At 58.9% G+C, this 114,844-nt stretch carries 103 protein-coding genes, 11 pseudogenes and 1 riboswitch (2 of these 115 only partly in view); of the genes and pseudogenes, 64 read left to right on the top strand and 50 right to left on the bottom strand.

Annotated features, from left to right (window positions below):
* Window positions 1-507 carry the 5' end (the start) of a polysaccharide biosynthesis C-terminal domain-containing protein gene (locus tag MUN84_RS08910; protein ID WP_244697607.1) on the bottom strand. The gene continues 993 nt to the left of window position 1, outside the view, so the window shows 507 of its 1,500 coding nt (coding positions 1-507); its start codon is at window positions 505-507; its stop codon lies off the left edge, out of view.
* 147 nt (window positions 508-654) lie between these two features.
* Window positions 655-1,440 carry an enoyl-CoA hydratase/isomerase family protein gene (locus tag MUN84_RS08905; protein ID WP_244697605.1) on the bottom strand — a complete coding sequence of 262 codons (786 nt, stop codon included), beginning with the start codon at window positions 1,438-1,440 and terminating at the stop codon, window positions 655-657.
* A 253-nt stretch (window positions 1,441-1,693) separates the two neighbouring features.
* On the opposite strand from MUN84_RS08905, the gene mscL reads away from it, so the two are divergent.
* Together mscL and MUN84_RS08895 are read left to right on the top strand one after the other, a co-directional pair.
* Complete coding sequence (gene mscL, locus MUN84_RS08900) at window positions 1,694-2,158, top strand: large conductance mechanosensitive channel protein MscL (protein WP_244697603.1); 465 nt, start codon at window positions 1,694-1,696, stop codon at window positions 2,156-2,158.
* 313 nt (window positions 2,159-2,471) lie between these two features.
* Window positions 2,472-2,927 (top strand): hypothetical protein, encoded by a 456-nt coding sequence (locus MUN84_RS08895; RefSeq protein WP_244697601.1) that lies wholly within the window; start codon window positions 2,472-2,474, stop codon window positions 2,925-2,927.
* Between the two features lie 747 nt (window positions 2,928-3,674).
* Here MUN84_RS08895 and infB read toward each other — a convergent pair.
* The 6 genes from infB to MUN84_RS08865 form a co-directional block, all read right to left on the bottom strand.
* Entirely contained in the window at window positions 3,675-6,809 is a 3,135-nt protein-coding gene (infB, locus tag MUN84_RS08890; RefSeq protein ID WP_244697599.1) for a translation initiation factor IF-2, read from the bottom strand.
* Between the two features lie 126 nt (window positions 6,810-6,935).
* The gene (gene nusA / locus MUN84_RS08885; protein ID WP_188555910.1) at window positions 6,936-8,228 is read right to left on the bottom strand and encodes a transcription termination factor NusA; all 1,293 of its coding nucleotides are present in this window, start codon (window positions 8,226-8,228) and stop codon (window positions 6,936-6,938) included.
* Window positions 8,229-8,334: 106 nt separating this feature from the next.
* Complete coding sequence (gene rimP / locus MUN84_RS08880; RefSeq protein WP_244697597.1) at window positions 8,335-8,808, bottom strand: ribosome maturation factor RimP; 474 nt, start codon at window positions 8,806-8,808, stop codon at window positions 8,335-8,337.
* Between the two features lie 116 nt (window positions 8,809-8,924).
* Window positions 8,925-9,779, bottom strand: coding sequence for a gliding motility-associated C-terminal domain-containing protein (locus tag MUN84_RS08875; protein WP_244697595.1), 855 nt, complete (start codon window positions 9,777-9,779; stop codon window positions 8,925-8,927).
* Complete coding sequence (locus MUN84_RS08870; RefSeq protein WP_244697594.1) at window positions 9,677-10,504, bottom strand: hypothetical protein; 828 nt, start codon at window positions 10,502-10,504, stop codon at window positions 9,677-9,679. The genes MUN84_RS08875 and MUN84_RS08870 overlap by 103 nt, the downstream gene beginning before the upstream one ends.
* Window positions 10,505-10,575: 71 nt before the next feature.
* Window positions 10,576-12,402: a hypothetical protein gene (locus MUN84_RS08865; protein ID WP_244697593.1), complete on the bottom strand. Its 1,827-nt coding sequence runs from the start codon at window positions 12,400-12,402 to the stop codon at window positions 10,576-10,578.
* Window positions 12,403-12,530: 128 nt separating this feature from the next.
* Here MUN84_RS08865 and MUN84_RS08860 point away from each other — a divergent pair, with 128 nt between their 5' ends.
* The 4 genes and pseudogenes from MUN84_RS08860 (at window position 12,531) to MUN84_RS08845 (ending at window position 16,671) form a co-directional block, all read left to right on the top strand.
* Complete coding sequence (locus MUN84_RS08860) at window positions 12,531-13,661, top strand: endonuclease/exonuclease/phosphatase family protein (protein ID WP_244697592.1); 1,131 nt, start codon at window positions 12,531-12,533, stop codon at window positions 13,659-13,661.
* Between the two features lie 240 nt (window positions 13,662-13,901).
* A pseudogene (gene cysS / locus MUN84_RS08855) lies at window positions 13,902-15,460 on the top strand (cysteine--tRNA ligase).
* A gap of 192 nt (window positions 15,461-15,652) precedes the next feature.
* Window positions 15,653-16,114 carry a hypothetical protein gene (locus MUN84_RS08850; RefSeq protein WP_244697591.1) on the top strand — a complete coding sequence of 154 codons (462 nt, stop codon included), beginning with the start codon at window positions 15,653-15,655 and terminating at the stop codon, window positions 16,112-16,114.
* A 14-nt stretch (window positions 16,115-16,128) separates the two neighbouring features.
* On the top strand, window positions 16,129-16,671 hold the full coding sequence (locus MUN84_RS08845; RefSeq protein WP_244697590.1) for a M28 family peptidase: 543 nt from the start codon (window positions 16,129-16,131) through the stop codon (window positions 16,669-16,671).
* A gap of 76 nt (window positions 16,672-16,747) precedes the next feature.
* On the opposite strand, the gene MUN84_RS08840 is transcribed toward MUN84_RS08845, so the two are convergent.
* Both MUN84_RS08840 and MUN84_RS08835 read right to left on the bottom strand, forming a co-directional pair.
* On the bottom strand, window positions 16,748-17,284 hold the full coding sequence (locus tag MUN84_RS08840; protein ID WP_244697585.1) for a GNAT family N-acetyltransferase: 537 nt from the start codon (window positions 17,282-17,284) through the stop codon (window positions 16,748-16,750).
* 16 nt (window positions 17,285-17,300) lie between these two features.
* Window positions 17,301-18,206: an LD-carboxypeptidase gene (locus tag MUN84_RS08835; RefSeq protein ID WP_244697583.1), complete on the bottom strand. Its 906-nt coding sequence runs from the start codon at window positions 18,204-18,206 to the stop codon at window positions 17,301-17,303.
* A 347-nt stretch (window positions 18,207-18,553) separates the two neighbouring features.
* On the opposite strand from MUN84_RS08835, the gene MUN84_RS08830 reads away from it, so the two are divergent.
* The gene (locus tag MUN84_RS08830) at window positions 18,554-19,765 is read left to right on the top strand and encodes an alpha/beta hydrolase (RefSeq protein WP_244697581.1); all 1,212 of its coding nucleotides are present in this window, start codon (window positions 18,554-18,556) and stop codon (window positions 19,763-19,765) included.
* A gap of 267 nt (window positions 19,766-20,032) precedes the next feature.
* Here MUN84_RS08830 and MUN84_RS08825 read toward each other — a convergent pair whose 3' ends face one another.
* From MUN84_RS08825 to MUN84_RS08805, 5 genes are all read right to left on the bottom strand, one after another.
* Window positions 20,033-21,082: a homoserine dehydrogenase gene (locus tag MUN84_RS08825; protein WP_244697573.1), complete on the bottom strand. Its 1,050-nt coding sequence runs from the start codon at window positions 21,080-21,082 to the stop codon at window positions 20,033-20,035.
* Window positions 21,076-21,303 carry a hypothetical protein gene (locus MUN84_RS08820; RefSeq protein WP_244697572.1) on the bottom strand — a complete coding sequence of 76 codons (228 nt, stop codon included), beginning with the start codon at window positions 21,301-21,303 and terminating at the stop codon, window positions 21,076-21,078. Before MUN84_RS08820 ends, MUN84_RS08825 begins: the two co-directional genes overlap by 7 nt.
* Window positions 21,293-22,330, bottom strand: a complete 1,038-nt coding sequence (gene metX / locus MUN84_RS08815; RefSeq protein ID WP_244697571.1) for a homoserine O-acetyltransferase MetX — start codon at window positions 22,328-22,330, stop codon at window positions 21,293-21,295. Before metX ends, MUN84_RS08820 begins: the two co-directional genes overlap by 11 nt.
* 320 nt (window positions 22,331-22,650) lie before the next feature.
* Entirely contained in the window at window positions 22,651-24,039 is a 1,389-nt protein-coding gene (locus tag MUN84_RS08810) for an O-acetylhomoserine aminocarboxypropyltransferase/cysteine synthase family protein (RefSeq protein ID WP_244697569.1), read from the bottom strand.
* A gap of 377 nt (window positions 24,040-24,416) precedes the next feature.
* A riboswitch (SAM riboswitch) is annotated at window positions 24,417-24,528 on the bottom strand.
* Between the two features lie 362 nt (window positions 24,529-24,890).
* On the bottom strand, window positions 24,891-25,193 hold the full coding sequence (locus MUN84_RS08805) for a LysM peptidoglycan-binding domain-containing protein (RefSeq protein ID WP_244697567.1): 303 nt from the start codon (window positions 25,191-25,193) through the stop codon (window positions 24,891-24,893).
* 218 nt (window positions 25,194-25,411) lie between these two features.
* Between MUN84_RS08805 and MUN84_RS08800 the strand changes: the two genes are divergently transcribed.
* The 3 genes from MUN84_RS08800 (at window position 25,412) to MUN84_RS08790 (ending at window position 31,666) form a co-directional block, all read left to right on the top strand.
* On the top strand, window positions 25,412-25,828 hold the full coding sequence (locus tag MUN84_RS08800; protein WP_244697565.1) for a lipocalin family protein: 417 nt from the start codon (window positions 25,412-25,414) through the stop codon (window positions 25,826-25,828).
* A gap of 293 nt (window positions 25,829-26,121) precedes the next feature.
* The gene (locus MUN84_RS08795; protein WP_244697563.1) at window positions 26,122-28,986 is read left to right on the top strand and encodes a T9SS type A sorting domain-containing protein; all 2,865 of its coding nucleotides are present in this window, start codon (window positions 26,122-26,124) and stop codon (window positions 28,984-28,986) included.
* Window positions 28,987-29,077: 91 nt separating this feature from the next.
* Complete coding sequence (locus tag MUN84_RS08790; protein ID WP_244697560.1) at window positions 29,078-31,666, top strand: erythromycin esterase family protein; 2,589 nt, start codon at window positions 29,078-29,080, stop codon at window positions 31,664-31,666.
* Here MUN84_RS08790 and MUN84_RS08785 read toward each other — a convergent pair.
* A complete protein-coding gene (locus MUN84_RS08785; protein WP_244697555.1) occupies window positions 31,653-32,738 on the bottom strand; it encodes a YbhN family protein in 1,086 nt (361 codons plus the stop codon). The genes MUN84_RS08790 and MUN84_RS08785 overlap by 14 nt on opposite strands.
* Window positions 32,739-32,988: 250 nt before the next feature.
* Here MUN84_RS08785 and dxs point away from each other — a divergent pair.
* Window positions 32,989-34,931 (top strand): annotated as a pseudogene (gene dxs / locus MUN84_RS08780) (1-deoxy-D-xylulose-5-phosphate synthase).
* Window positions 34,932-34,984: 53 nt separating this feature from the next.
* Here the strand turns inward: dxs and MUN84_RS08775 are convergent.
* Together MUN84_RS08775 and MUN84_RS08770 are read right to left on the bottom strand one after the other, a co-directional pair.
* On the bottom strand, window positions 34,985-35,434 hold the full coding sequence (locus MUN84_RS08775) for a hypothetical protein (RefSeq protein ID WP_244697552.1): 450 nt from the start codon (window positions 35,432-35,434) through the stop codon (window positions 34,985-34,987).
* A gap of 71 nt (window positions 35,435-35,505) precedes the next feature.
* Window positions 35,506-36,537, bottom strand: a complete 1,032-nt coding sequence (locus tag MUN84_RS08770) for an AAA family ATPase (protein ID WP_244698756.1) — start codon at window positions 36,535-36,537, stop codon at window positions 35,506-35,508.
* A gap of 390 nt (window positions 36,538-36,927) precedes the next feature.
* Between MUN84_RS08770 and MUN84_RS08765 the strand changes: the two genes are divergently transcribed.
* Complete coding sequence (locus MUN84_RS08765; protein WP_244697550.1) at window positions 36,928-37,476, top strand: YceI family protein; 549 nt, start codon at window positions 36,928-36,930, stop codon at window positions 37,474-37,476.
* Window positions 37,477-37,668: 192 nt separating this feature from the next.
* Here the strand turns inward: MUN84_RS08765 and MUN84_RS08760 are convergent, their stop codons facing one another.
* The gene (locus MUN84_RS08760; protein ID WP_244697548.1) at window positions 37,669-38,535 is read right to left on the bottom strand and encodes a hypothetical protein; all 867 of its coding nucleotides are present in this window, start codon (window positions 38,533-38,535) and stop codon (window positions 37,669-37,671) included.
* A 92-nt stretch (window positions 38,536-38,627) separates the two neighbouring features.
* Here MUN84_RS08760 and MUN84_RS08755 point away from each other — a divergent pair, with 92 nt between their 5' ends.
* Window positions 38,628-39,395 carry an alpha/beta fold hydrolase gene (locus MUN84_RS08755; RefSeq protein ID WP_244697546.1) on the top strand — a complete coding sequence of 256 codons (768 nt, stop codon included), beginning with the start codon at window positions 38,628-38,630 and terminating at the stop codon, window positions 39,393-39,395.
* Window positions 39,396-39,480: 85 nt separating this feature from the next.
* Window positions 39,481-40,251, top strand: coding sequence for an alpha/beta fold hydrolase (locus MUN84_RS08750; protein WP_244697545.1), 771 nt, complete (start codon window positions 39,481-39,483; stop codon window positions 40,249-40,251).
* Window positions 40,252-40,332: 81 nt separating this feature from the next.
* Here the strand turns inward: MUN84_RS08750 and MUN84_RS08745 are convergent.
* Window positions 40,333-41,329 (bottom strand): annotated as a pseudogene (locus MUN84_RS08745) (aspartate-semialdehyde dehydrogenase).
* A gap of 114 nt (window positions 41,330-41,443) precedes the next feature.
* On the opposite strand from MUN84_RS08745, the gene MUN84_RS08740 reads away from it, so the two are divergent.
* From MUN84_RS08740 to MUN84_RS08715, 6 genes are all read left to right on the top strand, one after another.
* Window positions 41,444-43,078, top strand: coding sequence for a lamin tail domain-containing protein (locus MUN84_RS08740; protein ID WP_244697543.1), 1,635 nt, complete (start codon window positions 41,444-41,446; stop codon window positions 43,076-43,078).
* A gap of 23 nt (window positions 43,079-43,101) precedes the next feature.
* Complete coding sequence (locus MUN84_RS08735) at window positions 43,102-43,935, top strand: lamin tail domain-containing protein (RefSeq protein ID WP_244697542.1); 834 nt, start codon at window positions 43,102-43,104, stop codon at window positions 43,933-43,935.
* Window positions 43,884-44,051, top strand: a complete 168-nt coding sequence (locus MUN84_RS08730; RefSeq protein ID WP_244697541.1) for a hypothetical protein — start codon at window positions 43,884-43,886, stop codon at window positions 44,049-44,051. Before MUN84_RS08735 ends, MUN84_RS08730 begins: the two co-directional genes overlap by 52 nt.
* Window positions 44,052-44,354: 303 nt before the next feature.
* The gene (locus MUN84_RS08725; protein WP_244697540.1) at window positions 44,355-44,501 is read left to right on the top strand and encodes a hypothetical protein; all 147 of its coding nucleotides are present in this window, start codon (window positions 44,355-44,357) and stop codon (window positions 44,499-44,501) included.
* The gene (locus MUN84_RS08720; RefSeq protein WP_244697539.1) at window positions 44,501-44,659 is read left to right on the top strand and encodes a hypothetical protein; all 159 of its coding nucleotides are present in this window, start codon (window positions 44,501-44,503) and stop codon (window positions 44,657-44,659) included. Before MUN84_RS08725 ends, MUN84_RS08720 begins: the two co-directional genes overlap by 1 nt.
* A gap of 233 nt (window positions 44,660-44,892) precedes the next feature.
* Window positions 44,893-45,267 carry a hypothetical protein gene (locus MUN84_RS08715; protein WP_244697538.1) on the top strand — a complete coding sequence of 125 codons (375 nt, stop codon included), beginning with the start codon at window positions 44,893-44,895 and terminating at the stop codon, window positions 45,265-45,267.
* A 114-nt stretch (window positions 45,268-45,381) separates the two neighbouring features.
* On the opposite strand, the gene MUN84_RS22925 is transcribed toward MUN84_RS08715, so the two are convergent.
* From MUN84_RS22925 to MUN84_RS08700, 5 genes and pseudogenes are all read right to left on the bottom strand, one after another.
* On the bottom strand, window positions 45,382-45,741 hold the full coding sequence (locus MUN84_RS22925) for a hypothetical protein (protein WP_262920681.1): 360 nt from the start codon (window positions 45,739-45,741) through the stop codon (window positions 45,382-45,384).
* A gap of 68 nt (window positions 45,742-45,809) precedes the next feature.
* A pseudogene (locus MUN84_RS22920) lies at window positions 45,810-46,220 on the bottom strand (transporter); the annotation flags it as partial.
* 50 nt (window positions 46,221-46,270) lie between these two features.
* Window positions 46,271-46,753 (bottom strand): hypothetical protein, encoded by a 483-nt coding sequence (locus MUN84_RS23705; RefSeq protein WP_317239156.1) that lies wholly within the window; start codon window positions 46,751-46,753, stop codon window positions 46,271-46,273.
* 5 nt (window positions 46,754-46,758) lie between these two features.
* Window positions 46,759-48,564 (bottom strand): TonB-dependent receptor, encoded by a 1,806-nt coding sequence (locus MUN84_RS08705; RefSeq protein WP_317239155.1) that lies wholly within the window; start codon window positions 48,562-48,564, stop codon window positions 46,759-46,761.
* Between the two features lie 309 nt (window positions 48,565-48,873).
* Window positions 48,874-50,248: pseudogene (locus MUN84_RS08700) on the bottom strand (Nramp family divalent metal transporter).
* 246 nt (window positions 50,249-50,494) lie between these two features.
* Here MUN84_RS08700 and MUN84_RS08695 point away from each other — a divergent pair.
* Complete coding sequence (locus MUN84_RS08695) at window positions 50,495-51,532, top strand: cation diffusion facilitator family transporter (RefSeq protein ID WP_244697537.1); 1,038 nt, start codon at window positions 50,495-50,497, stop codon at window positions 51,530-51,532.
* 248 nt (window positions 51,533-51,780) lie between these two features.
* On the opposite strand, the gene MUN84_RS08690 is transcribed toward MUN84_RS08695, so the two are convergent.
* A complete protein-coding gene (locus tag MUN84_RS08690; protein ID WP_244697536.1) occupies window positions 51,781-53,169 on the bottom strand; it encodes a PQQ-dependent sugar dehydrogenase in 1,389 nt (462 codons plus the stop codon).
* A gap of 160 nt (window positions 53,170-53,329) precedes the next feature.
* Between MUN84_RS08690 and MUN84_RS08685 the strand changes: the two genes are divergently transcribed.
* Window positions 53,330-53,764, top strand: a complete 435-nt coding sequence (locus MUN84_RS08685) for a GNAT family N-acetyltransferase (protein WP_244697535.1) — start codon at window positions 53,330-53,332, stop codon at window positions 53,762-53,764.
* Between the two features lie 146 nt (window positions 53,765-53,910).
* On the top strand, window positions 53,911-54,543 hold the full coding sequence (locus MUN84_RS08680; RefSeq protein WP_244697534.1) for a hypothetical protein: 633 nt from the start codon (window positions 53,911-53,913) through the stop codon (window positions 54,541-54,543).
* Window positions 54,544-54,550: 7 nt separating this feature from the next.
* On the opposite strand, the gene MUN84_RS08675 is transcribed toward MUN84_RS08680, so the two are convergent.
* Window positions 54,551-55,135, bottom strand: a complete 585-nt coding sequence (locus MUN84_RS08675) for a porin family protein (protein WP_244697533.1) — start codon at window positions 55,133-55,135, stop codon at window positions 54,551-54,553.
* A gap of 177 nt (window positions 55,136-55,312) precedes the next feature.
* Between MUN84_RS08675 and MUN84_RS08670 the strand changes: the two genes are divergently transcribed.
* Together MUN84_RS08670 and MUN84_RS08665 are read left to right on the top strand one after the other, a co-directional pair.
* Window positions 55,313-57,775, top strand: a complete 2,463-nt coding sequence (locus MUN84_RS08670) for a prolyl oligopeptidase family serine peptidase (protein WP_244698754.1) — start codon at window positions 55,313-55,315, stop codon at window positions 57,773-57,775.
* 5 nt (window positions 57,776-57,780) lie between these two features.
* Window positions 57,781-59,046 (top strand): hypothetical protein, encoded by a 1,266-nt coding sequence (locus tag MUN84_RS08665; protein ID WP_244697532.1) that lies wholly within the window; start codon window positions 57,781-57,783, stop codon window positions 59,044-59,046.
* 147 nt (window positions 59,047-59,193) lie between these two features.
* Here MUN84_RS08665 and MUN84_RS08660 read toward each other — a convergent pair whose 3' ends face one another.
* Together MUN84_RS08660 and MUN84_RS22915 are read right to left on the bottom strand one after the other, a co-directional pair.
* Window positions 59,194-59,886: a phosphatase PAP2 family protein gene (locus MUN84_RS08660; protein WP_244697531.1), complete on the bottom strand. Its 693-nt coding sequence runs from the start codon at window positions 59,884-59,886 to the stop codon at window positions 59,194-59,196.
* Window positions 59,883-60,017 carry a hypothetical protein gene (locus MUN84_RS22915; protein WP_262920680.1) on the bottom strand — a complete coding sequence of 45 codons (135 nt, stop codon included), beginning with the start codon at window positions 60,015-60,017 and terminating at the stop codon, window positions 59,883-59,885. The genes MUN84_RS08660 and MUN84_RS22915 overlap by 4 nt, the downstream gene beginning before the upstream one ends.
* Window positions 60,018-60,241: 224 nt before the next feature.
* Between MUN84_RS22915 and metK the strand changes: the two genes are divergently transcribed.
* The gene (gene metK / locus MUN84_RS08655) at window positions 60,242-61,504 is read left to right on the top strand and encodes a methionine adenosyltransferase (protein WP_244697529.1); all 1,263 of its coding nucleotides are present in this window, start codon (window positions 60,242-60,244) and stop codon (window positions 61,502-61,504) included.
* Window positions 61,505-61,636: 132 nt separating this feature from the next.
* Here the strand turns inward: metK and hpf are convergent, their stop codons facing one another.
* From hpf to MUN84_RS08635, 5 genes are all read right to left on the bottom strand, one after another.
* Window positions 61,637-61,936: a ribosome hibernation-promoting factor, HPF/YfiA family gene (hpf, locus tag MUN84_RS08650; protein WP_188555948.1), complete on the bottom strand. Its 300-nt coding sequence runs from the start codon at window positions 61,934-61,936 to the stop codon at window positions 61,637-61,639.
* A 30-nt stretch (window positions 61,937-61,966) separates the two neighbouring features.
* Complete coding sequence (locus tag MUN84_RS23700; protein WP_410780079.1) at window positions 61,967-62,197, bottom strand: tyrosine-type recombinase/integrase; 231 nt, start codon at window positions 62,195-62,197, stop codon at window positions 61,967-61,969.
* Window positions 62,182-62,853 carry a site-specific integrase gene (locus tag MUN84_RS08645; protein ID WP_317239153.1) on the bottom strand — a complete coding sequence of 224 codons (672 nt, stop codon included), beginning with the start codon at window positions 62,851-62,853 and terminating at the stop codon, window positions 62,182-62,184. Before MUN84_RS08645 ends, MUN84_RS23700 begins: the two co-directional genes overlap by 16 nt.
* A 153-nt stretch (window positions 62,854-63,006) precedes the next feature.
* The gene (gene rpsU / locus MUN84_RS08640) at window positions 63,007-63,204 is read right to left on the bottom strand and encodes a 30S ribosomal protein S21 (RefSeq protein WP_188555950.1); all 198 of its coding nucleotides are present in this window, start codon (window positions 63,202-63,204) and stop codon (window positions 63,007-63,009) included.
* A 153-nt stretch (window positions 63,205-63,357) separates the two neighbouring features.
* Entirely contained in the window at window positions 63,358-64,497 is a 1,140-nt protein-coding gene (locus MUN84_RS08635; protein ID WP_244697525.1) for an acyl-CoA dehydrogenase, read from the bottom strand.
* Between the two features lie 236 nt (window positions 64,498-64,733).
* On the opposite strand from MUN84_RS08635, the gene MUN84_RS08630 reads away from it, so the two are divergent.
* The 12 genes and pseudogenes from MUN84_RS08630 to MUN84_RS08580 all read left to right on the top strand — a co-directional run bounded on the left by MUN84_RS08630 (window position 64,734) and on the right by MUN84_RS08580 (window position 77,644).
* Entirely contained in the window at window positions 64,734-65,672 is a 939-nt protein-coding gene (locus MUN84_RS08630) for a polysaccharide biosynthesis/export family protein (RefSeq protein WP_244697524.1), read from the top strand.
* A gap of 63 nt (window positions 65,673-65,735) precedes the next feature.
* Window positions 65,736-68,165, top strand: a complete 2,430-nt coding sequence (locus MUN84_RS08625; protein WP_244697522.1) for a GumC family protein — start codon at window positions 65,736-65,738, stop codon at window positions 68,163-68,165.
* Window positions 68,166-68,209: 44 nt separating this feature from the next.
* On the top strand, window positions 68,210-68,461 hold the full coding sequence (locus MUN84_RS22910) for a CpsB/CapC family capsule biosynthesis tyrosine phosphatase (RefSeq protein ID WP_262920679.1): 252 nt from the start codon (window positions 68,210-68,212) through the stop codon (window positions 68,459-68,461).
* A 2-nt stretch (window positions 68,462-68,463) separates the two neighbouring features.
* Window positions 68,464-68,976: a CpsB/CapC family capsule biosynthesis tyrosine phosphatase gene (locus MUN84_RS08620; protein WP_262920678.1), complete on the top strand. Its 513-nt coding sequence runs from the start codon at window positions 68,464-68,466 to the stop codon at window positions 68,974-68,976.
* 39 nt (window positions 68,977-69,015) lie between these two features.
* The gene (locus MUN84_RS08615) at window positions 69,016-70,023 is read left to right on the top strand and encodes an NAD-dependent epimerase/dehydratase family protein (protein WP_244697521.1); all 1,008 of its coding nucleotides are present in this window, start codon (window positions 69,016-69,018) and stop codon (window positions 70,021-70,023) included.
* Window positions 70,024-70,221: 198 nt separating this feature from the next.
* Window positions 70,222-71,619 (top strand): tetratricopeptide repeat protein, encoded by a 1,398-nt coding sequence (locus tag MUN84_RS08610; RefSeq protein ID WP_244697520.1) that lies wholly within the window; start codon window positions 70,222-70,224, stop codon window positions 71,617-71,619.
* 186 nt (window positions 71,620-71,805) lie between these two features.
* A pseudogene (locus tag MUN84_RS08605) lies at window positions 71,806-72,638 on the top strand (phosphosulfolactate synthase).
* A gap of 257 nt (window positions 72,639-72,895) precedes the next feature.
* Window positions 72,896-74,233, top strand: a complete 1,338-nt coding sequence (locus MUN84_RS08600) for a PQQ-dependent sugar dehydrogenase (protein ID WP_244697519.1) — start codon at window positions 72,896-72,898, stop codon at window positions 74,231-74,233.
* A gap of 164 nt (window positions 74,234-74,397) precedes the next feature.
* Window positions 74,398-75,321, top strand: coding sequence for a TraB/GumN family protein (locus tag MUN84_RS08595; protein ID WP_244697518.1), 924 nt, complete (start codon window positions 74,398-74,400; stop codon window positions 75,319-75,321).
* Window positions 75,322-75,366: 45 nt separating this feature from the next.
* The gene (locus tag MUN84_RS08590) at window positions 75,367-76,161 is read left to right on the top strand and encodes a spermidine synthase (RefSeq protein ID WP_244697517.1); all 795 of its coding nucleotides are present in this window, start codon (window positions 75,367-75,369) and stop codon (window positions 76,159-76,161) included.
* On the top strand, window positions 76,149-76,808 hold the full coding sequence (locus tag MUN84_RS08585) for a DedA family protein (RefSeq protein ID WP_244697513.1): 660 nt from the start codon (window positions 76,149-76,151) through the stop codon (window positions 76,806-76,808). Before MUN84_RS08590 ends, MUN84_RS08585 begins: the two co-directional genes overlap by 13 nt.
* 92 nt (window positions 76,809-76,900) lie before the next feature.
* Window positions 76,901-77,644 (top strand): shikimate dehydrogenase family protein, encoded by a 744-nt coding sequence (locus MUN84_RS08580; protein WP_244697512.1) that lies wholly within the window; start codon window positions 76,901-76,903, stop codon window positions 77,642-77,644.
* A 236-nt stretch (window positions 77,645-77,880) separates the two neighbouring features.
* On the opposite strand, the gene MUN84_RS08575 is transcribed toward MUN84_RS08580, so the two are convergent.
* From MUN84_RS08575 to MUN84_RS08530, 10 genes and pseudogenes are all read right to left on the bottom strand, one after another.
* Window positions 77,881-79,425 carry an outer membrane beta-barrel family protein gene (locus MUN84_RS08575; protein WP_262920677.1) on the bottom strand — a complete coding sequence of 515 codons (1,545 nt, stop codon included), beginning with the start codon at window positions 79,423-79,425 and terminating at the stop codon, window positions 77,881-77,883.
* Window positions 79,426-79,676: 251 nt separating this feature from the next.
* Window positions 79,677-80,243 (bottom strand): annotated as a pseudogene (locus MUN84_RS22905) (carboxypeptidase-like regulatory domain-containing protein); the annotation flags it as partial.
* Between the two features lie 578 nt (window positions 80,244-80,821).
* On the bottom strand, window positions 80,822-83,410 hold the full coding sequence (locus MUN84_RS08565; RefSeq protein WP_244697510.1) for an outer membrane beta-barrel family protein: 2,589 nt from the start codon (window positions 83,408-83,410) through the stop codon (window positions 80,822-80,824).
* Window positions 83,411-83,653: 243 nt separating this feature from the next.
* Entirely contained in the window at window positions 83,654-84,514 is an 861-nt protein-coding gene (locus MUN84_RS08560; protein ID WP_244697509.1) for an ABC transporter permease, read from the bottom strand.
* 47 nt (window positions 84,515-84,561) lie between these two features.
* Entirely contained in the window at window positions 84,562-85,350 is a 789-nt protein-coding gene (locus MUN84_RS08555; protein WP_244697508.1) for an ABC transporter ATP-binding protein, read from the bottom strand.
* Window positions 85,351-85,729: 379 nt separating this feature from the next.
* Complete coding sequence (locus MUN84_RS08550) at window positions 85,730-86,458, bottom strand: hypothetical protein (protein WP_244697504.1); 729 nt, start codon at window positions 86,456-86,458, stop codon at window positions 85,730-85,732.
* Window positions 86,459-86,630: 172 nt separating this feature from the next.
* Window positions 86,631-87,404, bottom strand: coding sequence for a DUF4097 family beta strand repeat-containing protein (locus MUN84_RS08545; RefSeq protein WP_244697503.1), 774 nt, complete (start codon window positions 87,402-87,404; stop codon window positions 86,631-86,633).
* A gap of 92 nt (window positions 87,405-87,496) precedes the next feature.
* The gene (locus MUN84_RS08540; protein ID WP_244697501.1) at window positions 87,497-88,366 is read right to left on the bottom strand and encodes a HEAT repeat domain-containing protein; all 870 of its coding nucleotides are present in this window, start codon (window positions 88,364-88,366) and stop codon (window positions 87,497-87,499) included.
* Window positions 88,367-88,396: 30 nt separating this feature from the next.
* Complete coding sequence (locus tag MUN84_RS08535) at window positions 88,397-88,582, bottom strand: RNA polymerase sigma factor (RefSeq protein ID WP_244697499.1); 186 nt, start codon at window positions 88,580-88,582, stop codon at window positions 88,397-88,399.
* Window positions 88,554-88,943 (bottom strand): RNA polymerase sigma factor, encoded by a 390-nt coding sequence (locus MUN84_RS08530; RefSeq protein ID WP_244697497.1) that lies wholly within the window; start codon window positions 88,941-88,943, stop codon window positions 88,554-88,556. The genes MUN84_RS08535 and MUN84_RS08530 overlap by 29 nt, the downstream gene beginning before the upstream one ends.
* 399 nt (window positions 88,944-89,342) lie before the next feature.
* Here MUN84_RS08530 and MUN84_RS08525 point away from each other — a divergent pair, with 399 nt between their 5' ends.
* The 5 genes and pseudogenes from MUN84_RS08525 to MUN84_RS08500 all read left to right on the top strand — a co-directional run bounded on the left by MUN84_RS08525 (window position 89,343) and on the right by MUN84_RS08500 (window position 91,422).
* Entirely contained in the window at window positions 89,343-89,945 is a 603-nt protein-coding gene (locus tag MUN84_RS08525; protein ID WP_244697495.1) for a hypothetical protein, read from the top strand.
* Window positions 89,915-90,690, top strand: a pseudogene (locus MUN84_RS08515) (sensor histidine kinase). Before MUN84_RS08525 ends, MUN84_RS08515 begins: the two are co-directional and overlap by 31 nt.
* Window positions 90,687-90,833, top strand: coding sequence for a hypothetical protein (locus MUN84_RS08510; protein ID WP_244697490.1), 147 nt, complete (start codon window positions 90,687-90,689; stop codon window positions 90,831-90,833). The pseudogene MUN84_RS08515 and the gene MUN84_RS08510 overlap by 4 nt, the downstream one beginning before the upstream one ends.
* Window positions 90,824-91,180, top strand: coding sequence for a LytR/AlgR family response regulator transcription factor (locus MUN84_RS08505; RefSeq protein ID WP_244697488.1), 357 nt, complete (start codon window positions 90,824-90,826; stop codon window positions 91,178-91,180). Before MUN84_RS08510 ends, MUN84_RS08505 begins: the two co-directional genes overlap by 10 nt.
* A complete protein-coding gene (locus tag MUN84_RS08500) occupies window positions 91,144-91,422 on the top strand; it encodes a LytR/AlgR family response regulator transcription factor (protein ID WP_244697486.1) in 279 nt (92 codons plus the stop codon). Before MUN84_RS08505 ends, MUN84_RS08500 begins: the two co-directional genes overlap by 37 nt.
* Window positions 91,423-91,668: 246 nt before the next feature.
* On the opposite strand, the gene wrbA is transcribed toward MUN84_RS08500, so the two are convergent.
* Window positions 91,669-92,091, bottom strand: coding sequence for an NAD(P)H:quinone oxidoreductase (wrbA, locus tag MUN84_RS23695; protein ID WP_317239152.1), 423 nt, complete (start codon window positions 92,089-92,091; stop codon window positions 91,669-91,671).
* Between the two features lie 804 nt (window positions 92,092-92,895).
* On the opposite strand from wrbA, the gene MUN84_RS08490 reads away from it, so the two are divergent.
* The 9 genes and pseudogenes from MUN84_RS08490 (at window position 92,896) to MUN84_RS08450 (ending at window position 100,205) form a co-directional block, all read left to right on the top strand.
* The gene (locus MUN84_RS08490; protein WP_317239151.1) at window positions 92,896-93,201 is read left to right on the top strand and encodes a sigma-70 family RNA polymerase sigma factor; all 306 of its coding nucleotides are present in this window, start codon (window positions 92,896-92,898) and stop codon (window positions 93,199-93,201) included.
* Window positions 93,114-93,404, top strand: a complete 291-nt coding sequence (locus MUN84_RS08485; protein WP_244697484.1) for an RNA polymerase sigma factor — start codon at window positions 93,114-93,116, stop codon at window positions 93,402-93,404. The genes MUN84_RS08490 and MUN84_RS08485 overlap by 88 nt, the downstream gene beginning before the upstream one ends.
* Window positions 93,385-94,995, top strand: a complete 1,611-nt coding sequence (locus MUN84_RS08480) for a hypothetical protein (RefSeq protein ID WP_244697483.1) — start codon at window positions 93,385-93,387, stop codon at window positions 94,993-94,995. Before MUN84_RS08485 ends, MUN84_RS08480 begins: the two co-directional genes overlap by 20 nt.
* Before the next feature lie 27 nt (window positions 94,996-95,022).
* Entirely contained in the window at window positions 95,023-95,388 is a 366-nt protein-coding gene (locus MUN84_RS08475) for a DUF6970 domain-containing protein (RefSeq protein WP_244697481.1), read from the top strand.
* Between the two features lie 320 nt (window positions 95,389-95,708).
* Window positions 95,709-97,741 (top strand): annotated as a pseudogene (gene uvrB / locus MUN84_RS08470) (excinuclease ABC subunit UvrB).
* 160 nt (window positions 97,742-97,901) lie between these two features.
* A complete protein-coding gene (locus MUN84_RS08465) occupies window positions 97,902-98,129 on the top strand; it encodes a DUF433 domain-containing protein (RefSeq protein WP_244697479.1) in 228 nt (75 codons plus the stop codon).
* On the top strand, window positions 98,130-98,459 hold the full coding sequence (locus tag MUN84_RS08460) for a DUF5615 family PIN-like protein (protein WP_244697477.1): 330 nt from the start codon (window positions 98,130-98,132) through the stop codon (window positions 98,457-98,459).
* A gap of 310 nt (window positions 98,460-98,769) precedes the next feature.
* Entirely contained in the window at window positions 98,770-99,036 is a 267-nt protein-coding gene (locus tag MUN84_RS08455) for an ArnT family glycosyltransferase (RefSeq protein WP_244697476.1), read from the top strand.
* Window positions 99,024-100,205 (top strand): glycosyltransferase family 39 protein, encoded by a 1,182-nt coding sequence (locus tag MUN84_RS08450; protein ID WP_244697475.1) that lies wholly within the window; start codon window positions 99,024-99,026, stop codon window positions 100,203-100,205. The genes MUN84_RS08455 and MUN84_RS08450 overlap by 13 nt, the downstream gene beginning before the upstream one ends.
* Here the strand turns inward: MUN84_RS08450 and MUN84_RS23690 are convergent.
* Together MUN84_RS23690 and MUN84_RS23685 are read right to left on the bottom strand one after the other, a co-directional pair.
* Window positions 100,198-100,557 carry a hypothetical protein gene (locus MUN84_RS23690; RefSeq protein WP_317239150.1) on the bottom strand — a complete coding sequence of 120 codons (360 nt, stop codon included), beginning with the start codon at window positions 100,555-100,557 and terminating at the stop codon, window positions 100,198-100,200. The two genes, MUN84_RS08450 and MUN84_RS23690, sit on opposite strands and share 8 nt — an antisense overlap.
* On the bottom strand, window positions 100,467-100,823 hold the full coding sequence (locus MUN84_RS23685) for a hypothetical protein (RefSeq protein WP_317239149.1): 357 nt from the start codon (window positions 100,821-100,823) through the stop codon (window positions 100,467-100,469). The genes MUN84_RS23690 and MUN84_RS23685 overlap by 91 nt, the downstream gene beginning before the upstream one ends.
* A 150-nt stretch (window positions 100,824-100,973) precedes the next feature.
* Between MUN84_RS23685 and MUN84_RS08440 the strand changes: the two genes are divergently transcribed.
* Window positions 100,974-101,615 (top strand): chloramphenicol acetyltransferase, encoded by a 642-nt coding sequence (locus tag MUN84_RS08440; RefSeq protein ID WP_244697473.1) that lies wholly within the window; start codon window positions 100,974-100,976, stop codon window positions 101,613-101,615.
* A gap of 35 nt (window positions 101,616-101,650) precedes the next feature.
* Here MUN84_RS08440 and MUN84_RS08435 read toward each other — a convergent pair whose 3' ends face one another.
* From MUN84_RS08435 to MUN84_RS08425, 3 genes are all read right to left on the bottom strand, one after another.
* Entirely contained in the window at window positions 101,651-101,848 is a 198-nt protein-coding gene (locus tag MUN84_RS08435) for an EamA family transporter (protein ID WP_244698726.1), read from the bottom strand.
* Complete coding sequence (locus MUN84_RS08430) at window positions 101,782-102,063, bottom strand: EamA family transporter (protein WP_244699123.1); 282 nt, start codon at window positions 102,061-102,063, stop codon at window positions 101,782-101,784. The genes MUN84_RS08435 and MUN84_RS08430 overlap by 67 nt, the downstream gene beginning before the upstream one ends.
* A gap of 144 nt (window positions 102,064-102,207) precedes the next feature.
* Window positions 102,208-103,011 (bottom strand): phosphatase PAP2 family protein, encoded by an 804-nt coding sequence (locus MUN84_RS08425; protein WP_244697472.1) that lies wholly within the window; start codon window positions 103,009-103,011, stop codon window positions 102,208-102,210.
* Window positions 103,012-103,310: 299 nt separating this feature from the next.
* Here MUN84_RS08425 and MUN84_RS08420 point away from each other — a divergent pair.
* The 11 genes and pseudogenes from MUN84_RS08420 to MUN84_RS08380 form a co-directional block, all read left to right on the top strand.
* Window positions 103,311-104,201, top strand: a pseudogene (locus MUN84_RS08420) (sigma-54-dependent transcriptional regulator); the annotation flags it as partial.
* A 182-nt stretch (window positions 104,202-104,383) separates the two neighbouring features.
* Window positions 104,384-104,662, top strand: a complete 279-nt coding sequence (locus MUN84_RS23680; RefSeq protein WP_317239210.1) for a helix-turn-helix domain-containing protein — start codon at window positions 104,384-104,386, stop codon at window positions 104,660-104,662.
* 145 nt (window positions 104,663-104,807) lie between these two features.
* Window positions 104,808-105,938, top strand: a complete 1,131-nt coding sequence (locus MUN84_RS08415; protein ID WP_244697469.1) for a TlpA disulfide reductase family protein — start codon at window positions 104,808-104,810, stop codon at window positions 105,936-105,938.
* Between the two features lie 290 nt (window positions 105,939-106,228).
* Complete coding sequence (locus MUN84_RS08410; RefSeq protein ID WP_244697467.1) at window positions 106,229-106,582, top strand: hypothetical protein; 354 nt, start codon at window positions 106,229-106,231, stop codon at window positions 106,580-106,582.
* 134 nt (window positions 106,583-106,716) lie between these two features.
* The gene (gene kdpF / locus MUN84_RS24490; RefSeq protein WP_375374049.1) at window positions 106,717-106,797 is read left to right on the top strand and encodes a K(+)-transporting ATPase subunit F; all 81 of its coding nucleotides are present in this window, start codon (window positions 106,717-106,719) and stop codon (window positions 106,795-106,797) included.
* A 9-nt stretch (window positions 106,798-106,806) separates the two neighbouring features.
* Entirely contained in the window at window positions 106,807-108,507 is a 1,701-nt protein-coding gene (kdpA, locus tag MUN84_RS08405; protein WP_244697465.1) for a potassium-transporting ATPase subunit KdpA, read from the top strand.
* A 183-nt stretch (window positions 108,508-108,690) separates the two neighbouring features.
* Window positions 108,691-110,733 (top strand): annotated as a pseudogene (gene kdpB, locus MUN84_RS08400) (potassium-transporting ATPase subunit KdpB).
* Window positions 110,734-111,014: 281 nt separating this feature from the next.
* The gene (locus MUN84_RS08395; protein ID WP_317239148.1) at window positions 111,015-111,485 is read left to right on the top strand and encodes a potassium-transporting ATPase subunit C; all 471 of its coding nucleotides are present in this window, start codon (window positions 111,015-111,017) and stop codon (window positions 111,483-111,485) included.
* Window positions 111,486-111,667: 182 nt separating this feature from the next.
* Window positions 111,668-112,798: a porin gene (locus MUN84_RS08390; protein ID WP_244697463.1), complete on the top strand. Its 1,131-nt coding sequence runs from the start codon at window positions 111,668-111,670 to the stop codon at window positions 112,796-112,798.
* Between the two features lie 202 nt (window positions 112,799-113,000).
* On the top strand, window positions 113,001-114,170 hold the full coding sequence (locus MUN84_RS08385) for a sensor protein KdpD (RefSeq protein ID WP_244697455.1): 1,170 nt from the start codon (window positions 113,001-113,003) through the stop codon (window positions 114,168-114,170).
* A gap of 41 nt (window positions 114,171-114,211) precedes the next feature.
* Window positions 114,212-114,844: the 5' portion of a HAMP domain-containing protein gene (locus MUN84_RS08380; protein WP_244697454.1), read on the top strand. The gene runs 216 nt beyond the window's last position; the window shows 633 of its 849 coding nt (coding positions 1-633); the start codon lies at window positions 114,212-114,214; its stop codon lies beyond the right edge, outside the window.

Genomic DNA, 114,844 nt, shown 5'->3' with positions numbered 1-114,844 from the left:
CACGATGAAAAACAGGTTCAGCCCGATGTTGAGTAGGATGCTGGCCAGTCGAATGCCGGCAAACTTGCGGGCCTTGTTTTCCAGCCGTAGCCGGGCAAACGGAATGGCTGCCACGGCATCGAGCCCGAGAATAATGGCAATCCAGACGGCGTACTGCTCGTGGCCGGCCGGCAGGCTCAGCAAGCTCATCAGGGGCCGGGCCAGCAGGGCCACTACTCCACTTAGCAGTACACTGGTCAGCACCAGCAAGGTCATGACCCGGTCGTAGAGTTCCTGCCGGTCGGTGCCGGGCCGGTTGGCAAAGCGGAAGTAGGTAGTTTCCATGCCGTAGGTAAACAGCACGTTCAGAAACGAAACGTAGGCGTACAGCCCAGTTACGATGCCGTATTCCGCCGCCGCAAACCGCCCGGTGTACACCCGCACTAGCAAAAACGTCAGCACGCGCCCCACAATGCTACTCAGGCCGTACACGGCCGTTTGCGAAGCCAGTCGCTTGGCTATACTCATCTAATAGAAAGGTAAATTCAAGGGAAACGGGAAGTGGAGCGGGCAGGAAAAGGCCGGGGCGGCCACTGCCTGCACGGTCAATGACTACCCCGGTCCCGTAAAATCAGCATAAAAAATTGCTAGGCCGCTACGGATGGTAGCGTGCTACTACTTGCCGGTAAAACTGGCTGGCCGCTTTTCCAGGAAGGCCGAAGTGCCCTCCCGAAAATCAGCCGAATCAAAGCAGCGGGCAAAGGCGTCGGCCTCACTCTGGTAGCCTTGGCGGTCCTTATCGTAATAGGCATTCACGCAGTCCAGGCACAGCCCTACGGCCAGTGGCGCCTTGGTCAGGATGCGGCCGAGCAGTTGCTTGGTAAAGCTCAGCAGCTCCGCCTGGGGCACTACGTGGTTAACTAACCCCAGGCGCAGCGCCTCGTCGGCCTTAATCATGTCGGCCGTCAGGAGCAGCTCAATGGCTTTGCCCTTGCCAATAAGTTGGGTTAGGCGCTGGGTACCACCATAGCCGGGTACCAAGCCTAAGTTCACTTCGGGCTGACCGAAACGAGCGTTTTCTGAGGCAACGCGCATGTGGCAGGCCATAGCCAACTCACAGCCCCCGCCCAAGGCAAACCCGTTTACAGCCGCAATAACTGGCTTTGGGCTCTCCTCCAGCAGACGGAAAGCCTCCTGGCCCTGTATGGCCGCCCGGCGCCCTGAAACCTCATCAAGTTGGGTAAGCTCCGCAATATCGGCACCCGCCACAAACGACTTCTCTCCGCTACCCGTCAGAATGATGCCGCGCACGGCGGCATCGTTGAGGGCCTGCTGAGCTGCCGCCCGAATTTCTTCGATGGTAGCAGCATTCAGGGCATTAAGCTTGTCGGGGCGGTTAATGGTAATAGTCAGGATGCCGGTTTCGGCTTCGAGGTGGTAGAGCAGGTTGGTGAAAGTCATAGTAAAAGAGGCGAGTGGGCACAATGGACGGGTAAAGATAGGATGAATTACGGCGCGGCTGGACTGCCACGTTACCCTGCTGGCTACCTCTCGTTAGTGCTCGATACCTGGTTTCGGGCCGTGAAAACCGCGGCTACCAGGAGCCGCTGCAGGGCATGTTTACCAAAAATAACCACGTCAAAGAGTTATATAATTAAAAACATATATTTACCCCAAATGTTGCTTCTCCTTCACTTCCAAATACTTCCATTGTATGAGCTTTGTATCCGAATTCAAAGAATTCATTTCCAAGGGCAATGTCCTTGACTTGGCAGTTGGAGTTATCATCGGTGGGACCTTTGGCAATATTGTAAAATCGCTCACGGACGACGTGCTCATGCCCTTGCTGTCCATTCTAACGGGCGGGCTTGATTTCAAGGACTGGTTTCTGGCCCTTGACGGCACGAGCTACAAAACGCTGGAGGAAGCCAAGAAAGCGGGGGCCGCAACCGTTAACTACGGACTATTCCTAAATGCTATTATCGTGTTTCTGCTGATGGCCTTTGCCATTTTCTGGTTAGTAAAAATCGCCAATCGTTTCAAACGGCCTCAGCAGGTAGTGGTAGCCGACCCAGGACCAACCAAGGAGCAGCAACTTCTCATGGACATCCGAGACGCCCTGCGCAGCCGCCCAGAAGCAGGTGCTTCTGACCAAGGTGTAGGCCGCGTTGGTCGGTAGGTAGCATAGTGCCACCGAGTTGCGGCATGAGAAGTGGACTATACTGACTAGGTTTGCCTTGGTTGTGCGGGTTGCAGCCGAAAGCGTGGCCCAGGCTTTCCCATTTGGCTCAAGACTTGCTTTAGACTCCGCGGCCACGATCGAAGAAATGTGTTTGCGTCGGGGGCGAAGCAGACCCAGCTAAACGGCTGATTTGTAAGTTTCAGCTTGCTTTGAACTAACTTTACCACGCACCCGTTGGGCGCAACACCAGGCTGTACTACTGCCATAGCGCAGGCAGTTATTACACCGGTTCCTTCCACCTCACTTGTCCATGAAAAAGCTGTTTTTTGCCTTTATTGTAGCCACCGTTGGGGTAGTAGCAACGCCGGCTGCCAAGGCCCAAAGTACTGCCAGCGCCGCTTACTCAGGCCAGACCCAGCGGGGTAGCGAGCAGGGGTTGCGCAAAAAGCGCAAGACCTCAGCTACTGATATTGCCCGCATGCAGCAGCGCATGAGCATGAACCCCGATGAAGCCAAGCGCGACCAGCAGCTGGAGATTCTGGAGGCCCGCTCGGGCATGAGCACCGCTAACACCAGCTTCGGGCGTGCTTCGGGTCCTGCCCGGCAGTTTGAGAAAGGTGCCGGTGGTTTTACCGTGCGCAAGTTCAAGGATAACCGAGTAGGCACAGCCCGTCAGAAGCGAGGACAAACCCGGGCTGCGGGCTTCGTTGACCCCAAAGGCAAACCACTGACGCACAAGAAAAAGAAGCGCTTTCTCTTCTTTTAACCTTCAGAAGTATGAGACAAGAAAAAGCCGTGCTGTAGCTATAGCACGGCTTTTTCTTGTTTAGTATAGTAGCAAAACTAGTGGCGTGCCCGGGCTAGTGCCGGCCACCGGATGGAGTAGAAAGCAGAGTACACGGGTATGGTAGCTGGTCGTACCAATGTAGAGTCAGTAGGCTTTGGCAGCATAGCTGAATTACGACCGGCGAGCGACTCAGAAAACGGCGAGGGCGCTACCCTACCAGGGGCATACGGTACCAATTGACGAGCTATCAGCAGCTGTCCGCAGCAGGTTAGCCCCGCAACTACTGTAGCAAAAAGTAAAATACGCTTCATACGAACGGATTATAACGCTAAACGAAGCCTTCCCAACAAAGACGCAAAAGCTAACCGGGTGGTTGCCAGGCTGAAAAGCCTGACCCTGGAATTCCTACCTCTAACGGTCGATTCCTACTTTATTTTCCCTGTTGACTGGTCTCTCACTCCTACTCCAAACCACTTCCTCACTTCTCAACGCCACTTTCTACCTGCTTTGCCACTCATCACCGTCTACCAAGGATTAAGGCTTAATAGCCTGTGTTTCTGTTGGTTTTGTGTATAAGTCTAATCGAAGGTAGGAAGTGAGTTCTGATTTTTAAAATCAAATAAATTTTGTGAAACTAAGAAGAGGCAGAACAGCAGTGCTCCTTATACAGAAAAAGCCCCAACCTATGCAGGCTGGGGCTTTTTCTGTATAAGTAAAACGTCTTCTTTACAGGGTACGCTTCACTTCTTTTTCTTCGAATCCTTCAATGTTGTCTCCTTCGCGGAGGTCATTGTAGCCTTTCAGCGAGATACCGCACTCGTACCCCTGGCGTACTTCCGACACATCGTCTTTGTAGCGCTTGAGGTCCTGGATTTCGCCCGAGTATACCACAATACCGTCGCGGACCAGCCGCACTTTGGTTTTGCGGGTAAAGGTGCCGTCCGTTACCATACAGCCGGCAATAGTGCCCACCTTGGTAATGTTGAACACCTGACGAACTTCGGCGTTGGCTACTACCACCTCCTGCACCGTTGGGGCCAGCATGCCTTCCATGGCATCCTTCACCTCATTGATGGCATTGTAGATAATAGAGTAGAGGCGGATGTCAATCTGCTCCTGCTCAGCCAGCTTACGCGCGCTCTGCGAAGGACGCACCTGGAAGCCAATGATGATGGCGTCGGAGGCCGAAGCCAGCAGTACGTCGGACTCGGAAATGGCACCCACGCCCTTGCTAAGGATGTTCACCGCTACTTCCGGCGTACTCAGCTTGAGCAGGGAGTCGGCCAGTGCTTCCACCGAGCCGTCCACGTCGCCTTTCACCAGCACGTTGAGTTCCTTGAACGAGCCAATTGCCAGACGACGACCGATTTCATCCAGGGTAATGTGCTTCTTGGTGCGCATGGTCTGCTCGCGGGTCAGCTGCTGACGCTGGGTAGCCAGTTCCCGGGCTTCACGCTCGGTTTCCATCACCTGAATCTTGTCACCAGCCTGTGGAGCACCCGTTAGGCCAAGCACCTGAACCGGGGTAGCCGGGCCCGCCTGCTTCATCTTCTTGCCGCGGTGGTCCGTCATGGCCTTTACGCGGCCGTAGTGCGGGCCAGCCAGCACAATGTCGCCTACATTCATGGTACCGGTTTGTACCAGAATAGTCGTTACGTAACCACGTCCTTTGTCAAGAGAGGCTTCGATAACAGTGCCAATAGCGTTGCGGTCCGGGTTAGCCGTCAGCTCCAGAATTTCGGCTTCCAGCAGCACCTTTTCCAGCAGATCATCAATGCCAAGGCCTGTTTTGGCCGATACTTCCTGGGACTGGTACTTACCGCCCCATTCTTCTACCAGCACGTTGATGGCCGACAGTTCTTCCCGCACTTTGTCGGGGTTAGCACCGGGCTTGTCAATCTTGTTTAGCGCAATAACAATCGGTACGCCGGCTGCTTGTGCGTGGTTGATGGCTTCCTTGGTCTGGGGCATCACCGAGTCGTCGGCCGCTACCACAATAATGGCAATGTCCGTCACTTTGGCACCCCGGGCACGCATGGCGGTAAACGCTTCGTGACCTGGCGTATCCAGGAAGGTCACCCGCTTGCCCGACTTGGTCATTACGTCGTAGGCACCGATGTGCTGGGTGATACCGCCCGCTTCACCTTTCGCTACGCTGGCGTTCCGGATGTAGTCAAGCAAGGATGTCTTACCGTGGTCAACGTGACCCATGATGGTCACGATGGGAGCCCGCGGCTGCAGATCCTCCGGTGCATCCTCAATATCGATGGTCGTTTCCTCTTCCTCGGCGCTCAGGAATTCTACGTCGTAGCCAAATTCATCCGCAATAACGGTAATGGCTTCGGCGTCGAGGCGCTGGTTGATGGAAACGAACATGCCCATGTTCAGGCACACCTTAATTACTTCATTCACCGACACGTCCATGAATGACGCTAGGTCGTTAGCCGAAATAAACTCGGTTACTTTCAGCGTCTTGGCGTCCAGTTCGTTTTGAGCGCGCAGGGCCTCACGGTCCTCCGCCGCCATGTTCCGCTTATCGCGGCGGTACTTGGCGCGGTTCTGCTGCTGACCACCACGGCCGCCGCTGAGCTTGGCCAGCGTGGCCTTGATCTGTTCCTGAATCTGCTTGTCGTTTTGCTCGGGCGTAAGCGCCGGCGCCGGCTGACGGGTGTTGCTACCCTGACCGCCGGGACGATTACCGCCACCTTGCTGACCAGGACGGGCGTTGCCACCCTGACCACCGGGGCGGTTGCCGCCACCTTGTTGGCCGGGGCCTCCACCAGGGCGGTTACCACCCTGCTGACCGGGGCCACTTGGGGTAGTTTGCTGACCAGGAGCACCAGGGCCTCCCATCGGGATGCGCTGACGTTTCTTCTTGTCGGGGCTGATACCGCTCTTGCGTACGTCCGAGGACGCCACAGGACGGGCTCCACGACCACCGCCACCGCGCCGGGAAGAATCTAGGGGTAACTCAATTTTACCGAGAACGGTCAGGCCTTTCAGCTGATCCGCTTTAGCAACGATAGTCCCTTCCTCCGTAGCTGCGGCGTCTGGAGCAGCTGGTTGAGCTGCGGCCGCGGCCGGAGTAGCGGGAGTTGTTGCCGGAGCGGGTTGAGGGGCCTCGGGAGCTTTAGAAGCCGGAGCAGCAGCTACGGGAGCAGCCGGTTGGACTACGGGTGCGGCTGGCTGCGGAGTGGGCTTGGGTGCCTCTGCTACCGGAGCAGCCGGCGCTGGCTTTACCTCCGGCTGAGGCGCAGTTACCGGTGCCGAAGCAGGCTGAGGAGCCTCGGGCGCTTTAGGGGCCGGAACGGCCGCTGCGGGAGCCGGCTCCGGGGCCGGAGTAGGCTGCGCCGCTGGGGCAACTGGGGCGGCTGGCCGGGGCGGCACGGGCCGGCCCTTGGCATCAAGCTCAATTTTACCCAGCACTTTTAGGCCCGGAGCTCGGCTTGCCTCCGGTGCGGGGGCAGCTGCTGGCGGCGGAGTGGGGGTAGCGAGTTTGGGAGCCTCAGCTGCCGGAGCGGGCTGGGGCGCTGGGGCGGCCGGCTTGGGAGCCGGCGCAGCGGGGGCAGGGGCTGGTTTGGGGGCGGCAGCTTCCGCCGCACGCGCCTGGGCCGCCGAAGCTGCCGCGGCGTCTAGCTCCGTCTGGCGCTTGGCCTGGCTGAGCTTTGCGGCCTCCATCTTATCCTGCGCCGACGACTCAAACGCCTTTTCGAGCAGGGATACCTGCTCCGACGATAGCTTGGTCGTAGGTTTGTTTTCGATGATGTGCCCTTTTCCCGCCAGAAAATCTACAATCGTAGAAAGTCCAACGTTCAGGTCTTTGGCCGCCTGATTCAGCCGTTTGGTTGCTGCTTCCGCCATTCTATGCTCGCGAACGATACTCTTATTCAGTTGCAAAGGTACTATATTAAATCTTGCCGGGCGGGGTCAAAATCAAACCACCCGGCTTGATTATTTAACCCCCTTGCCGTACCGGCCGCCGCGCACTCATTGCGCGCCGCCGGAATTTTGTGCTTCTTCCTCTTGGCTGTCGCTTTCGTTGTCCTCGAACTCGTTGCGGATGACACGGAAGAGCTCCTCAACGGTTTCCTCTTCTAGCTCCGTCCGACGGACGATGTCTTCTTTGCTGACTGCCAATACGGCGCGGCCGGTGTCGAGGCCGATTTTCTTCAGCTCATCGAGAATCCAGCCTTCAATCTCATCCTGGAACTCGTCCAGAGCGATGTCTTCTTCAAAATCACCGGCATCCCGGAACACGTCGATTTCCATGCCTACCAGCCGGGAAGCCAGCTTGATGTTGGCGCCACCGCGGCCAATGGCCAGTGATACCTGGTCTGGCTTTAGGAACACCGAAACCCGTCCAGTTTGTTCGTTGATCTTCATCGACGTCAACTTAGCCGGCGACAGGGCCCGGGCAATGTAGAGCTCCAGGTTGTCGGTATAGTTAATGATGTCGATGTTTTCGTTTTCCAGCTCCCGCACCACAGCGTGGATGCGGGAACCCTTCATACCTACGCAGGCACCTACCGGGTCAATCCGGTCGTCGTAGCTTTCTACAGCTACCTTGGCCCGCTCACCGGGCTCACGCACGATGTTCTTGATGGTGATAAGGCCATCGAAGATTTCGGGTACTTCCTGCTCCATCAGGCGCTCCAGGAAAGCTGGCGCGGCCCGGGAGAGGATAATTTTGGGTGTGCCGTTGAGCACGTCTACGCGGTGTACCACGGCCCGGATGGTGTCGCCCTTGCGGTAGCGGTCCTTCGGGATTTGCTCACCCTTGGGCAGTACTAGCTCGTTTTCGTCTTTGTCCAGAATGAGGGCTTCGCGGCCCCATACCTGGTAGACTTCGCCTACCACTACCTCGCCTACCTGATCTTTGTAGGCCTGGTACAGGTTGTCGCGCTCCAGGTCCTTCACGCGCTGAATCAGCGTTTGGCGGGCCATAAGCACGGCGCGGCGGCCGAAATCTTCCAGCTTAATTTCCTCGGCTACCGATTCGCCTACCTCATAGTCGGGCTCGATCTTCTGGGCCTCGGCCAGCGGAATTTTGTCCAGGTCCCAGATATCCTCGGAGTTATCGTCCACGATTTCGCGGTTCCGATAGATTTCCAGGTCGCCCTTGTCCACGTTCAGGATGACGTCGAAGTTCGAGTCATCGTCGTACTTCTTGCGAATCATCGTGCGGAACACTTCCTCCAGGATGCTCATCATCGTGGGACGGTCGATGTTTTTCGACCGGGCGAATTCGGCAAACGATTCAATCAGGACGTTGCTGTTCATACTGATGTTAATTGGGGGTTGTTAGCGGTTGGTTGTGAGTTGCGGGGTTGTCCAGAGGCAACGGCGGCCTGGCAACTGACAATTGGTTACTGACAACTGCTCTTTCTTATTTAAACGAAATAACCACTTTCGCTTCCTGAATGCTGGCGAACGGCACCAAGGCGGCGGGGAGGGTTTTCTTTTTGCTTTTCTCTTTGACTACCTCCGCCAGCTGAATGCCTTCAGCTTCTACGGCTTCCAGAATACCGCTTTTCTCGGTGCCATCGGTGAGCTTCAGGCTGAGGCTGCGGCCCACGTGGCGGGTGTACTGGCGGGCGTCGCGCAGGGGCTGGTCGGCGCCGGGCGAGGTTACTTCCAGGGTGTAGCTGGCATCTTCGCCGTACTCCTCATCTACGCGGCGAGCAAGGCGGCGGCTGATCTGGGCACACTCATCAATGCCCACGCCCTGCTCCCCGTCGAGGGTGACGGTAACTTTGGGGCGAATGGCATCCGAGACGGTCAGGTCCACCACGAACAGGCTCCCGTCGGTGGGCAGGCTGTCCTGCAGCATCTCCGACAGGCGGGCACGGTCAAGTTTCATAGGCGAGGCACCGGGTGATAAAAGAAAGAGGGGACTGTCCGTCCCCTCTGTCGTGTTGTAGTTTGCAGGTGCAAAGATAATACAATTTCAAGCTGAAAACAAGGTCTATCTGCCCCTTAGCGCTGAACCGTAACCCAGCCTTTAATGCTCCGGCCGTCGGCGTCTTTCAGGTGGTAGTAGTAAGTGCCATCAGGCAGGTTGTCGGCGCGCCAATCGTTGCGGTAGTTGTCGGTTTCGTAAAGCTTGGTGCCCCAGCGGCTGAATACCCGCAAGGTGGCCGGGCGGCAGCTAAAGCGCGGGATAAACGTCTCGTTCTTGGTGTCGTGGTTGGGGGTGATGATGTTGGGCACGAATACGTCGCCGACGATGACCGGAACGAAGCTGGTTTCCACGGTGCAGTTGGCGTAGCGGGCCGTGAGCTTGACGGTATAAGTGCCAGCCGCCGTGTACAGATGGCTGGGTTTCTCCTCCCGGCTGATGGGGCTACCGTCGCCAAAATCCCACTCGTAGCTGCCGCCGGTCAGCACCGGCTCGAAGGTGCACGTAAAGGGCGCCAGACCGGTGTACTGCGGAAAGTTGGTGCACTCCGGCACGCTCAGCGGGAAATTGACGGTGGGCGAAGGAGCCAGCACTACCTGCCGGGTAGCTGAGGCCGCGCAGCCATTCTCCGTGACGGTATAGCGCAACGTGAAGATGCCGCCGCGCAGCTTGGTATCGGGCGGGGTAAAGCGGCCGTCGGGCGTGACGCCGGGGCCGCTCCAAGTGCCGCCCGTGGGGGTAGCGCCCGTCAGGGTCAGCGTCTGGGTTTCGTAGGCACACAGGGTGAGGTTGGGGCCGGCCGTAGGAGTTGGCAGCGGGTTTACCGTTATTACCCGGCTGGCCGTGCCGCAACCCAGGGAGTCAGAGTAGGAATAAGTGAGGGTGTGGGTGCCAGCGCCCGCCTGCTGCGGGTTAAATACGTTGCCGGCCAAGCCTCTGGTGGAACTCCAGGTGCCCCGGCAGGGGTAGTCTGCAGGGTAACCGCGGCCCCATCAGCGCACAGCGCAGGTACCGGCGCAATGGCAACAGTCTGGTTTGGCGTTACAATCATGCGCAGGGGGCGGGTGCTTTGGCAGACGCCCGTGGTTGTGACGGTGTACTGTAGTACGTTGCGCCCCACCAGAGCTGCCGTGGGCTGAAACTGGTAGGAGCCGTTCGGTAACCGCGTCACGCCGGGGCCGCTCCAGGTGCCGCCGGCTGGCTGCCCGCCCAGTGTTACCGGGCCATTGTTCACGCAGACGTACTGGGTAGGGCCGGGGTCAGCTACGGTAATGCCGAAGTCGATTTTGAAAGCTGCGTTGTTGCAGTTGGTGCTACCGTTTACAGTGGAAAAGTAACTGGCGCTGGGCGGTACCGGAAAGCCTTGGGTGCTCCGGCAGCTGGCACACACGGCCTGGTACACCATGCCGCGCTTGTCGAAGCGGGAAGTACCGCCATCCACATGCTCGCCGGAGCCCCCGGTTTCGCCGTAGAACGTGGCGTACTCAATCGTGCGCAAGCCTGCCCCAAACTGCACCAGGTAGAAGTCGGAGCCATCGGAGGTACGTTGGATGGCATTGGCCGTTACGGGCAGCTGGGCCATGTAGGAAATGCCGAAGCTGCGGTTGGTGTTGCCGCCCCAGCCGCACACGTACACTCGCTCACAGTCGTCGACCAAGAACGCCGTAGGCGACAGATCGTGCGCCAGCGGGCGGCCGCTGCCAAAGGCCGTGGAGTAGAGGCCGGTTCTTAGGTCGGGGGTGAGCTTCTGAATAAACTGTTGCCCCCGGCCACGCCGTACAGGCCACTGGTGAGTGGGTACTGGCCCTGGGTTTGCCCCAGCACGTACACGTTATTACTACCGTCTAGCTGCACGAAATAGGCCAGGTCGTTGGCGCTGGTGCCCAGCAAGGTAGCTGCCTGCAAGGTATTGGCCGTAGTCGGAAAACGGGCCACGAAACCGTTGGTGCCGCCCGGATTGGCGGTCAGAAAGGCGCCGGTGGTGGTCGGAAAATCGGTGCTGGTACTGCTGCCGGCCACGTATACCCGCTGATCGGTGCTGAGCTGGATGGAGCAGGCAGTTTCAACGGCTGAGCCGCCCAGCAGTGTGCTCCAGAGAACGGTGCTTAAGTTGGCGCTGAGCTTGGCAACGACGGCATCTGCGGCGCCTTGACGGATACTCTGGCCACCGCTGGTTGCCGGAAAGTCGGCGCTTTGCGTGGTAGAAGCTAGGTACACGTTGTTGGCCCCGTCCGTGATGATGTCGCCCCGGAAAGCGTCGCCGTAGTTGTTAACGATGCCTGGGTTAAGCGTTAACCCATCGTTGCCACTGCCGCCGAGGTAGGTAGAGGCTACCAGCGCATTGCCCTGGGAATTCAGAATAGAGATAACCAAGTCAGAGCCATTGGCATAGCGCGTGACGCCATTAACGCCGCTGCTCAACGGATCAATGGCAACGCCCCCATTGAAGCTACGGTCGTAGGCAGTCTGCGAAACGGGGTAGGTGAGGGAACTGGTGCTGCCCAGAATCACTAGCTGGTCGCTGCCATTCACTACTAGGCTGTGCGGCGCATCGGCCGCTTCTCCGCCTAAATAAGTGGCGTATAAGCGGGCCGCGCTACCCTTTACCGTAGTGTTGTACTTGATGATGGCCATGTCCATGGCGGCCGAAAACGACTGGTCGAAGGCGCCCAGGGAGGTAGGGAAGCCAGGCCCAAATGCCACGCCGCCGGAGTACATGTTGCCTTGCGCATCGTAAGTAGCCGTGAAGCCCCAGTTATCGGCTTTGGAGCCGGTGTAAGACGAGAAAACCACCGTTGGGTCAATGACCAGCGGCTTGCGCGCGTCATAAGCACCCAGGCGGAAGCCCACCACGCCGTTCTGTAGCTCGTAGTGGCAGCTTATCAGGTGGCGCTGGCCGTCGGGGCCTTCCTGCCAGGCCTGCGGCGCCTGTTCTACTACCTCGCCCACGGAGGTATGAATGCGCAGCACGCCTTCGGTCAGTTCAACCCGCTCCGGGCCCTGGTAGCGCAGGCGAATACGGCTCGGCTTGGCTCCAGGCGCCACCGTAAAGTCGTATTCCAGGTGCTGATTGGCATTCTCGTAGAGTCGGACTCCAATGCCAGGATACACGTTGGTGTAAGTTGCTTCCCGAAAACCAGGCACCTGGCTGGCCCAGTGGCTCGGGTCGTTGCCAAGGTAGTAGTTGCGCACCTCGCCGGTCGGCTGGCCACCCTGAATAGTAGCGTGGCTGTTACCGCCCTCAAACGTAACGGAGTAGGCATGGCTGCGCAGCCGGGTAACGGTAGCCTCGGGGGTATGCTCATGGGCCGCCCGGAGGGCGGCCGCGTCGGCAAGGGTGTAGGTAAAGCCCGTGGTGGTTAGGAATAGCCGGCCGGCCGGCAGCTCGGCCATGTAGCGGGCCCGAGCATCCCACTGCCCGCGGTTTTCCACAAACTCCAGACTGGGCTCCGGCACCGGCGAAGCAAACCGGGCCTGCGGGCCGGGAGGAACGGCCGCCTGAACAGCGTGAAGGAAGGCTAATAAGAAGATAATGAGGGTAGTAAGTCTGGTCATCGGCAGGAAGTAATCAGGAAAGGAAAGGTACGCAAAGCCGCGCCAAAACCATGCCGCGCCGAGTAGCGCCAGCTTGGGCGGAACTCCTACCTTTGCCCCTGATCCTGTTGTTTGGAAAAAGGTTGCCCGTGCGTCGTTCGTTTGCCTTTGCGTGTACCGTGTTGCTGATGTTGTGGGTGCTGGCAGCCATTGCCTGCGCCCAGATTCCGGCTTACACCTTCTGGCCGGCCATCTTCGGGGCCCTCACGCTACCCGTAGCCCTGGCGCTTAATGTGCTGGCGGGCATGTACTGGCTGCTGCGGCGTTGGCCGGTGGCCCTGCTGCCGTTGGGGCTGGCTGTGCTTACCTGGCCTCATTTTCAGCGCGGGCTGGCAGTGCATCCGTTCCGGGTAGCTCCGGCGGCCGCCGCCCAAACTGGTCAGGTGGTGAAGGTGCTGTCGGCCAACGTGCGCATTTTCAACGTGTACCCGCAGCTACGCGACGCCGGCCTAAAGTCCTCCCGGGAAATGGTGCGCTGGGTAGCCGAAAACCCCGCCGATATTCTGTGCCTGCAGGAATTCTACAATGAGCCCGTGGGTACCCGCTCCCGCGACGGTAACGTGTTCCGCACCGTCGATATAATCGGGCGACAAGCCGGGCGGCAGGTGTTCCTCTCCAAAACCTTGACCAACAGCGCCGGCGCCGAGTTCGGCATGGCCATTTTTAGCCGCTTCCCTATTGTTAATAAAGGCACCATCAGCTTCGGCAAACTGACCCAAAACCACGCCATGTGGGCTGACATCCGGTTGCCTTCCCACGACACCATCCGGGTGTATAGCTTCCATCTGCAGAGCATGAGCATGGAAGAAAAAGACATTGTGGACAGCTACTCCAGCAAGGCCGGCCTCAAGCAAAAAGGACTGGGGCTGCTGCGGCGCTTTAAGCGCGGGGCTGTGGCCCGGCACTGGCAAGTAGACACGCTGGTGCGCCGCTTCGAGCGGTGCCGCTACCCCATGCTGCTCTGCGCCGACCTCAACGACGTGCCCTATAGCTACAGCTACGACCAACTGGCTGACCATTTCCAGAACGCCTGGGCCAGCGTGGGCAACGGCGTCGGTAGCACCTACAACGGCCGCCTACCCTTCGTGCGCATCGATAACCAGTTTGCCAGCCCGCAGTGGACCGTGGACGACTACTGGGTGCACTACGAAATTCCGTATTCCGACCACTTTCCCAGCACCGCCACTTACCGGCTAACTCAGGACCAAACAGCCCAATAACTTTTATACCAGAAACAGGTCAGTATAAACTACCCAGGGAACTTTATAAACTACCGAGCCGGCACTTTGTACTGTTTGAGCGGCTGTTTGTGCTTAGTTGCGGAGATTTTGCGGCTGAAAGCAGCTATTTAATGCGGTTAGCTGTTAGTATGGGCCACCATCAGACGGAGCCTAAGCATACGGGTTACAAAATCTGCGCAATCCTCTTACTCTGCAAAATCTGCGGTTACTTTTGCACTCATGCAGCCACCCCTCTCGCTCTACAACACGCTTACCCGCCGCAAAGCCCCGTTTCAGCCCTTGCACGCACCTTTTGTGGGCGTGTATCTCTGCGGACCAACCGTTTATAGTGAGGCCCACGTAGGCAACGCCCGCGGCCCGGTGGTGTTCGATGTGCTGACGCGCTACCTGCGCTACCTGGGCTACACCGTGCGCTACGTGCGCAACATCACCGACGTAGGCCACCTGGAAGGCGACGCCGACGAGGGCGAGGATAAAATCAGCAAGCGGGCCCGCGCCCAGCAGCTGGAGCCCATGCAAGTGGCCGAGCAGTACACCAACCTCTACCAGGGTCACATGGAGGCCTTGGGCTGCTTACCGCCCGACATCACGCCCCGGGCCAGTGGCCACATCATCGAGCAGATTGAGATGATTCAGCAAATCATCAAGAATGGCTTCGGCTACGAGGTCAACGGCTCGGTGTACTTTGATGTGCCAGCTTATAACGCCGCCGGCCGCGGCTACGGCAAGCTCTCGAACCGGGTGGTAGAGGAGCTGCTGGCTGGCTCCCGCGACAACCTCGCCGGCCAGGACGAAAAGCGCAGCCCCCTAGATTTTGCCCTTTGGAAGCGGGCCGATGAGCGCCACCTCATGCGCTGGCCCTCGCCCTTCGGGGAGGCGCCCGGCGAGGGTTTCCCGGGCTGGCATCTGGAGTGCTCGGCCATGAGCCGCAAGTACCTCGGCGCTGAATTCGATATTCACGGCGGCGGCCTAGACTTGATGTTCCCCCACCACGAGTGCGAAATTGCCCAGAGCCAGGCCTGCAACCACCCCACCAACGAGGCCCAAGTGTGGATGCACAACAACATGATTACCGTGAACGGGGCCAAAATGAGCAAGTCGCTGGGTAATTTCATTACCATCAGCCAGCTGTTTGAAGGCACCAACAATACGCTCAGCCAGGCATATTCTCCCATGACGGTGCGCTTCTTCCTGCTGCAGGCCCACTACCGCAGCACCGTTGATATTACCGACGAGGGGTTGCAGGCGGCCCGCAAGGGCTACCGCAAGCTCATGAACGGCCTGCGCCTGCTGGAAAAGCTGGTGCTGCCCGCAGGCACCGCACCGGCCACCGACACCACCGCGGCCGACGCCGAGCTAGGCAAGCTCACCCAGGACTGCTTCGCCGGCCTCAACGACGACCTAAACACGGCCCGCACCATTGCTAGCCTGTTCAACCTGCTACGCAAGCTCAACGGGTACGCCGCCAACCTGGCTACCCTGGCGCAGGTGGGCAATGAAGCGCTAACTGCCGCCGTTACTACCTTCCGGACGCTGGTGCAAGACGTGCTGGGCCTGCGGGACGAGCCCGCGCCAACGTGGAGGACCTGCTGGGCCTGACCCTGAATTTCTACGCCAACGCCAAGCAAAGCGCCGCCAAAGCCCGCGAGGAAGGCAACGCCGACGAAGCCACCAAGCACTACGGCGAAATTGATCGGATCCGCACGGCCCTCAAAGACCAGGGCATTGTGGTAAAGGACACGAAAGCCGGCGTCGATTGGGCGTATAGCGAAGAGTAAACCGACCCGGTTGAACGTCAGGCAGAGGCGCCGCCGAAGCATCTCGCTCGAATCGTTAGGTAGTAACGCCAACGTCAGCCGAGCAGGATTCCTCGCGGGGCCCGGAATGGCGGTTACCATCACAACATCAGCACGCGAGATGCTTCGGCGGCGCCTCTGCCTGACGTTCTTTCTACTTTGTACTTGTTGTATATGAACCTTCTCTCTCGTCTTGCACCGGCTTCGCTGGTGGCCCTGTTGCTACTCACGGCTTGTCCGGCCAAAAAGGACACTGCCGAAACCGAAAACAACGCGGCCAGCCAGCCAGCTTTGCCGAAGGCTCCGGCTTTCAACCCCGACTCGGCCTACGCTTACACGGCCAAGCAGGTAGCCTTCGGGCCGCGCGTGCCTAATACCAAGGCCCACGTGCAAACCGGCGACTGGATAATTGGGCAATTCAAGGCGGCGGGCCTGACGGTAAAGGAGCAGCCCTTTGAGGCCATGGCTTTCGATGGGAAGATGCTGAAGTCGCGCAACATCATTGCCCAGTATATGCCCCAGGCCCCGCGCCGCATTGCCATTTTCACCCACTGGGATACCCGTCCCTTCGCCGATAAAGACAAGGAGCAGAAAAATGCGCCTCTCGATGGGGCTTCCGACGGGCCAGTGGGGTAGGTATTGCCCTGGAAATGGCCCGCGTATTGTCCCAGCAGAAGGATGCCGCCGCGCCCGGCGTTGGGGTCGATTTTATCTTGTTTGACTCCGAGGACTACGGCTACGATGGTAGCACCCAGGGCGAGAAAAAGAACCTGCTGCCTCCGGGTCAGGAAAGCTGGTGCCTGGGCTCCCAGCACTGGGCCAAGAATATGGTACCCACCAACTACAAGCCCAACTACGGCATACTGCTGGACATGGTGGGTGCCAAAAACGGCCGCTTCAGCCGCGAGGACCTCAGCCGCCAACAGGCCCGCGACGTGGTGGATAAAGTTTGGAATACAGCCGCCCAGCTCGGCTACTCCGACTACTTCCTGTTCAGCGACAGTCCGGGCATCACCGACGACCACGTATTCACCAATCAGGCCGGCGTGCGCACCATCGACATCATCGATTTCCTGCCCAACGGGGAGTTTCAGCCTTACCACCACACCACCCAGGACAACATGAGCATCATTGACAAGCGGACGCTCAAGGCCGTGGGCCAAACCTTGCTGACGACCATTTACGCCGAGTAAGAAGTCTGTTTGAACTTCCTAGAAAGCCCTGGCAACATAGTGTGTCAGGGCTTTTTTTATGAAGGTCGATTACGTTCTAAACTAAACCTGTTCCAGTAAGCAGCTTATAGTATACCACGGTAGCGTGCAGCTCCCCATCGGCGCCGCGGGCGAAGGCCGGAATGGCGCCGGCCGCTACATAGCCCAGCCCCTGATACAGTAGTTCCGACCCCGCGCCTTGCAGCGTGTCCAATACCAGTGTGGTGCGGTGCTGCTGACGGGCCAGCCCTTCCACGGCCTGCATGAGCTGGCGGCCGATGCCCCGCCGCTGGGCCCAGGTAGGAACCAGCAGCTTGGCTACCTCGGCGCGGTGCGTGGCATTGGCCTTGGTGGCCAGGTGCAGCTGCACCGTACCAACCAGTTCACCACCCTCTTCCGCAACCAGCAGCAGAACCCTACCCGACGACAGCGCAACCCCGATTTCCTGCCAATACTCCCGGGCTTCTTCCGCTGCTAAGGGTGGCAGGAACCCCACGGAAGCGCCCGAATCAACGGCATCCTGGAGCAGCGCAACTAAGCCGTTGAGGTAGGAGGGAAACTCAGCAACTTCTAGAGGTCGGATGTTGATAGGCATGACGGGTAATGGTAGGTTACACGTATTCCAGTCGGGCGCCGGCAGCCTCCACGGTCAAGCGGGCGGGGCGGCCGCAGATGAGGGCCACGTTCTGGGGCTCGTGGCCGACTGGGAAGCCGTGCGCAATAGGAAAGCCGTACTTGCCGGCGTAGTGCTGAATGATTTCGTTGGGCGTCTGGCCGTAGGGCACGGCGTTATCCTGGGGGTTGGTGAAGTGGCCTACCAGCAGGCCGGCCAGGTGCTGGAGCTTGCCCGTGCGGTCCAGGTGCACCAGCATTCGGTCGATGGAATACAGGTACTCGTCAATATCCTCCAGAAACAGAATGCGGCCCGCAGTGGGGCAGTCGGAGGCGGTGCCGGTGAGGGTTTGCAACATGCTCAGGTTGCCCCCGATTAGCTCGCCGGTGGCCGTGCCGAGCTGATTGAGCGGGTGGGCCGGAATGGTATAGCGCGTTTCCTCCCCAAACAGCGCCCGGCGCAGACTTTCCACCGATTCCTGCCCGCCTTCCTGGTGGAAAAAAATCGGCATTACCCCATGAATGCTCTGGTGCCCGAGCTTTAGTAGGTGGCAATTAAGCGTCGTAATGTCAGAGAAGCCGGCCACCCATTTCGGGTCATGGGCGAAGCGGGAAAAATCGAGACCATCAATGATGCGCGGGGTGCCGTAGCCGCCCCGGGCGCACAGAATAGCCCGGATGCTGGGGTCGTCGAGCTGCTGCTGAAAATCCTGGCGGCGTACTTCATCCTCGCCCCCAAACTGGTGGTGGGCCACGTTGGTGCTAGCGCCCAGCACTACCCGCAGCCCCCAGCTTTCGAGGGTAGCAACGGCCGCCGCTAGTTCCTCGTGAGACGCTTTGCGGGCAGGACAAACAATGGCGACCTGGTCGCCGGAGCGAAGTGGAGCGGGAGCGGTAGTAGGCATGAGACAAGCAAGTCAGTAGCCGCAAACCTAAGCAAACGGGCCGTAGCGCGAAACGGGAGTTGCGTCCTGCCGCGCGGTTTATGCCACCTACAGCGGTTTTCAAGTTATTGCATGGGTAGCGCGGCCGGACCCCTCCCCGTCCCCTCCCCGATAGGGAGGGGCGCCAGACGAAGAGCTAGTGGCTAACAACTAACAGCTTTACTAGAACGCACCCCTCCCTATCGGGGAGGGGATGGGGAGGGATCCACCCACGCATTAAACGGCTATAAAAACGCAACCTCAACGTGAGGCACCCAGGGTGGGCGAGGTATCTTTGCAGTGGCTTGCGCCGGACGCGGCCCCTGTGTATGCGCTTTTACTTTCTTCTAATTCTCCTGCTGAGTAGCGGCTGGCCCGCAGCCCTGCGCGCCCAGGTAGCTCCCGATACCACCCACGGCCGCTACCACCGGCCCGTGTTTCGGCAGGTGACGGTGCGCCGCAACGTGGAGTTTGCCCAGGCTACTACCCTGCTGGGCATGTCGCAAACCTTGTACATGGATGTGTATGAGCCCACCGGCGACACCGTGCGCCGCCGGCCCCTGGTGGTGCTGGCCCACGAGGGTGGCTTCCTGACCGGCACCCGCGACGACGCCGTGATGACAGCCTTGTGCAACCGGCTGGCCCGACTGGGCTACGTGGCCGCTACCATTGATTACCGACTGTATTTCTTCCCCTTCGATACTGTCGGTATCGGGCGGGCCGCCATTCGGGCTACTCAGGATATGCGCGCGGCGGTACGGTTTTTTCGACACGATGCGGCTACCGCGAAGAAGTTTCGGGTGCATCCGGGCTACGTGTTTGTGGGTGGTTCCTCGGCCGGCGGCTTTATGGCTCTGCAAGCGGGCTACCTCAACAAAGCCGCTGAAGTACCTGCCTACCTCGATTTGAAAGCCTTGGGCGGACTGGAAGGCAGTGGCGGCCACGCCGGTTACAGCAGTCGGCCCCGCGGGGTAATTAACCTGTGTGGTGCCCTGGCCCGCGCTACCTGGCTCGAAGCGGGGGATGTACCCCTGTGCAGCGTCCACGGCACCCGCGACGGGCTGGTACCGTATGGGCGCGGCACGGTCGGCTCGGCGCTGCCGCCCCAGCTAGTGTACGGGAGCGGGGCGTTACGCCTACGGGCCAACGCGGTAGGCGTGCCGAATGTGTTGCGTCGGCTGCGCGGGGCGGGCCACGTACCGTACTCGTTCGAGCCAACCTATATTGATTCGGCCTTTTTTGCCATGCGCGACTTTCTGCGGCCCTTGCTAGGGGTAGGCGCGCCCGGGCCGCTGCTGGCAGCCGCCCTGAATCCGCGCCGGGCGGCGCAGGTTACGGCCCTGCTGCTGCCGCGGCGCATCGAACTACAAGGCCTGCCGACCCCCGCTGAAATAACCTGGCGGCCCGATTTGCTGAAATCTACGCCCGACTCAACCCAGCGTCCTGCCGAGCCAGCCCTGCCGCTGCCCGCCGCTGATGCCGCACCTAACCCCACGCCTCCCGCGCCACCGCAAGGCAGCACCCCGAAGTCAGAGCGGTAAATAAGTAGGAGAAGCAGGCCCCGATCGAAGCTTAATAACCACTTGTCATTTCGAGCGGGAGCGAGGAACCTGAGTTCACCATGCAACGGCTTAACCCAGATTACTCGCTGCCCTCGGAATGACAAGTATAAGATTATAGAGACGCAATATTTTGCGTCTTGGTGCTAGAACGGTTGGCGATGAAAAGCCCCGCATAAACAACATCAAAACGACGAGACGCGAGGTGTCGCGTCTCTTCAGCGCGCTACGTCAGCGAGAGGCTGCGGCTTAGGCTGAAACTTCCTCGGCCAGTTCTGTGCCGACGCTGATGGGACGGAGGCGGCCGGTACGGACGATGAAGGCGCCGTACTTGCGCAGGGTGTCGCGGTGGCGGATCAGGTTTTCCAGGGCCACGTAGCCCACTACGTATTCGTCCTCGTCGGCCTCTTCGGAAATTTCGCTGAAATCGAGCAAATCGATAATGCGGTCCTCGTCGGTGCGCAGGTAGATTTCTATTTCCAGGTCGGAGGCGTAGGTAGGGGCCGCGGCGGCTTTGGCGTACTGGTAGGCAAAGCCCTGGCGCAAGGCAGCCAAATCGGCGAGGACGGCCGAGCCGGTGGGGTGCCCGCCTGCGCCGCGTCCGCGCAGGAACTGCTCACCAGCAAAATCGGCCTCAATGACTACGCCGTTAAACTCCTGATCCACGGTGTACAGTGGCGACTCGGGGCCGATGAGTTGGGGCGTCACGAGCACCGTTACGCGCCCGTCGGGCAGGCGCTGCAGGCCGGCCACTACCTTAATTTTCTGGCCCTGACTGGCGGCAAACGCAACATCTACGGCGCTAATTCCTTCAATGCCGAGGTTGAGCACCTGCTCTGGCTGCAGAAAAGCCCCGTAGGCGTGGGCGGCCAGCAGCACGGCCTTGGAGCGCGGGTCGAACGCGCCCATGTCGAGGGTAGGGTCGGTTTCGGCAAAGCCCAGGGCCTGCGCTTCGGCCAGGGCCGGGGAGTAGTAGGAGCCGTCCTCGCCCATGCGCGTAAGCACGTAGTTGGAGGAGCCGTTGAGGATGCCCGTGAGGCGGCGCAGCGGCTCGGTGCTGAAATAGGCGTCCAGTGTCCGGATAACGGGGATGCTGCCGCACACGGCGGCCTCATATAATAAGGTGCCCCGGCCTTCGCGCTGCAACCGGATGAGCTCAGGCAGGTGGCGGGCCAGCATGGCTTTGTTGGCCGTGACTACCCGGCGGCCCCGGCGCAAGGCCTCGGCTACTAGCTGAAAAGCCGCGTCGGCATCGTCAATTACCTCCACCAGCACGTCCAGGGTATCGTCTGCTAGCACCGCTTGCACGTCGTACTTAAACCGCTCGGGGGTAGGGGCCGCACCTTGCCGGGCGTTTTCACCACAATGCGGGCAATGCTAAAACCGGACTCAGGCTGCTGATTCAGCATATCGAAAAGGCCTTGGCCCACGCACCCAAACCCAATGAGGCCTACTCGCCAAGGCTGGGCGGTGGAAGCAAGGGAAGCAGCAGAGGCGGCGAAGGCAGCGTTAGTGGACATAGCTCTGGACGTAGAATCGTTCGAGGAATTGGGTAATCTGGGCGGTTTCAATCAGGAAGCCGTCGTGACCGAAGTGCGAATCCATTTCGGCGTACATGGCGCCCCGGATGTGGCGGGCCAGCAACTGCTGCTCCTGGGGCGGAAACAGCACGTCGGAGCTGATGCCCACCACCAGCGTGCGGGCCCGGATGCGGCCCAGCGCTGCCGCTACGCCGCCGCGTCGGCGCCCTACGTTGTGGCTGTCCATGGCCCGCGACAGGGTCACGTAGCTGTAGGCATTAAAGCGGGCCACCAGCTTGTCGCCCTGGTAGCGCTGGTAGGAGCTGGCTAGGTAGTCGTCGAGCTTGCTCTCGTCGGGGTCCGTTTGGGTACGGTCGTAGGCATCGGGGCTGCGGTAGCTGAGCAGGGCCACGGCGCGGGCCGCGCGCAAGCCCGTCGCGCCGCCCGTGGGGGTAGCCGTTTCGTAAGTAGGGTCGGCGAAAATGGCCAGGCGCTGGGCTTCATTGAAGGCAATGCCCCAGGCCGAATGTCGGGCGCTGGTAGCCAGTAGCACCAGGTTCTCGAATAGCTCGGGCCGCTGTACGGCCCACTCCACCGCCTGCTGCCCCCCTAGCGAACCGCCAATGAGGGTGTGCACCGACGTCAGGGCCAAATGTTCCCGCAGGGCCTCGTGCGCAGCCACCATATCCCGAATAGTCAGGAGCGGGAAGTGCTGGTAGGCTAGGTGCTCCGTGAGCGGGTCCGGGGTAAGCGGGCCGGTAGTGCCGTAGCAGGAGCCCAACACGTTGGCACACACAATAAACCAGTCGGCCGGATCGAAGTGACAACCCGCGCCAAATAAACCGGGCCACCAGCTTAGCACATCGGCATTGGCCGTGAGGGCGTGACACACCCACACCACATTGTCGCGGGCCGCGTTGAGGCGGCCGTAGGTATGGTAGGTAACCTCCACCCGGGGTAGGGCAGCGCCGCTTTCCAGCCGCAGGGGCCGGGGCAGACGGAACAGGTGTGGTTCTTCGGAAGACATGGAATAAGGAGCGCGGTTCAAAGGAAAGCGAAGTCGGAAGCTGCTTCGCGGGTAGTTGCCAGGGGCGCGCCAGGGCAACGAGGAGCGTTTAACCATGCGCGAAAGGAAACTTCGCGCGGCATTCGGGTTCATTCGATTATATCTTAGCCCGCAGGCGGAGCCGATTCTGCCCGGCTCCGCCCCGGCCAGGTGCGGGCGGCGTATGTTCCGATGGTTCCTCTCTCACAAAAAACGTCGGCACCGGCCCGCTTACCGCGTGGCTGGAAGCTGCTGCCCGGCGGCTCTCTCACCTGCCGCCGGACATCAACCCCTCTCAAGTGCTAGACTTCCAGCGTAGCGGCGTGTTCGAGTTCTGGCTCCGGCAACAGCGTGCTACCGGCCGCATCAGTGGGCTGAGCGGCTACATTGCGCACCGCGTCAAAGGCCTGGGCCAGGTCGGCCCGGATATCATCAAAATGCTCAATGCCCACCGAGAGACGCAGGAGGGTAGGCGTCACGCCGGCGGCGCGCTGCTCCTCTTCGGAAAGCTGCTGGTGGGTAGTAGCCGAGGGCTGAATGATGAGCGTTTTGGCGTCGCCCACGTTGGCTAGGTGGCTGACCAGTTTCAGATTATCAATAAACTGCGTGGCCGTTTCCTTGGAGCCTTTGATGGCGAAGGTGAGCACCCCGCCGTAGCCGCGCTTCAGGTATTTCTGGGCCAGGGTGTGGTAGGGGCTGCTCTTGAGGCCGGGGTAGTTCACGGCTTCTACCTGCGGGTGCTGCTCCAGCCAGGTAGCCACGCGCAGGGCGTTTTCTACGGTGCGGTCTACGCGCAGGCTCAGCGTTTCCAGGCCCTGAATCAGCTGCCAGGCATTAAATGGGCTTTGGGAAGGACCGAAGTCGCGTAGGCCTTCCACCCGGGCCCGAATGATAAAGGCAATGTTGCCAAACGGCCCGCCTTTCCCGAATACATCATTGAACACCAGCCCGTGGTAGCCCTCGGAAGGCTCCGTAAACTGCGGGAACTTGCCATTGCCAAAGTCATATGTGCCGCCGTCCACAATCACGCCCCCAATAGAGGTGCCGTGGCCGCCAATCCACTTCGTCGCCGATTCTACCACAATGTGGGCGCCGTGCTCCAGGGGCCGAAACAGGTAGCCGCCCGCACCAAACGTATTGTCCACGATGAGGGGCAGATCGTGCTTGTCGGCAATGGCGGCAATGCGCTCAAAGTCCGGGATGCTAAAGCTCGGATTGCCAATGGTTTCCAGGTAGATGGCCTTGGTATTCTCGTTTATCAGGGCCTCAAACTTCTCCGGCTGGTCGCCATCGGCGAAGCGCACCTCAATACCCAAGCGCTTAAACGCTACCTTGAACTGGTTGTAGGTGCCGCCATACAGGTGCGTGGTGCTCACAAAATTGTCGCCGGCCTGCAGAATGTTGTTGAGGGCAATGAACTGCGCCGCCTGCCCCGAGGAAACCGCCAGAGCTGCTACTCCGCCCTCCAGAGCCGCCACACGCTGCTCGAACACGTCGGTGGTGGGGTTCATCAGGCGGGTGTAGATGTTGCCGAACTCCTTCAGGGCAAACAGGTTGGCCCCGTGCTCGGCATTTTTGAACACGTAGCTGGTAGTTTGGTAGAGCGGTACGGCGCGGGAACCAGTTACGGGGTCGGGCTGCTGGCCGGCGTGGAGTTGTAGGGTCTCGAAGTGGAGGTTCTGCGTGGACATGGCAAGGCTGGGTTAAAGACCGTTTGGACAGGAAATGAGGGAGCGAAAACGCGAAGAGAAAGCCACGATGAGGCGCAGCGGGGGCCGCACCGGAACCAGTCAGAAAGTGCTTCTGAAGCTGATTGGGGATGCAGGCGGGCCTCGGGTGCCACTGTGGGTCACCGCAGAATCAGGCCAAGAAAGAGGAAGGGATTAGCTAGCCGGGAGCCAGGCTAGCAACAGCAACAACACGCGCTACAGCAGCGCATTCGCATTCGCCGGAAAGCTGGAGCAGCTACCGAAACACAGAAACCCCACGACCTGGTAGGGCGCAACAAAGCGACCAAGGCAGTGGGGTAGAAAGGGGCGAAAGCGAGGGTGTTTTCCATGGTACTCCTGAGTTATATGCCCCGCCAGCTAAGCTGGTCGGGCAGGAATTGGCACCTTTCGCGCGGTCGAAGGTTGCCAGCGGGTCAGGGAGCCTGTTCTCTCGCCGCTTCTGTATAAATCTTATGAAAACTACCCCGCCGCGAGCGGGGGAGTACCGGGTTGGTATTGCAAAGGTATAGCAGCGGTTTTGATATATGCAATAGGGTAGCAAAATTTTTTACCGCGGTGGCTGACTACAGCCCTTAGAAGGTGCTAAAGCCAATACGACGATTCAAGCCGCTGATTTTCAAACACAAAGTATCCGTTGCTCTATCTCATAAAGCTAGTTGCAAGAACTACAACTCTCTACGTTATCGGAAAAATTTGGCATGCGCCTGTCCGTTACCGCAAACATACTCGTACGAAAAAGCATGGGTAGGCCACAAAAAAAGCCACTCGTTTATGAGTGGCTTTTTAGGATAATTTCTAGATATAGCCTAGGCTTAAATCTTAGGTAAAGTCAACACCTGGCCTACCTCAATGTGGTCGGGATTGGCGCCGATGGTTGCCTTATTGGCATCGTATATCTGATGCCACTTGGAGGCGTCACCGTAGTGGTTCTTGGCAATTTTAGAAAGCGAATCGCCGCTTACTACCGTGTATTTGTCGGCCTGAGCAGCTGCCGGCTGGGCAGCGGGCTGGTTAGCGTTGCCGAAGAAATCGGTGGCGCCGCCAGCGGCAGGTTTAGGAGCAGGAGCAACGGGTTTTTTTTCGCCGTCGTTGGAAAGGAAATCAAACAGTCCCATAGTGGTAAATGCAAGTAAATGTGGAAGAAACGACCGACTTGCAGGGCAGGAAAAGGGCGTCGGTTTTGGCTCTTACGCCAAGGCCAACAATAAGTTGTATCCGGCGCATGCGCATAATTCTAGGCTGAACATCTTGCGGAATTGCCCCGTAAGAGGCGCAATACCAAGTGTCCTGCTTGGTGGTATTTCTCCCTCATTTTAACTTATCTCCCTGCCCCATGAAAACTAATTCCGCTCCCTTGCGCTACCTAGCTAGCCTGCTCATGTTACTGGTACTTTTCACTGCTTCCTGCGGCAGCAAAGAAGGCAAAGTAGAAGGCGTGAACATGCTGTATGGCACCGAAAGCAAAGTTTGGAAAACCGATAAAGAGCTGAGCGCCAGCGGTGACAAAGTAAAACAGACGGATGCTCAGGAGGATGAGCGCATCACCTTCTTTGCCAACAAGCAGTATAACATGACCTCTCCTGCTGGTGCCGTAAATGGCAAGTATGAGTTTGACCAGGCCGGTAAGAAAATCACTATGACGCCTGATGGAGCTGCCCAGAGCAACACCTTCGACGTAGTAACGCTCACCGACGACAAGCTCACGCTCCGTAGCCCCGAGGGTGCTGAGCTGCGCCTTGAAAAAGAATAAGCGCTGGTATCTTTTCGCTTCGCAACAAAAAAGCCTCTCTGTATTCAACGGAGAGGTTTTTTTATGACCATTCGGTACAGGCAGTATGCTGAGGTTGGCCGCTTTTGCGATATGCTTTTATGGGCAGCTCTCGGATGAATTACTACCGGGTACCCTGTAACTTATATTCTTATATATCTTTGGTTAAACTTTAAAAAAGTAACAGGAATATTAATCATTCAATAGGTACAAATATGGTGTTTATGGCCGTCGCGAAGCGTGTTCATCTGTTTCTTATCTGCGCTGTTCTGCTGATGTTGCCTTTGCTGACTCAGGGTCAGACAACCAGTACCCTTGTCAGCTTCGACTTTAACTCGGGTACTCGGTATGATGCGCTTACGCCCGTTACGGCGGCGGGCGTTACGGCGGCGGCCTCTTCAACGGAGGCGTTTGCTACTAGCCCGGGTACGGCTACGGGTGCTGGTGCCTTTACGGCCGCTTCGAGCGGCCCGGCGTTGTCGATGGCAAATTCCACGGGCTCCAATAGCAGGTACTTCCAGTTTGCGCTGGGCGGTAGTAACTTAAGCAGCTACTACGGTTACAAGCTGTACCTGCAGCCCTACCGTTCCAGCACCGGCGCTACTACCATTACGGTGGCCTACAGCACCGACGGCGGCACTAACTTCACAAACTTTCCTACCACGCTGGCCGTGCCGGAACTGGCTTTTGCGGAACGGACACTCGATTTGTCTGGGGTAAGCGACCTGGACTATAAGCACACGCTAGTGCTGCGGCTGCTGGTAAGCGGGGCCACCTCCGGCAGCGGCACCTTCCGCCTCGACAACTTCCAGCTGCAAGCTACCTCCGCCCTGAACCCCACGCCAGTTCTGACGAGCCTCAGTCCCGCTAGCATTGCGGCGGGCAGCAATGGCTTCACCCTTACTGTTACCGGTAGCGGCTTTATTAATGGAAGCACCATCCGCTTTAATGGCGTTGAGCGGCCTACTACCTTGCACAGTGCCACTCAACTGACGGCCGCTATTCCCGCCTCCGACGTGGAGGTAGCCGGCACTTACCCCGTAACGGTGATTAGTCCGGGTCCGGGCGGCGGCACCTCCGCGAGCAGCAATTTTGTCGTTACGCCCGTAGTCCGCTGGGATGGGGGCGCCGGCACAAATAGTTGGTTTGACCGGGCTAACTGGGATGCTGATGCGGTGCCCACCACCAACGATGAAGTGCTACTGGACCACAACAAGGTTGCGGGCCGCTACACCGTGGTGCTTGATGCCGGCGGGGCCGTAGCCCCGGCTACCACGCCTACCGCTGAAGTTCGCTCCCTGACTATAAATCCGGCCACCGGCGACTCTATTCTGCTGGAAATATCAGCCCTGAATACTAGCACCGTGCCCCTACGCCTGACTCGTAACAGCGCTGCTGAAACTGCCTTGGCCATTTACAACAAGGGCGTTGTAACGAATACCAGTGACAGAGGCGGAATTGATATTCCGAGCGATAATCCGAATTTCTACCTCTACAATGGCGGCACCTACCGCCACTACACCGACCGGCCGCATGTAGGCCTGCTGGAAAACCTGGCCGCCGTGGCGGGCACGGAAGCCGGAACCTGGGAGTTTCGGCCCAAAACTCAGCCCAGTAACACAGCTTCCATTGCGGGCCGGACCTACCCTAACCTCGTTTTCCGGAACCGAATTGGGCAGGCTTTTACCAACTTCACTGGCAGCGGAGCTAACCCCCTGACCATACGCGGCAACCTAATCATCGGTCCGGGCGCGGTGTTGACTGCCTCTACCACGAGCGAAGTGCGCGTGGCCGGCGACATAGTAGTGCAGGGTGCTTTTCGTTTCGTTCCCCAAACCACCGGGACCAGTACCGTCCGGATGGTGCTAAACGGGAGTCGGCCGCAACGCATTAGCGGGGTAGCCTGGGGCGTAGTGCCCAGCGGCACGCCAACGGGCACGTATCTGGCCGCCGATGTACCCCTGCAACTCAACAACACCAGCTCCGAGGGCGTGACGCTGGCTACCCCCGTTACGGTAAACAACGTGCTGCAACTCACGGCCGGCCGGCTGCAAACGGATGCGGTAAACCTGCTGACGCTACTTAACAATCCCACCGGCGGCTCTGAGAACAGCTTTGTAAATGGCCCCGTGGCTCGTCCGGCTAGTGGTGCCGTTACTCTAACCTTCCCGCTGGGGCGCATTGATGCCCAGGGTGCCGCCTACCGGCCTTTAACCTTAAACATCAACAGTCTGAGTCGGGCCACTACGTTTACGGCCACCCAAACCGAGGGCGGCTTTGCCACGAAAGACCTGACCGGTGACCTGCGCCGCCTGAATGCTACCCGCTACTTCGCGGTAACCCCCGCGCCTGCCCTCACCAGCGCCGATAACTTCGCGGGTACCATTACCCTGAGCTTCGGGTCCGATGACCAGGTAATGGACCCTACTGCCAGCACGCTGGTCGTAGCCAAGAACGACGGTAATGGCTGGGTAAACATTGGGCGGAGCGGCAATACGGGCGGCCCCAGCAACGGCACAGCGGTAACCGGCACCCTGACTTCAGGTCTATTCACTTCCTTCAGCCTGTTCACGCTAGCCAGTACCAGCGCGGATGCTACCTCTAACCCGTTGCCCGTAACCCTGCTGCACTTCCGGGCCGAGCGTCGGCGGGAAAGTGTGCGCCTGGCCTGGACTACCGCCACCGAGCTGAACAATGCCCGCTTTGAAATTCAGCGCAGCCTTGCTGGGCGGGAGTTTGTTACGGTAGCCAGCTTGCCAGGGCAGGGCAGCAGCGCCGCTTCGCACACCTACACCTGGCTTGATGCCGCCCCGCCCGCCGGTCCGTTGTACTACCGCCTGCGGCAGGTAGATACTGATGGCACAAGCAGTATGTCTCCGACGGTAGTCGTCGTGAGTCCTGGTGCCGGTGGGGGGCTTACCACATATCCTAACCCGGTTTCAGGGCATGTAAATTTTCAGGCTCCCGCTTCTAGCCTGCGCTACCGCATCGTGAACGTGCTGGGACAAACTCTGACCCAGGGCCAGACGGTAGCCGGGGTGAACAGCGTGCCGGTACAGCTGCTGCTGCTGCCAGGCGTGTACTACCTGCTGCTCGACACGGCTGCGGGTACCGAAAGCAGCAAATTTTACAAGGAGTAAGCAGCCGGCGGGAGCTCTATAGAAAATACCAGATATAGCTGGGCGTTATGTGTAAGTTTGACCAGTATTCTCAAGCGTTATACATCGTTCTATGCTTATTTCTTTCCGCTGGTTAGCGGCCCTGGGGTTGTATGTTTCGCTGATAACGCAAGCTTGGGCGCAGTCAGGTCCGGCGGCACTACCTTCCGGATTACGCGCCTACCCTGTCCGCACCGTTAGCCCCACCGACACCGCTTTTCAGGACCTGGAGTTTCTGCGGCAGGAAATTGGCGGGGCGCGGGTAGTAATGCTCGGGGAGCCCACTCACGGTGAGGGCAACGTAACGGAAGCTAAAATCCGACTGATTCGCTTCCTGCAGCAGCGCCTGGGCTTCACCACGGTAGCTTTTGAAAGCGGCTTTTACGAGTTGGACAAGGCCCAGCGCCAGCTAGCGGCCGGCACCTCAGCGCGGGAGGCCCTGGAAAGCAGCATATTTCCAGTCTGGATGGGAACCCAGGAATTTCAGGCGCTGCTGCCCTTAGTGGGCCGGGGCCGTCTGCGGGTGGCGGGCTTCGATGGGCAGTTTAGCGGAGAGTATCAGGAGGAAATGCTGGAGGAGCTGGAAACGCTGCTCAAGCCCGAAAAAGGCGCCGATGGCATTGCCTACGACTACCTCGAGGAGTGCCTCAGTACCATGGGCGAAATCTTTACCTTCCCGCCTAGCCATCAGATAGCCATTTTCGATCTGCATATGGGGAAGGCCCGCCGCCTGCTGGAAAAGGTAGCCGCTGGCCCAAGCGCTCAGCGCCGCGAGCGGGCCATGTTCTGGCTGCAGAACCTGCGCAGCATCCAGGCTATGGCGCATACCTATGCTACCCACGACCCGGGAGCCAAAACCGAAGCCGAGTTCAGCGCCGCCGACAGCAACCCCCGCGACGCCCAGATGGCCGATAACTTGCTGTGGTATTTGCGCCAGCACCCGCAGGAAAAGGTTATCTGCTGGGGCGCGCTACCCCATCTGGCCAACAAAGTCGAGGTCCTGGATAATGCCGAGTTGAAAGGCTACCGCCCCATGGGTCGAATGGTAAAAGCGGCTCTGGGCCCCGATGCCATGTATGTGCTCGGGACAGTAAGCGGGGGCGGCGTGTATGGATTTGGACCCTGGGGAAAGCACACGCCAGTACCTACTCCGGCCCCCGGAAGTCTGGAAGCAGAGCTGCTGGCCCAGGGTCAGGAATACAGCTTTGTAAGTCTAAAGCATGATGCTCCCGGCCGCGAGTTCACTACCTACGCTTTTGAGTATCAGCCCGTAGCTGGGCGGTGGAGCGAGGTAGTGGATGGCTTTTTGTACCTGAAAACAGTAACTCCGCCGCACGGAGTTGCGCCCGTCGCCCTCGAGGCTACCCCAGCGGAAGCGCCGGTTCCCGTTGCCGAAATGGCCTCAGCACAGCCCCAACGCCTGAATCCCGCCGCCCGCCCCGCGGCGAAAGTGGGCGCGGCCCTGACGATGCGCGGCACCGTGCTAGACCGCAAAACAGGAGCGGCCGTACCCTTCGCGACAGTGGCTTTGCCGGGCCGCGGCACCGGCACCATCGCCGATGCTCAGGGGCGTTTTACCCTCCCTGCCCGGCGGCACGAAACGGTGCAGGTAAGCAGCGTCGGCTACGAGTCGGTGACGGTAGCGGCGGAAACGGCTGCTGTCACCGTGCGGCTGGTGCCCTCCGCCTACGCGCTAGGCGCGGTACGGGTCAGCGGAGAGTCTTTGAACCCGCGCAAGATTATGAAGAAAGTGTTGGCGGCCATTCCGACTAACTACGAGCAAGCCGACTACCACGCCCAGACCTACACTCACCGCCGCGTCAGCAATTTCGATACCCTGAGCCATGAGGTAGAATACGTGAGCCAGATTTTCGAGCCGGCCGGCCACCGCCACTATGCCGGCGGCTTCCTGATGCTGGAAGTGCGGCAGCAGCAACGCATTCAGGAGGCGCACCGGCTGGCTACCTCAAAGCAGCCACTAGGACATTTTGGGTGGTCTGATGGGGGCCAAGGGTTTTTTTCTTCTACCACTGATCCGGTGCGCATTTCACCCCTGTTTAAAAGCAGCACGGTAGGCAAGTTTATTCTGCAGCTGGATACTGTGGAGCAGCGCGGCACTGAAACCGTGTACGTCATTCGCTTTGCCGCCAAGCGGGCTACCCACCGCACCACCGGCACCTACCTGCAGGCGGGGTACTCCGGCAAAATTTACGTGCGGCAGCAGGACTACGCCGTAGTGCGCTACGAGGCCATCTGGCAGGGTGATACGGTAAAGCAGAACGCTGTTGCCCACAAATACTACGGCCGCAACAACCAAATTGCCCACCTCTACAACCGAGTATATGCCGATGAGCGGACCTCACACGTAGCCACCTACCAGCAGGCTGCGAACGGCCGCTATTACGTAGCTAGCAGCGTGGCGCAAAGCCTCACGAGCGGTCGGGTGCTGGGCAAAAAGCCGTTTTACTCGCAAAAGTCCTGTGAGGTGTACTTCACCGCAGTAGCTCCCGGCGCGGCGCCCGATGTAGCGAATGACCCGGCGCTTGCCGACAAAGAAATCGACCAGCTGGAACGGGCAGAATACCACCCGGCCTTCTGGCAAACCTACCAGCGCCCGGCTCCGGCCGGCTCCGCGCCCGCGTTGCTGCCTACGAAGCCATAACCTCGGCCGCCTTGCGCTTGCCGAAGATGCGGGTAATCCAGCGGGGTAGGAAAATGGCGCCCAGCACTAGGTAGAGGTAGTAGGTAAGGATGCGGTACAGCAGCACCATAAAATTCGTCATGGTGGGCGTGCCAATAAACTTGCCGAAGAAGGTAGGGAAGGCACCCTCGGCAATGCCCGCGCCGCCGGGCGTAATGGCAATCAGCAGGATAACTTTGTAGGTAAGGTTGCGCCCAAAAATCAGCCAGAACTCCGGCCAGGTAATGTCAATGAAAGCCGCAATCAGGCAGCCGATAACCAGGTAGCGGGCCGTCCAGACGAAGGCCGTGCTGAGGGCCGCCCGCAGCCAGTAGCCCCAGCCGTTGCCCCGCAACTGGGCCGAAGCCAGCACCAGTTCGTTGCCCATTTTGTAGGCCTTGTTGCGAAACCGGCGCAGCCCGCGCAGTGAAAACAGCCGCACCAGCAGCCGCTTCACCGACTGCGGATTGATGAAAATGGCGTACAGCATCAGCAGGGCGTACACCGTCACGAACACGTAGCTGGCAATAAAGCCGATGCGAAGCGTAGCCACCAAACCACCCTGCAAAGCCTCATGCGGGTACAGCGCATCGCCCCCAATCAGGACCACCAAGGGCACGGCCAGTACATAGTACAGGTTGTCGAGCATGGCCGTAGCCATAATATAGGCCACTGATTTGCCCAGCGGAATGCCCTCCTTGTGCAGCAACACCGGCGCTACCGCCGTGCCGCCCACCGCCGAGGGCAGCACGCACGAGGAAAACTCCCAGATCATGATGACATCCAAGGCCGCACGCCAACTCAGCACTTTCTCGGTGAGGTAGCGGATGCGGTACACGTAGCCGGCGTCGCGGGCCACTAGTATCACGAGCATGAGCAGCAACCAGGCGGGCTTGGCGTTGGCCAGCGGGGCCAGGTCGCCGGGTTGGTAGCTGCGCCAGAACATAAAGCCTACCACGCTTAACCCAATCAGCACCGGCAGAATAATGCGCGAGGGGCGGAGCTTATCCAGCAGCTGCTGTTCCTCGTTCTGCGGTTCGGTGAGTTGGGGCATGAGGCTAGGGTGGGATGGGTAAACAAAGGTAGGAGTTGCCCGCGGCCGAGGCGTTAAAGCCCGTTTAATCTGGCCGTCAACCCCAAACAATCGGAATTGCTATAACGTTGTTACGGTCCGGCTGCCAACCGACAGGCGGGAAAAATCGTACCTTCGCCTGTTGTACGCAGCGAGCGGCCCAGGGTGTTTTAACCTTCCGTATTCCACTCCTGTTGCCTAGCTATCTATCTTCTCTTTTGCCCCTGCTCTCATGCTAGTTGAACCCGGTGAACTGCTCGCGGAAATAAATTCGCCCGACGACCTCAAGAAGCTCAGCCCGGACCAACTGGTTCAGGTTAGCCAGGAACTGCGGCAGTTCATTATCGATTCGGTTTCCATTTACGGCGGACACTTCGGGGCTTCGCTGGGGTAGTAGAGCTGACGGTAGCCCTGCACTACGTCTTCAATACGCCCCACGACCAGCTGGTGTGGGACGTGGGACACCAGGCTTACGGCCACAAAATCCTCACCGGCCGCCGCGACCGGTTCCCGACCAACCGCCGCTACCACGGCATGTCGGGCTTCCCGAAGCGCAGCGAAAGTGAGTACGACGCCTTTGGGGTAGGGCACAGCTCCACCAGCATCGGGGCGGCCCTGGGCATGGCCGTGGCTTCTGATTATAAAAAGGAGTTTGATCGTCAGCACATTGCCGTGATTGGCGACGGGGCCATGACGGCCGGCATGGCCTTCGAGGCCCTGAACCACGCGGGTGTCGAGAAGTCTAACCTGCTGGTTATCCTCAACGACAACTGCATGAGCATCGACCCCAACGTGGGCGCGCTCAAGGAATACCTCACCGATATTACGACCTCCCGCACCTACAACAAAGTGCGCGACGAGCTGTGGAATGTGCTGGGCAAACTCAGCAAGTTCGGCCCCAACCCCCAGCAGATTGCCCGCAAGGTGGAGTCGGCCATGAAGGCGACTTTGCTCAAGCAAAGCAACTTGTTCGAGGCCCTGAACTTCCGCTACTTCGGCCCCGTGGATGGCCACGATGTGCAGCACCTTGCCACCATCCTCAACGACCTGAAGAGCATTCCCGGTCCGAAAATCCTGCACTGCGTAACGGTAAAGGGCAAAGGCTACGCCCTGGCCGAAAAGGACCAGACCCTGTGGCACGCGCCCGGCCTGTTCGATAAGGTGACAGGTGAAATCCACAAGAAAACCCACGAGAAGCCCCAGCCGCCCAAGTACCAGGACGTGTTTGGCGAAACCATCGTGGAGCTGGCCGAGCAGAACGATAAGATTATGGGCGTGACGCCAGCCATGCCCTCGGGCTGCTCGCTGAACATCATGATGAAGCAGATGCCCGACCGCGCCTTCGACGTGGGCATTGCCGAGCAGCACGCCGTGACCTTCTCGGCCGGCCTCGCTACGCAAGGGCTGGTGCCGTTCTGCAACATCTACTCCTCCTTCATGCAGCGCGCCTACGACCAGGTGCTGCACGACGTGGCCCTGCAGAACCTGCACGTGGTGTTCTGCCTCGACCGCGCCGGTTTTGCCGGTGCCGATGGTCCTACTCACCACGGCTGCTACGACCTGGCCTATATGCGCTGCATCCCCAACATGGTGGTTTCCGCGCCTATGAACGAGGAGGAGCTGCGCAACCTCATGTACACGGCCACCCTGCCCGAAAACGCCGGTCCGTTCAGCATCCGCTACCCCCGCGGCGAAGGTGTAATGCCGGAGTGGCGCAAGCCTCTGAAGAAGCTCACCGTTGGTACCGGCCGGGTAGTGCGCGAGGGGGAAGGCGTGGCGGTGCTCAGCATCGGCCACATCGGCAACTATGCCGTGAAGGCTACCCAGCAGCTCGCCGCCGAAGGCCTCAACCCCGGCCACTACGACATGCGCTTCTGCAAGCCCCTGGACGAGGAAATGCTCCACCGCATTGCCCGCCAGTACCAGGCTATTGTCACGGTAGAAGATGGTTGCCTGCAAGGCGGCTTTGGCGCGGCCGTGCTGGAGTTTCTCGCCGACCACGGCTACGCTCTTCCCGTGCGCCGCCTCGGCATCCCAGACCGCATCGTGGAGCACGGCACCCAGGATGAACTCTACAAAGAGTGTGGCTTCGACGCCGCGGGTATTGCCGCCGCCATGCGCGAAATGGCTGGTAAAATAGTAGCCAATGCGCCGGTAGAAACGGTGCTGTTGTAAACCGATATTAACAGAACAGAAAAGTCCCGCTGGATTCGTCCGGCGGGGCTTTTTTAATTGAATTCTGTACTGTCCTCCACATACAACTCAACCGCTACATCTGGTACCAGCAAGTTCAGTTGCAAGATGCGCGCTTCAATAGCAGCACTACGAGGCGGCCGTTGCTCCGCGAAACCAACGCAGGCAATGGCTCGCACCACACTATGTGGGGCAATAATACCGGCCTGCACAAAGTCATTGATGGCGGCTGCCAATTGTGGAATGCATTCTTTGAGCCTTGCGGACCTGTTCTTGTTCAAGCCGTGCTTGAACTCAACAAAATGAATTTCTTCCTCCCGAACCAGGGCACAGTCGCAACGTTGCGCGTCAGCCGAACCATATAAGCAGTGGTCAATGGCAATAAGGTAAACAACTGCTTCACCAGTATTGCGAACTGTTAGGTCCGTTTGCTCCGGACTTTCTGTTCGGCACTGACAAGGCAGATTGCCCGGTTGGTCGTACACATAGAATAAGGAAGTAGTATGGCTATTAATGCAGGGCTCCGCATTCGTGAAATGAGCCCGGATACGGGCTATCATTTCAGGGTAACCGATTTAGATAGACGTATCAAATTGTCGAAAGCATCAGCAGCGTCCCCCGACAAGTTATCTAACCCGTTGTCGTCAATTAAGCCTAACTCCTCATTCACCAAAGACTCCACCCCACCGTTTTCGACCTGATAACACGCAAACTCCTTCGGATTTATCCAACTTTCACGTGGTACAATCTGTGCTACCTCATCTGCTCGTTCAGGATGCTTTTCGGCGACTTGGTAGGCGTAGAGAAGCAGATTGAGATGAGAAAGAATATATGGGCTATGAGTGGTTATTGTTAAGTCGTTTTCACCAGCTGTACATTTCTCAACCAGCCAGTTTAGTAAACCCTGTTGCGCGGTTGGGTAAAGGTTTAACTCCGGTTCTTCTATAATAAAGCTGATAACTTGGTTTTCTTGATTTAACAAGTATTCTGTTAATACCATAAGTGGTATTATAGATTGAATGCCGCTGGCTACTTCATAAAGACGAAATAGTTTTTTGTTTTTAGGTATTTTGATATAATCGTGGCCGTTATCGTGAATGTACTTTATTTTAAATATTCCTATATCTAATTTATTAACTGATTTTCTGGCGTTTGAAAAGTTATTTGCAAAATTTAATAATGGTTTAGGTAGTCCAATATCGTCGCGTAACATTCCTGGCCAAGAGTATTCAATTGCGGAAGAAAAAATTCTTTCAGCAGGTATGTAAACTGATGCGTATTCGTTATTTAAAGCTTTATATATTTTATCTATCATGCTCTTAAAATCTTCAGGGGTTATTCTTTGTAGAGATTCAATTGCTTTGTTCATTTTTTCAGGATCGTAAATTTGGGATAAGTCATGTATATAATTATCATGTATACTTTCTGATTTGACCGATAAATTTTTATATATGGTTTTTTTTCTTCCTGGGTTTGTGGAAATGGTTATGCTGGATTCCATTTTAAAATAATTGCTCAATGAGTATTTATTAAACATATCCTGGGCTATCTTCTTACTCTCAAAATTGAAGAGAGACTCCTTATAAATAGTTATTAGCTTCGCCAGCGTGCTTTTCCCCCACCCGTAGGCCCGATGAACACTGTGACTTTCTTGAAGTCCACGGTGGCGTCTTTGATGGGGCCGAAGTTTTTGACAATGAGTTGCTCGTTCATAACGGTAGGTAGTCGGGCCGCCGAAGCGGCGGGAAGCAAAGGTAACTTTCTACGCTAACCGCCGCCGCGGGGGTAGCGTTGCCACACCCAAAGCCGAAGTAGCCGCCGCTGCTTCGGCTTTGGTGCGTCTGGAGGAATATTGGAACGAAAAAATATTTATCAATGTAGGTACATCAATCTAATAAATGTCTCTACATTTGTCCCGGATTCAGTGGCACAGATGCCTGAGAATCTTTCAGTGTTCTTAACCGCAACGCCTCCTATTATGGCTACTACCACTTGGGCAATTGACCCGACTCACTCCGAAGTACAGTTCAAAATCAAGCACCTCGTTATTTCCACGGTCACCGGCTCGTTCAAGAAGTTCGAAGGCCAAGCCGTAACCGAAAACGAGAGCTTCGAGAATGCACAGATCAGCTTCGCCCTGGACGTGAACAGCATTGACACCAACCAGGAGCAGCGCGACGAGCACCTGCGCAATAACGACTTCTTTGACGCCGCTACTTATCCTCAAATCACCTTTACCTCAACTTCGCTGACCAAAACCGGCGACGACGAGTACAAGCTGACGGGTAATATGACCATCAAGGACGTAACCAAGCCCGTAACCCTCGACGTGGAATTTGGGGGCGTGGCTACCGACTTTTACGGCAACGAAAAGGCCGGTTTTGAAATCAGCGGCAAAATCAACCGCAAGGAATTTGGCCTGACTTTCCACGCCGTAACTGAAGCTGGCTCTATCGTCCTCGGCGACGATGTGAAGCTCTCGGCCAGCGTGCAGCTGGTGAAGCAAGCCCAAGAAGTAGCAGCCTAAGCAGCGTTTAGCGCCACCTACTGCAATAAAGAAAAGAGCCAGCCGCCCACGTGGGCAGCTGGCTCTTTTCCTATGATAGCGGAGTGACGGCCTGCGTTTCGCAACGCTGCCGGATAACCGTAAGGATGCGGCGCTGAATCTCGCTCATCACAAAGTCAGTCCAGAGGCCGGCGTAGGGGTTGAGGCGGGTACTCAGGCGCTGCTGGCTGTAGAGGATGAGGCGAGTACGGCCGGGCCGACGGGTTCTAGTTCGTAGGTGCCGCGCAGCACGTTGAAGAAGCGCCCGCCTACGGTTACGTGCTCATCAAAGGTAGTGGGTGGAATGGTGGCCGTGTTGGGCACAATGCTGAACGAGAGCCGCCGCTGAGGCTCCCATACATCTACAGTTTCGATGAACTCCACGCCTCGCTCGAAGGTAGCCCGCCGCACTCCGCCTACGCCTTCGTGACTGAGGGTAGCCTCTATCGGGCGCGGAAATCCAATATCATCCACTAGGCTAGTACCTAAATCCTGGGCCTGTATGGGCGGCACTCGAATAATATGCTGCCAGACTACGGCCGTAGAAGCTTGAATAACAATGGTATTGGTCACGCGGCGGTAGTCGTCGGGGGTAGTGAGCAAGCTCTCCGCTGGGGCTAGCAGAAACGGCAGCAAGGCAAAACCGGCCACCACGTAGGTATTTTGGTCGTTGGAGCGGCCTTTGGTAAGGGTAGTGTAAAGGAAGGCTCCCAGCCAGGAAGTCAGCAGGAAGAGTGGCGAGATAAGCAGCACGCAAATCATGCCTTCCAACTGAAACAGCAGCGCCGTAGTCAGAAATAGCATTACAGTTACGATTGGACCCGCTACCAGGCGCCAGGTTTTGGTAGCCGTGGTCGGGGTGAAGTGAGCTGTAGCGGCGCCCAGCGCCATCGGGATTAGCAGCAGAAAGCAGAGCATCAGCAGTCCGCCGGCATTATGGAACAAGTTGCTGGCAAACACAAACCGGCCTAGTAGGGCAATGAGCAGGCCGGCGGCGGCGGCAATGACATAGTGCAGATACTGACGTTGGATAATGGCCATAGTGGGTAGGGAAGGAGCTGAACGAACCGGGCAAAAATGCGTAATTGTGCCCGTTCAATCTGCATAGCCGCTTGTGTAGCGATGCTTTTCTTATGTCATCCTCTCAACCTACTATCCTGTTCCTGCACGGCTTCGCTGAAAGCCGGGAGGTCTGGACTGAATTCACCCGCGAATTTCCGGAAGGTTACCGCCTGCTAACCCTCAACCTGCTCGGGCACGGCACCAACGTGCACGACATCCGCGACTACAGCATGGAGGCCCAAGCCCGCTACGTGGCCGAGCAGTTGCGGCAGAAAAACGTGGAGCGGGCCCTACTCGTGTGCCACAGCATGGGCGGCTACGTGGCCCTGGCCTTCGCCGAGCGCTACCCCGACATAGTGGCCGGACTGGTGTTGTTCCACTCCACGGCGCTGCCCGACTCGGAGGAGAAAAAGGCCAACCGCGACAAGAACAAGGACTTTGTGCGCCGCCACGGAGTTGAGAAGTTCATGGAGTCCTTTATCCGGCCGCTGTTTGCGCCGGCCAACCGGGAGCAGATGCTGGAGCAGCGCGAGTTTCTGGAAGACATTGGCCGTGCCATTCCGGAGGCTACCGTACTCGGCGCTCTGGAAGCCATGAAAAACCGCCCCGACCGTACCAAAGTGCTGCAGGAAGCTCGTTTCCCGGTGCTGTTTATTGCGGGAAAGGAGGACGTAGCCGTGCCTACCGAAAGCCTGCTGCCCCAGCTGGCCCTGCCGGCCCAGAGCCACGCCCTGCTGCTCAGCAACGTGGGCCACCTGGGCTACTTCGAGGAGCCGGAGCTGACGCGCCGCGCCGTGGTAGATTTCGCCGGGGTAGTGTTTCCTGCCGAAGGGAAATAGCTCGACTTTAACGAGGCTCGGAGTTGATACGTACAAAAAGCAGGGCCGCTCCACAACGGGGTGGCTCTTTTTTTACCTATACGCTATGAGCAATTCCTTGCCTACCCTCGTCTTTCTGCACGGTTTTCTGGAAAGCAGTGAAATTTGGGACGACTTTTTGCGCGACTTTCCTACCCGTTACCGCACCCTGCAACCTAACCTGCCCGGCTACGGCCCGGAGCCCCAAGTCAGCTCTGATTACTCCTTTGAAGCCGCCGCCGACTACGTGCAGACGCAGCTGAAAGAGGAAGGTGTTCATCAAGTTTTGTTAGTCGGCCACAGCATGGGCGGCTACGTGGCCTTGGCATTTGCCGAGAAGTTTCCGGCCCAGGTGGCCGGCCTCTGCCTGTTCCATTCCTCTGCTCTGCCAGATTTGGAAGAAGATCAGGAGCGGCGCCAGCGTAACCGCAAGTTTTTGGAAGAGCACGGGGTAGCGGCCTTCACCGAGGAGTTTCTGAAGCCTCAGTTCTCTGCTGCCCACCGCGAGTCTATGGAGCACCACGTGGAAATGCTGCAGCGCATTGGCGCGGCCGTGCCCCTAGAAACGGCCCTGGGAAGCATGGAGGCCATGGCCCGCCGCCCCGACCGGCGCCCGGTGCTGGAAAAAGCTACTTACCCGGTCCTCTTCATTGCTGGCAAAGACGACAAAGCCGTGCCCCTGGAAAAGACTCACGAAGAAAGCCTGCTCCCCGACCACAGCACTGTGTTGTGGCTGGCCAACGTGGGACACGTAGGCTTTCTGGAGCGGCCCACTGACACGCGCAAGGCCATCGAAGGCTTCGCGGAGCTGGTGTTTGGCAAACAGGTACCGCACTAAATCCTTTCAATAAAAACAACCAAGCGCCGATGCTGCTCTAGCACCGGCGCTTGGTTGTTTTCTTCGTAAGAAGTACGTTACCTACGCTTGCAGCAAGCCCATCTGCAGCATCTTCTCGGCAATTTGCACGGCGTTGGTGGCGGCGCCTTTACGGAGGTTGTCGGCTACTACCCACATGTTGAGGGTACGGGGCTGGGTTTCGTCGCGGCGGAGGCGGCCGACTAGCACGGCGTCTTTGCCGTGGGCGTCTTTGGGCATGGGGTAGCGGTTGTTTTTCACGTCGTCCACTACTTCCACGCCTTCGGTTTCGCGCAGGATGCGCCGCACGTCTTCCAGCTCAAATTCCCGCTCAAACTCCACGTTTACGGCTTCCGAGTGGCCGCCAACAACCGGAATGCGCACGGTGGTTGCCGTGACCCGGATGTTCTCGTCGCCCATGATTTTCTTGGTTTCCTTCACCATCTTCATTTCCTCCTTGGTGTAGCCGTTATCCTCGAACACGTCGATGTGGGCAGCACGTTTAAGTCAATGGAGTGGGGGTAGGCCGGGGAGGTAACCTCCGCGCCGGCGCGCTCCTGCATGAGCTGGTCCACGGCCTTTTTGCCGGTGCCGGTTACGCTCTGATAGGTACTGACCACAATGCGCTGCACTTTGTAGGTTTCGTGCAACTTGTTCAGGGCCACTACCATCTGAATGGTGGAGCAGTTGGGATTAGCAATAATTTTATCGTCGGCGGTAATTTCTTTGGCGTTGATTTCCGGTACCACCAGCTTTTTGGTGGGGTCCATGCGCCAGGCCGAGGAATTGTCGATAACCACGGTGCCTACCTCGGCGAAGCGCGGCGCCTGCTCCTTTGAGATGGAGCCGCCGGCCGAGAAGATGGCAACGGCCGGGCGAGCGGCAATGGCGTCGTCCATGCTCACCACTTTGTATTTCTGCCCCGAAATTCAATTTCCTGGCCCACCGATTTCTCGGAGGCTACGGGCAGAAGCTCAGTGACCGGGAAGTTGCGCTCGGCCAGTACTTTCAGCATTTCGCCCCCGACCAGGCCGGTGGCACCTACTACGGCTACTTTCATGGATTCTAGGTGTTTGTCGCCGGCAAAGGTACATCACGAAATGTGGTTATATTTCACCCCTATTATTCCCGCCCCACTGGCGGCGGCTACCTTACGTATTGCTGCTTATTCTTCGTGAAAAAAGTACTATTCCTGGCGCTGTTCCTGAGCGCTGTTTCGGCCCGCGCTCAACTCACGGACACCTTCGCCGACGCCAACTTCACCCAAAACCCCACCTGGACCGGCGACGCGGCAGCTTTTCAGATCAACTCCGCCCAACAGCTGCAAACCAATGGCCCGGCCGTTACCGGCACCGAAATTCAGTTAGTGACGCCTTGCACCGCTACCACCGGCACTACCTGGGAGTTTTGGGCGAACCTGAAGCTGGCCACCAGCGGCGGCAACTACGCCGATGTGTGGCTCATGGCCGACCAAGCCGATCTGAAAGCCAGCGGCACCAAGGGCTACTTCGTGCGCCTGGGCGGCACCGCCGATGAAGTCTCGCTCTTCCGTCAGGATGCCACCGGTAGTCCGGTGTACGTGGTGAACGGCCAAGATGGCACCCTAGGCTCCACCACCAACAACCTCGTGCGGGTGTGCGTGACGCGCACTACCCAGCATGTCTGGACCCTGGAGCGAGACCTGACCGGCAGCACGGCCTACGTGCGCGAGGGCACGGCCACCGATGCCATCCACCAGCGCAGTGCCTATTTCGGGGTGTATGCTACGTATTCGCAGGCTAACAGCAGAGCCTTCACCTTCGATGACTTCCGGGTAACGGATGCCACGGCGCCCCTGCTCACGCAGGCCACCGTTACGGCTGCCCGCCAACTTGATATTACCTTTAATGAAGCCGTGGCTACCTCGCAGGTAGCGGCCAGCTACCGGTTGCTAGGGAGCGGGACCCCGGCCGTAACGGCTGCCACCCGGGATGCTGCCGATCCAACGCTCGTGCACCTGACGCTGGCCGCCGATGTGCCGCTGGGCGCCCATACGGTGGAGGTGCGGGCCGTGGCGGATGCCTTCGGTAACGTAGCCGCTGGCCCGCTAACGGCTACGTTCCAGAACAACGGTTTTGCCGTGGCGCCTACCATGAACCAGGTGCTCATCACGGAAATCATGGCCGATGAAACGCCGGTAGTCGGGTTGCCGGCCTCGGAGTTTGTGGAAGTGCATAATGCCTCGGCTACGGCGGTGCTGGATTTGGCCGGAGTGCGCCTGCTGAAACCGGGAAGTACCAGCGCGGCCGTGTTTCCGGCCGGCGCTACCCTGCTGCCCGGCGAGTACGCCGTAGTGTGCGGCAGCACCCGCGCCGCCCAATTTGCCAGCTACGGCAAGGTATTCGGGCTAACGAACTTTCCCAGCCTGTCCAACGCCGCCGACCAGCTGGTACTACGCGGTAAAGATGGCCGCACGCTGTTCGAGGTGAGCTACACCGACGCCTGGTACCAGGATGCCCGCAAGAAGGAGGGCGGCTGGACCTTGGAAATGCTGGACTCCGGCAACCCTTGCGCCGGGGCGCCAAACTGGCGGGCCAGCACCGATGCCACCGGCGGTACGCCCGGTCGGGCTAACTCCATCCGCGCTACCAACCCCGACCGCACCCCGCCGGTCCTGCTCCGCGCTTTGGCCCTGAGCCCCACTACGGTGCGGCTCTACTTCGCCGAAAAGCTGGACAGCACCGCCGCGGCCGTACCGGCGCACTACACGCTTACCCCCACGGCCCTATTACCCGCGCCGCCCCCGCTACCCCCGATTTTCGAACGGTAGACCTAACGCTGGCTACCCCGTTGGTGCCCAACCAACCTCTGACCGTAACCGTGCAGCAAGCCCTGGATTGCGTGGGCAACGCCAGCGGCCCGGCTACCTCGGCCACCTTTGCCCTGCCCGCCGCTCCCTCGCCCGGCGACGTAGTCATCAACGAAATTCTGTTTAACCCGCGGGTGGGTGGGGTCGATTTCGTGGAAGTGCTCAACCGCTCCAATAAGTACCTGAACATGCAGGGCTGGCAGCTCGGTAGCGTAGAAGCAACTGGTAGCACCATCCGGGCCGAGCCGATTAGCAGCGGGCCGCTGCTGCTACCCCCCGGTGGCTTGCTGGCCTTTACTACCCGCCCCGATATTGTCCAGAGTCAGTATCCCGCCAGCACTAATGCGACAAATTTGGTGGCGGTACCAGCCCTGCCGACCTTCCCCGATGATGCTGGCACTGTGGTAATGCTGGACGCCCAGGCGCAGGTGCTGGACCGGTACGCTTACTCCGAAAAGCAGCACCTAAAGCTCCTAGACCAAACGGAGGGCGTATCATTAGAGCGGATTCGGGCTGCCGGGCCGAGCGAGGCGCGCAACTTTCATTCCGCGGCTAGCAGCGTGGGCTATGCCACTCCGGGCCGTGCCAACTCCCAGCAGCAAACCGAACCGGAAGGGGCGGGGCTGCTCACGGTGGCCCCCGAGCTGTTCACTCCCGACGAAGACGGTCAGCAAGACTTTACTACGCTTACCTATCAACTGGAAGAACCGGGCTACGCCGGCTCCGTGACCATTTATGATGCCCAGGGCCGGCTAGCCGCCACCTGGTGCGCAACGAAACGCTGCCAACGCGCGGCTTCTGGCAGTGGGATGGCCTGACGGATCGGGGCCAGAAGGCAGCCGTGGGCTACTATGTGTTGCTCGTGGAGCTGTTCACCCCCAGCGGCACCAAGCGTGAGTTCCGCAAAACGGTAGTGGTAGGCGCCCGGCTGTGAGGCTCGCCCGCTGGTTTTCGGTGCTGCCTACCGTAATTGGTAATGATGCCCGGTACTGAGTTTTTAGGTCGTAAGCGCCGTTTAGACCAAGAACGCCTGCTTTAAGTGGACTTTTAGGGGTTTGCTTGGGGAGGAGTAATGCTAGGGCTGCTGACACCGCATGGTAACTGGTGAAAACAAGTGAAGCTCAACAATATTGTATTGTTTTGAGGTGATATTATATATTTTTTATTGCTCAACAATATCCTTTTAAAAAATAGGCGCGTAAGAATCAGCAGTTATTCACCTTAACTGCCTCATTCCATGAAAGTAATATCGCCTCGCATGCACGGCATGCTCGACTACGGTACCATTGCTTTGTTTGCCCTGGCCCCACGCTTTTTGACTTTGATGGCCCCTACGCTACGGCTTGCTACGTACTGGCCGCCGGCTACTTGCTCATCACGCTGATGACTGACTTCCCGCTGAGCGTCATGCGCATGATTCCGTTTCCGATGCACGGCGGGCTAGAGTTGGTAAGTGGCTTGGCTTTGCTGGCGGCTCCGTTCATCTTCGGCTTTCACGACGACAACACCCTTGCCCGTAACTTCTTCATGGTTATGGGGTAGTATTCTTGGGTTCCTGGATGCTTACTGACTGGCGCGCCGATACCCACACGCAAACGCATAAAAACGTTATGCCCCAGCACTAAGCTGCTGCGGTACTACACCTGAGGGCCCGACAGTGCAGTGCTGTCGGGCTTTTTTGTCAAGAACTGCCCGAATGCCTCGCCGGCTAATCCGGCCTGTCTGCGTGTTCAGGCTCCGGTTTACTGTTCACCCACCAACCTGTTGTCTTTCCCATGAAGATTCTGTCGCCTACTGCTCATGGCTTTATTGATGTCGCCTTCATTACGGTGCTGGCCATGGCGCCCATCATGTTTGATCTGGAACCGGCCGTTGATACTGCGTGCTTTGTACTGGCTGGGGGCTACCTGCTCATTACCTTACTCACTGACTTTAAGCTCGGTATACTCCGAGTAATTCCCTTCCCGGTGCACGGCTGGCTTGATTTGCTGACCGGCCTGGCCTTGCTGGCAGCTCCTTTCCTGTTCCACTTTGAAAGCGGCAGCGCCGAGCGAAACCTATCGTGGATGCTGGGAGTGGTTTCGGTTGTTACGTGGTTCATTACCGACTGGAAAGGCCAGACTCGCAGCATGATGACGGACCGAGGCTAACCACCCTACCGGCCGCCACTCGCCAAACAGCCCGCTGCTTCAAGCTGAAGTAGTGGGCTGTTTGGCTTCTATATATTATATCTAGTAAAGCGCGCTTTATCTAGCGCCGTAGCGTTAGGCCCAGGAAAAACTCCTGGTAGGTTTCGCGGGTAAGGGGAGGCCCGCGCCTAAGTCAAGCTGGCAATTCTCGCTGAGGGTGAACTCCGGGCCCACGTTGAGGGTAGTGCGCCACAGTGCTTGGCGAGTGTCCCAGCTGCTCATTAGCTCGGCGTATACACCCAGCACTTTGTTCAGGTCATGATTGACGGTGGCCGCGGGCATGAAGGATATAAAGTGCTGCCCCGCGTCCCGGTCATGTTCCCAGTTGCCGCGCATCTGCACCGACAACTCCGACGTTTCGGCCAGCTTGTACGTGAACGGAACCGACACGCCCGCTTCCCAGCCCCCATTCCCAACGTTGCCGCCGGTGGGCACGCGCACAAACGTAGCCACCGCCAGCGCCCCCGCGACTCTCCGTCGTCGCCGAAGATGTTGCGCTTTGCGCGCAACGTCAGGTCGCCGAAACCCCGGTTGCGCTCCGGAGCCGCGTTTTCCTGGGGCCACTCTTTCTCAATGGTGTACGATTCTACCACTAACTGCAGGTCAGTCTGCTCCGAAATGCCGAGCTTGAGTACGGCCTGGTTGAACAGCAACTCCCGCCGACGAACGCCCTGTTCCCGGCCGTTGCGCACCCGGAATAGGTTGGCTTCTACCTGAAAATGGCCGGGGTCAATGGTAAACGCACTTTCCGTGATGCCGGGGCGGTCGGGGTGGAGCTTGCGCAGTTGGGCGCGGGGGGTGGGCCGAAACAGCGTGTAGCGCGGCTTCGCTGCCGAGTCGGGGGCTTGGGCCGCGGCCTCACCAGCGGCACCCACCAGCGCGCCCGCCAGGAATAGAACGGGAAGAAATTTCATGAGGGGAGAGGTAGCGTATGCCGCTCCGTACGCAAAAACTACGCGCCCGATCATGCAGCCCCAGCAACTGACGGCTTACAAGGCGTAGCGCACCCCCAGGAATAGCCGCCGGCCCTGAATAGGAGCGTAGTTGTAGCTGGTGTCAAAGGTGTACCCCTGCGGATTATCGACGCCCACATTCTTATCGAAGGGTCAAAAGGCCGCAGCAGGGCGTAACGGGGCAGGAAGTTGAAAATGTTCTTGAGGCCTCCGTACAGCTCCAGTCCTTCCCGGAGCTTGCGTGTGGCCTGCACGTTCTGGAGGGCAAACCAGGGCGAGCGGCCGGGCCGGAAGTCGTTCGGGAAAACGGGCAGCGCCATCGGGCTGCTTACCTGGCCGGTGTAGTCCAGGGAGAGGTTCAGCTTTTCCAGCGCGTAGCTCACGGCCCAGGTGCCGGAAAAAGGCGGCGAGTGGAACTGTGCCAAGCGACGCTGCGGGCCACCCTCCGCCGGCTCCTCCCGCCGAAATACGTCCAGCAGGGTTACGCCCACCATTACCTTCAGGGGCGGGCCAGGGCTACGTCGGTGTTCAGCGTGAAGCCTCGGCTAACAGCATACCCATTGAGGTTGCGGTAAATGATTTGGTTGGGGTCAGTGTCGTAGTCGGGGCTGATTTTGTTGGTGAAGTAGGTGTAAAACACGCTGGCATCGAGGGTGACGGTAGCGCCGCTGTTGAGCTGTAGGAAGCGGTTGTAGTTCACGTTCACGTTCCAGCTTCGCTCGGGCTTGAGGGCCTCGGGCACTACTACCTGCCGGGCTCCGGTGAGGGCGGCGTGGTCTTCGGTGAACAGGTTGACTACTCGGTAGCCGTTGCCCAGGCCCACGCGCCACACCTGGCTGCCATCGGGCCGGCCCCACTTGTAGTTCAGGCGCGGACTTAGGATGCTGCCGTGGCGGGAGTTGTAATCGTAACGGAGGCCCATGAGCAGGGTAGCATCGGGCGTGAGGCGCCACTCATCCTGCGCAAACAGGCCGGGCAGCTGTACCAGGTCGGGGGCGTTGCGCGGAGTGTCGTTGGGGCCAGTGGTAGCCGTAGCGGGCGTGTTGTCGTCGTACCAAGTGGTGCGGTAGGTAGCGCCCGTGAGTAGGTTGTGGCGGATGCTCAACTCCTTGGCCCAGGTTAGCTGCCCGAAGCCTACCCGTTGCAAGGCCCGGTACAGGGTAGTGCCGTAGGCCGAGTTCTGGCGGTGCTGGTTGAAGGTGCCGCTGAGCATGAGCCGCTGCCCGCGCACCGGCAGTTGGTACTGGCCCAGCAGCTCGTAGCGGCTCGTGTACACGCTTTCCCCGTAGATGCTGTCCTGGCCGCGGTGCTCGGGCGTCCAGTTCAATTGGCCCCCAAATCGGTCCTCGTAGTAGTAGCGGCCGGCCAGGTTGGCTACCCGCTGCTCGGGCCGGGCCCAGGTCCATTTGTTGAATACCGACACGCGCTGCTGGGTAGGCACGTCGGTAAAGCCGTCGTCGTTCACGTCGCGGCGCTGGTTGTAGTGGTAAAGGTTGGTACTGAGCAGGGTAGAGGCCGCCCCAATTTTGCGCGCCACGCCCAGGTCTAGGTTCACGTCGCGGTGAGAAGTGCCAAACAGGTCGGCGGAAAAGCGCGGGGCCTTTGCCGGGTTTTTGGTGATGACGTTGATCAGGCCGCCCACCGCTTCGGAGCCGTAGAGCGTGGAGGCCGGGCCTTTCACTACCTCCACCCGCTCAATCAGGCTGCTCGGAATGCCGCTCAGGCCGTACACCGTGCTCAGGGAGCTGACCAGCGGCATGCCGTCAATCAGCACCATGGTATAAGGCCCTTCCAGCCCGTTGATGTGGATGTCGCCGGTACCGCAGACGTTGCAGTTAAGCTGAGGCCGCACCCCGTTAATCATGGCCAGATTCTCGAACAAGCACACCGCCGGGTTCTTCCGAAACAGCTTGGGCGAGTACAGCTCCACCGCCACCGGCGACTCACTCCGTATCACCTCATTCAGCGTTCCACTCACTACCACGTCGCCGAGGGCGTTGGCACTGGGGTTCAAACTCAGGTTGAGGGTAGTGGTTTGGCCCGCCGCTACGCTCACATTTCGTTCCGTGGGCAACAGGCCTACCGCGCTGCTTACCAGCTTGTAGCTACCCGCCGGCACCTTCGACAGCACAAAGCTGCCGTGCTCGTCGGCGGTAGTACCCAGGGTAGTGCCTTTCAGCCCGATACTTGCAAACGGCACTTCCTTGCCCTCTGACCGCACCACGCCCCGTACCGAGCCTGTGGATTGGGCCTGAACAGCCAAGTTGCTGACAAACACGAATAAGCAAAGTAGGATATGCTTCATTTAGCAGCAGCTTTACAAATTATTTAGATAAGCCTAAATCTGGTGGGCTGAAAAAAGCGCAGAGTGCGCGCTGTTAGGATTTAGACTTGGTTCTCCTGTTTGAAAAAGGACGGGCTGCAAGTAGTTTGTAGTTGCCTCACCCCTAGCCCCTCTCCAGGGGAGAGGGGGACTAGTTTTTAGCTTTCTAAAAGCTAAAAGGCAGTAGAGCAGACAATAGAACGGTTTCTAGAGCTAGTCCCCCTCTCCCCCATGTCGCGCATCAAGCAAGGGTAGGGGCTAGGGGTGAGGCAACTACACCCCACGCTATTCTTACCCAAAAAACGTTTCGTACAGTAAGTACACGTTCAAGGCGATGATGATGGTCGATACCACCCAGGCCAGCACCTGTACCCAAATCTTGTTCACGAATACGCCCATTTTGGCTTTGCTGCTCGTGAACATGACCAGCGGCACTACTGCGAAGCTTAGTTGCAATGAGAGGATTACTTGGCTGAGCACCAGCAGCTCGCCGGTACCCTTTTCCCCGTAAATTAAGGTCACGATGAAGGCTGGTACCACGGCAATGCCGCGGGTAATCAGGCGACGCAGCCAGGGTTTGAGCCGTATGTTCAGGAAGCCTTCCATCACAATTTGCCCGGCCAGGGTACCCGTGAGCGTCGAGTTTTGGCCCGAGGCCAGCAGCGCTACCGCAAACACAACGGAGGCGGCGCCGGCTCCCAGCACCGGAGCCAGCAGGGCGTGAGCCTGGTTGATATCGGCTACTTCGTGGTGGCCGTTTTTGTGGAAGGCCGCGGCGGCCGTCACTAGAATGGCCGCATTCACGAAGAAAGCCAGGAACAGGGCCACCGTGCTGTCGATGGTGGCAAACTTGATGGCCATACGCTTACCGCCTTCGGTCTGTTCAATCTGGCGGGTTTGCACAATGCTGGAGTGCAAGTAAAGGTTGTGGGGCATCACGGTGGCGCCCAGAATACCGATGGCCACGTACAGCATGCCCGGCGTGGTAACCACCTCCGGCCGCGGTACCAGCCCGCCTAGAATGCCAAACCAATCGGGGTTCGACACGATGATTTCGTAGAGGAAGCAGCCGAAAATCAGCACAATCAGGCCAGCCACGATGCTTTCCAGCACCCGGAAGCCCTTGTTCTGAAACAGCAGCACCACCATCACGTCCAGAATAGTCAGCACTACCCCCACGTGAGGGGAATCTTGAACAGCAGGTTCAGGGCAATGGCCGAGCCGATAACTTCGGCCAGGTCACAGGCCGCAATGGCTATTTCGCAGAGAAACCACAGCACCATGGCCGTCGGCTTCGAGAAATGGTCGCGGCAGGCCTGGGCCAAGTCGCGGCCCGTCACGATGCCCAACTTGGCAGCCAGGTGCTGAAGCAGCATGGCAAACAGGTTGGAAATCAGAATGACGGAAAGCAACGTATAGCCAAACCGGGAGCCGCCCGCAATATCCGTCGCCCAGTTGCCGGGGTCCATGTAGCCCACGGCCACCATAAGCCCCGGGCCCAGAAAGCCAGCAGCTTACGCCAGAAGGAAGCACTCTGCGCGGGTACCCGAATGGAGGCGTACACCTCCTGCAAAGAGGGCGCCGTGCGGGCCTTGCGCCACCCGGCTTCCGGCGGCGTGAGGGGCGGCGTTTGCGTATCGGGAGTAGAAGGTAAGACTGAGGGCATAAAGTGGGGCGATACGTCCGGCGAAGCGCCTGAAGGACTGGTAGTCACAAAGAAAGCTAAATTTAGAGTAGCCTAAATTTCTTTTTAAGACAGTCTACTTACTGCGTTTGTTTCAAAAAGTTGTCGTTACTGCGAGAAGCCAGGATTTTCCCGGAATTTTGCGCCCCCTTTTCTTGTCTTTGCTTGCCTGTACCGGAACCTGATTGGTCGGCCCCGCCGATAGCTCTGCTTCCTCACCGCACCCTCATGGCCCGCCGACTTCCTGCTCGTTCCCTGTTCTCGCTTCCTCTTAAAACGCGCTTTGCCCTGCTTTCGTTGGTGGTGAGTGTGGTGCTGGTGGCCATTAAGTTTTACGCCTGGCTGCTAACCCGCTCCCAGGCTGTGCTGACGGATGCGCTGGAGTCAATTATCAACGTGGTTGCCAGTGGGTTTGCGCTCTACAGCATCTATCTGGCTGGCTTGCCCAAGGACGAAAATCACCCCTACGGCCACGGCAAAATCGAGTATCTGTCGGTGGGTTTTGAGGGCGGATTGATCTGGATGGCGGGGGTGTATATCTTCTACACCGCACTGCAAGCCCTGCTGCATCCGCACGCCCTAGCCCGGCCCGATTGGGGCATGGCCCTGCTGGCGTTTACGGCCCTAGTGAACCTGGGTACCGGCTATTTGCTGATTCAGGCGGGCCGCAAGCACCACTCGCCTACCCTCGTCGGCGACGGGCAACATCTGTATCTGGATGCCGTCAGCACGTTTGTTTCGTGCGCTGCCCTGCTGCTGGTGGTGTTTACCGGCAACGTACTGTTCGACTCCGCCGCGGCCCTGGTGCTGGGCGTGTTCATCGTAGTCAATGGCTACCGCATGGTGCGCCGGTCGGTATCGGGGCTGATGGATGAAACGGATAGTGCTACCGTGCAGCACGTGGTAGCGGAGTTGCAGGAGCACCGCCAGCCGGCCTGGATTGACGTGCATAACCTGCGCGTGGTGCGCTACGGGGCCAACCTGCACATCGACTGCCACGTGACCATGCCTTACTACTTCAGCCTGGAGCAAACCCACGCCGAGGTGCACAACATTGAGGTGCTGGTAGATCAGGAGTTTGAAGTGCAGGTAGAAATGTTCGTGCACGCTGACCCCTGCACCTTCGCCGCCTGCTCCCACTGCCACATGCCCGACTGCCCCGTGCGGCAGCACCCCTTCACCCAGGAAATACCCTGGACCCTGGCCAACGTAGTGAAAAACGAACGGCACCAGCTCATAGAAGAGCCTCAGGAGCAGAATGGGTAAGGTTGCTACAGAACAACCCATAGTGTACAACTGCAAGTGCGTAGCGAGTACAACACACAATAGACTGTGCACATATCAACATAATAGCACGTCATGCTGAGCTTGTCGAAGCATCTCTACCGCTTCGCCTTCACGATTAGGTTAGTCAGAGGTAGAGATGCTTCGACTGCGCTTAGGATGACAGACGGGTTTAACTTATTTAGTCGACAATCAAGCACTACTCACCATTTCACTATTTCACCACCTCACTACTCTATTACTAACCGCTGCGTACCTGCTGCCGTTTTTACGGAGTAGAAGCCTGGCTGTAAACCGTGCAGGGATAGGGAGAGGCTGGACTGGCCGGCGGCAAACTGGGCAGTGCGTACTGCTCGGCCAAGCGCATCGTGGATGTGGACCGTGGCGGCAGTAGTAGCAGGGTTCGGGAGTTGGAGCGTAATGGTGCGGCTGGCGGGGTTGGGCCAGAGGCGCAGCTGGCTGTTGCGGCTGGCAGTGGTAGCCGTAGGCACAAACGCCCTATTTTCCAGCACCAGAATCTGGTCGTCGTTGGTGCCCGGCGTGGCTCGGCCGTCGCGGTTGCTGGTGCCCACGTACACTCGCCCCGCCGGCGAGACGCAAATGGCCCGCAGCCGCCCGAAGGAAGTCAGGGTGAACGCGCCGGTACCGGCCGTCGTGCCGGCCGCATCCAGCGGAATCTGGGTGAGCTTGTTGCCGCGTAGCGTGGCGGCCAGCAGGCTATTACGCCAGCCCGGAATGGCGGGGTGGTCGTAGTAGGTGAGGCCGGCCACGCCCACGGTAGGAGCCCAGGTGAAGATAGGCTGCCGCACATTGTTGGTCGTGCAGAAAGCCTGCTCCGCCGCCAAGTTGCAGAGTCCTTCCACCGTGGGCCAGCCGTAATTGGCATTCGCTTCAATGATGTTGACTTCATCTTCGGCATTTTCGCCGTGCTCAGAGCTGTAAATACGGCCATTGGAGGCCCGTACCAACCCTTGCGGGTTGCGGTGCCCGAACGAGTAGCTGCGGTTGCCGGTTACCGGATTATCGGCCGGAATGGTGCCGTCCAGGTTTAGGCGCAGGATTTTACCGTTGGGAGAGCTACGGTTCTGGGCCGAAGGGCGGTCCTGGGCGTCGCCGGTGGTCATGAGCAGGGTCCGGTCGGGTAAGATGAGCAGGCGGGAACCGCTGTGCGTGCTCACGGCCGGAATGTCGCCGAGCAGCACCACGGGGCTACCCAGTGTGCCGTTGGCGTACGTGAGGCGCACTAGCTTCTCTTTGTAGCCAGTATCGTTGTAGTTGTACACCACGTACACATAGGGCGACGTGGTGAAATCGGGGTGCAGGACCATGCCCAACAAACCGCCTTCCGAGGAAGTCGCCACGTCGGGCAACGTAATAAGCGGCGTCACCTGGCCCGAGTTTGGGTCGACGCGGCTGATGCGGCCGCCGCGCTCCGTCATCCAGATAAAATTATCGGGCCCCCACACCAGCTCCCAGGGCACCTGCAGGCCCGTCGTCAGGGCCGAAACCGTAACCGTGGTAGCGCCTACCGGAAACGTAGTCAGGGCAGGAGCCGTTTGGGCCCTAGCTCCCGTGCCAAGCAAAAGGCTACCCAAGATAAGCGAGTTCAGGTGTTTCATAGCCAGTGAGTTAAAGGGTTAAGTAGATCCAGTAAGCTAACGAAATGGAGCAGCTTTTGGATGAGGGGCACTGGTAGTTTTGTGGGAACCACCGTTCTTGGCAAGCATCCCCACCGGGTTGACTTCTTACCACTGCCGCTTACCCTCAACTTTTGGCCCCATGTACACCATCAGCACCGATCCGGCCCTTCTAGACATACCCCTGATTCACCGTTACTTAGCCGAAAGCTCCTACTGGGCCACCAACATCCCGCGCGAAACGGTGGAGCGAGCCATTGCTAATTCGCTCTGCTTCGGCGTGTACGCTCCGGATGGGGCCCAGGTAGCCTTTGCCCGCGTCATCACCGACCGGGCTACCTTCGCCTGGCTCTGCGACGTGTTCGTGCTGCCCGAGCAGCAGGGCCAGGGCATTGGCAAGCAGCTGATGCAGCAGGTATGGAGCCACCCCGACCTGTGCAACGTGCGCCGGCAGATGCTAGCAACCCTGGATGCCCACGGCTTGTACGAGCAGTTCGGTTTCCAGCCCCTGGCAAACCCGGAGCGCTACATGGAAGTGCGCCGCCCGAACCCCTACGGTGCTCCCACGGCTAACTAAACCAGCGCCGCCCGCCATTGGAAGGAGGATTCCTGCTGTTTCATTTGCGCACCGCCAATGGGTCGTTACTAGCTAGGTATCGGTCGGCTTCACTTTCTACCTGGTAGCGCCGAATTTCTCCCTTTGATCCGCGTTAGTTGCCACGTATGAATACCACTCTGGCTGCCCGCTGGCACCGCCTCACTACCCCTTTGCTGCCTGACGAAGCTCGGCGCACGGCCGCGTTTCAGCACCTGGAAAGCGCCTACACCGCCTCCGATAGGCATTACCACGCCCTACCCCATGTGCGCGCCCTGCTGGATGCCGTGGATCAGCACGCTGGTGTAGTGCAGGATATGCCGGTGGTGCAGCTAGCCATCTGGTTTCACGACGCAGTATACAACCCCCTGCGCGCCGATAACGAGGCCCGGAGCGCCGACTTGGCCCTGGAGTTCCTGCAGCACACTACCCTATCAGTGGAGCGCCGTCAGCGCGTGGCTTTTCTGATTGGGCGCACAAAAGACCACACCCAGCCCCAACCCGCCACCGACTCCGACCTGCTGCTTTTCCTGGATGCCGACCTGCAAATCCTCGGTGCGCCCGAGGCCGACTACTGGCAATATGCCCGTCAGGTGCGCCAGGAGTACCGCCTCGTTCCCGACTTCATGTACCGCCGCGGCCGCCGCAAGGTGCTGGAAAAGCTGCTCTCAACTGCTACTCTCTACCACACACCCGCCTTCCGGGAACGGCTCGACGCCCAGGCCCGGCGGAATTTGGCGCATGAGCTACGAACACTATAGGCCTGTACTACTGCTGTTTATTGCCCAACAGGTAACTCGCCTGCGCTTGGAACACGGTATTGCGTGGGCCTAGGGAGTAGAGGCGCGTGAGGTCATGGGTGTAACGTAGCGTGAGCCCTAGGCCCATGGATAGTTGGTACCCAACGCCAGCCGCACCACCTGCCCCTACCCGGTTGGAGCCGCGCACACTAGTGGAGGTGCCAGTGGAAGTTTCGTAGCGAGCGGCAGCTAGAAAGCTGACTTGCGGCCCAAGCTCGAAGAATAGACCATTGACGTTAATTTTCGCCAGCACCGGCACATCTAGGTAGTGCAAACGGGAGGCAAAGGTGCCATTGATATAGGTACTTTGTGAGCCCTTGGCTGAATACAGAAGTTCTGGTTGTACCAGCAAAAAACCGTCGGAGGACAGCGGCAGTTGGGCAAACACGCCCGCTACCGGTCCGAACCGGCGCGTTGGGCCTTTATAGCCAGGCGAGGTGACGCTACTATAGTTGACGCCCGCTTTTAGCCCCAAACGCACACCTTGGGCCTGGGTTAGCAGTGGCCAGCTGCTAAGCAGCAGCGCGGGACAGAGTAGAAAGAGCTTCTTCATTGAAAAAGTAAAAACGCGGACCTCTCCCACTAGAATTTAGCGAGACGGCGGCATGAAAAGTCGGCCTTATCGAAGTAGATGAGCAGTTAAAAGTAGAGTTGATTGGAGCAGCTAGCAACACTTGGTGGCTAATCGTGTCTGTAAGCCAATCTCTCACTTTGAATTGTAGCTTTGTTGATGCACAAACTACGCCTATTGGGGCTGCTGCTGGTTGTTGCGGCCCCGGCCTTGGCCCAGACTCCCGCTCCGTCTACTGCCGGGCTCGCCCCACTGACCGTCGAGAAAATCATGCGCGACCCGGCCCAGTGGCTGGGCAACTCGCCGAGTAATATCTCCTGGGCCGAGGATGGCAAAACCATTTACTTTAATTGGAACCCCGAAAAAGCCCGCCGCGACTCGCTCTACCGGCTGCCGCTGGCGGGTGGTGCCCCGCGCAAGGTGAGTTTGCGGGAGCAGCAGGCTCTGCCTACCACCAACGGAGAGTACGACCAGCGCTACACCCGCAAAGTGTACGAACGGGAGGGCGACATCTACCTGCTCGACCTAAAAACGCAGCGGGTACGGCGCGTAACCAACACGGCGGAGCGGGAAACCGACCCGCAGTTTGCCCTGCTGGGTCGCGTCATCAGCTACACCCGGGCCGGCAACCTGTTTACCTGGGACCCAGCCACCGGCGAAACCACCCAGCGCACGGACTTCCGCCGCGGCAACCGGCCTACCTCGGGCGAGCCCACGGATAAATCGGAGAAGTTCCTACGGGCCCAGCAGCTGGCGTTGTTTGAGGTGCTGCGGGGCAAAGACCAGGACGCCAAGGCCCGGCAGCGCCAGCAAAAGGCCCTGGCCAAGCTGCGGCCCAAGGCCATTTGGCTGGGCCAGCAAACGGTGCAAAACCTGCGCCTGGCTCCCGATGGCCGCTACGTTACCTACACGCTGGTGCAAGAGCCGGCCGCTGAAAAAGTGGCCCTGGTGCCCAACTTCGTCACGGCCTCGGGCTTCACCGAAGACATTAGCACCCGCACCAAGGTAGGCGCGGCCCAAACCGCCTACCAGCTGGGCCTGTACGATATCGGGCGGGATACTACGTTTGTGCTCGGCTATAAGGAGTTACAGGGCCTGGACGAACAGCCCGCCTACCGCAAAGAGTACCAGCTGCGAGCCAAAGCGCCTACCCCCGCCGACACGGCCAAGGATACCGCGAAAAAGGACAAGCCCGCCACCGAAGTGCGCCGCGTTATTCCGTTTGGGCCTTTCTGGTCCGATAACGGGCAGCACGCCTTTCTCGTCATTCGCAGCACCGATAACAAGGACCGGTGGATTGTGGCCCTGGACCCGGCCACGCAGAAAATCCGCCTCTTGGACCGCCAGCACGATGACGCCTGGATTAACGGCCCCGGCATTGGTTACAACGAGGGCAATGTGGGCTGGCTGCCCGGTAACCGCCGCATCTGGTTCCAGAGCGAGGAATCCGGCTTCAGCCACTTATACACCGCCGACATAACCTCGGGCCAGAAGAAAGCCCTGACCAGCGGCCGTTGGGAAGTGCAGAAGGCCCAGCTCAGCCGCGACCGGAAAACCTGGTACCTGACGGCCAACAAAACCCACCCCGGCGAGCAGCACTTTTTCCGCATGCCCTTGGAAGGCGGTGCGCTGACGCAAATTACTACCCGCTCCGGGGCCAATGAAGTTACGTTGTCGCCCGATGAGAAGACGCTGGCTGTGCGCTACAGCGCGTCCAACAAGCCCTGGGAGCTGTTTCTGATGGATAACAAGCCCGGCGCCAAGATGCGCCAGCTTACCCACAGCACTACCCCTGAGTTTGAAAGCTACCCCTGGCGCGCCCCCGAAGTTATCAGCTACAAAGCCCGCGACGGAGCCGATGTGTATGCCCGCCTTTACCGCCCGGCTAATGCCGTGGCCCAGGGTCCGGCTGTGATATTTGTGCACGGGGCCGGCTACCTCCAGAACGCGCACAAGTGGTGGAGCACCTACTTCCGCGAGTACATGTTTCATAACCTGCTGGCTGACAAAGGCTACACGGTGCTGGACATTGATTACCGCGGCTCCGCCGGCTATGGCCGTGACGTGCGCACGGGCATCTATCGCTACATGGGTGGCAAAGACCTCACCGACCAAGTAGACGGCGCCAAGCTGCTCACCGACAAGTATGGGGTCAGCCCCCAGCGCATTGGCATTTACGGCGGCTCCTACGGCGGCTTCATCACCCTGATGGCCATGTTCACCCAGCCCGACGTATTCCAGGCCGGCGCGGCCCTGCGCTCCGTCACGGACTGGGCCCACTACAACCACGGCTACACCGACAACATTCTCAACGAGCCCTACAACGACTCCCTGGCCTACGCCCGGTCCTCGCCCATCAACTACGCCGCTGGCCTGAAAGGGCACCTGCTCATGTGCCACGGCATGGTCGATACCAACGTGCATTTTCAGGACATTGTACGCTTGTCGCAGCGCCTGATCGAGCTGAAAAAGGACAATTGGGAGCTGGCCGTGTACCCCGTCGAGGACCACGGCTTCGTGGAACCCAGCTCCTGGACCGACGAATACAAGCGCATTCTTAAGCTGTTCGAAACCAATCTGAACTCGGGTAACTCGGGCCCTAAAACCACCAGCGGGCAGTAGCGGCAATGACAACGTCGTTGCGGCGGCTGCTCCGGCGGGCCGCCTACTGTACCGGGCTGATTCTGCTGGCTGCCGTATCGTTTCTGTTCTCGCCGGCGCCCCGAACCGAGGCCGAGTACTGCGGCACCTACCTGCACCTAACCTCCTTTGCCGGCTTCACCGCCAACTGCGACGGGTTTGTGTACATGGAAGACGCCCGACACCTGGCGCACTTGCTGGAGCCCCAGGAAGTTCGGCAGTCCCGGCCGTTGTTTATTCTGGTGGGTGCTGCCGTAGGCTACCCGTGTACGTGGCTGCTGGAGGCCTTGACTGCTAGTGGGTTACTGCCGAAGCAAGTAATGCAGCGCCTACCGTCCAAGTACCAACCCTTGCTGGGTTTCTACATCGGCTACGTACTGCTGAACTACGTGGTGTTGCTAGCGAGCATGTTGCTGTTTGTCCACCTGTACTACTGCCTGACGGATGGGCAGGGCAACGAACTGTTGCTGGGAGCCTTGCTGGTGTTCTTCGCCTCCAATCAGGTTACGAAGGCCTTTTTCTGGACGGTGCACCAACAGATGTTCACGTTTCTGGTGCCGCTGTTCTGCGTGTGGCTACTCTTGCAATCAACCCGGCCCGACTTACAGCGTCCGCGCCGAGTAGCGGCCTGGGCCTTCCTGACGGGCCTGCTGGCGTTGGTGTACGGTAGCTTTGTGCTGGTGCTGCCGTGCCTGCTCTGCGGCTTTTGGCAGCAAAACCGCCCCCTGCTTCCAGCTCGTTTGTTGGGTAGCTGGCTGGGAATGGCGCTATTATTCCTGTTGCCTACCCTACTCTGGATTGGGCTGCTGCGGTTGCTTGGCGTAACGTATTACAACCATGAAGCCAAGGCCTACCACCAACTGGTCTGGCTGCTGGATGCCTTCCGTCGGCCCTGGCCCGAGTTTGCGTCCCTGGCTGCTCAATACGCTCGTCGGTTTCTGAAGACGCTGCCCGCCGTAGGGCTATTTGCTGGGCTAGTGCTGGGGTTGCTAGGCTTGTGGCGATACTACCAATGGCCGGTTAGGTGGCAAGCGTTGTCTGCGGTGGTTGGGTTGCTGGCGCTGTTTACCAGCTTCTTTGCAGTGCTGGGCTACTACCAGCCCCGACTCACGTTTATTCTAGTGCCGTTGCTCCTGTGCTTGTGGGTAATTCTGCTGCCGCCGCGGTTGCCGAGGTGGTCAGTCTGGGTACTTGTGGGCGTGGCGCTGGGCTGGCACATGTGGCAAGTCGTGTCCTATGGTCCGTTTTCCTGAGGAGTTGTACTACTAGTTTATACATCCACCGCGCCCTGTTAAACACTAACGGGTGCGTTAGATGTATAGGAAGACGAGAACCCCGCGTAGAATAGCAAGCGCAGGTCGGCAGAATTAAGGAGCTGCTTGCCCGCTACATAGTAGCTGTTACAGTTGCCGCGTTAGCAACAAACCGCCGTAGGCGTGGCCGTTGCTGTTGAGCCCCTGAATGGGAACCACGCTCATCCGGCCGCCGCTGCTCTTGTGCAGCTGGGGCACCAGAATGCCCGCTCCCGCTCCCACAGCATAGCCCAGGAGGTTGTCGGAGAGGAAGTGCTTGCCGGCTTTTAGCCGCAGGTAGCCAACGGCTGCCGGTACGGCCGCTGCGCCCGCCCACACAAACGGCCGAGCCGGCGAGTCGGGGTGAAAGTCATGGAATACCTTGGCAGCGAAGAAGGTAGCCGAGGCCGTTGCGGCCGTGTGACCGGCGAAAAACGAGTTGGTGGAGTTGCGGCTGGTGCGGTCCGAAAGGTCGAGCCCCGCGTTGTAGGCCAAGGGCCGGCTACGTTCCACCAGCCCCGTTGCCATCGTGAACAGGGCCCCGGTGGTAGCCATGGTCTGGATATATAAGCCCCCAATCTGCCCAAACTTCTGGCGCACACCCCCATCGGCTACCATGAGCAAGGGCGCGGCAGCAAAGGAGGCGTAAAACGGATAGTCGCTGATGCGCTTGGCCGTGGCGCTGGAGTTGCCGGCGGCAAAGCGGTCGAAGCGGTTCACGTCGCGGCGGTCCAGGGCCAGGGCTTCGGCGTCAGTCAACCCGTCCTTGCTTTTGGCCAGGCTCAGGCCCAGCGCATTCACCCGAGCAGGCCTACGGTCACGGGAGCATCTACCCCGAAGCGGGTGTGGTAGGGCGAGGACGCCCGCTGGGCATGGGCGCTCGAAGTCAGAAACGTAAAAAGTATTAGCGTAAGAAGCCGAAGGTGGTGCATAAGAAACAAGCCAGAGGTGGAGAGAATATGTCCCTAAACGCAACGTCACCGGTTGAGTTAACCTCAAGCGTAAAAGGCCGGGCGGCTTGTTAGTCCCCGCTCTATTTGGAAGTTCACCCGCTCAGCCACGTAGAAAACTTGTAGCTTTGCAGCCCTTGTCCGGCAGTACAGCCCGGCTTGGGCAGGGGCTGCCGGCCCCTTGCGTACTCCTACCTTACAAGCTGATGCCCTACCTGTTCACCTCCGAATCTGTTTCGGAAGGCCACCCTGATAAAGTAGCCGACCAGATTTCTGACGCCATCCTCGACGAATATCTGCGGCAGGACCCGACCGCCAAAGTGGCCTGCGAAACCCTGGTTACCACCGACTTCGCCCTGGTGGCCGGTGAAATTAAGTCGACGGCCCACGTAGAAGCGGAGCCTATTATTCGGGAGGTGATTCGCCGCATTGGCTACAACAAGCCCGAGTACCTGTTTAACGCCGACACCTGCGAGGTAATGAACCGCCTGCACGAGCAGTCGGCCGATATCAACCAAGGAGTGGAGCGCGCCAAGCCCGAGGAGCAGGGCGCCGGCGACCAAGGTATGATGTTCGGCTACGCTACCCGCGAAACCGAGAACTACATGCCCCTGGCCCTCGACCTGTCGCACCGCCTGCTGCGCGAGCTGTCGGCCATTCGTAAGGCTGGCCAGGAAATGACCTACCTGCGCCCCGATGCCAAAAGCCAGGTAACCATTCGCTACAACGACGACAATACGCCCGAAGCCATCGAAACCATTGTGGTGAGCACCCAGCACGATGAGTTCGACCAGGACGAGCAGGCCATGCTCAGCCAGATTGAGCAAGATATTAAGACCATTCTGGTGCCCCGCGTGAAGGCTCAGCTCGGGGAAGAAGTGCAGGCTCTGTTCACGTCGGACATCACCTATCACATCAACCCCACCGGTAAGTTCGTCATTGGTGGTCCTCACGGCGACTCTGGCCTCACGGGCCGCAAAATCATTGTGGACACTTACGGCGGCAAAGGAGCCCACGGTGGCGGGGCCTTTTCGGGTAAGGATTCCTCGAAGGTAGACCGCTCCGCGGCGTACGCGGCCCGGCACATTGCTAAAAACCTGGTAGCCGCCGGCGTGGCCGACCAAGTGCTGGTGCAGGTAGCTTACGCCATCGGTGTGGCCGAGCCGGTTGGCGTATTTGTAACCACGTACGGCACCACCAAAGCCACGGGCTCGTTCGGCCACTCGCTCACCGATGGTGAAATTGCCGAGAAGGTGCAACGCCTCTTCGACCTGCGCCCTTACGCCATTGTACAGCGCCTGGGTCTGCAAAACCCCATCTTCGTCGAATCGGCGGCCTATGGCCACATGGGCCGGCAACCGGGCACCAAGCAGGTCCAGCAGGCTGATGGCTCGACCAAAACGGTGGAAACGTTCACCTGGGAAAAGCTCGACTATGTTGATAAGATCAAGGCAGAGTTTGGTCTGTAAATCTTAGTTGTTCATACTGGCTATTTATTGCTGGCCATGTACAAAAAAGCCCCACCTGATGAATTCAGGTGGGGCTTTTTTCTTAACACGAAAGCTGTTAGCCGTTAGTCAACTGCTAACAGCTCGCAAAAATCAGTGGCTAACTAGCTTCTCCTTATACTTAGTAATCTGCCGCTTCAGGTTTTCGGCGGCAGCATCAGTGGCCGCTTCGAAGGTACCGGCATCTTCCTGCGAGAACAGGGTAGTGCCGGGCACGTGCAGCTTAATTTCTACTGTTTTATTGTTTATCCCGTCTTTGTTATTCAGGCGAAGAATCACTTCTCCTTCAATCACGCGGTCATAGAAGGTTTCGAGTTTATCGAGGCGCTTCTGGATGAAGTCAAGCAGTTTTTGGTCGGCATCGAAGTGCACCGATTGCATCTGTACTTTCATCGGGAGTGGGGTTAAGGGTAAAAGGAAAAATCAGGCCTTGGGGTGGGCCTTGTCAAATACGGATTTTAGCTTGTCAATACTCAGGTGGGTGTACACCTGGGTAGCCGCCAGACTAGCGTGCCCGAGCAGCTCCTTAATGGCGTTCAAATCAGCTCCTTTGCCCAGCAGATGGGTAGCAAAGGAATGACGAAGCACGTGCGGATGCTGCTGGCCGGAAGCAGTAGTTATCTGGCTCAGATAGTGCTTCACGGTCCGGTACACAAACTTTTCGTAGAGCGGCTCTCCCTTGTCCGTAACGAGGAGGGCCCCCGGGCGTTGCTCTCCGGGGCAAATTCACGTTGCTTAAATTCTATATAGCGGCTCAACACGAGCAGCAGCGTGGGGTTTAGCGGCACCACGCGCTGCTTATTACCCTTGCCCGTTACCCGCACCGTTCGGCCAGCCAGGTTGAGGTCATCGGCCCCAATACCAATCAGTTCCGAGAGCCGAATGCCAGTGCCGTACAGCAGTTCCAACACCAGTTGGTCGCGCACGCCGGCAAACGTGTCGGGAAACTCAAAAGAGTTGAGCAGCCCATTCAGGGATTCCTCCGGCACGAAATCGGGTAGCTTTTTCGCCACTTTAGGCGAGGTGATGCGCAGCATCGGGTTCTTCTGAATAACTCCCGTACGAAGTAAGTACTTGAAGTAGGAGCGCAGGCAGGCAATTTTGCGGTTCACCGTGCGCGGATCTTGCTGCTTTTGCATCAGCTCCACTACCCAGGAGCGAATCAGCGTGTGGTCGGCCTGGGTAGGGTCGGTCAGTTCGTAAGTGCCGGACAAAAACTCGGCAAACTGCCGTAAATCGGTCTGGTACGAAAGCACCGTGTGTGGGCTGTAACGCCGCTCAAACCGTAAATAGTCAAAAAACAATTCCATATAGCAGGGGCCAGCCGCCAGGGCCGGACAACCAATGTATGGAATTCAAGGGAGAAAAAAACGAAATAGCCCGGACGCGAAAAAACCAGCTGATTCACGCTAAGCGAGTGAATCAGCCGGTTTTTTCGTCCTGACAAGAGCAGGGGCAGACGACTACTCGGCGGCGTCGGGGCCGTAGGTAGCCAGCTTGTAGATGGCCTTCTGCTTCTGCTTGCGGTTGGTGATGGACGGCTTCTGGAAGAAAGTGCGACGACGCAACTCTTTCAGAACGCCGGTGCGCTCAAATTTCTTCTTGAAGCGCTTCAGCGCACGGTCAACCGACTCGTTTTCTTTGATTTGGACGATGATCATATGTTCAGTGACTTAGAAACCCGGATTGAAGGGGCCGCAAAGATAACCACAGATTCAGCAGATTTGAAAATGATTACGCTGATTTTGTAGGAAATAGCCCGCCGAAAGGCTACACAACGCAAAATCAGTCGCAAAACTGCCAACGACAAAACGTTATTTCAGCAGGGCCCGAGCAATTACGAGCTTCTGAATTTCAGAAGTTCCTTCGCCAATGGTGCACAGCTTGGCGTCGCGGTAGTACTTCTCGGCGGGGTAATCTTTGGTGTAGCCGTAGCCCCCGAAAATCTGCACGCCTTCATTGGCTACCCGAACCGAAACTTCCGAAGCATAGAGCTTAGCCATGGCTGATTCCAGGTTCACGTTCAGGCCGCGGTCCTTCATATCAGCGGCGCGGTAGGTGAGCAAGGAAGCCGCCTCGATTTCCGTGGCCATGTCAGCCAGCTTAAAGCTGATGCCCTGGAAATTGCTGATGGGCTGGTTGAACTGCTGGCGCTCTTTAGAGTATTGCAACGCCGCCTCGTAAGCGCCCTGGGCAATACCCAGGCTCAGAGCTGCAATGCTGATGCGGCCGCCATCCAGCACTTTTAAGGCCTGCACAAACCCGTCGCCTACCTGCCCGATTACATTTTCCTTCGGCACACGGCAGTCGGTAAAAATCAGTTCGGTGGTTTCGGAAGCCCGCATACCCAGCTTGTCTTCCTTGCGGCCGGCCTCGAAGCCGGGCGTGCCCCGCTCGATGATAAAAGCCGTCATGCCGCGGGAGTCGCCTACCTCGCCGGTGCGGGCAATAACCACGGCCACGTTGCCAGTTTTACCGTGGGTAATAAAGTTTTTGGCGCCATTCAGGATGTAATCATCTCCATCGGCCACGGCCACGGTACGCATGTTACCCGCGTCCGAACCCGTGTTCGGCTCGGTCAGGCCCCAGGCCCCGATCCACTCGCCGGAAGCCAGCTTGGGTAGGTACTTGTGCTTCTGCTCCTCGGAAGCATGCTGCAGAATGTGGCCGGTGCACAGGGAGTTGTGGGCGGCCATGCTCAGGCCAATGCTGCCGTCAATCTTGGCCAGCTCCGCAATAGCCGTTACGTACTCCACGTATCCGAAGCCGGCACCACCATACTCCTGGGGCACCAGTACGCCCATTAGGCCCAGCTCGCCCAGCTTGTGAAATACTTCCGCCGGGAACTCCTGGGTTTCGTCCCAGCGCATCATGTGGGGCTTGATATGTTGAGCTCCGAAGTCGCGCACCATCTGGGCAATCATCGTCTGGTTTTCAGTAGCGACCAGTTCCATAGTAGTAAGGGTAGGGTGGGAGGTAAGAATGGACAGGCATAACCCATCCGAGCAAAATTTGGGTCCGCGAAAGTAGGATTTTACTGGCGTACAAGCCAGGGCCAGACCAAGGCTAAGGGTAGTGAATTTTGAAAGGGGCACTAATTCGGTTTCTTTGATGGTTTTTTAGGGAAATACTGCCCGCGCAGATTTGTTTCCTAAATTTTTTACCACCGAATCCGGTTGTCCCGGCTTGCATGAACCGACCCACTTGTTACCACCTGTTGCGTCTCTGGATGCTGTGTTTGCCGATAGTACTGCTTACTTTCTCCTGCACTACCTCCCGGGTGCGGCAGCAAAACATCCTGTTTCGTACTGATGGAGCCGGGCGCCTGGATACTGCGCGGCTGCGCGACGTAGTAAACCGGGCCGAACGCAACTACATCATCCAGCCCAACGACTACCTCGAGGTGCGGGTGTACACCAACAAAGGTGAGCGTATCCTCGACCCGAATGGCGAGTTGTTTTTCGGCTCGCCGGCCGGAAACAACACGGGTGGTGGCGGCTTTTCTCGCCAACGGGCTGGTGGTCAGCAAGGTTTGCAGGGGCAACAGCAAGGGCAGCAGCAAAATGGGCAGCAGCAGGGTCTCAATGAGTTTCTGGTTCAACACGATGGTATCGTGAAGCTACCCATGGTCGACTACGTCAAGTTAGCCGGTCTGACCCTGCTCCAGGCTGATAGCCTCTTGCAGATTCGGTATACTGAGTTCTACAAAGATGTTTTCGTAACCACTCGCGTCACCAATAACCGCATCATTGTATTGGGGGCTACCACAGGTGGGGCCCGCGTGATTCAGATGTTCAACGACAACATGAACCTGCTGGAAGTGCTAGCCCAGGCGGGCGGCATTTCGGGTGGCTTTGTAGGGCCTACCAGCGGCAATGGCCAGGCCGGGCGGGCTGATAACATTCGCTTGATTCGGGGTAGTTTGAAAAACCCGCAGGTTCAAATTATCGATTTGACTACCATCGATGGAATGCGGCGCGCCAATTTGCAGGTAGAGCCCAACGACATCGTGTACGTAGAACCCATTCGTCGGCCCTTCTATGAGGCCCTGGCCGATGCCAGTCCACTATTCGCCTTTTTAGGCGGGCTGTCGGGGCTAGCAACGCTCCTCATTGCCATTTCAAAATAAGTACAAGCACGCAGCGTTTCTCTTTGGCATTTCCAAGGAGCTGTTTTCACTACTCATTACTACATGGCGGCGAAAGAAGAGGCTGATCTGGAAGAACTAATTCGGAATGCAGGCGGCGAAGCCGAGGAAGAGGACGAAGGCGGCGGGCTGGACCTGACCACCTTATTAATGGTAGTGCGCAAGAGCCTGCCCTGGATGCTCTTGCTCATTCTGCTGGGCCTGACTGCCTCCTGGTTGTTCCTGCGCTACACGCCGCCCCTGTACTTGTCATCTTCCTCCATCAAAATTGATGAGAAAACGGAAGCCGGCTTGCTAGGACTGGAGGGTATAGGTGCGCAAGCTGAAAAGCAGCAAAGCATTAATAAGCTCTCCGGTGAGGTAGAGCTTATTAAGTCGGATATTATTTATCAGCGGCTAAAAGACTCCCTGGACTTAGCCGTGAACTACTACGTTCAGGGCACCGTCCTGGAGAATGAGTTGTACCGCACCTCTCCGTTCCGGGTCGAGTACGTTGCCACCCCCGAGGCAGTGTATAACGTGAAATTTGGGCTAAAGCTGCTACCGGGCAACCGGGTGCGGCTGCAATATGAGCACAACGGCCAGGAAGGCGGCGGAGAGTACGCTTTTGGACAAATTATTCGCGCGCTGGGCTTTACCCTACAAATATTTCCTACCAATCAATATAACGCGGCTGCTCTGGAGCCCAACTACCACTTTGTCATCAATGACGAAGCTAGTCTGAATGCTTATCTAAGCAAAAATCTGACGGTAGAAATCGGCAATGCCGATGCCAACATCATCGGTATTTCCTTCACGGACCACAACCCGCGCAAAGCTCACGACATTGTCAATAAGATTGATTCGGTTTACCTGGTAGAGAAGCTGGCCCGCAAGCAGGAACAAGCTGCTCGTGCCACGCGCTACATCAATGAGCAACTGGGCGAAAACCGTAAGGATTTGCAGCAGGCAGAGGAGAACATGCAGTCCTTTGTGAAGCGCAACGGCACCTATGACATCAAGGCCGATGTAGCTATGATTACCACGGCTCTCGAAGAGCAGGAGAAAGAGCGAGAAAAGTTACAAGAAGAGTCTGATGTGCTTCTGGAACTAGAGCGTCTGTTGGCCCAGCGACGCTTAACCAACCGGGAGGACGGTGACGTTTTTCAGAGCATACCGGCCTTAGGTGAGCTGAAGGATGAACAACTTTCGCAGCGGATTGTGGAGCTAAGCGACTTGCAATTAGATTTAGAGCGAGCCGAGCTGTCCTATCAGCCCGGCGCTACTACCGCTCTGCAGTTAAAAGAACAGCGGATAGATAACACCAAGAAGATAATTCGGGAGCTGCTGCGGCGTAATCAGCAATTGGTGCGGCAACAGCTGCTGAAAATGGATGCCAAGCGGGCCGAGCTGGAGAGCCGACTACGGGCCCTACCTGAGAAGCAGACGGAGCAAGCCCGGCTTCAGCGTCCCCTCGAATTGTACGAGAAGTACAATTTGAACATGATGGACAAAAAGATTGAGTTTGGCATTTCCATGGCCGGTACTACCGCCGATTTCCAAATTCTGTCACCGGCTACCATGCCTTCGGCGCCTATTTCGCCAGTGAAGCTGATGGTGTACGCCATTGGCCTGGCGGCGGGTATTATTCTAGGCCTGGGTCTGATTGCCGTCCGGTACCTCATGCACAACACCGTGACCAACATTCGGGAATTGGAGCGGGCTACCTCTGCCTCCGTACTAGGTATTATCCCAACGTACGATAAGGAGAAGATGGCCGTATCGAAGCTGGTAGTGGATAAAAATCCGAAATCGGCCATTTCCGAGTCCATACGTTCCATCCGAACCAACCTGGAGTTCATGGCTTCTTCCAAGAAGAAACGCCTGATTTCTATTACGTCGACCATTAGCGGTGAGGGCAAAACCTTCGTGACGGTAAACCTAGCCGGCATTATTGCTGCCTCTGACCAGCGTGTAATCATCCTGGACCTGGATATGCGTAAGCCCAAGGTAAACCTGGCTTTTGATGCAGAAAACGTGAAAGGGGTAAGTACTATCCTGATTGAGAAGCACACGTGGCAGGAATGCGTGCAGCATACCAGCATTCCAACCCTGGATTTTATTTCAGCTGGTCCTACCCCACCCAATCCCTCGGAACTAATTCTAAGCAACCGTTTCGACGAGCTGATTCAAAGCCTGCACGAGTCTTATGACGTGGTGATGATTGATACCCCGCCCGTTGGCTTGGTAACGGATGGTATCCTGATTATGCGCAAGGCTGATGTGCCGATTTACATTGTGCGCGCCAACTACTCTAAGAAGGCTTTCCTGAAGAATATCAATAAGCTGATGCGGGTGAATGGCTTCACTAAGCTCTGCACCATTCTGAACGATGCTCAGGGCAGTGGCGGCTATGGCTACGGGTATGGGTACGGCTACGGGTACGGGTATGGCCAGGGCTACTACGAGGACACAGCCCCAAAGGTGGCCTGCTGAGTCGGTTGCGGAAGCGAAATTCCTAACCCGGCCCAACGTCAGCTATGTCTTTCTTTCAGAAATTATTCGGGCGCCCTACCCCGGACGACAATACGCTACCCGTTACGCTGGCCGTACTGGGCGCCGACATGCACTCCCACCTCCTGCCCGGTCTCGACGACGGAGCCGAAACCCTGGAACAGTCGCTGGTGCTGCTACAGCAGTTGCAGGACCTGGGCTACCGAAAGCTGGTAATGACTCCTCACATTATGGGGGACTTCTACCGGAATACGCCAGCCGGCATCCGGGGGCGCTAGACGTGTTGCGGACTGCTGCTGTTCAGGCAAACATTTCTGGGGTAGAGCTGGAGTGCGCGGCTGAATACTACATGGATGAGAGCCTGGCCCGCAAGCTGGAGGATAACGAAGAGCTGTTGAGCTTTGGGGGCGAGCAGCGCTACGTGCTGTTCGAGACGTCTTACATCAATGAGCCCTTCAACCTCCAGGAGATAATGTTCAAGCTGAAAGCCGCCGGCTACCGGCCCGTTATGGCGCACCCGGAGCGGTATACCTACCTCTATGGCCGGTTCGAAGAGCTGGTTCGGATTCGGGAGGAGGGCGTGCTGATGCAAATGAATCTGAACTCCTTAACCGGTTACTACTCAGCCGGAGCCAAGCGCGTGGCCGAAAAGCTCATCGACGCGGGGCTGGTGGACATGGTAGGCACCGATGCTCATAACCTCAAGCACGTGGACAGCATTCGGAGCAAAGTGCTGCTAAGCGAGTACCTGCCCAAGTTGCTGGCTCTGCCCCTGCTGAATTCTACGCTGTAAACGCCGCTTTTTTCCTTCTTCATAAGTTACCCCCACTTCATGATTTTCGTCACTGGCGGCAGCGGCTTAGTAGGGAGCTTTGTAATCTCGGCGTTGCGGCAGCGCGGACTACCCGTACGGGCGCTTTATCGGCAGCAACCGCCCGCTCTGGAGTCTGCCGAGCAGGTAGAATGGGTAGAGGGCGACATCCGGGATGGGCTGGGGTTGCGGGCGGCTTTGGAAGGCGTTACGCACGTGTTTCACTGCGCAGGGCTGGTGTCCTACGCGCCCCAGGATGAGGACTTGCTGCAGCAGATAAACGTAGAAGGAGCCGCTAACCTCGTGGACGCGTGCCTGGAGCGCCCTGGTATTCGGTTAGGCTTCGTTTCGTCGGTAGCAGCGTTGGGCGGCACCGTGCCGGGGCCGGAGCAGCCGACGGCAGCCGGGCCGCTGGTGCTTGATGAAAATGCCAAGTGGGATTTGGGCGCTGAGCACAACGCTTATGCTACCTCTAAATATCTGGGCGAGCTGGAAGTGTGGCGCGGCGTGTCAGAAGGGTTGCAGGCTGTAATGATTAACCCTTCGGTTATCCTCGGGCCGGCCGACTGGGACCGAAGTAGCACCCGCTTGTTTCGCTACGCCTATAATGAGCACCGATTCTATACGCCGGGCAGCATTAACCTGGTAGATGTGCGGGACGTGGTAGACATCTTGGTGCGCCTCACTCTTGACACGAATTACAGTGGTCAGCGCTACGTCGTAAATGCCGGCGCCCTACCCCTGCGCGAGTTCATGACCCAGGCTGCGGCCTGCTTTAACAAGCGTCCACCCACCGTAGCCGTACCCGACTGGGCCGCCGAAACCATTTGGCGCCTGGAACACGTGCGGTCCTTGCTTACCGGGGCCCGTCCGCTCATTACCAAGGACACGGCCCGCGCCGGCCGCCGGGCCACCGAATACCGCGCCACTAAAATTGAGCAAGCCTTGGCATTTCGCTTCCGGCCCTTGGCGGACACTATTAGTTGGTGCTGTGCCGGACTTGTGCAGAGTAGCGGAGTAAATAGATAACAGCATCAGTAGGGCTGTCAGCCCTTACCCGCTCGCTAATGCTGCTCCTTATTTACTCCATTACTCCTCCAGAACCCATCGGCCTCCGGTGCGGTTATTGTATATTCAGGGCGGGAGGTGCTTTCCGCTGAAAATGCCCTCACTGACCCACGAAGTCTGCCGTTTTGGCGGCGGCGTGTCGATTGTAGCAGAATGAGAATGAACGAGAATTTTGAGGATCGGGAAGAAGTAGAAGCTACCGTGCGCCGTTTTGAGCAGATGGTAGCCCTCAACGAACCCGTGTTTTTTGACTTGGCCGATTTTGAGAACATCATCGACCATTATACCACCACTACTCAGTACGAAAAAGCCCTGCAAGCCTGCGAAGCAGGTATTGCGCAATATCCTTTCAGTACCGAACTCCTGATTGACCGCTCCCAGGTGCTGGCCATGAAGGGCGAGTATGCCGCCGCCAGCAGCCAGATTGAGGACGTAGCCCTGCTCGACCCCGACAACCCCGATGTGGCGGTGACCCGCGGCATTATTGCCACCCAAAAAGGCGAGTTTGCCGAGGCCATTGCCTTTTTCCACCAGGCCGCGGAACGCGCCCAGGACCGCGACGACATCTTCTTCAACTTGGGGCTAGCTTACCAGAGCTGGCAGAAGTTCAAGAGTGCTGCCAAGTACTACAAGCAAAGTCTGCGCCTGAACCCCGACAACGATGTGGCAGTGCAAGAGCTGCTGTATTGCCTGGAAGTGAGCGAGCGGCTGGAGAAAAACCTGGATTTCTTTCGCCGCTTCACTGATGACGACCCCTACTCAGCGGTAGCCTGGTACAACCTGGGCCAGGCCTACTACCGGGCGGGCAAGCTCGATGAAGCCATCAGTGCCTTTGACTATGCCATCCTAATTGACGGCAAGTTCTACGAGGCGCACGGATTTCTAGCCAGCGTGTACGTCACGCAGGAGCGCTACCGCGCCGCCATTAGTGAGTTTGAACTGAGCCACCCCGAGGGGGAGCCCAGCCCGGAAGCTCTGTGCAACATTGGCGAGTGCCACGAGAAGCTGGCCGAATGGGACCTGGCCCGCCGGTTCTACCAGCGTGCCATCGACCTGGACGCCGAGATGGATGAAGCCTGGTTTGGCATCGGCATTGTGATGAACGTGCAGGAAAAGTACTTCGAGGCCATTCATTTCTTCCGCAAGGCCGTGAGCCTTTATGAGGAAAGCGTAGAGTACTGGCTGGCCCTGGCCGCCGCCGAGTACCAGATTGGCAACATCGTATCGTCTATCGAGGCCTATGAGAAGGCCGTGGAAGTAGCCCCCGATAATAAGGATGCGTGGCTGAACTGGAGCATCATCCTGTATGAGCAGGGCAACTTCGATGGGGCCATTGACCTGATGCGCAATGCCGTAGAAATTCAGCCCATGGAGGCTGAGCTGCATTACCGCCTATGCGCCTACCTGCTAGCTGGCGGCCGGTACCGCGAAGCCTACGAGTGCCTGGAAAACGCCTTGGTGCTGGACTTCGACAAGCACCGTTTGCTGTTCGATTACTTCCCGGAGTTGGAGTCGCAGAAGGCCCTGGCCCGTCTGATTGATCAGTATCGGAAATAGGCGTTACTTTCGGTTAAACGGGGGCCTCTGCGGGTACCGGCTATGTAGCCAGTGCTTGCGGGGGCCTCGCCTTTTCTAAGCGGTTACAGAATTCGGGCGTACTTTTGGGCGCGGCACTACTTGGCTTTGGCATGGTTTCGAAGCCTGGCGCTGCTTTCACGTTCATCTGACTCTAGGTCTTACAACATGAATTACACCCTCAACCAACTCCCGAGCGCACCCAAAAACCCCGCGAGCAGGGCTTTACCATGGTCATGGACAAAGGCCTTAGCGTACGCGAAGCGGAGGACTTTCTGGAAGTAGGGGCCGCCTACACCGACATTGTGAAGCTAGGGTGGGCCACGTCCTACGTCAATCCCAACCTGAAGCGCAAGCTAGCAGTGTACAAGGAAGCCGGCATCCCGGTGTACTTCGGCGGAACCTTGTTTGAGGCCTTTATTATCCGGAACCAGTTCGATGATTACCGCCGGCTGCTAGAAAACTTTGGCATGGAGTACGCCGAAGTTTCCGATGGCTCCATTGACCTGAACCACGACAAGAAGCTGGATTTCATCCGCACGCTGGCCCAGGATGTGAACGTGCTGTCGGAGGTAGGCTCCAAAGATGCGGAGAAAATCATTCCGCCCTACAAGTGGATTTCGCAGATGAAAACCGAGCTGGAAGCCGGCGCCGTGAAGGTTATCGGGGAAGCGCGGGAGGCCGGCAACGTGGGCCTGTTCCGCAGCACTGGCGAGGTACGCTCCGGTCTGGTGGAGGAAATCCTGACCCAGATTCCCTTTGAGAAAATCATCTGGGAAGCTCCGCAAAAAGCCCAGCAGGTGTGGTTTATCAAGCTACTCGGCGCCAACGTAAACCTGGGCAACATCGCCCCCAACGAAATCATCAGCCTGGAAACCATCCGCCTAGGCCTACGCGGCGACACCTTCACCGACTTCCTGGACATGGACAACGTGGACGAAATGTTCAAGCCCGAGCCCAAGGTAGCCGGCAAGCCCGGCACCTCTATGCCCCGCGGCTAGGCCCTGAAGAATCCGCTTAAAAAAGGCTGCGCCATATGTGGGCGCAGCCTTTTTTGTTTTTACAGCCCGTGTTTCCAATCCGAAACCTTTCTGCCAACCAAGCTAGTAGCAGCGCCGTGCTGCCCCACGCTACCCAGTAGCAAGCTGTTTGGGATGTACGGCGCCACAGAAGCCAACCTCATCCACGGCAATTCAGTAAGAGAAAAGCCCGGCTGCGTGAGGCTGGGCTTTTGCTTTCTACTGATCTAGCCATTACCATGAATAAACATTTTTCCGGCTCCGCCCTGAGCTTGCTGACGCTGTTGGGCGCCTGCAGCGGACCTTCCAAACAAGAAAAAGCGGAAGCCGCCGCTACTACCCCCGCCGACACCGTAGCTACGGCCGCTACGGCCGTTAATCTGCCTCAGCCCTACGCCAGTAAGTCTACCACCAAGCGTAGCAAAGTTATCGGCTGGCCCCAGGGCAAAATGCCCACCGCGCCGGCTGGCTTCGTGGTAACCAAATACGCAGATGGCTTCGAGAGTCCGCGCAATACCTACGTGCTGCCCAACGGCGACGTGCTGGTAGCGGAGTCGAATACCATTCCGCAAGACCCGAAAAAGAAGGTGGTGGCTGCCCTGGACCTGGACCCTTCCCGGTCCTTGCGGGCCACCAGCGCCAACCGCATTACCCTGCTGCGCGACGCTAACAAGGACGGGAAGCCCGAAACCCGGGAAACGTTTTTGGCAGGTCTGAGCCAACCTTTCGGTATGCTGGTGCTCGACAACTACTTCTACGTGGCGAATACCAACGGGGTGTGGCGCTACCCCTACCAAACCGGTCAAACCAAAATTACCGGCCAGGGCCAGAAAATTATGAACCTACCGGCCGGGGGCTACAACAACCACTGGACGCGCAACTTGCTGGCGGGCCCCGGTGGCGAGAAAATCTACGTGTCGGTGGGCTCCGCGTCCAACGTGGCGGAACATGGCATCAAGGAAGAAGAGCGTCGGGCCAACATTCTGGAAATTAACCCTGACGGTAGCGGTGAGAAAGTGTACGCCGCGGGCCTGCGCAACCCCGTGGGCATGGATTGGGCCCCGGGCACTCAAACGCTCTGGTCGGCCGTGAATGAGCGGGACGAATTGGGCGACGAACTGGTGCCCGACTACCTAACCAGCGTGAAGCCGGGTGCCTTTTACGGGTGGCCCTACGCTTACTTCGGCCAGCACGAAGACCCCCGCCGCAAAGGAGAACGGCCCGATTTAGTGCAGAAAACTGTAGTGCCCGAAGTGCCCCTGGGCCCGCACACAGCTTCCCTGGGGCTGGCCTTTTATAAGGGCAATGCCTTTCCGGCCCAATACCGCAGCGGGGCCTTTATTGGGCAGCACGGCTCCTGGAACCGCTCGGAGTTTTCGGGGTATAAAGTGGTATTCGTACCGTTTGCTAACGGCAAACCCAGCGGCCCCATGCAAGATTTCCTGACTGGCTTCGTAGCCAATGCTGAGGAGAAGGAAGTGTATGGCCGCCCGGTGGGCGTAACGGTGCTGCCGGATGGGGCCTTGCTAGTAGCCGACGATGCGGCCGACACGCTCTGGCGCGTGGCCGCCCAGTAAGTTGCTCCTGAACATGATATCAAGCCCGCGTTTCCTTCTGGAAGCGCGGGCTTTGCATTGGTGGTCAGTAGAAATGGCCCTTTCGATAAAAAGATGCGTGCAAGCGTAACGCTCCGCCGCTGTAGCCGAATAACAGCAGATGTACTTCCTGTTTCGCGCTGATTATGCACTGGCTTTATAAAATTGCTTTACTCAGCACGTTGTGGCTGACTTTCCTTGGTGAAGGGCAAGCCCAGCCGGCCAGTAGCCCGCGCCGCGCCGTTGCCAAAGTCGCGGCCCCGCCCGCTACGCCTGCCAATGCGCTGCTGTGGAAAGTTTCGGGCAAAGGCCTCGCCAAACCCTCCTACCTCTACGGCACCATTCATCTGATTTGTCCCCAGGACTTGCGCATAAGTGAGCCGGTCAAACGGGCCTTCGCCAGCACCCGGCAACTCATACTGGAGCTGGACATGGATAGCCCTACGCTGCTTGAGGACATGAAAGCCGGCATGAAGATGAACGACGGCCAAACCCTGCACAAGCTGCTGTCGGCCGCCGATTACGCCCGCGTTAGTAGCTACCTCAAAGACAAGGCCGGCATTCCTATTGCCCAGGTCAGCATGCTCAAGCCCTTTATTGTCAGCTCCCTGCTTTACTCCAACCTGCTGGGTTGTGCCCCGGCTAGTTACGAAACCAGTTTCGTGAAGCTGGCCCAGGAGCAGCACAAGGAAATACAAGGGCTGGAAACGGTGCAGGAGCAGCTAGGCTTTTTCGACAAGATACCCTACACCGTACAAAGCCAGCTCCTGGCCGATCTGGTTACTCGCGAAGCGGAGGCCCAGCAGGAGTTTCAGCAGTTGGTTACGCTCTATAAGGCCCAGAAAATAGAGGAGCTGCGGGCCGTAACTAGCGCCAGTGCCTTTTCCTTCCCTGGCTACGCTGAAATGCTGCTCGACAACCGGAACCAGCGCTGGCTAGCTACCATTGCCCAGCAGGCTGCCGGCCAGCCCACATTCTTTGCCGTGGGAGCGGCCCACCTAGGCGGCCCCAAAGGACTCTTGGCCCTGCTGCGCCAGCAGGGTTACCAAGTCCAACCCGTAACCCGCTGAGGCTGCCCCTGCCGGCGGGCTGCTAAGCGTTGCTTCCCAGAAAGCGTGCTGCCAGGCTTACCCAAGGGCCGTATGTTTGCCCAGATGAACAAGCTCCTGACTACGTTACGCTACTGGGTAAGCTACGCCCTACCTCTTTCCCGCCGAATAAACTCGCGGTACAGCGGGCCGTTGACGGTAGAGTTGCACCGTGGCCGCAAGGTGCTGAACGCCCAACACGCTAATTACAGCTACGGCCCACTTCAGCAAATTTTGCGCTACGGGCTGTTTATCATAGCTCCCGACCCCACGGTGCCAGTGCTGGTGCTGGGCATGGGCGGCGGCTCCGTCATCGACACGTTGCGGCGGGAACGGAAACACACCGGCCCCATCACGGCCCTGGAGCTGGACCCAGCCATTGTGGAACTAGCCGCCACCGAGTTCGACATTCGCCCTGACGCCCAGCTGCACATTGTCTGCGCCGATGCATTTGCGTGGCTGCCTACTGCCCCCGCGGCCGCGTACGGCTTGGTCATTATTGATCTATTCATTGATCTAACCTTGCCCCACCAACTCAGCGAGGCTGGTTTCTGGCAGCAGTTGCGGCGGGTGCTGCAACCCGGCGGCGCCGTGCTGCTCAACACCCTAGTGCAGGCTCCGCTTTTGATTGCCGGGCAGCCGGCTCCCGCGTACCTAACCCAGCAGGGTTTCGAGGTGAAAGACCTGGAAGTGGAGTATAACCGTCTGCTGATCCTGCGGGGTAGGGGCCGCATCCGGCTAAAAGCCTGGCCCATCACTAGAAGTTGCAACGCAGAAACCCCTTTCTTTGCAGGCTCAACCCCCGCTCTATGGAAATTCTGAAGCATCTGCTCGACTTTATTCTGCACCTTGACAAGCACCTGGCCGAGATAATTCAGGATTACGGGGCCTGGACTTACGCTATTCTTTTCCTCATCATCTTCGTGGAAACCGGGGTAGTGGTGCTGCCCTTCCTGCCCGGCGACTCCCTGCTGTTCGCGGCCGGCTCGTTGGCAGCTCTGCCCGGCTCCCCGCTCAACGTGTGGGCCATGATGGGCCTGCTGATTCTGGCCGCCGTGCTGGGCGACACGCTCAACTACCACATCGGCGACTACCTCGGGCCGCGGGTGTTTCGGGAAAATTCCCGGTTTCTGAAGCGGGCCCACCTTGAGAAGACTCAGGCTTTCTACCAGAAGCACGGGGCCAAAACCATTATTCTGGCCCGCTTTATTCCTATCATTCGCACGTTTGCGCCGTTCGTGGCCGGGGTAGGCACCATGAGCTACACCAAGTTTCTGTCGTACAACCTGGTAGGGGCCGTGCTGTGGGTGGTGTTGCTCACGGGCGCCGGCTACTTTTTCGGGCAGATTCCGATTGTGCAGAAAAACTTCTCCCTGGTGGTGTTGGCCATCATTGTGCTGTCGGTGCTACCGGCTGTGTTTGAGTTCGTAAAAGCACGCCGCCCCAGTGGCAGCCGTCCGGTAGCGTAGGCAGATGTAGTAATTAACTGATAAAAACCGTTCGGCCTGAGTTGGGCTGAACGGTTTTTTGTTGTTGTTTACAACGCAATTACCCGTGTTTTATGCCTGAATTCGGACTTTTGGGTCGCTCCTTGCGCCACTCCTTCTCTCAGACCTACTTTTCCCAGAAATTTCACAATCTGGAGTTGGCTGATCATCACTACGAGCTGTTCGAGCTAGCTACGATGGATGAGCTGCCAGGCCTGCTGCACCAGCACCCCAACCTGCGCGGCCTCAACGTTACAATTCCGTACAAAGAGCAAGTATGGCCCTTCCTCAACGAGGTAGCGCCTTCTGCTGCGCGCGTGGGGGCCGTGAATGTCATTGAGTTCCGGGAGGATGGGCAGCTGATTGGGCACAACACCGACTATGTGGGCTTTCGGGAGTCGTTACGAGGCTTTTTGCCCAAGGCCAAATTGCCGGAGATGCGCGCCCTCATTCTGGGTAGCGGTGGTGCCTCCAAAGCCGTGGAAGTTGCCCTCCGGGAGCTAAACATCGGTTATTGGGTTGTGTCGCGCAATGCGCTAGGCGCGGGCCTTACCTACGAGGAACTGACGCCGCGCCTGCTGCAGGATCATCCGCTGATTGTTAACACGACCCCCTTGGGTACCACGCCCAACATAGAAGATTGCCCGCCCATTCCTTACCCCTACCTCACATCTCAGCACTACCTCTACGACCTTATTTATAACCCCACCGAAACTGAATTCATGAAGCGCGGCGCTGCCGCCGGCGCCCAAACCAAAAACGGCTTCGAAATGCTCTGCCTCCAAGCCGAAGCCGCCTGGCAAATCTGGAATCGGTGAAACGGTGAGATGGTGAAATGGTGAGTTGGCTGTTCTGTCATGGCGAGCGAAGCGCGGCTATTTTTTCCTTCACGAAGTACTACCTCTTCTAATGTGACAAGCCCTTGACGTCCGTGCTGGCGCCTAGGGCTTGTCTCGTTTCCAAGCTGGCCACAGAAGAGAGGACGGATGGCCGCGCTCCGCTCGCCATGACAAAACAGCCAACTCACTCATTCACCATCTCCCCGTTTCACCACTTACCCACCAGTGTTGCTACTGCCTTGCTTGGAGTCGTCGTTGCGGATAGTGCGGCGCTGGCGCTGGCCGCTGCCATCTACCTTACCGAAGCGGTAGTTGAAGGCCAAGCGCACGGAGCGCTGGTACTGGTAGAAGCTGCCGACGCTGCGGAACTGGTCGGTGATGGTGGTGTTGCGGAACTCGCGGCCGGGCGAAAGAAAGTTGTTGGCACTGAGCGTGAGGTCGGCCTTCTCCTTGAACAGCATACGCTTGAGACCCAGGCCGTAGTACACGCCGCCGGAGTAGCGCGTTTGGAGCTGTACGCCGCCCGTCCAGAAGCCGCCGTAGCCTTGCAGGGTGTAGTGGGTTTTGAATTTCAGCGACGAATTCAAGTTCATGTACATGGAAGCCAGGCTGCTGGTGCGGTTCAGGACCTTACTGCGCAAGCGGGTGTAGTCGCCGCTAATGTTGCTGCTCAGGTTCCAGTCTTTAGTAGGCTTAAGCGAGCCGTAGAGGTTCAGGCCGTAGGAGGAGTTGGTGGCCAGGTTGCCGTAGGTGGTTTCGGAGCGGGCCAGCGCCTCGTTGTAGCGGTAGAACTGCTCAATGGAGTTGCCCGTGCGCCGCGCAAACGCCGAAATGTTTAGGGAGGTTTTCTCGGCGAAGGTGCCGTAGCTTAGCTCGTAGCTATCCGTCACCTCGGGCCGGAGCGTGGGGTTGCCGTAGCGGATGCTGTTGGGCGTTACCTGATCGACGTAGGGATTGAGGTAGTAGATGTGCGGGCGCTGAATGCGGCGCGAGAAGCTGAAGCGCAAGGTCTGGCCTTCTTTCTTGAGCGTGCGGGTGGCGCTCAGGTTGGGCAGCACGTTCAGGTAGTCGTTCGAGAAACGGCCGTTTTCGCCCTGAAACTCGCCCTGAATGTCGGTGCGCTCCAGGCGGGTGCCCAGGCTGAACGTGTATTTTTTGCCCGCGGCGAAGTTGTAAGTACCGTAAGCCGCCAGCACGTTCTGGCTGTAATCAAAGGCATTGGAGCGGCGCGGACTCCGGGCAAAATCCGCCTGCCGGTTTAGCTGCAAGGTGTCCAGGGTATAGTCGCTGCTCACTTGGCGACGGATGAGCTTGGCCCCGGTTTCCAGGGTGTTTTTCTCGCCGAACGGGTGCGTGTAATCAGATTGAAGAGTGGTTTCCAGGTTCCTGGCCAGGTTGGCGCTTCGTTCCCGGTACTCCAGTAGCCCTTGTTTCACATCCGCCGATTTATACTGATCGAGGCGGTAGCTTTCGTCGGAATGGCTGCGGGTGTGCTGGGCCAGCACAGCCCACTCCCGGCGCGGCTGCTTTTCCCCGAAAGTGCGCGTATAGCCGGCGTTCAGGTCGTAGTTGCGGCTTTCCCCGTCGCGGTTGATGTCGCGGGAGTATAGCGTATCGCGCCTAGACTGGCCGGCATACTGGCTGAACAACTCCTGGGGCGAGTTGCTGCGGTAGAGGTTGCCATTGCCGCTGAGCGTGAAGCTGTGCAGAGGCGACGGGTCGTAGGTAAGCTCCAACTGTCCGTAGCCGCCGTTGCCCACGTTGCGGGAGGTAGTGCGCTCCGTAAGCTGACCAGTGGTTTCATTGGGTAGAAAATCGGTGCGCAGGTTGCTGCTTTTATAGGGTACACATTGTGGAAGCTGCTGAGCTTGGTGTTCACCCCAAACTTGCCGCGCTTCACGTTCAGGCTGCCGTTAAGACCTTGGTTTCGGTTGCCGGTATTGGCGCCCACGCTGCCGTTCACACCCTGCAAGCTGCTCTTCTTCAATACAATATTGATGACCCCACCCGAGCCTTCCGCGTCGTACTTGGCCGAGGGCGAAGTAACCACCTCAATGGCCTTGATCTGGTCGGCGGGAATCTGCTTGAGTGCCTCGGCCAGGTTACCGGACAGCAACGACGAAGGCTTGTTGTTGATGAGAATGCGCACGTTGCTGGTGCCGCGCAGCTGCACATTGCCTTCCCCATCCAGGTTCACCATGGGCGTTTTGCGCAGAATGTCGGCGGCCGTGCCCCCGGCGTTGGTGGCGTCCTGGTCGGCGTTGTACACCAGCCGGTCGGGCTTGGTTTCGATGACGGGCCGCTCCCCCGTGACGGTTACGCCTGCCAGGTTCTGGGCAGAAGCCGTGAGTGTGAGCGTCCCCAGGTTCAGCGGCTCGGCCGTAAGCGCCACGTCCTTCAGCTGACTCGAGTAGCCCACAAAGCTGATTTGCAGCCGAAAAGCGCCGGTTGGCAAATCCTTCAACTCAAACCGACCTTCTGCGTCGCAGGTGCCGCCCGTGAGTGGGGTAGTGCCCGTGGCGGGCAGTAGAGCTACGGTGGCATACTCCACGGGCTTCTGGGTGGCGGCATCTACTATGCGGCCCGTGATGCGCGCGGGACCTTTGGCCGCTGTGGTGGGGTAGCAGGTGAGGAGGTAGTTTGCGCCTGAACCGTAGGCGCGGCCAAGGCGGCCAGCAACAGCAGCGTAGCAGTATGCTTCATTGGGATAGTGGGAAAAGGATAACGCGCGTAATATTCTGAGGTCCGGTGCGTGCTGATACAGGAGTCCGCTCCGGTGTAATTGGTGGCAGAACGCTTCAAACCTAGACAGTATTTTCTTCTCCTAGCTAAAAATTAACCAGCAACTATATTCTAGTTTGTATAAACCTGTTTTCAAAACTGGTGAAGTGGTGATTCAGTGAGTTAGTGATTGAGTAACGGAGTGAGTAGCTGAGTAAACCGTGGTGTCATGGCGAGCAGAGCGACGCCATCCGTCCTCTCTTCTGTGACAAGCCTAGAAAAGTAACAAGCCCTTACCTCCGTGCGGGAAGTAAGGGCTTGTCTCGTTTCAGAGGGTAGCACGTTGGTCAGGAAGGATGGCGTCGTCGTGCCTCCTCGCCAGGACAACACTTCACTCAATCACCAAATCACTGAATCACTGAATCACCATCTCACTTATTGCTGACCTTGGCCGTTGCCTTCGCCTTGCTTGGTGTCGTCGTTTTGGATGCTGCGGCGGCGCTTCTGGGGCTGGGTGGTGGTTTTGCCAAAGCGGTAGTTGAAGGCCAGGCGCACCCCGCGCAGGTAGATGTAGTTGTTGCTCACCTGCCGGAACTGGTCGGTGTCGAGGGTGGAGCTGAGGTTGCGGGTGGCTTGCAGGAAGTTATCGGCATTTAAAGTTAGGTCGGCCTTTTCCTTGAGCATGGTTTTGCGCAAGCCCAGGGAGTAGAACGTCCAGGCACGCTGGCTGCCCTGCAGCTGGATGCGCGGCGAGTTCAGGCCACCGAAGAACTGCACGCTCAGGCCCTTCTCGAACTTGTAGCTGGAGTTCAGGTTCAGGTTGTACATCACCCCGCTGTTGGAGTAGGCCGAAGTGGTAATGCTGCCTTCCTCAAACGTCAGGGCTGGGCTTTCCAGCGACACGTAGTACACGTTTACGTTGCCGCTCACGTCCCACTTCGGCACGGGCTTCACCGAGGTAAACAGGCTCACCCCGAAGGTAGCGTTGCGGCCGATGTTGCGGAAGGTTTGGTTATTCACACCATTGCGGTCAATGAAGCGCACCGATTCAATAGCGTTGCCGGTGCGGCGGGCGTAGGCCGACATGTTCAGCACCGAGCCCTTAACAAAGGTGGTGTAGTTCAGCTCGTAGCTGTCCGTCAGTTCAGGACGCAATTCTGGCTCGCCGTAGCTGATGTTCAAACTGTCGGAGGCATTGACGAAGGGGTTCAGGAAGAAGATTTGGGGGCGCTGGATTCGGCGGGAGTAGGCTAGGCGCAACGTCTGGCCGGGCTTCTTGGGGTTGTTCGGCTGGAAGCTCATGCTCAGGTTGGGCAGCAGGTTGGTGTAGTTCTGCGACACGCTGGAGTTGTCTTGCTCCTGCTGCTGGAAACTGCCCGAAATGCGCGTATTCTCTACCCGCGCCCCCAGCTTAAAGCTAACTTTCTTCGAAGCCGAAAAGCCGTACGTTCCGTAACCCGACAGCACATCTTGGTTATAATCGAACAGGTTGGAGCGGCTGGCATCATACACCGGGTCGATGTTGGAGGATCCAAAGGGGCTGGTGAATACGTCGTAGTCGCTGCTCACGCGGCGCAGGATGGCCTTGGCGCCGGTTTCGAGCAGGGCGGTTTCCGAGAACGGGTGGGCGTAGTCGGTTTGCAGGGTAGTTTCGAGGTTGCGGGCCAGGTTGTCGCTTTCCTCCCGGTACGTCTTGGCCTGGTTTTCCTCCGAGCGGCCCGCGAACTGGTCGAGGTAGTAGGCCTGCACGTTGCGGTTGCGGGTGTGCTGGGCCAGTACGCTCCATTCCCGGCGCTTCTGCTCAAAAGTGCGGGTGTAGGCCCCGCTCAAGTCGTAGCTCTGGGTGCGGAAGCGCCGGTCAGTGTCGCGGGTAAATGAGGTGGCAGCGGGCAGCAGCACGTTGTTGAACTGGTCATAGTTGCCGCTGTTGCGGAACATGCTACCCTGCAAACCCAGCGTGAGATTGTGGTACTGGGCCGGGTCATAATCGAGCCCGAAACGGCCGAAGCCACCGCCGCCTAGCGTGTTGCCGTCGCCTTCCTGCCGCAACGATTCTCTTTCGCCACCCGGGGTTTTCAGGTAGCGCACCAAATCGTTGCGGTTGGGACTGTAAAAGCCAAAGCCGCTGACGGAGCTGCTCAGGCCTACCTTGCCTTTGCGGTAGTTGAGCGTGCCGTTGCCGTTGGAGCTGCGCGTGCCCGCTGCCAGCCCCACAGAGCCGTTTACGCCTTCCAGGCTATTTTTCTTGAGGATGATGTTGATAATGCCGCCCGTGCCTTCGGCGTCGTACTTGGCCGAAGGCGTCGTAATAACTTCTACGCTCTTGATCTGGTCGGCCGGAATCTGCTTCATGGCATCGGCTACTGAGGAGGCCACAATGCCCGAGGGTTTGTTGTTGATGAGCACGCGCACGTTGCTGGTGCCGCGCAGCTCCACGTTGCCATCGGGGTCCACGTTCACCAGGGGCACTTTGCGCAGTACGTCGGCGGCCGTACCGCCCGAGTTGGTCAGGTCCTTTTCGGCGTTATACACAATCCGGTCGGGCTTGGTCTCAATGACGTCCCGCTCCCCCGTGACCGTTACGCCCGCCAGGTTTTGGGCTGAGGAAGCCAGCTGCACGGTTCCTACCGTCGTCAGGCCCGAGTTAACCGTTACGTTGCGCGTTTGGGTAGCGTAGCCCACGAAGCTGATTTGCAGTCGGAACTCCCCGGCCGCCAGCCCCCGCAGAGCAAAGCGGCCCCGCTCGTCGCACACGCCGCCATCAACGGGCGTGTTGCCGCTCAAGGGCAGCAGCGTAACGGTGGCAAACTCCACTGGCTTTTTGGTGGTAGCATCCAGCACCGTGCCTTCCAGGCGGCCCGTTCCTTTGGGGGCCGAGGGCAAGATAGGCTTGGCAGCAGCACCCGCCGGGGCTCCGGCCGGCCGCTGACCCGCGGCCGGAGCCCCGGCGGGTGGGCCTGTTTGGGCGAAGACGGGAGCCGTAAGCAGGCTGGTAAGCAGCAGGGGAAGGGTAGCGTTTTTCATGAGATATAGCAGAAGATAGTTGCAAGGAGGGCGGCCACCGGGAAAAACCAAAACGACCGGAGCTGAAGTGTAGAAAACAGGGGATGAAATGTAACCGGCAGCGTATCAGGCAGAAGCAACTGAAACTGAAATTCAGCGGTAAGGACTGCAAAACTCCGATGGCGTTGCCGGAGCCGACTGTTTATTCAACCAACCCTATGTTTTCGTCCGGCAACGCCCACGGGCTGGCACTAAGCGGAGTGCTTAGTTGGTCACGTTGCGGCGGTAGAGCAGCACGTAGCCGGCCACCAGCACCCCGCCAAACCAAGCCAGGGCGTACCATTCGTGCTGGGCTACTTCGTGGGCTGCTTCCAGCACCCCCGCCTTGGAAACGCGCAAAGACATGGCCGTCAAGAAAGGCGCCGCGTACGGAATCTTGCTGACGTGTTCCCATTGCAGCAAGGCAAACGTGGCCACTACCGCCCCCATACCTACCCCCACCGGCACCACGAAAGAGCGCCAGAACAGGCTCACGACGTACTGCACCGCCAGTAGCCCCAGCGTGGCCAGGTAGGTGCGCAGCAGCATCCAGCCCACCGTCTCGAAGGGAATAACATGCGTCTGGAAGCCTTGCCCGGGTTCTAGCAACCCCAGTAGCGTGCCGGCGCTTAGCAGCAAGCCCACAAAGAGCAGCAGCGCGGCGGCATTCAGGGCCAGCACCAGCAGCAGCTTGGAGCCAAACACGGCCCCGCGCCCTACGGGCTGGGCGTATAGGTGCTTCCAGGCGGTAGCCTTGGTTTCAATAGCTACTACCAGGCTAGTTAGCAGCACCACGAACAAGGGCAGCAGCAGGGTGCCCGCCGTTTGCCAGGCCATGCTGATAAAGCGGGGCCATGGGTCGCCGCCCGCCTTCATAATCAGGTGGCCCTTAAAAAAGAAGATGCAGAAGGTGAGCAGCACTGGCAGGGCTCCGCTGAACAAAGTCAGGCGCAGGGCTGCCGTGCGCCGCAGCTTGAGCACATCGGTGGCTAGGGTGCGCCTCAGCTGCGTAAAGGGAGCTGGGGCTGTTGGCAGCGCGGCGAAATCGGGTAGGGTAGGCAGGGCAGTGGGTAGGGTAGCGTCCATCGTCAGGCGGAATAAGAAATAAGCAGGATGAAATGCGCGGCGCTGGCTTACTGCACGAGGTCGGCTTTGGCCTCGGTGAGGTGCAGGAAGGTGTCTTCGAGGCTGGGCTGCTCCAGGCGCAGGCCGTAGAGCGGCTGGCCCGCCGCCGTAAGGGCCGCGGCCAGCTCGGCGGTGTGCTCCCGCGAAAGCCAGGGCAGCCAGAGCGTGCCGGGTGCGGCTACCGTGGCGCCGGCCAGCAGGCGGGGCAGCAGGTTGCGGCAGGTGTCGGCATTTTCCGTTTCCAGCACCAGCCGGGCCCGGCCGGCTTGCAGACGCTGCAAATCCGGCAGACTGCCCTGAAACACCAGCCGCCCTTCCTGAATAACACCCACGTGGGTAGCTACTTTCTCGATTTCGTTGATGAGGTGGCTGCTAACCACAATGGTTTTGCCGTGCTCCTGGCGCAAGTGACGCAGCAGCTCCCGCATTTCAATAATGCCATTCGGGTCCAACCCATTCGTGGGCTCATCCAGCAGCAGCAAGTCGGGGTCCGAGAGCAGGGCAATGGCCAGGCCCAGGCGCTGCCGCATGCCCAAAGAGTACTCCCGGGCGGGCCGGTGGGCGTTGTCAGTGAGGCCAACGAGTGCCAGTACTTCGGCGGTGCGGTGGGCCGCTACCCCGCGCAGGCGGCGGGTAGCCTCTACGTTTTCGCGGCCCGTGAGGTGGTCGTACAGGGAAGGATTTTCGATGAGGGCGCCCACCCGGTTCAGCAGGGCTACCCGGTGCCGGGCCAAGTCGTGCCCGAACAAGTGCACGGAGCCAGCGGCCGGCCGCAGCAGCCCCAGCAACAGGCGCATGGTAGTACTTTTGCCGGCCCCGTTCGGCCCAGGAAACCGTAGATGCTGCCGGGCTCTACGCGCAGGTTGACATCGTGCAGAATGGGCCGCTTGCCGAAGTGAAAGTGCAGGCCGCGGGTTTCGAGTAGGGGAAGGGAGGCAGGTTGCATAGCGCCGAATTCAGGTGACAGTGAAGACGGCAGCAAACGTAGCGGCCCTGCTATAGCCCGCAGCCGCTATTCAACCAACACGACGACTAGCCCCCGAAACAGCTGCTTTTTCCAACCGAACCCCGTTGGGGCCGAACGGCGCGGCCCTCAACCAGTTAGCCACACATAAAACGGCGTTGGTAGGGCAAAATGAGGGGTTGATGGAGAAACCAGCCCGCAACCGGGCGCTACTACCGGGCCCGCCGGAAAAAAACGTTTCCGCTCACAGACTCTAGCCGTAGCGTTGGTCCCGTGCCCGCGCCCAAAGCACCCTTCACCTCATACCCGACAATGGGGTTCTGCTGGCGGTTGCTGAAGGCTACTTCCTTGTCGGTGTACACTTCGCCGGTAATGGTTTTCAGGGCCACGCTGGCGGGGCGGGCCGCGGGCCAGCTCACGTCCACGAAGCCGCTGATGGAATTGGCGTTCAGCTCGCCGGTAAGGCCCTGCACGTCCACGTTGCCGCTAATAGTGCTGATGCGCAAGTTGGTAGCGGCCGGCACCGTAATTTCATAGGCAATGTCGGCACACACCCCGGCGCGGCCCTCGCGCACGCCGCCCTTGGTATTGTCCCAGTTGCCGTAGTAAAGCGTACTGCCGTTGGGGCAGTCGCCTGGTTGGGCCTGGGCCAGGCGCTTGGCGTCCAGGTCAGAGGCTACCCGCAGATTGTTGCCGGTAGTTTGCAGGCTCATGGTGAAGGCATCGTTGAGCTTGTTCTGGTTGATGCTGACCGTGGCCCGCACCCGTAGCTGCCCGTCGGAGGCCGGGCGCACCCGGATAGTAGTAGCGTGTTTCAGGTCCAGCGTTACCAGCGAATTGCCGCCCACGGGGGCGGTTTTTTCTAGCACGGTTTGGGCCACGGCTTGGCTTGAGCCGCTCAGCAGCCCCACAGTCAAAAAGCAAAGAAGTAAACGGCGCATGATAAGGGTTGGGTAAGGATGAGGAATTGGCAGTGGGTAGGAGGGAAGTAGGCGGCTACTTGCCAAGGAAATGGCAGGGCCGGTTCGCCCTACTGCCCGCCCTGCGCTACTGAATAGAAGCCGGTTGATGAAGTGGCTGGGCTGGGTTGCCGGCCAAAGGGTAGGGCCTGACTTATTTGGCCTTGCGCACGTAGATGTCGCCGCTGATGTTGTGCAGGGCCAGTTTCGAGCCGCCGCCGTTCAGGGGTACCGACACGGTTTGGCCGCTCACGCGGGTGAGGCCATCGGGCGTGGGGCGCGGGTTCAGGTCGAAGTCGGTGTACACCTCGCCCGACATGGACCGCACCGTGAGGTTGGCCTTGGAAGCGGCGGGCATGGTCACGTCGAGCTTGCCACTCACCAAGGACAAAGCGGTGGGCTCGGCTGGCAGGGAGGCGAACTGCACGGTGATGTCGCCGCTGGTGCTGTTGCCCACCACGGGCCCCGTCACGTTGGTCAGGGTAGCATCCCCATTTTTCATCTTGAGCTCCAGGCTACCCGCTAGGCCGCTTACGCGCAGGTCGCTACCATTCCAGTTGGTTTCGGTGAATACTAGGGCCGTGCGCCGGGGTACCCGCAGGGTGTAAGTGACGGCCTTGCGTGAGGCCTGCACCACGCGCAGCACATTGCCCTGCGTTGCCACCGACAGGCCCAAGCGGGTGTTGTCTTCGGCTGAATTGTAGATGGGCCGTAGCCCTTCGGCTTGCTTAGGCGGCTCCTGGTAGCCGTTGCCGCGGATAATCACTTCATCCCCGTCGTAGCCTTCTACTACCACGTTGCTACCGTGCATTTCCAGCACAATGCGGCGGTTGTCGCGGGTAGGAAAGCGGGTTTTGTATTCTTGGGCCCGTAGGGCAGAGGCCGTCCCGGTCAGCAGGAGCAGGCTAAAAAAGAAGGAGCGTTTCATAACAGCGGGAAAAAAGAGCGAAAAAGAAGTTGCCGCCGGGGTGCGCGGGCCCACGCAGGTAAGGGGCGGCAATGCAACGGGTCAGATCAAAGTCAGATAAGTAGTCCTAGGCCTTGCTGGGCTTGCTGGCGCACTACGGGCAGCACATTGGGCTGGCGGGAGAGTTGCTCCAGCGGCGCCAGGGCCCGTTTGTCGCGCAGGGCCACCAGTAGTTCAATTAGGGTAATCTGCACGTTGGGGTCGGTTTGGTTGGGTAAGGCCTGCACCAAAGCGGGCCCCACGCGCGGGTCGGCGCGCAGGTGGTACAGGGCCTCCGCTGCCGCCAAGCGCACATTCGGGTTGGGGTCGGCGTTGAGAGTGGTGATGAGTACCTGCACGGCAGCGTCGCCGGGCTGCACCGTTGTGGGGGCTTCACTAACCAGCTGCAGGCGGCGGTTGGCTGAGGCGGGCTGGCCCGCCAGGGTAGTAAGCTGAGCAGCTAGCCCCGGCGCCGGGGCCGGCCGGATTGCTACCTCCGGCAAGGCCGCCGGCTGCAGCAGCAACCCCAGCACCGTGCCCACTGCCAGCAGGGCTACGGCCGCGGCTACCCGCAGCCAGCGCCCCGCCGCCGACGCTTCCCACAGCGGAATGACCGTGCCACCCGTGGCGGCCTTCTCCGAGTGAGCTACCATGAGCGGCGCTACTTCGGGCTCCTTTCCCTTCAAAGCAGCCTTTTCCTGGTTTAAAGCCTGCAGAAAATTCGCGCGCAGGGCTGGGGGCGGGGCGGGCGCCGGCAACTCATCGAGGTGGTGGAGCAGGGTGCGTAACTGCTGGAGCTGCTGCCGGCAGGCGGGGCACTCCCGCAGGTGCGCGGTTAGGGCCTCGGCGTCGCTGGGCGGCAGGGCGTGCTCGGCGTGGGCGGGTAGCAGCGGCTCCCAATGGGCGCAGTCAGCGGGTAGCAAGGTGTCAGTGGAAGAAGTCATGCACAAGCGGGCGGCCAGGGCCTCAAAAAATCAGCGAAAGTATAAGGTGCGCAGGGCCTCTAGGGCGCGGTGCGCTTTCACGCGGGCGGCTCCCTCGGAGCAACCTAGCATCTGCCCAATCTCGGCGTAGTCGAACCCCTGGAAGCGGTGTAAGTCCAGAATTTCGCGCTGGGCCGGGGAAGCAGGGCTAGCGCCTCCTGCACCGACTGGGCGCAATCGGTGGCCGTGAGGTGAGCCTGGGCGGCGCGGCCGTGGGCCGTGGTGTGCTCCAGGTCGTGGAGGTCGGTGGGGCGGGGCGGCGCTGCTGCCAGTGGTCGGCGTGAACGTGGCGGGCCAGCTGGTACAACCACGTCCGAAAGCGCAGGCCCGCCCGGAAACTGGCTCGGTACTTCAGCACCCGCAGAAACACGTTCTGGGTCAGGTCCTGCCCAATTTCCTGGTCGCCGTGGTTGAGGCGAGTTAGGAAGCCGAACAGCGGGCCGTGGTAGCGCTCAAACAGCGGCGTGAGCTGGTCCAGGTCGTCGGCCTGCACCCGGAGCATGAGGTCTTCGTCGCTGAGAGAGGTAGAAACAGGCACGGGCAGAACAGAACAAGCGGCGGGACGAAAGAACCGAATCTGCTCCGAATACCGGCGGCTGCTTTATTCGTTACAACACCCGCAAAATATTTTTTGCGCCGCCTCCTTATGCTGCCTTACGGCCAGTTTTGCAGGAATCCCTACCCCAGATGAGGCCATAAGGAAAAGCAGGCTGCACATGAGGTGGTAGCCGAAAGCGGGCCCGTGCGGTGCGGCAGTAGGTTGGCCAGGTGCCAGCCGGTGTTGGTAGGCGTAAGTGCCGGGTTGATTGAAAAGGGCTGCTTTCGGAGGATAGAAGGCGTATTTTTAAGCATGGAAGTATCGTCCGCGCCCGTTGCTGCTCCGTTGTCCGAAAAATCAGTGCTTCCCCGGGTTGGCTGGCGGGCGCGCCTGCGGCCAGTGTTACGATCAGCCAACTGGTCGGCTGCTTCCGAAGACACACCTATTCCGCGCTGGATTCACGTGCTCCTGTGGCTGTGGCTGGCCGGCATCGATGCCCTAAAGCTCAGCGGCACCGTGGCCATGCTGCCCCGCTTTCCAGCCACGGCGGCCGAGTGGCAGCCGTTACTACCCCTGGTTGGGCGTCTGCTGCTGGAAGATATGTGCGGGGCACTATTGTTCTACCTGACCTGGCGCTGGCTGATTCCGCGCACCCTAGGCCGGGCCCGGGTTGTGCACTACGTGCTGCTAGCTGCCCTGCTGGTGCTGCCCTACGCGGCGCTGGTGGGCTGGGTCACCATGCAAACCTCGCGCAAAGGCGTGCAGATTTCCGCCTACCGAGTTACCAGCCCCGCCCAGGGCCAAAAAAAGCCCGTCACGACCATTGTGAAAAGCAAGAAGTCGGGCCCCCAGATGCCGGAAACCTGGATGCGCATCATCAGCGCGGGCATTATTGGGGTGTTTATCGTGGGTAGCAGCTCGGCCCTGCGCATCACCGGCGACTACATTCGGGGCAGCGCAACCGCCGCGAAATGGAGCGTCAGCAGCTGCTCACGGAGCTAGCCATGCTCAAAACCCAGATCAATCCGCACTTTCTCTTCAATACCCTCAACAACATCTACTCGCTCACCAGCCGCAAGTCCGACAAAGCCCCGAGGCGGTGCTGCGCCTGGCTGAAATTATGCGCTACCTGCTCTATGAGAGCAGCACTGATACCGTGCCCCTGAGCCGGGAGCTAGCCCATCTGCGCAGCTTCCTGGACCTGCAGCGCCTGCGCCTGCCGGCCTCCGCCCAGGACGCCATTCAGCTGGAAGTAACTGGCACCTCCCCCGATTGCGCCCACCCGATTGCGCCGCTGCTGCTCATGCCCCTGGTGGAAAACGCCTTCAAGCATGGCGACCTGACCGCCCGGCCCGTGGCCGTGCATATCTCCTTGGTACTGGCTTCGGATGGGCTGGTGCGGTTTTCAGTGCTCAACCACGTAGCGCCCGCCGATGCGGAGCGGGAGCTACCCAAGCAGCCCGGCGGCGTGGGCCTCGTGAACCTGCGGCGCCGCCTGGAACTGCTCTACCCGGCCGCTACGTTCTGGATGTGCAAACCCCACCCGGCCAGCACCTCGTTACGCTGGTGCTGCTGCAGTAAGCTATTTGTAGGGGTAGGAGGGTGTGCGGGTAAGAAGGTATGGGGTAGGAGGGTAGGAGTTGAACTGCATATCTTACCTTCCTGCTCTAAATCCCTCGCACTCCCATACCCTCACACCCGCACACCCTCCTACCCTCATACCCTAACAAAGCTACCCAAGCCATGACCTGCGCTATTCTCGACGACGAACCCCTGGCCCTGGACCTGCTAGCCGATTATTGCGCCCAGGTGCCGGGCCTGGAGCTAAAAGGACAGTTCGACGATGCCCTAGCCGGCCTGGCTTTCCTGCAGGATAACCCGTGGATGTAGTGTTTCTGGATATTCATATGCCTCGTCTTACGGGCGTGCAGCTGGCCCAACTGCTACCCCAGCCCGGTCCGCGCATTGTGTTTACTACCGCCTACGACCAGTACGCCGTGCGCAGCTACGAGCTGAACGCTGTTGACTACCTGCTGAAACCCATTGCCTTTGAGCGGTTTGTGCAGGCCGTGCAGAAGGTGCGCCAGCACTTGGCTGCTCCCGCGCCGGCCCCGGCAGCGGCCCGCCCGCCGCCAGCGCGGAGGCTCACCCCGTGGCGCCAGATGCCATGTTCGTCAAGAACGAGCACCGCCTGCAGCGCGTGGCTTTCGATGATATTCTCTACATCGAGGGCATGAAGGAGTACCTGATGATTTATACCACCACCGGCAAGGTGCTCACGCTCCAGTCGTTCAGGAGGGTAGAAGAGGTGCTGCCCGCCGACCGATTTGCGCGCATTCACAAATCCTACCTCGTGGCCCTCAGCCGCATTGAGCACGTGGAGCGGGGCAAAGTGCAGGTAGCCGGCCGCCTACTTCCCATCGGCGACACCTACCGGGATTCTTTCGCCAACCTCATCAAGGCGTACAACTTGTTGTAGGTGGTTGAGTTAGGTGTCAAGTTAAGAAGGCCGGGCTACGCTGAAACCCCCACCTTGAAACGTGTCCTGGCGAGCGGCGCGAAGCCATCCGTCCTGCCCAGCGTGCTACCCTGAAACGAGACAAGCCCTTACCTCCGCGCTGGAAGTAAGGGCTTGTCGGTTTATTAAGCTTCGAGCAAGTGAGAGAAAATATGGCCTCGATGTCGTCGCCACGACATTTCACTCAGTCACTCATTCACCAATTTACTATTTCGCCAGTTTGCTGGCAATCTGGGCGGTGTGCTGGCCTTGGTGACGGGCGCCTTCCAGTTCGTTGGCGCTGGGCTGCCGCTCGCCCTGGCCGCCGGCCACGGTGCTAGCTCCGTAAGGAGTGCCGCCGGTTACTTCCTCGTGGCCCATCTGGCCCTGCCAGGCGTAGGGCAAGCCCACGATGACCATGCCGTGGTGCAACAGCTCCGTGTGCAAGGAGCGGATGGTGGTTTCCTGGCCGCCGTGCTGGGTAGCCGTGCTCACAAAAGCACCGCCAACTTTGCCAATCAGCTTGCCCTGGGCCCAGAGGCCGCCCGTAGCATCCAGAAACGACTGGATTTGGCCGCACACGTTGCCGTAGCGCGTGGGCGTCCCAATGATAATGGCGTCGTACTGTTCCAGCTCCTCGGGCGTGGCCACCGGAATGTGCTCAAAGGCTTTCTGGGCCTGGGTAGCGCCAATCTTGTCGAGCAGGGCGGGGGTAGGGTTTCGGGCACCCGCTTGATGGCTACCTCATTGCCGGCAACCTGCCGGGCGCCTTCCGCCACGGCTTCCGCCAGCTTGTATACGTGACCATACGTGGAATAAAACAGCACGAGCGTCTTCATAAGCAGTTGGTTTTTTAGGTGAAAAACGAAAGACAAGTAGTAAAGCAGCGGTAAGCACATAGCGGTTGGCTGCGCGGCTACCGCCCGCTATGTGAGCGTTTTCCCCGCCCAATAGACGGTGTATTCGCTTATAAGATATGTACCTACATGGTAACGCTGGAATAGGTTGCCGATCTGCTTATCTTAAGCGGAATATTTCTGCGGTTTCCCTTGGCAGGCGGGGCTATAAAAAAAGGCCAGTCTGAATGCAACCTTACCCTACAGCGGCAGCATCTTACCACCACAGCCTTCCTTTCCACAATGAAGGTATCCTGCTTTATTTCTATCCGACTTCGCAACGTATGCAGCATTCTTACTTGCGCGGAACCGAGCTCCTGATGGGGCTGGCCGCTGGTGAGCGTCGTAACGCCGGACCCGCCGGGGCCGGAACTTCCAATGAGCGCCCTGTCGGCCTCGCTGGGAGGGAGCGGGCTGCGTAGCCTGTTGCCGGGTAGCGCCGCTGCGGCGCGCCCGGAGTCCCACTCCTCGTCGTTAGCTGCTCCTGTGCGCCCCTGACCCGCCTTCCCAGCTCTCAGATTCGGAGCTGATTGATGGTTGCCTAGATGGTAGCCGATTGATGCAGAAGTATTTATACGAACGATTTGCCGGCCGCATGATGGCCGTGTGCCTGCGCTACGCCCAAACTACCTTCGAGGCCGAGGACGTACTGCAGGAAGGCTTCTTGACGGTATTTAAAAATTTGGCCAGCTTCCGCCGGGAGTGTCCGCTGGAATTTTGGATTCGCCGTATCATGGTCAACGCCGCCCTGCGCCAGCACCGCCGCAACGCGCCCTGGTGGCCGTCAGCGACGGGGGCGAGTACCCAGAGGATTTGGCCGGCGAGGAGTTTACGCTTTCCAATTACAATTTCGAGGAGATGCTGAACATGATTCAGGACCTCGCCCCGCGCTACCGCATGGTGTTCAACCTGTTCGCCATTGAAGGCTACGGGCACAAAGAAATTGGCGACATGCTCGGTATTTCCGAGGGCACCAGCAAGTCGCAGTACTCCCGGGCCCGGGCCATTTTGAAAAGTAAAATCGAGCGTCTCGACGCTCATCGCACGCATGGCAGCATCCGCTCCTAACACAAATACTCCCGACCCCCGCTCAACCGGCGACCTAGAGCACCTGTTCCGGCAAAAGTTTGCCGAGGCTGAGGTGGCTCCGCGCGCCAGCTTCTGGGACCAGCTCGACCACGAGCTGGTAGTGCAGCAGAACGAGCAGGTGGTGCAGCAAAACGTGACTTACCGCCGCCGCCTGGTAGTACATCGTTGGGTTGCCGCCGCCTGCTTACTGCTGGCCCTGGGCTTTGGCAGCTGGGCTTTCCTGTGGCAGAATGGCGCCGCCGTGGGGCCCGAGCTGGCCGTGCAACTGCCGGCCGGGTCTGCTACTTCATCTGGTGCTGTAGGTTCAACTGCCGCGGCTACCTCCGGGTTCGGGACAGAAAATGCCGCTACTGCTTCGGTTTCTGCCGCTTTTCCAGCTACGGCTTCCAGCTCAGCCAGCGCCGTACCAAGTGGCTTGGAAGTTACTTCTGGTGCTACCGGGCCGGCGCTAGCCGCGCTGCTGCGTGGTAACTCTACCTCTGTGTATGCTGCGCAGAATGGCGCTGGGCGCTCAGCTACGGGGTTGTATTCTTCTGCTCCGGCGGAGGGAGGTAGCCTACTGGATGTGTATCGCCAAGTAACGTCGTCGGGGAATGGAGCTGGAGCCAGCAGCACCTCTTTCTTCGCTAGCCTGACGGGAATGCAGCCCCGCTCTGCGGCTCTGCGCAGCGGCTTGGGCCTAAGCCGCCCCGATACCCTGAAGCCTTCTTTGCTGATGGCTCCGCAGTTGCCGGCTTCGGCCCCGCAAGTAGCCGTTGCGCCTGAGCCCGAGCAGAAGGAAACCCCAAAGCTATGGCGCCGGCTGCGGTTGGGCGCCAGCTACGCGGTAGGTTCCTACAACCCCAACATCAACTTCTCCCACACCGATGGCCGGCTGCGAACGAACATGCTGACCAACGCCGTGCGTAGCTACTACCAAGATGAGGCCGAAGACGAGTACCGCCGCAACTTGCGGGCCGGCGTAAGTCAGCGGGCCGCCCTGGTAGCTTCCTACGCCCTCAACGACCGGTGGACCCTCACCTCCGGGGCCGAGGTGGGCCAGCAACGCGCTACCTCCGCCACTACTTACGGCTTTATCGATGGCAAGCAGGTGGGCCATGAGGCTGCCGATGTATTCAACCGGCCCGCGGCCTACAGCCCGGCTCCGGCCCAGCCTCGCGCCACTTCCTACCGCTACCGCACGGCGGGTATTCCGGTGGGCGTGCGCTATGGCTCCACCAAGCCCGGCCTTTCTCTGTACGCCAAAGTAGGAGCGGCCGTAAACGTGCTGCTGGGTAGCCGCTCGGAGCTGGAAGGCTCCCCGGAAGCTACTCGCACCTACACTCTAAAATCGGCGGAGTCGCCGTATCGGCAGGTGCTAACCTCAGTACGTGGGGGCACGGGCGTTCGGTATCAGCCGGCTACGGCCGCCTGGAACGTAGTAATTGGGCCAACTGCCGAAGCCGGCCTAACGACCCTTAACGCCCACCCCAACCAGCGCGGCGCGCGCCAAAGCCGCCCCTACAGTATCGGACTGGAAGCTAGCATGGAATTTGGAACGGCGAAGCCTCAGCCCATTGCTGCTCAATAATTCCTGCGCCGTATTGCCTTGTTTTCCATGAGTCGCCTTTTTCTTTCATTTTCACTAGGATTGCTGCTAACGGGCGCTGCATCCTGCTCCAATTCCCTCGATGAAGCAGTAGACGGTACCTGCGTAACCAACTTTTCCGCTACCCTGATTGAGCAGTTACAGCAGAAACCCAAGCAAACGCCCGCGGCCGAAGTAACCCAGTACACCTACCAAGGCCGCACCGTGTACCTAGTAACGGGCGGCGATGCTGCCAACTACAGCTACCTGTTTGACACCTGCGGCAATGTGATTTGTGCCGCCGCCGGTGGCCCCAACAAAACCGGCGACGGACGGTGCCCAGATTTTGCCGCCACGGCTACCAACGCCACCCTCCTCTGGCGCGACCCGCGGTAGCGGTAAGGTAGTGAATGAGTGATTGAGTGGAAGTGGTGAGTTAATGTACTGTCATGGCGAGGAGGCACGACGCCGCTATTTATCCTAGCCAATATGCTACCCCTTAAAGCAAAACAAGCCCTTGATGCCCGTGCTAGCGTCAGGAGCTTGTCACGTTAGTAGGATTTAGGATGCACGAGAGGAAGGATGGCTTCGCTACCTCGCCATGACATGCTTCACTCATGCACTTAGCTACTCAGTTACCACTTCACTTTCCCTCCGAACCATAAGTTGAGTTTTAGAGTTATCATAGGCTACCTTTCTGGCCTATATTTCCCCGCATGCACTACCAACTGACCTCGGAATTCAAACCCACCGGCGACCAGCCCCAGGCCATTCGGCAGCTGGTGGAAGGAATTAATAATGGCGAGCCAGCGCAGGTACTGCTGGGGCCACAGGCACGGGTAAAACCTTCACCATGGCCAACGTTATTGCCGAGACCGGCAAGCCAGCCCTGGTGTTGTGTCACAATAAAACCCTTGCGGCCCAGCTCTACGGCGAGTTCAAGCAGTTCTTCCCCAATAACGCCGTCGAGTACTATATCAGCTACTACGACTACTACCAGCCCGAGGCTTACATTGCTTCTACCGACGTCTTTATTGAAAAAGACCTGGCCATTAACCAGGAAATCGAGAAGCTGCGCCTGCACACTACTTCCACGCTGCTTAGCGGGCGCCGCGACGTGATTGTGGTAGCCTCCGTGTCGTGCATTTACGGCATCGGTAACCCGAGGAGTTTGGCAAAAATGTTATTTTCCTGGCCCCGGCCTGCGCTACTCGCGCAACAACCTGCTCTATTCCTTCGTCCAGATTCTGTACTCGCGCACCGAGGCGGAGTTTACCCGCGGTACATTTCGGGTGAAGGGCGACACCGTAGACCTGTTTCCGGCCTACGCCGACTACGCTTACCGCATTTTCTTTTTCGGCGACGAAATTGAGGCCATTCACAAGATTGACCCCGTAAGCGGCAAGAAGCTCGCCGACGAGAAGTCTGTTACGCTCTACCCCGCCCAGCTGTTTGTAACTGGCAAGGACACGCTCAATCAGGCCATCAAGGAAATTCAGTTCGACATGACCCAGCAGCACGCCTACTTCGAGAAAGAAGGCCGTGATGCCGAAGCCAAGCGCATCATGGAGCGCACCGAGTTCGACCTGGAAATGATTCGGGAGCTGGGCTACTGCTCCGGCATCGAGAACTACTCGCGCTATTTCGACGGCCGTCAGCCCGGCTCTCGGCCCTTCTGCCTGCTCGACTATTTCCCCGAAGACTACCTGTTGGTAGTCGACGAAAGCCACGCCACCATGCCCCAAATCCGGGCCATGTGGGGCGGCGACCGGAGCCGCAAAACGGCCTTGGTGGAGTACGGCTTCCGCCTGCCCTCGGCCATGGACAACCGCCCGCTTACCTTCAACGAGTTCGAGGGCATGGTGCGCCAGGCCGTATTCGTGTCGGCTACCCCCGCCGACTACGAGCTAACCCAGGCCAACGGGGTAGTGGTGGAGCAAATCATTCGCCCTACCGGCCTGCTCGACCCCGAAATTGACCTGCGTCCCAGCGGCAACCAGATTGACGATCTGCTGGACGAAGTAGACAACCGCGTGAAAATGGGTGACCGGGTGCTGGTAACGACTCTTACCAAGCGCATGGCCGAGGAGCTGCAGAAGTATATGGAGCGCCTGGGCATCAAGTCGAGCTACGTGCACTCCGACGTGAAAACCCTGGACCGGGTGGAGATTCTGCGCCAGCTGCGCCTGGGCGAAATCGACGTGCTGATTGGGGTAAACCTGCTGCGTGAGGGCCTCGACTTGCCGGAAGTAAGCCTAGTGGCCATTCTCGACGCCGATAAGGAAGGCTTCCTGCGCGACCAACGCAGCCTGATTCAGACCATGGGCCGCGCTGCCCGTAATGACCGGGGCAAGGTTATCATGTACGCTGACCGTATCACCGGCTCCATGCAGCGCGCCATCGACGAAACCAACCGCCGCCGGGCCACCCAGATGGCCTACAATGAGGAACACGGCATCACGCCCGCACGGTGCGTAAGTCGCGCGAGGCCATTATGGAACAAACCTCGCTGTCGGACTACCGCATTGCGGAAGCGCCAGGCTACGCCGGCCCTACTGAGGATGCCGCCCTGGCCATTGCCGCCGAGCCGGTAGTTTCCATGATGAGCAAAGTGGACCTGGAAAAGCTTATCAAGCAAACCGAAAAGCAGATGGAGGCTGCCGCCAAGGACCTCGACTTCCTAACTGCTGCCAAACTCCGCGACGAGCTGGCCGGCCTCAAGCAGGTGTTCAAGACCAAGCGCGACTAGCAGAGGCCCAATAAGTGCTTATTACGAAGCGGGAACCTAAGACTGTACTTCAGATGCTACCGCAGGTCCCTCGCTTGAAACGACAGTAATTTGTTGCGGCCTACCCACGTTTCTCTATCAGTTCAAGCATTCCTGTCAGCAAACTTTCTTATCTTTTTACATGAAAACTGCTCATCCACTTATTAGTACGCAGCCAGGGGTGCGGTTTGGCAAACCTTGCTTGGTAGGAACCCGCATCGCGGTTCAGGATGTGTTGGGCTGGTTAGCCTCAGGGATGAGCTTTGAGGAAATCGTCGAAGACTTTCCAGAGCTAACTTTGGAGCATATACGGGCGGCTTTGGCTTTTGCTGCCGCTATTGAGCAGCGCACCCGGCAAGTAGCCGCTTAAATGAGGTGGTTACTAGATGCTAATTTATCGTACCGGCTGGTACGGCGGCTTGAGTCACATATTCCGGTGTTACACGTCAGTCGTACTGGTTTAGCTCCTGCGGCTGATGACCGTCTAATTTGGGAGTGGGCGCGACAAAATGACTACCTGATTATTACGAACGATGAGGACTTTTATCGATTAGCAGGAGTGTATGGATTCCCACCCAAAGTAGTGCTGCGAATGGGCAACCAATCTACCCGCCATGTTGCGGAAACACTAGTCCGTCATCTAGTCGATATTCAATCTTTAGCAGACACTGCAGAGTTGGGCATTTTAGAGCTGTACTAGCCGTGTTCGATACGTTGTTCGATATGTCCCTAGAAAACTAGGGTGCACTGGACAGAATAGGCTGTAGGAATTAACGCTGTAACAGCAGTAGCGTTGAAACGTCAGCCCAAGTAGGCAGCCGCTCCGCCCGAATCTGGTACTTTTGGCTGACCAGTCTTCAGCGCTACCCCAAGTGGCACTAGCTTACGCACTGGCAAGTGGGTTCCTTCTGGGCATGGTACATACGCTAACGACCTGGGTACGGCAGCATCGGGCCCAGGTATTATTCCTGATATTGCTACTACCGACGGTTGGGCCGCTGCTGCTTGTATTGCCCGAACCTATATACCTCTGGGATGAGTCTAGAGTAGCCGTAAATGCGGCGGAAATGGCGTTAAACAACAATTGGTTGGTGGCGCACTTCGAAGGTCAGCCCGATTTATGGAACACTAAGCCGCCTTTGCTGCTGTGGTTGCAAGTGCTGAGCATTAAGCTGTTCGGGTTTAATGAAGTAGCCATCCGGTTGCCTACCGTGGGGCGGTGGTGGCAACTGTTAGCGCCTTATACTGGTTTAGTGCGAAAGTCTTGCGCAATGTAGCCGCGGGCCTGTTTGCGGGGCTCGTTCTGCTGACTACCGCCGGCTACTTCCGGGTACACGTGGCTTGGTCTGGCGACTACGATGGGCTACTGGTATGCTGGCAGCTACTCCTGCTGATTTTCTATTTCCAGTACCTAGAAAAAGCCCGCTCCCGAGACTGGTGGCTGTTTACTGGTGCCTTGCTGGGGGCCATGCTGACCAAAGGCGTGGCGGGGTTACTCGGGTTGCCAGGGTTGCTGCTGTACACGCTCTGGCAGGGTAGGCTGGGCTTTATACTACGAAACCGGCAGTTCTACGCTGCGGTAGCGGTGCTGCTTGGGCTGGTGGGCGGTTACTACCTGGGCCACGAAGTCAGCACCCCAGGCTACTGGCAAGCCGTGCGAGAAAACGAGTTGGGCGGCCGCTTCTCTACGGCGCTAAATGACCTGAGCGGCCCGTGGAACTACTACCTCGTCTACCTCAAAATTCGGGACTTTGTGCCCTGGCTGTACTGGCTAGCTCCTGCCGTTGTCCTGGCGTGGTGGCAGTCTAATCCGGTGCAGCGGCGGGCAGTGGGGTTACTGCTTATTTTCAGTGCCTGCTGGTTGCTGCTCATCAGCTGTGCAGCCACCAAGCTGGCCTGGTACGCCGCCCCCATCTATCCACCGCTGGCCCTACTAACGGGGCTAGGCATAGCCCGAATTTGGGAGCTGCTGCACGCGGCCTACCTGGGGCGTTACGTACCGCAAGTGGTTAGCATGGCGGGATTTACGCTCCTGTTCTTTGGCTTGCCCTACCGCGGTATGCTCCTAGATATGCTGATTCAGCTTCAGCACCGCACCCCGTATTACTTCTACCGAAATTACCTGTCAGCGCTGCCTGCTAGTACCCACCTAGCTTCCGTGGCCGTAGTGGTGCCCGATATCGTTAAAACGAACGTGGTGTCTACCGCCTGGGACCCCGGCCGCGAATACAACCCTGTGTTTACGTTTTACAAGCTGGCCTACAAGGCCGAGCGGAACCTGGACCTGCGCATTACCAGCGTCCGGCAGCTGGCCTCGCTGGTCCCAACCGATACGGTGGTCGTGTGTGACGAAACTTTGCACCAGCAAGTGCAGGCGCGGTTTGTTACCCGTACCCTGGGCCGCGCGGCTCCCTGCCAATTGCTGGTGGTACTAGGGCCTAAATAACCGGCGAGGAGCCCAGCAGCTCGATGTAGGCCGGCACTTCGGCCAGGGAAGTAAGCGTGTGGAAGGCTACCCCTACTAGTTGCTCGGCTGGTACTTCCTCCATAATCCAGGTGGTGTGGTAGGGCACATGCACGGCCTGAGCCCCCAAGCGGGCCACCGGTAGCACGTCCGACTTCAGGGAGTTGCCGATCATTAGGAACTGCGCGGGGCTTACCTGGTGGCGGGCGAGGATGCGCTGGTAGGTAGCCTCGTTCTTTTCGCTCACAATCTCGACGTAGTCAAATAGGTCGCCGAGGCCGGAGCGGGCCAGCTTGCTTTCCTGGTCGAACAGGTCGCCTTTGGTGAGCAGCATGAGGGGTAGCCCTGCCGCTTCAGAGCTATTAGTACTTCGGGCACATCGGGTAGCAACTCAATAGGAAAGCTGAGCAGGCGTTTGCCATGGTCGAGGATGTGCTGGATTTCGGTGCCAGTTACCGCGCCATCGGTCAGCTGAATGACGGTTTCAATCATCGAAAGCATAAACGACTTGGCCCCGTACCCAAACAAGTGCATGTTCTGGTGCTGCACTTCGTTGAAACGGCTCCCAATAACGCCCGGCTCGCCGTGGTGGGTTAGCAACTCATACAGCTGGGCCTCGGCGTAATCGAAGTGGGGCTGGTTGGGTCAAAGGGTATCGTCGGCATCAAAGGCAATCAGGCGAGGCGCGGGCATAAAGCGAAAGGTGGAGAGGGGCAAAGGCTTCGGTAAAGTTACCGAACTTGCGGCCCTATGAAGCAGCTAGTAGACCTAAGCACCTGGAACCGGCAGGAGCATTTTGCCTTCTTTTCCGCCTTTGAGGAGCCGTTTTTTGGGGTGGTGGCGGAGGTGGATGCCACCCGCGCTTACGCCCGAGCGAAAGACCTGGGGGTATCGTTTTTTCAGCTCTACCTGCACTGCGCCCTTACAGCCGTAAACGAGGTAGAAGCCCTGCGCTACCGCATAGAGGAAGGGCAAGTATACTGCTACGACCAGGTGCACGTTTCGGCCACGCTTACCCGCCCAGACCATACCTTCGGGTTTTCCTTTGTGCCATACGCCTCTTCGCTCACAGAATTTGGGGTAGGGCTGGCGGCCGAAATGGAGGCGGTGCGCCAAACCACTGGCCTGCGCCTGACTCCTACTACGGGCCGGCCCGATGTAGTTCACTTTTCGGCTCTGCCCTGGATTTCCTTTACCAGCCTGACCCACGCCCGCTCCTTTGGGCACCCCGACAGCATCCCGAAAATATCGGTGGGAAAAACCCGGCGGCAAGGCGAGGCGCTGCTGCTACCCGTAGCCGTCAATGTGCACCACGGCCTAGCCGATGGCTACCACGTAGGCCTGTTCTTGGCCGCTTTTCAGCGGGAGCTAGATGCTGCTGGCAACGAGTAGTTCTGCCTCACCAGCAGGGCACTGGCTCAGTGGCGCTACCGAATCAGGACCAGCGTGCCGATGACAATCAGGCCGGCACCTACTCCTGTCTGTAAGGTCAGCTTTTCTTCCAGAAACACGACCGAAAGAACAATGGCCAGCGCCACGCTCAGCTTGTCTAGGGGTGCTACCTGCGAAACCTGGCCGACTTGCAGGGCCTTAAAGTAAAAGATCCACGACAGCCCCGTGGCCAGCCCGAAAGCCCCAGAAAAAGCAGGTTGGTGCGCGAAAGAGTGTGCACCTCGGCCAAACCGCCCCGGAAGAACACGATGCCCCAGGCCAGCACCAGAATAACAACCGTCCGCACCGCCGTAGCCAGGTTCGAGTCGACTCCTTTGATGCCAATTTTGGCTAGAATGGCGGTTAGGGCCGCAAACAGAGCCGATAGAAGCGCATACGTCCACCACATAAGTCGCTAGAAGAAAAGGTACTACTTAGGGTACGAAGCCCGGACGCGGCCGCCAACTGTTTGGCGCTCCGAGCCCGGACTTGCTGTGGCTTGCTACCTCGTTCTACTTCGGCCGCCAGGTAAAGCTAAAGCCTGGCGTACCACTCAGCCCCCGCCGGCGCCCAGGCCGTAGCTGGGCAACCAAGTCGGCGAAAAGCCCATGCCCTCGGGCAAGCGGGGCTTGCGGCCCCAACGGTTGCGGTGGGTCAGGTAGCCGAGGTGGGCCGATAAAATGCCGAAGCCTGCGCCCGCCACCACGTCGCTTTGCCAGTGCTTGGTGTTAATCATGCGCAGGGCTGCCACGCTGGTGGCAATGGTATAGGCCCCAATGCCGTACCACTGGCTTTTGTCCCGAAACTCGTTGTGCACAATGCTGGCGGCCAGAAAGGCTTGCGCCGTGTGCCCCGAGGGAAACGACAACTGATCGGAGCCATCGGGCCGGGTTTTTCGGCTCAGATTTTTCACCGCAAATACCGTCGTGAGCATGATTAACTCACTTTTTAGCACCACCAGCCCCACGTTTAGCTGGTCGTTTTTAGACTCTACTCCCGACAAGGCCACCAGGCCCAGCTCAGCGTAGGGAACAAATATCAGGATGTCGTCGAGGCTGGTGCGGAAGGTAGGAAACAGCTTGTGTATGTCGCGGTTAGCTTCCTGGTTGGTATAGAAACCGCCCCCGTTAGAGGTGTAAGCTCCGTAGCCAATCAGCAAGGCCGGCACAATGGTCGCCTTGACCAGCTTGCCCTTGTACCAGGGCTGCTTTACAACGGCCGGCACCCCGGCCGGATTCTCGAACTTATGGGTGGTATCGGCGGGGGTAGCGGGCGGCAGCACCTGGGCCAGGCCCGGCCCGATGGATGCCGCACTGAGCGTCAGGCCAAGGGCAGTCCGGCGAGCAATAGAATTCATGAAGCGAAAGGTAAACATGAGCTGATCGGGAGGAAGCGGAACCCACACATAGGTTCTTAAGGCAGAGTACCTAACGATTTTGTAGCCAACTTGTCTGGATAAGGAGCGGCAAAGTATGCAGCTCAACGGCGCTAGCTGCCTTGTGCGGGCCGGCCCACTCCGTTACGGCTCAGCACTCTACGGCAGGCTTGAGCAGGGCAGGCTATTGAAACTGCAGGAACAACTGCTGGTAGGCTTACGGTTGTTTTCGTCGTTTCTGTGTACCCTTGCAGCCCCTACCGCCTTATTGCCCGCCCAAAATGCCCGCCGGAACCGTACTGCTCATCGACGACGAAACCAGCCTGCGCCAGCTCCTGGCCCGGGTGCTGGAACTGGAAGGCTACACCGTGCTGCAAGCGCCCGATTCCCGCCGCGGCCTGGAACAACTGCGCCAGCACGCCGACGAAGTGCTGGTAATCCTTTCGGATGTGAAGCTGCCCGATGGCTACGGCCTCGATTTGCTACCCCGCTACAAACAAGCTGCCCCGCTGGCGGAGGTGGTTCTGATGACGGCCTACGGTACCATTCCCGACGGGGTGCGGGCCATGAAGGAAGGCGCCTTCGACTACCTCACCAAGGGCGACTCCGATGACCAGTTGGTGGTAGTGGTGGAGCGCGCCGCCGAAAAAGCCCGCCTGCAACAGCGCGTCGCCGATCTGGAAAAGAAGGTAGGCGCCCAGTACAGCTTCGAGAGCATGATTGGCCGCTCCGGGGCCTTGGAGCAGGCGAAGAAACTGGCCCAGCGCGTCGCGCCCACGGATAGCACCGTGCTGCTGGAAGGCCCTACCGGCGCGGGCAAGGAGCTGTTTGCCCAGGCCATTCATCAGAGCAGCCAGCGCCGCGGCAAGCCCTTCGTAGCCGTGAATTGCTCGGCTTTCCCGAAGGATTTGCTGGAATCGGAGCTGTTTGGCTACAAGAAGGGCGCGTTTACGGGTGCGCTAGCTGATAAAAAAGGCCTGTTGGAAGAGGCCAACGGCGGCACCCTGTTTCTGGATGAAATCGGGGAGCTGGAGCTGAACGTGCAGGCCAAATTTCTGCGGGTGCTGGAAACTCAGCAGTTCACCAAGCTCGGCGACACCAAGCCGACCAGCGTGAACGTGCGCCTAGTGGCTGCCACTAACCGCAACCTCAAGCAGGAAGCCGCTGAAGGTCATTTCCGCCCCGACCTCTACTACCGCCTCTCCGTGTTCACAGTGCTGGTACCTGGCCTGAACGAGCGGCGCGAGGACATTGCCCCGCTGGCCGATTACTTCCTGCAGTACTTCGCCGCCCGCCTGCGCAAACGCCTGCGCGGCCTGGAGCCGGAGGTGCTCCAGCAGCTCCAGCGCTACGACTGGCGCGGCAATGTGCGCGAGCTGAAAAACGTGCTGGAGCGCGCCGCCATCTTGGCCGACGGCGACCTGCTCACCACGGACGACCTACCCGCCGAATTCCACTACCTGCCTACCCCCTCACCACCGACGAAGCCGCCGACCGCACCCTGCGCACCCTGGAAAAGCGCCAGATCCGGCAGGTACTCCAGGAAACCGGCGGCAACAAAATGGAAGCCGCCCGCCAGCTCGGCATCGGCACCAAAACCCTCTACCGTAAGATTCAGGAGTACGGGCTGTAGCAGAGGTCCAGTAAAGTCGCAGATGAGTCTGGTATATAGCGGGAAGGGTATACTGATAGTCATAGAATTTCCGTTACTTGAGTACGCCGGCTTATGAGGGCAGAAGGCAGGCAAACATCTGTGTTTTATCTACTTACTCATCTTTATGAAAAAGCATGTATTGGGCTTGCTGTTAACAGCACCGTGGCTGGCCAACGCACAAACGACTACTCCCTTCACCATCAAAGGCACGCTGGGCAAGCTCGATGCTCCGGCCAAGGTATACCTGGTGCGGCGCGGGGCGGTGGCGGATTCGGCCACGCTGAAAAACGGGGTATTTGAGCTGAAAGGTACCACGGAGGTGCCCACTACGGCCGACCTGATATTCCGGCGCAACGGCCGTTTGGGGAGCTTGTTCGGGCCGATGGGAGACCGTACGCGCGTGTTTCTAGAGCCCGGCACGGTCCTCATCACCAGCCCCGATTCACTGGCGCACGCCACTATCAAGGGTGGCCCGGCCATGAACGATTATCTGCGGCTGGATAAAGCAATGAAGCCGACTATTGCCAGCATGCACGCCTTGGGCGCCGAAGTGCAAAAGGCCACCGAGCAGCAGCGACAGGACCCGGCCTTCGAGGAGCGGATAAAATCCCGGTATGAAGCTTTCACCAAGGAGCTTGTCAATATCAACTACGCCTTCATTAAAGCCAACCCTAGTTCCTGGGCTAGCCTGGATGCCCTGCTGGGGCTCCAAATGATGGACCTGCCCCAGTACGCTACCGTGGCTCCGCTCTACGAGGCGTTTAGTCCTGCTCTCAAAAATAGTCCGCAAGGGCGCCAGTACGGCGAGATGGTGCGGGGACTGAAAGTTGTAGCTATTGGGGCAACGGCCCCTGATTTCACCCAGCAAACGCCCGATGGCAAAACCGTATCGTTGCGCGACTACCGCGGCAAGTACGTGCTGGTTGATTTTTGGGCTTCCTGGTGCGGCCCTTGCCGGCAGGAAAACCCCACGGTTGCCAAGGCCTACAGCGAGTATAAAGGCCGCAACTTCGAGGTACTGGGCGTGTCGCTGGATAACGAAAAGCAGCGCGACAAATGGGTGCAAGCCATTCAGGACGATAAGTTAACCTGGACGCAGGTTTCTGACCTCCGCGGCTGGGAAAACGCGGCTGCGCGCAGTTATCAGGTACGCGGTATTCCGCAAAACTACCTCATTGACCCCACAGGCAAAATTGTAGCCGCCAACCTCAAAGGCGCTGATTTAAAAGCTACCCTGGCGAAATACATCAAGTAATAACGCTGGCGGAGGAGCCAGCTTTCTGGTTAATAAACCTTACAACCGAGTTATTCTGACCGACACACCGGGTCAGAATAACTCGGTTTTTTTGCGTCGTAGAAAGTGGAGTTTTATAGGCAGCGAAATTTTGTATCAGATTACCAAGTAGATGCAAGGCAGGGGAGAGCAGGCTGACTATAAACGGGCCTGAATTGGCAAGAGGGGTAGCGTGCTATCAGACGGTTTCGGTAACCGAGCCACAGCTGCTAGCGCTGCACGGAATATTTCACCCTACCCATCTACCCCAGATGATTTCCTCTGCCGAAACGGCCATCGTGCTACTCGAAAATTTTCCGGAGCTAAGCCCAGCGTTACAAGTGCCCGCGGTGCGCCAGAGCATGTACCGGCAACTCGACTGCTTCGCTCTGTTCACCCGCTCTGCTGCCGAGAAAGGCCGTTTGGCCCTGCTCAAGCACTGCTTTGAGGTAGCCGACCGCCTCGTGCGCCAGGGCGACGCCTACCTGACTCGCGCCATGGAGAACGTGTACCTGCATTGCCTGCACCTCGATGGCAGCACCTACGGCAACCAGCTTGCCCGCCAGCTGATGCCCACCCGCCTGTACCAGCTATACCAGTATCCGCACACCAACATGCTGCCCTAGCGCAGCTAGCTCATTCACACTTGCATGGCACCCTTACTTATGATTCTGCTGCTCGCTGCTGCCGGCCTTGCCGGGTTCGGGCTCTTCTATAAATCCGTCGATTTTTTCGACCACATCTAACGCCACCTCGTGCCATGATGGTCACCCTGTTTGTCCTCTCCCTCGCCACGTTCGGCTACCTCTGCTACGTGCTGCTGCGCCCGGAGAAATTCTAACCTACTTCCATGAACAACGAACTACTCGGCATCGGCGCCATTTACTTCCTGACGCTGCTGCTGGCCCTGCCGCTGGGCCACTACCTGGCCCGGGTGTTTAAAGGCGAAAAGAACCTGTTTGATTTTATGCGGCCCGTGGAGGCCGGCATTTTCCGCCTTTCTGGCCTGGATGCCCGCCGCGAAATGAGCTGGCAACAGCACTTGGTGGCCTTGCTTACCATTAACCTTGTGTGGTTCCTGCTGGCTATGCTGGTCCTTTCTACTCAAGGCAGCCTACCCCTCAACCCTGACCAGAACCCCAGCATGTCGCCCGACTTGGCCTTTAACACGGCCATTTCCTTTCTGGTGAACTGCAACCTGCAGCAGTACTCTGGCGAGTCGGGCCTGAGCTACCTCTCGCAGATTGTGGTCATTACCTTCCTGCAGTTTGTGAGTGCCGCTACCGGCATTGCGGCGGCCGTGGTGGTGTTCAACGCCCTGCAAACCCGCGCTACCGATAAGCTGGGCAACTTTTACAACTACTTCGTCAAGAGCCTCACGCGCCTGCTGCTGCCGGGCTCTTTGCTGATAGCCTTGCTGCTGGCCTTCAACGGCACCCCCATGACCTTGCAAGGCAAGCAGGAGCTAGTAACCCTGCAGGGCGACTCCGTGGCCGTGTCGCGCGGGCCGGTGGCGGCTATGGTGGCTATTAAAGAGCTGGGCACCAACGGAGGCGGTTTCTACGGGGCCAACTCGGCTCACCCCCTCGAAAACCCCAACTACCTCACCAACGCCATTGAGAACATCGCCCTGGTTATCATCCCCGTGGCCATGGTATTTGCCCTGGGCTTCTACCTGAACCGCCGCAAGCTGGCCCTGATGATTTTTGGGGTCATGACGGTGGGCTTCGTGGTGCTGCTGGCCCCTACGGTGTACTATGAGCTGCAGGGCAATCCGGCCATCAGCCACCTGGGCGTAAACCAGGAGCTGGGCGCGCTGGAAGGCAAGGAAATGCGGTTTGGCGCGGCAGCTTCGGCCTACTGGAGCATCACGAATACCATCATCAGCTGCGGCTCGGTGAACTCCATGCACGACTCGTTCATGCCGCTTTCCGGGCTGACGCAGATGCTGGGCATGATGACCAATGCCTTTTACGGGGGCTGCGGGGTAGGGCTACTCAACTTCTTCGCCTACCTCATCATTGCCGTGTTTATTGCCGGCCTGATGGTAGGCCGCACACCCGAGCTGCTGGGCAAGAAGATTGAGGCCCGCGAGATGAAAATCGCCATCCTCGTGACGCTGCTGCACCCGCTGCTGATTCTGGCGGGCACGGCCCTCACCGCCCACCTCTACGCCGGCAACCCCACCGAGTACGCCGGCTGGCTGGCCAACCCCGGCTACCATGGCTTCTCCGAGATGCTGTATGAGTTTACCTCCGCCTCGGCCAACAACGGCTCCGGCTTCGAGGGCCTCGGCGACAATACGCCCTGGTGGAACATCAGCACGGGGGTAGTACTGCTGCTATCCCGCTTCCTGCCCATCATCGGCCCGGTGGCTATTGCCGGCTTGCTGGCCCGCAAGAAGTACGTGCCCGAAAGCGCCGGCACCCTGCCCGCCGACACGGCCACCTTCGGCGTGATGGTCATGGCCGTCATCGTCATCATTGCCGCGCTGGCCTTCTTCCCCGCCCTGGCCCTGGGTCCCATTGCCGAGCATTTCTCCCTGTATTAAGCTCCTCACGGGCGCCTCACCCCTAGCCCCTCTCCGGGGAGAGGAGGGACTAGCTCTAGCTTTTAGCTCTAACTTTTTCACTGCCGCACCCTCCACAACTAGCCCACTAGAAAACTGGAAGCTAGTTCCCCTCTCTTCCGGAGAGGGGGCTAGGGGGGGAGGCGCCCGACAGCACGACTTTTCATGTCTAAAGAATCTCAATCCTTGTTTCAACCCGCGCTGGTGCAGGAGGCTATCAAGCAGGCCTTCGTCAAGCTCGACCCGCGCGTGATGTTCCGCAACCCGGTGATGTTCACCGTGGAAATCGGGACGGTGGTGATGCTGCTCGTGACGCTGGGGCTGCTCGTGAAGCCCGATGCGGCCCAGGGCTCCTTTGCCTACAACTTCACCGTGTTTGTAGTCCTGTTTCTGACCTTGCTGTTCGCCAACTTTGCCGAGGCCATTGCCGAAGCCCGCGGTAAGGCCCAGGCCGAAAGTCTGCGCAAAACCCGCGAGGAAACGCCCGCCCGCGTTATCGACGAAAAAGGCAACCTCTCCTCGGTATCTTCTTCTCAGCTTCAAAAAGGCCAGGTATTTCTGGTGGAGGCCGGCGAAATCATTCCTACCGACGGGGAGATTATCGAGGGCCTGGCTACCATCGACGAATCGGCCATTACGGGCGAATCGGCCCCGGTAATTCGAGAGGCCGGCGGGGATAAGTCGTCGGTGACGGGCGGCACTAAGGTGCTGTCGGACCGCATCAAGGTAGTGGTGACCACGGCGCCCGGCGAGTCGTTTCTGGATAAGATGATTGCCCTGGTGGAAGGCGCGTCGCGGCAGAAAACGCCCAATGAAATTGCCCTGACTATTCTGCTGGCGGGCTTTACGCTGGTGTTCATCATTGTGTGCGTGACCTTGCAGCCCTTCGCCGCCTACGCCAACACGCCCATTGCCATTGCCTCCTTTATTGCTCTGTTCGTGTGCCTGATTCCGACCACCATTGGCGGGCTGCTCTCGGCCATTGGCATTGCGGGCATGGACCGGGCCCTGCGCGCCAACGTCATCACCAAAAGCGGTAAGGCCGTAGAAACCGCCGGCGACATTGACGTGCTGCTGCTGGATAAAACGGGCACCATCACCATTGGCAACCGCAAAGCCACGCACTTCTGGCCCGCGCCGGGGGTAGGGGAGCAGCAGTTCGTGGAGCTGGCTACCCTAGCCTCCCTCACCGACGAAACCCCGAGGGTAAGAGCATTGTGGAGCTGGCCCGCGAACAGCAAGTGAATCCCGAGCAGCTGCAAACCCGCCTGCAGGGTGCCGAGCTAATCAAGTTCACGGCCGAAACCCGCAGCTCCGGCGTGACGCTGGCCGATGGCCAACGCATCCGCAAGGGCGCTTCCGATGCCATTCGTCAACTGGCCAACAAAGCCAATCAGCCCTTCCCCCAGGAAACTGCCCAGCGAGTAGAAACCATTGCCAGCAACGGCGGTACTCCCTTGGTAGTCAGTGAAAACGACCGGGTGCTGGGGTAGTAGAGCTGCAGGACATCATTAAGCCCGGCATTCAGGAGCGGTTTGAGCGCCTGCGCAAAATGGGCATCAAAACGGTGATGGTAACCGGCGACAACCCGCTCACCGCCCGCTTCATTGCCGAAAAAGCCGGCGTCGACGACTTTATTGCCGAAGCCAAGCCCGAGGACAAGATGACTTACATCCGCCGCGAGCAGCAGGAAGGCAAGCTGGTGGCCATGATGGGCGACGGCACCAACGACGCGCCCGCCCTGGCCCAGGCCGACGTGGGAGTGGCCATGAACTCGGGCACCCAGGCCGCCAAGGAAGCCGGCAACATGGTGGACCTCGACAACGACCCTACCAAGCTCATTGAGGTAGTGGAAATCGGGAAGCAGCTGCTCATGACCCGCGGCACGCTCACCACCTTCAGCATTGCCAACGACGTAGCCAAGTACTTCGCCATTGTGCCGGCCCTGTTCATGGTCGCCATTCCGAGCCTGGGCGCGCTCAACATCATGGGCCTGAAGTCGCCGCAGTCGGCCATCCTGTCGGCGGTCATTTTCAATGCCATTATCATTCCGCTGCTGGTGCCGCTGGCATTGCGGGGGTAGCCTACAAGCCCATTGGTGCTTCGGCGTTGCTGCGCCGCAACCTGCTGGTGTATGGCCTGGGCGGCGTCATCGTGCCCTTCATTGGCATCAAAGCCATTGACCTGCTGGTGGGGCTGTTCTTGTAAGAACGAAACTCCCCTCCTCAGCTGAGGAGGGGACGCCGTGCCGAAGGCGCGGCTGGGGTGGTTGACCGACGTTGCTGATGTTGTTTACCTGAACGACCTAATCCCATATCGTTCAATGAGTATCAACCACCCCTGGCCCCTCCTCATCTGAGGAGGGGAACTAGCACTAACTCTAGCCTTAGCTTTCTAGCTTCTACTTCCATGAAACAACACCTGCTTCCCGCTTTCCGCCTGACCCTTGTGCTCCTGGTTGTCTGCTGCCTGATTTACCCGGCGCTGGTATGGGCCGGCGCGCAACTGGCCCGAATGGCGGCCAGGGCGAAACCATCAGCCACCGGGGCCGCGTGATGGGCTACGACAATGTGGGCCAGAAATTCACCCGGCCGGAGTATTTCTGGTCGCGCCCCTCAGCCGTGGACTATAACGCAGCCGGCTCGGCGGGCTCCAACAAAGGCCCCAGTAACCCCGAGTACCTAGCCACGGTGCAGGCCCGCCTCGATACGTTCCTGCTTCAAAACCCCGGCGTAACCAAAGCCCAGGTGCCCGCCGAGCTAATTACCGCCTCCGGCTCCGGCCTCGATCCGCACCTCTCGCCCGCCGGGGCTGCCGTGCAGGTAGCCCGCGTGGCCCGCGCCCGCCAGCTCGATGCCGCCAAAGTGCAGGCCCTGGTGGTTCAGCATACCCAGCACAGCCTGCTGGGCCCCGACCGGGTAAACGTGCTGCGCCTAAATGTAGCGCTGGATGAGCTGTAGAGACGCGACACTTCGCGTCTTGTCGTTGAACAGCCCAGCAGAACGCGGGTACACACAACATCAGCTAACAACGAGGCGCGAAGTATCGCGTCTCTACAGCTCAGCTCGCCTACCTTCGTTTGATCGTATTCTTTCGTCCTTATTCCCTCTACCCGCCGCACGCTACGGGTACTTCTCTCCCCATGAAATCCATTTCCCTACTTGCCCTCGGCCTGCTGTGCAGCGCAGCTGCTACCGCTCAAACCACCCCCGTTGCTGCCGATTCAGTAGTGACGCCGGCCGAGGCGCCAGCTACTCCGCCTGCCAACCCCCTCACTACCTACGGCTTCGTGGATGGCTACTATGGCTATGACATCAAGCACGCGGCCACTAACGACCGGCCCGGCTTCCTGTATTCCCACGACCGCCAGAACGAGTTTACCGTGAACAACGCCATCCTGGGGCTGCGTTACGATAACGGGCAAGTGCGCGGGGCCCTGGGCCTGCACGCCGGCACCTACGTTTCAGCCAACTACGCCGCCGAGGACCCGGTGCTGCGCCATATCTACGAAGCCTACGCGGGCTTCCGGCCGTTCCAAAAGGCGTGGCTCGACGTGGGCATTTTCGGCTCTCACATTGGCTTTGAGTCGGCCATCAGCAAAGACAACTGGACGCTTACCAGGTCTATGATGGCCGAAAACTCGCCGTACTACGAGGCCGGCGCCCGCTTCACCTACGAAGTGGACCCCAAGCTGACCCTAACGGCGCTGGTGCTCAACGGCTGGCAGAACATCCGGGAAAACAACCAGAAAAAGGCCGTGGGCACCCAAATTCAGTGGAAGCCAACCGACAAGCTGCTCATCAACAGCAGCACGTTCTACGGCAACGAGCAGCCCCAGGCCCTACAGAAGCGCCGCCGCTACTTCCACGATTTTTACGTGAGCTACGCCGCCACCGAGCGCCTGAGCGTGGCCGGCGTATTCGACGTGGGCAAGCAGGAGCAGGCCGCCCGCGGCAGCAAAGCCGATACCTGGCACACCGGTGCCGCTTTCCTCCGCTATAAGCTGGCCGATAAGTGGTCGGCCACGGCCCGCGCCGAGTACTACAACGCCGACCACGGCGTCATCATTTCCTCGATTTCGCCGGCCACCACGGATGCCGACTTCAAGGTAAAAGCCGCCTCCCTCAACCTAGACTACCTGCCCACCAGCAACGTGACTTTCCGAGTAGAAGGCCGCGTATTCCACTCCGGCCAGGATTTCCTTACTGACCGCAACGGCCAGCCATCCAACTCCTACGGCAACCTGACCAGCAGCATTGCTATTTCTTTCTAGGAAGAAAGTAGGCAGGTTGGGCTACACGTCTAAATAAAATCGTCTGTCATGCTGAGCGCAGCCGAAGCATCTCTCCTGCTGGCTAACCAATAGTCGTTAGGCTCCCCCTCTCCCCGAAGAGGGGGCTGGGGGTAAGGCGCCCACGCTAGAACGACCCCGGGGGCTGTACCCAACAGCACAGTAATTTCCACAAGCCTGTCCCATGACTCCTTCCAACGATGACGACCAGCAGCGCGACCTATCGGCGGAGCGGTTCCTGCGGCTGGTGCAGGAGCCGCGGCGCGGGCGGCTGAAGGTGTACATTGGGCTGGCCGCGGGGGTAGGCAAAACCTACCGCATGCTGCAGGAGGCCCAGGAGCTGCGCCAGCACGGGGTGGATGTGGTATTGGGCTACGTGGAAACCCACGGGCGAGCCGGCACCGTGGCCCAGCTGCAGGATTTGCCCCTGGTGAAGCGCAAAAACATCTTCTACAAAGGCCGCATGCTGGAGGAAATGGACGTGGCGGCTATTCTGCAGCGACGGCCGGCGGTGGTCGTCGTTGACGAACTGGCCCACACCAACGTGCCCGGCTCGGAAAACGAGAAACGCTGGCAGGACGTGGAGCAGCTGGTGCGGGCGGGCATTTCCGTGATTACGGCCGTGAACGTCCAGCACCTGGAAAGCCTCCACGACCAGGTGCTGCGCATTACGGGCCAGGACGTGGCCGAGCGGGTACCCGACCAACTCCTCAAGCTGGCCGATGAGGTAGTAAACGTGGACCTGACCGTACCCGAGCTGCGGGCCCGGCTGGAAGAAGGCAAAATCTACGACCCGCAGAAGGTACCCACGGCCTTGCGCAATTTCTTTCAGCCCGAAAACTTGCTGCAACTCCGCGAGCTGGCGTTGCGGGAAGTGGCCGGGCAGCTCAGCCGCCAGATTGATACGGGCGCGGCTGCCGTGCCCGCCCCGCGCCGCAACCACGACCGGCTGCTGGCCTGCATCAACTCCAATGCCCCGGCCGCCCGCGAAATCATCCGCAAAACCTCCCGCCTCGCCGACCGCCTGGGCACGGCCACCTGGTACGTGCTCTACGTGCAAACCGCCCGCGAATCGGCCGACCGGGTGGGGCTAGCTACCCAGCGCCACCTGCTGCGCAATCTGCAATTAGCCACCGAGCTGGGCGGACAGATTCTGCGGGTGAAGTCGGATGCGGTGGTAGCGGAGATACTGCGCGTGGCCCAGGAAAAACGCGCTACCCTACTTATTTGCGGCGTCACGCGGGAAAAAGGTTGGTGGCAGCGGCTAATCCGCCGTCCGGGTACAACGTCGGCCCTGATCCGGGCCGTGGCCCACACGGATACCGACCTGGATCTATTTCTGGTGACCTACTGATCGGCCTCACGTTGCCGCCAGCTTACTACCCTCTCTCATTCATGAATCTCAAAACCAAAATCACGCTGGCGTTTCTGACCATGTTGCTCCTGCTGCTGGGCGTCAGCGCGTTTACCCTGTACTCGCTTAACCGCCTGGACCGCAGCGCCCGCAACGTGTTGCGGGACAACCTGTACTCCGTGGAGCTAGGCCAGCACATGTTGCGGGCCCTTGACCGTTTGCAGGCTCAGGAGACCCCGCTAGATACGCAAGCCAAGCAACGGTTTGAGCAACTACTGGCCCGCGAGGCTGGCAACGTGACCGAACCCGGTGAGCAGCAAGTGGTTGATTCCTTGTTCAGTGAATTGGCCGATACGGAACGGTATCTGGCTTCCGATACAGCCTCGCCGCCGCTATGGGCCGAGCATATAGGCCAATTGCGGCAACTGACGTACCACATGGTAGGCCTGAACACCCAGGCTCTGACGCGTAAAAACGAAGCCGCCAACCGCCTAGCGACGGAGCAAACTGGCTACGTGCTGGCCCTACTCACATTTGCGGTCCTGACCTGCCTGTTGTTTGTGCTGAGCGTGCCCGAAGCCGCCGTGAGTGGATTGCGCAAGCTCTCGGCCAGCATCGAAAACGCTACTCACCAGGATTACTCCAACTCCATTCCGGTGGAAAGCCACGACGAA

The organism is Hymenobacter sp. 5516J-16 (genome assembly GCF_022919335.1).
Lineage (GTDB): Bacteria > Bacteroidota > Bacteroidia > Cytophagales > Hymenobacteraceae > Hymenobacter > Hymenobacter sublimis.
The sequence above is the reverse complement of the archived record's forward strand: the minus strand, read 5'-3'. Positions and strand labels throughout refer to the sequence as shown.

Bases quoted from the DNA above. Each gene is read 5' to 3' on its own strand.
- MUN84_RS08630 (WP_244697524.1), top strand. From the start codon at position 64,734: ATGAACCGACCCACTTGTTACCACCTGTTGCGTCTCTGGATGCTGTGT.
- mscL (WP_244697603.1), top strand. From the start codon at position 1,694: ATGAGCTTTGTATCCGAATTCAAAGAATTCATTTCCAAGGGCAATGTC.
- MUN84_RS08715 (WP_244697538.1), top strand. From the start codon at position 44,893: ATGAAGATTCTGTCGCCTACTGCTCATGGCTTTATTGATGTCGCCTTC.
- MUN84_RS08725 (WP_244697540.1), top strand. From the start codon at position 44,355: ATGAAAGTAATATCGCCTCGCATGCACGGCATGCTCGACTACGGTACC.
- MUN84_RS08510 (WP_244697490.1), top strand. From the start codon at position 90,687: ATGACCTGCGCTATTCTCGACGACGAACCCCTGGCCCTGGACCTGCTA.
- MUN84_RS08610 (WP_244697520.1), top strand. From the start codon at position 70,222: ATGAACGAGAATTTTGAGGATCGGGAAGAAGTAGAAGCTACCGTGCGC.
- MUN84_RS08675 (WP_244697533.1), bottom strand. From the start codon at position 55,135: ATGAAGAAGCTCTTTCTACTCTGTCCCGCGCTGCTGCTTAGCAGCTGG.
- MUN84_RS08850 (WP_244697591.1), top strand. From the start codon at position 15,653: ATGAACCTTCTCTCTCGTCTTGCACCGGCTTCGCTGGTGGCCCTGTTG.
- infB (WP_244697599.1), bottom strand. From the start codon at position 6,809: ATGGCGGAAGCAGCAACCAAACGGCTGAATCAGGCGGCCAAAGACCTG.
- MUN84_RS08625 (WP_244697522.1), top strand. From the start codon at position 65,736: ATGGCGGCGAAAGAAGAGGCTGATCTGGAAGAACTAATTCGGAATGCA.
- rimP (WP_244697597.1), bottom strand. From the start codon at position 8,808: ATGAAACTTGACCGTGCCCGCCTGTCGGAGATGCTGCAGGACAGCCTG.
- MUN84_RS08490 (WP_317239151.1), top strand. From the start codon at position 92,896: ATGCAGAAGTATTTATACGAACGATTTGCCGGCCGCATGATGGCCGTG.
- MUN84_RS08785 (WP_244697555.1), bottom strand. From the start codon at position 32,738: ATGCCCCAACTCACCGAACCGCAGAACGAGGAACAGCAGCTGCTGGAT.
- MUN84_RS08790 (WP_244697560.1), top strand. From the start codon at position 29,078: ATGCTTATTTCTTTCCGCTGGTTAGCGGCCCTGGGGTTGTATGTTTCG.
- MUN84_RS08670 (WP_244698754.1), top strand. From the start codon at position 55,313: ATGCACAAACTACGCCTATTGGGGCTGCTGCTGGTTGTTGCGGCCCCG.
- MUN84_RS08685 (WP_244697535.1), top strand. From the start codon at position 53,330: ATGTACACCATCAGCACCGATCCGGCCCTTCTAGACATACCCCTGATT.
- metK (WP_244697529.1), top strand. From the start codon at position 60,242: ATGCCCTACCTGTTCACCTCCGAATCTGTTTCGGAAGGCCACCCTGAT.
- MUN84_RS08845 (WP_244697590.1), top strand. From the start codon at position 16,129: ATGGCCCGCGTATTGTCCCAGCAGAAGGATGCCGCCGCGCCCGGCGTT.
- MUN84_RS08600 (WP_244697519.1), top strand. From the start codon at position 72,896: ATGAATAAACATTTTTCCGGCTCCGCCCTGAGCTTGCTGACGCTGTTG.
- MUN84_RS08615 (WP_244697521.1), top strand. From the start codon at position 69,016: ATGATTTTCGTCACTGGCGGCAGCGGCTTAGTAGGGAGCTTTGTAATC.
- MUN84_RS08560 (WP_244697509.1), bottom strand. From the start codon at position 84,514: ATGGACGCTACCCTACCCACTGCCCTGCCTACCCTACCCGATTTCGCC.
- MUN84_RS23690 (WP_317239150.1), bottom strand. From the start codon at position 100,557: ATGCTGCTCACCAAAGGCGACCTGTTCGACCAGGAAAGCAAGCTGGCC.
- MUN84_RS08800 (WP_244697565.1), top strand. From the start codon at position 25,412: ATGAAAACTAATTCCGCTCCCTTGCGCTACCTAGCTAGCCTGCTCATG.
- MUN84_RS08810 (WP_244697569.1), bottom strand. From the start codon at position 24,039: ATGTCCACGCAGAACCTCCACTTCGAGACCCTACAACTCCACGCCGGC.
- MUN84_RS08480 (WP_244697483.1), top strand. From the start codon at position 93,385: ATGGCAGCATCCGCTCCTAACACAAATACTCCCGACCCCCGCTCAACC.
- MUN84_RS08895 (WP_244697601.1), top strand. From the start codon at position 2,472: ATGAAAAAGCTGTTTTTTGCCTTTATTGTAGCCACCGTTGGGGTAGTA.
- MUN84_RS08425 (WP_244697472.1), bottom strand. From the start codon at position 103,011: ATGAATTCTATTGCTCGCCGGACTGCCCTTGGCCTGACGCTCAGTGCG.
- MUN84_RS08550 (WP_244697504.1), bottom strand. From the start codon at position 86,458: ATGCGCCGTTTACTTCTTTGCTTTTTGACTGTGGGGCTGCTGAGCGGC.
- MUN84_RS08410 (WP_244697467.1), top strand. From the start codon at position 106,229: ATGATTTCCTCTGCCGAAACGGCCATCGTGCTACTCGAAAATTTTCCG.
- MUN84_RS08665 (WP_244697532.1), top strand. From the start codon at position 57,781: ATGACAACGTCGTTGCGGCGGCTGCTCCGGCGGGCCGCCTACTGTACC.
- MUN84_RS08840 (WP_244697585.1), bottom strand. From the start codon at position 17,284: ATGCCTATCAACATCCGACCTCTAGAAGTTGCTGAGTTTCCCTCCTAC.
- MUN84_RS08460 (WP_244697477.1), top strand. From the start codon at position 98,130: ATGAGGTGGTTACTAGATGCTAATTTATCGTACCGGCTGGTACGGCGG.
- MUN84_RS08430 (WP_244699123.1), bottom strand. From the start codon at position 102,063: ATGTGGTGGACGTATGCGCTTCTATCGGCTCTGTTTGCGGCCCTAACC.
- MUN84_RS08805 (WP_244697567.1), bottom strand. From the start codon at position 25,193: ATGGGACTGTTTGATTTCCTTTCCAACGACGGCGAAAAAAAACCCGTT.
- MUN84_RS08680 (WP_244697534.1), top strand. From the start codon at position 53,911: ATGAATACCACTCTGGCTGCCCGCTGGCACCGCCTCACTACCCCTTTG.
- rpsU (WP_188555950.1), bottom strand. From the start codon at position 63,204: ATGATCATCGTCCAAATCAAAGAAAACGAGTCGGTTGACCGTGCGCTG.
- MUN84_RS08595 (WP_244697518.1), top strand. From the start codon at position 74,398: ATGCACTGGCTTTATAAAATTGCTTTACTCAGCACGTTGTGGCTGACT.
- MUN84_RS08690 (WP_244697536.1), bottom strand. From the start codon at position 53,169: ATGAAACACCTGAACTCGCTTATCTTGGGTAGCCTTTTGCTTGGCACG.
- MUN84_RS08835 (WP_244697583.1), bottom strand. From the start codon at position 18,206: ATGCCTACTACCGCTCCCGCTCCACTTCGCTCCGGCGACCAGGTCGCC.
- MUN84_RS08545 (WP_244697503.1), bottom strand. From the start codon at position 87,404: ATGAAACGCTCCTTCTTTTTTAGCCTGCTCCTGCTGACCGGGACGGCC.
- MUN84_RS08475 (WP_244697481.1), top strand. From the start codon at position 95,023: ATGAGTCGCCTTTTTCTTTCATTTTCACTAGGATTGCTGCTAACGGGC.
- kdpF (WP_375374049.1), top strand. From the start codon at position 106,717: ATGATGGTCACCCTGTTTGTCCTCTCCCTCGCCACGTTCGGCTACCTC.
- MUN84_RS08540 (WP_244697501.1), bottom strand. From the start codon at position 88,366: ATGACTTCTTCCACTGACACCTTGCTACCCGCTGACTGCGCCCATTGG.
- MUN84_RS08635 (WP_244697525.1), bottom strand. From the start codon at position 64,497: ATGGAACTGGTCGCTACTGAAAACCAGACGATGATTGCCCAGATGGTG.
- kdpA (WP_244697465.1), top strand. From the start codon at position 106,807: ATGAACAACGAACTACTCGGCATCGGCGCCATTTACTTCCTGACGCTG.
- MUN84_RS08795 (WP_244697563.1), top strand. From the start codon at position 26,122: ATGTTGCCTTTGCTGACTCAGGGTCAGACAACCAGTACCCTTGTCAGC.
- MUN84_RS08830 (WP_244697581.1), top strand. From the start codon at position 18,554: ATGCGCTTTTACTTTCTTCTAATTCTCCTGCTGAGTAGCGGCTGGCCC.
- MUN84_RS08565 (WP_244697510.1), bottom strand. From the start codon at position 83,410: ATGAAAAACGCTACCCTTCCCCTGCTGCTTACCAGCCTGCTTACGGCT.
- metX (WP_244697571.1), bottom strand. From the start codon at position 22,330: ATGTCTTCCGAAGAACCACACCTGTTCCGTCTGCCCCGGCCCCTGCGG.
- MUN84_RS08765 (WP_244697550.1), top strand. From the start codon at position 36,928: ATGGCTACTACCACTTGGGCAATTGACCCGACTCACTCCGAAGTACAG.
- MUN84_RS08695 (WP_244697537.1), top strand. From the start codon at position 50,495: ATGGCCCGCCGACTTCCTGCTCGTTCCCTGTTCTCGCTTCCTCTTAAA.
- MUN84_RS08645 (WP_317239153.1), bottom strand. From the start codon at position 62,853: ATGGAATTGTTTTTTGACTATTTACGGTTTGAGCGGCGTTACAGCCCA.
- MUN84_RS08720 (WP_244697539.1), top strand. From the start codon at position 44,501: ATGACTGACTTCCCGCTGAGCGTCATGCGCATGATTCCGTTTCCGATG.
- MUN84_RS08905 (WP_244697605.1), bottom strand. From the start codon at position 1,440: ATGACTTTCACCAACCTGCTCTACCACCTCGAAGCCGAAACCGGCATC.
- MUN84_RS08585 (WP_244697513.1), top strand. From the start codon at position 76,149: ATGGAAATTCTGAAGCATCTGCTCGACTTTATTCTGCACCTTGACAAG.
- MUN84_RS08820 (WP_244697572.1), bottom strand. From the start codon at position 21,303: ATGTCCACTAACGCTGCCTTCGCCGCCTCTGCTGCTTCCCTTGCTTCC.
- MUN84_RS08750 (WP_244697545.1), top strand. From the start codon at position 39,481: ATGAGCAATTCCTTGCCTACCCTCGTCTTTCTGCACGGTTTTCTGGAA.
- MUN84_RS22915 (WP_262920680.1), bottom strand. From the start codon at position 60,017: ATGCACCACCTTCGGCTTCTTACGCTAATACTTTTTACGTTTCTGACT.
- MUN84_RS08760 (WP_244697548.1), bottom strand. From the start codon at position 38,535: ATGGCCATTATCCAACGTCAGTATCTGCACTATGTCATTGCCGCCGCC.
- MUN84_RS08395 (WP_317239148.1), top strand. From the start codon at position 111,015: ATGGGCCGGCGCGCAACTGGCCCGAATGGCGGCCAGGGCGAAACCATC.
- hpf (WP_188555948.1), bottom strand. From the start codon at position 61,936: ATGAAAGTACAGATGCAATCGGTGCACTTCGATGCCGACCAAAAACTG.
- MUN84_RS08440 (WP_244697473.1), top strand. From the start codon at position 100,974: ATGAAGCAGCTAGTAGACCTAAGCACCTGGAACCGGCAGGAGCATTTT.
- nusA (WP_188555910.1), bottom strand. From the start codon at position 8,228: ATGAACAGCAACGTCCTGATTGAATCGTTTGCCGAATTCGCCCGGTCG.
- MUN84_RS08865 (WP_244697593.1), bottom strand. From the start codon at position 12,402: ATGACCAGACTTACTACCCTCATTATCTTCTTATTAGCCTTCCTTCAC.
- MUN84_RS08390 (WP_244697463.1), top strand. From the start codon at position 111,668: ATGAAATCCATTTCCCTACTTGCCCTCGGCCTGCTGTGCAGCGCAGCT.
- MUN84_RS08555 (WP_244697508.1), bottom strand. From the start codon at position 85,350: ATGCGCCTGTTGCTGGGGCTGCTGCGGCCGGCCGCTGGCTCCGTGCAC.
- MUN84_RS23705 (WP_317239156.1), bottom strand. From the start codon at position 46,753: ATGGTGGGCGTAACCCTGCTGGACGTATTTCGGCGGGAGGAGCCGGCG.
- MUN84_RS08385 (WP_244697455.1), top strand. From the start codon at position 113,001: ATGACTCCTTCCAACGATGACGACCAGCAGCGCGACCTATCGGCGGAG.
- MUN84_RS22910 (WP_262920679.1), top strand. From the start codon at position 68,210: ATGTCTTTCTTTCAGAAATTATTCGGGCGCCCTACCCCGGACGACAAT.
- MUN84_RS08465 (WP_244697479.1), top strand. From the start codon at position 97,902: ATGAAAACTGCTCATCCACTTATTAGTACGCAGCCAGGGGTGCGGTTT.
- MUN84_RS08415 (WP_244697469.1), top strand. From the start codon at position 104,808: ATGAAAAAGCATGTATTGGGCTTGCTGTTAACAGCACCGTGGCTGGCC.
- MUN84_RS08705 (WP_317239155.1), bottom strand. From the start codon at position 48,564: ATGAAGCATATCCTACTTTGCTTATTCGTGTTTGTCAGCAACTTGGCT.
- MUN84_RS08755 (WP_244697546.1), top strand. From the start codon at position 38,628: ATGTCATCCTCTCAACCTACTATCCTGTTCCTGCACGGCTTCGCTGAA.
- MUN84_RS08580 (WP_244697512.1), top strand. From the start codon at position 76,901: ATGCCTGAATTCGGACTTTTGGGTCGCTCCTTGCGCCACTCCTTCTCT.